This is a genomic window from Streptomyces sp. NPDC090127, from assembly GCF_044746945.1.
Classification (GTDB): Bacteria; Actinomycetota; Actinomycetes; order Streptomycetales; family Streptomycetaceae; genus Streptomyces.
Genome location: NZ_JBIVDE010000009.1, coordinates 36029 through 147572, shown reverse-complemented (window position 1 = coordinate 147572; position 111544 = coordinate 36029). Strand labels below are relative to the sequence as shown.

Below are 111544 nucleotides of genomic sequence, written 5' to 3'. Positions count from 1 at the left end.
CGCAGTCGAGGGGGAACTCGGCGGCGAGCCGGGCGAGGGTGGTGCCCGCGTCGAGCACGACGCTTCCCTCGTCGGGGAGTTCGGCGAGGGCGGCCCGGACGATCCGGTCCTTCTGGTCGGCGGCGGTCGCCTCGCGCTCGGCGAGGTCGGGCTCGAAGTCGAGCCGTCCGGCCGGTATCGCGCCTCCGTGCACCCGGCGGACGAGTCCGGCCCGGTCGAGGGCCTTGAGGTCGCGCCGCACGGTCTCGGCGGTGACCTGGAACTCTTCGGCGAGGGAGAGGACGTCGACGCGTCCGCTCTCGCGGGCGAGCCGGAGGATCGCTTGCTGTCGCTCGGGTGCGTACATGTGGTTTTGTATCCGTTCCATGCCCGAACCTGTTGTTTCTCTTGCAGACTACGTCCGCGTTTACGCGAAGTAAACAGATTCGGGCACCAGAGCGGGCATCCGGGCCAACTGACGACGAAGGGCCCCGGCCCCCCGGGATGGATGTCCCGGGGGGCCGGGGCCCTTCGGCCCGCTCGTCGCCGTCCGTACGGCTCAGCTCGCTCAGGGGGCGAGCGCGGGCTCCTTGTCGACGACCGGGAACGCGTCGTCCTCGGCGCCCTCGATGTGCTGCTTCGGCTTCGCCGGCAGCGCGAACATCACCAGGAAGATCACGGCGAGCACGGCCACCGCCCAGCCGAGCGCGTTCTGGAAGGCGTCCGTGAACGCCGCACCGACCTCGGCCGGGGCCTTCGCGATCCGCTCCTCGTCGATCACGCCGAAGAAGACGACCGACACCAGCCCGAGCCCGAGCGCGTTGCCCATCTGGCCGGTCGTGTTGATGAGGCCCGAGGCCGATCCCGCGTGCTCACGCGGCACGTCCGAGAGGACCGCGTCGGTCAGCGGGGCCACGATCAGACCCATGCCCAGGCCCATGACGACCAGGGGGAGGATCATCTGCCAGGAGCTGATGGAGCCGCCGTACCGCCCCGCCTCCCACAGGTAGAGCACCATGCCCGCGGCCATCGTCAGCGCGCCCGTCTGCAGCACCTTGCGGCCGAAGCGCGGGACGAGCTTCTGCACCGACAGACCGGCCGCCGTCGAGACGGCGATCGAGAACGGCACGCCCGTCAGACCGGCCTTCAGCGGGCTCCAGCCCAGACCGATCTGCATGTACAGCGTCCAGACCAGGAAGAAGATGCCCATCACGACGCCGAAGGTCAGCTGCACCGCGATACCGGCCGCGAAGCTCTTCACCTTGAACAGGGAGAGCTCGACCAGCGGCGAGCCGTCCTTCCTCGCCTTGTACTTCTCGTACGCCACGAGGGCCGCGAAGACGACGAGGCTGCCGGCCATGCACAGGTGGCCCCAGAGCGGCCAGTCCAGCTCACGGCCGCGGGTCAGCGGGTAGATCAGCATGAGCAGCGCGAGCGTCACGAGCAGCACGCCGACGATGTCGAGGCGGAGCGCCTTCGGCGCCTTCGACTCGGTGATGAACTTGCGGCCCAGGAGCAGACCCGCGATGCCGACCGGCAGGTTGATGAGGAAGATCGGCCGCCACTCCAGGCCGGCGATGTTCCACTGGGTGAGCAGCGCGCCGAGCAGCGGCCCGGAGACCGCGCCGAGGCCGATGATCGCGCCGAACAGGCCGAAGACCTTGCCGCGCTCGTGTGCGGGGAAGGTGACGTGGATGATCGACAGGACCTGCGGCACCATCATGGCCGCGGCCGCGCCCTGGAGCAGGCGGGAGGCGACCAGCATCTCGGGGTTGGCCGCGAAGCCGCAGAGCGCGGAGGCGACGGTGAAGCCGGCGGTGCCCAGGAGGAACAGCCGCTTGCGACCGTAGATGTCGCCGAGCCGGCCACCGGTGATCAGGCCGGCGGCGAAGGCGAGGGCGTATCCGGCGGTGATCCACTGGATGGCACCGAAGGTGGCGCCGAGGTCCCGCTCGATGCTGGGGATCGCGATGTTGACGATCGTGGCGTCGACCAGGTCCATGAAGGCGGCGGTCATGACGATGGCGAGGGCTATCCAGCGCCTGCGGTCGGTGGCGGCCGCCTCCGTGACGGCGTCGTGTGAACTCATGGGAGAAACGTAGAGGCCATATAGGTCAATGCATGTCCTAGATGCGGCGCATGCTGGAACACATGACGGACACTCCGGCACGACTCCTCAACCTGCTCTCGCTGCTCCAGACGCCGCGCGAGTGGCCGGGCAGCGAGCTCGCCGAGCGGCTCTCGGTCTCCGCGCGCACGATCCGCCGGGACATCGACCGGCTGCGGGAGCTCGGCTATCCCGTGGAGGCGACGAAGGGCGCGGTGGGCGGGTACCGCCTGGTCGCCGGCACGGCCATGCCGCCGCTGCTCCTCGACGACGAGGAGGCGGTGGCGATCGCGGTGGGGCTGCGGGCGGGTGCGGGCCACGCGATCGAGGGGGTGGAGGAGGCGTCGGTGCGCGCCCTCGCCAAGCTGGAGCAGGTACTGCCGTCCCGGCTGCGGCACCGGGTCTCCACCCTGCAGAACGCGACGATCCCGCTGACGCGCGGGGACGGGGCGACGGTGGCTCCCTCGACGCTGACGGCCCTTGCGGGCGCGGTGACGGCGCAGGAGCGGCTGCGGTTCGGGTACCGGGCGGGTGACGGGACGGAGTCGCGGCGCCAGGTCGAGCCGTACCGGCTGGTGTCGACGGGGCGGCGGTGGTACCTCGTGGCGTACGACCTGGAGCGCGAGGACTGGCGGACGTTCCGGGTGGACCGGGTCTCGGATCCGTTCGCGACGGGGGCGCGGTTCGCGCCGAGGGAGTTGCCGGCGGGCGGGGCGGCCGAGTTCATGAACCGCTCGATGGCCCGTGACCAGCCGGAACTGGACCTGGACGTCACCTTCGAGGCTCCCGCCGACTTCGTGGCGGCCCGGCTGCCGTCCCATCTGGCGCCGACCGCGACGGGCCCTTCGACGTGCCGGCTGCGGACGCGGACGACGGACTCGACGGAGTGGCTCGCGGTCCGGCTCGCCCTGGTCGACGCGTCCTTCACGATCCACGCCCCGCCGTCCCTGATGACGTACACGAAGGACCTGGGGGCGCGGTTGGCGGCGTCGGTGCGGTAGGGGGTCGGTGCGGTGGCGGGGTCGGCGCGGTAGCGGGGGCGGGCTTGGCGGTGGCGTGGGCGCGCTTGGCGGGGTCGGTGGCGTGGGGGGGGGGGGGGGGCCCGCGCGCCCCCCCCCCCCCCCCCCCACGCCGGAGCGGTCGAACACTCCGTCCGCCGGAGCGGCCGGCCGCTCAGTCCGCTTCTCCGCCGGAGCGGCTGACCGCTCTGTCCGCCTGTCCGCCGTATCGGCCGACCGCTCTACGCCACCGCGTCGAAGCCCGTGTCCCGGGCCATCTTCTTCAGCTCCAGGAGCGCGTGCTTCTCGATCTGGCGGATGCGCTCGCGGGTGAGGCCGTGCTCCTTGCCGACCTCCGTGAGCGTGCGCTCGCGGCCGTCCTCGATGCCGTACCGCATGCGGATGATCGAGGCCGTCCGGTGGTCGAGCTTGTCGATCAGGTCGTCGAGCTCCTCGCTGCGCAGCAGCGTGAGCACCGACTGCTCCGGCGAGACCGCCGAGGTGTCCTCCAGGAGGTCGCCGAACTGCGTCTCGCCCTCGTCGTCCACCGACATGTTCAGCGAGACCGGGTCACGGGCCCAGTCCAGGACGTCCACGACGCGCGCCGGCGTCGAGCCCAGCTCCGTCGCGATCTCGGCCGGCTCCGGCTCCCGGCCGTTCTCCCGGTTGAACTCGCGCTGCACGCGCCGGATCCGCCCGAGCTCCTCCACCAGGTGGACGGGGAGCCGGATCGTGCGCGACTGGTCGGCTATGGAGCGCGTGATGGCCTGGCGGATCCACCACGTGGCGTACGTCGAGAACTTGAAGCCCTTGGCGTAGTCGAACTTCTCGACCGCGCGCACCAGGCCCGCGTTCCCTTCCTGGATCAGGTCGAGCAGCGGCAGGCCGCTGCGCGGATAGCGTCGCGCGACGGCGACGACGAGCCGCAGGTTCGACTTGATGAAGAGGTCCTTGGCACGCTCGCCCGCTTCGTACAACGCTTCGAGCTCCTCGCGGGACGCGCCGCCCGCCTCGCTCTCCACCTCTCCGTCCAGGATCTGCCGGGCATAGACCCCGGCCTCGATCGTCTGGGAGAGCTCGACCTCCTTGGCGGCGTCGAGCAGGGGCGTGCGGGCGATCTCGTCGAGGTACATGCCGACCAGGTCGCGGTCGGCGATCTCCCCGCCCACGACGCGAACGCTGCTTGCCCGGCTTTTGCCGCTACCGCTGGTGGCGGAGGACTGACGACGGGCGACGGCACGGGTTGCCATGCGTGCTCCCTTGCTGAGTAGGTCGCGACACCCTTTCGGGTGCCCTGCATCCGACGGAAACAACGACTGGAATCAGGACAGAATTCCCACGCGGCGCATCGATTTTCGCGATCATGCAGTACCCTGTGCCGCCACCGAGGGTGATCGATGCCCTCCGCACGCACAGAAGCGCAGGTCAGGCGAGGCCTGGAGGCCGCTCAAGCGGTCCGCCCCGCGAGACGACGATCACCTCGGGAGCGGGCGACGTCCCTAGGTCCGCTTCTCCCCAGAAGACGGCGCCTGACGCCTCCTGGTTGCCTGCGATGTCCGAAATAAGAAGTACAGCCGCATCCCCGGACGCGCCTCGGCCCCCAGGACCAGGTCCACCGACCGTTACGGACGGGATACGGCCCCGCCTACCGTCAGGCCCATGACCGACACCTCCGGCGCCCTCGACGAAGCGCTCCAGCGGCTCCACGGACACGGCCCCGAACGCCTCGGGAGGCTCACCAACCACGCCCCCATGGTCGTCGAGGCCCTCGTGCATCGCGGCCGGGCCGCGACGGTGCACCGCTGGCTTGACCACTACCGGCACAAGCTGGAGGACATGCCGACGCCCCGCACCCCCGTCACGGCGGCCACCTGGCGCGAGGCGCTCGGCGACACGGCCCGGATCGCCGACTGGCTCCGGTTCTTCGAGCGCGAGACGGCGCAGCGCCCCTGGCGCGAGGTCCTCGCCGAGTGGTGGCCGCGCCTCCTCCCCGGCATCGCGGGAGGCTCCACCCACCCCGTCATCCGCACCGGCCACGCCGTCCGCACGCTTCTGACGACGCCGGAGACGGAACCGCGCCGCACGGAGCTGGCCCAGGCGCTCGGCTACTGGGCCGCCCGCGCCCAGCCGCTGCCCGCGATCACCCCGCTCGCCCCGGCGCCCACCGCGGCCGCCGCCCTCGCGGCCGTGCCGCCCGTGCCCCGCCAGGAGGGCGGGCTGCGCGACCGGCTGCCCCAGCTGACCGCGTTCCCGCACTGGGGCGCCGCCGCCGACGCCGACACCGCGCACGCCCGGCTCACCGAGCTGGTCGCGGCCGCGACCCACCGGTACGCGACGCACGGCCACGGCGAGCCGATCATGCTCGTCCACGCGGCGACCGCGCCCAACGCCGTCCTGCGCACCCTTCCGGCGCTCCCGCGCGAGCTCTGGCCGGCGAGCCTCGCGGCCGCCTGGGCCGCCTCGGCCGCCGTGACGGCGTCCTACACCCCGCGCGAGGCGGCGCCCCAGCGGGCCACCGGCCTCACCGCCGAGGAGATCTTCGAACGGGCCGCGGCCCACGGCGACGACCACACGATCAAGTTCGCCGACACCGCGCTCGACGTCGGGGACGGACCCGCGCTGACCGCCGCCGTACGCGCCGCCGACCTCAACCCGCCGGTCTTCTGACGGGCCCGGTGTCCTCCTGAAGGCCCCGCTGGCCTTCTGCCGGCCCGGCCCTCCGATGGCCCCGCCGGCCTTCTGCCGGCCCCGCCGGTCTTCCGGCCGCCTGCTCAGCCGAACTGGACCGAGCGCTTCGCGAGCCCCATCCAGAACCCGTCGATCACCGACCGCCCGCCGTCCAGGTCACCGGCCGCGTCCGCCGCGCCGAGGGTGACGAAGAGCGGGGCGAAGTGTTCCGTACGCGGATGGGCGAGCCGGCCGGCCGGGGAGGTGTGGACGAAGTCGAGGAGGGCGTCGACGTCCCGCGCCTCCAGCGCCTCGCGGCCCCAGGCGTCGAACTCCGCCGACCAGCCGGGCACCCCGCCCCCGGTGTGCCGCAGGGCGGCCAGGTTGTGGGTGAAGAAGCCGCTGCCGACGATCAGGACGCCCTCGTCGCGCAGCGGCGCGAGCCGGCGGCCGATCTCCATCAGCTTCCGGGGGTCGAGCGTGGGCAGGGAGATCTGGAGCACCGGGATGTCGGCCTCCGGGAACATCTCCACCAGCGGCACGTACGCGCCGTGGTCGAGCCCGCGGTCGGGGATGTCCTGCACCGGTGTGCCCGGCCCGTGCAGCAGCCCGCGGACCGACGCGGCGAGCCCGGGCGCGCCGGGAGCCGGGTACCGCACCCGGTAGTAGTGCTCGGGGAAGCCCCAGAAGTCGTACACGAGCGGGACGGTCTCCGTCGCGCCGAGGGCGAGCGGGGCCTCCTCCCAGTGCGCGGAGACCATCAGGATCGCGGTGGGCCGGGGCAGTCCGGCGGACCAGGCGGCGAGTTCACCGGGCCAGACCGGGTCGTCGGCGAGCGGCGGGGCACCGTGCGAGAGATAGAGGGCGGGCATCCGTTCCAGCGTGGCGTCCATGGCGACGACCGCCTTCCGAGGGGATCCTTGAAGTTTCAAGATTGGCTGACAGTCACGAGCGTAAGCCCATATAGTTCAACTTTCAAGAACGAGTCGTACGATGGACGCATGACCACCGCACCTGAGGACGCACCGCGCTGGCTCAGCGACGAGGAACAGTGCGTCTGGCGGGCGTACCGCCACGCCACCACCCTCCTCGAGGACCATCTCGACCGCCAGCTGCAGCGCGACGCCGGGATGCCGCACATCTACTACGGGCTGCTCGTCCAGCTTTCCCAGGCGCCCCGGCGGCGACTGCGGATGACCGAGCTGGCCAAGGACGCCAAGATCACCCGTTCCCGGCTCTCGCACGCCGTCGCGCGCCTGGAGAAGAACGGCTGGGTGACCCGCCAGGACTGCCCCTCCGACAAGCGGGGCCAGTTCGCGCACCTCACCGACGAGGGGTTCGAGGTGCTGCGGCGGACTGCGCCCGGCCATGTCTCCGCCGTACGGCAGGCCATGTTCGACCGGCTCAGCCCGGAGCAGGTGGACCAGCTCGGCGAGATCATGAAGGTGATGGCGGAGGGGCTCCAGCCGTCCGGCCCGGACGCGGACCTGCCCTGGCTCCGCTGAGCGGAACCAGGGCAGGCAGGCATCACCAGGAGGTGGTCGGTCCAAGTGGACGGTCGGTCCGTGTCGACAGTCGGTCCGTGTCGACGGTCGGTGCGCGTCGACGGTCGGTACGCGGTGACGGTCAGCGCGCGATGACGGTCAGTGCGCGATGACGGGGATCTTCACCTCGTGCTCGGCACCCTCGCCGGAGCCCGAGCCCGAGCCGGAGCCCGCCACCGGGCCGGTGTCCGGCTTGCCGGTGTTGATGAAGGTGACGGCGATCGCGGAGGCGGCGACCAGGATGCCGACGGCCCACCAGATCGCCGCCGCGTAACCCTCGACCATGCCCTGGAGCTGGAGCAGCTTCTGGGCGCCCTGGCTCGTGGCGCCGGCCGCGTGGTCGGTGATGTAGGCGGTGGTGGCGGAGGCGGCGATCGTGTTCAGCAGGGCCGTACCGATCGCGCCGCCGACCTGCTGCGAGGTGTTGACCATCGCGGAGGCCACACCGGCGTCCCGCGGGTCGACGCCGTGCGTGGCGAGCGACATGGCCGGCATGAACGCCGTACCCATGCCGAGGCCGAGCAGCAGCTGCGCGGGCAGGATCAGACCGGCGTACGAGGTGTCGATCTGCAGCTGGGTGAGCAGCAGCATGCCGACGGCGGCGGTCAGGAAGCCGGGACCCATCAGCAGACGCGGTGGGACCCGCGTCATCAGCCGCGTACCGATCTGGGTGGAGCCGATGATCATGCCCACGATCATCGGGAGGAACGCGAAGCCCGTCTCGACCGGCGAGAACCCCTTCACGATCTGGAGGTAGTACGTCAGGAAGAGGAACAGGCCGAACATCGCGATGATGGCGAGGCCCAGCGAGAGGTAGACACCGCCGCGGTTGCGGTCGGTCAGGACGCGCAGCGGCAGCAGCGGCGACTTGACCTTCGCCTCGGTGAGGACGAAGGCGGCCAGGAGGACCGCGGAGGCGACGAACATGCCGATCGTCGTGGCGTCCGACCAGCCCTCGGACTCGGCGCGGGTGAAGCCGTAGACCAGGGCGACCAGGCCGAGCGTGGAGAGGACGACGCCCGGGATGTCGAGCGGCGAACGGTTGCGACCGCCGGCCGGCTCACGGATCACGAAGTACGCGCCGGCGGCGGCGACGATCGCGAACGGGATGTTGACGAAGAAGGTCCAGCGCCAGTCCAGGTACTCGGTGAGGAAGCCGCCGAGGATCAGGCCCACGGCGCCACCGCCACCGGCGATCGCACCGTAGATGCCGAACGCCTTGGCGCGCTCCTTGGCGTCGGTGAACATCACCGCGAGCAGGGAGAGCGCGGCGGGCGCGAGCAGTGCGCCGAAGGCGCCCTGGAGCGCGCGGGCGCCGAGCATCATGGCCTCGCCGGTCGCGGCCCCGCCGAGCGCGGAGGCGGCGGCGAAGCCGATGAGGCCGACGACGAAGGTGCGCTTACGGCCCCACAGGTCGGCTATGCGGCCGCCGAAGAGCAGCAGACCGCCGAAGGCGAGGGCGTAGGCCGTGATGACCCACTGGCGGTTGCCGTCCGAGATCCCCAGGTCCTGCTGGGCGGAGGGCAGCGCGATGTTCACGATCGTCGCGTCGAGCACGACCATCAGCTGGGCGAGGGCGATGAAGACCAGCGCTTTCCAGCGCCGGGGATCTGTTTCGGACATGGGGGTAGCCACCTCGTGGTACGTAAAGGAAAAATGGGACGTAAGTGAGTGGGCCCGTCAGCGGAGCAGCGGGCGTGCGTGCGGAGTCATGGGCGGGCGTGCGGAGTCACAGGCGTGCATGCGGAGTCACAGGCGTGCGTGCGGAGTCGCGGGGCGGTCGGCGCGGGGTCACGGGACGGTCGGCGCGGGGGTCACAGCGTGTCGGCGTCGCCCCTCAGATCCTCCAGAGTGGCGGCCGAGCCGGGCAGCACGGAGCGCGCGGGCGCCTCGAGACCGTCCAGGAACAGCTGCAGATGACGGTGGACGAATCGGTCCATGTTCAGGCAGGCGGTGCCCGGGAGCGGGCGGGTCAGCTGGGAGACGGCCACCATCAGGTCCCCGACGCCGACGTCGGTGCGGAGCCTGCCCGAGCCGTGCGCACGGTCGACCAGGTCCTGGACGGCCGCCTCCAGCCGGTCGCGCTCGGCGTGCAGTTCGGGGTGGTTCTTGTCGAAGGTGCCGTCGAGGATCGGGCACAGGGCCCCGATGCGCTCGTCGGCGGCGGCATGGGTGAAGCGGCGCAGCGCCTCGAAGGAGTCGGCCTCCCCGGCGTCGACGGCCGCGGCCGCCTCCTGCGCCAGGTCCGTGGTGCGGGAGGTGACGGAGAGGACGACCTCGTGGACGAGGTCGCCCCGCTCGGGGAAGTTCCGGTAGAGGGTGGCGTTGCCGACGCCCGCCCGGCGCGCGATCTCGTCGAGCGGCACCTGCGGGCCGAACTCCACGAACATCTCGCGGGCCGCGCAGACGATCCGCTCACGGTTGCGCAGGGCGTCCGCACGGGGGCGGGGCACGCGGCGAGCGGGCGCGGTGTCGGCTTCGGCGGTCACGCCACGGCCTCCTTCTGACGGTGACACCGGCCCCCGGCCGGCGATCCGGGGACTTGGTCCCCACTTCCTCGAACACAGGCGTAAACGGGGAGGGAGTCCCCGGTTATTTCCCGCCGGGAATGTGACCTGCGTCACGCCAGCAGCTGCCGTGCGGAATACCCACGATCGGGCCACCCGACGCGCGCCTCCGGAGCTCTCGACACACGCTGATCGAACAGCAGCGCTGACCGGAGAGGCGACCGCATGCAGCAGACCCCCCGCATACGCAGACCCGTCGTCCTCGCCGCGGCGGCCGCTGTCGCGCTCGCCGCCCTCGCCTCGGCCAGCACCACGCTCCCCGGCCCGGCACCGGCCTCCGCGGGCCCGGTGGCCGCCGCGGCCGGAGACGCCACGGCGCTCGGACCGTGCAGGATCGCGACGACGATGGGTGTGCAGATGTCGGAGGGGATGCCGACGGCTCCCGGGTACGCCCGCTCCACGGGCCGCGTCAGGGCCCTCAACCTGATGGTCGACTTCCCCGACGCCGAAGGGGAGGGCACGGCGCTCGACCGGTACGGCGAGTTCTTCCCGAAGACCACCGAGTGGTTCAGCACCAGCTCGTACGGGCGGCTGCACTACGCCCCGGAGGCCCCGATACCCGACTGGCTGCGGATGCCGCGGCCGTTCGCCTCGTACGGGATAGAGCGCGGCTCACCGTACGAACCGGGCTACCGCGGCCTCGTCGAGGACATCGTGAAGACCGCCGACCCGCAGATCGACTTCAGCGCCTACGACCTGGTCAACATCCTGGTCACGCCGAACGCCGGCCCCTCGGCCCTGGACACCGTGCTCTCCGTGACCTTCTCCGGGAACGACGAGGCGCCCTACGCGGACGGTGTCCCGCTCTCCAACACGTCCTTCGTCTACAGCCGCCAGGACGACGGCTCGGGGACGTACGCGCAGACCGGCTACCGCGTCCTGCCGCACGAGAACGGCCACGTCTTCGGCCTGCCCGACCTCTACACCGTGGACGGCGGCGGCACGGTCGGGCACTGGGACATCATGTCCGAGGACTGGGGGGCCAACAACGACCTGCTCGGCTGGCACAAGTGGAAGCTCGGCTGGCTGGACAACAGCCAGGTCGGCTGCGCCGCCACCCCGGGGGCGCACGACTACACGCTGACCCCGCTGGCGACCGCGGGCGGCCGGAAGCTCGCCTTCGTACCGCTCTCCGAGAAGTCCGGCTACGCCGTCGAGGTCCGCACCCGGGACGGCAACGACGAGGCGGTCTGCGAGCCGGGCGTCCTGATCTACCGGGTCGAGTCGGACGTCGACACCGGCCAGGGCCCGGTGACGGTGTCGGACAGCGACCAGGACAGCGGCGGCTGCACGCGCCGCCCGAACGTCCACGCGGAGCTGTCGGACGCGCCGTACCGGCCGGGCGAGACGTTCACCGACCGGGCCAACGGCATCCGGATCACCGTCCTCGCCGAGGAGACGAGCGGCACCTACCGGGTGCGGATCACCCGCGGCTGAGCTCCTCCCGCAGCTCCCGCTTGAGCACCTTCCCCGTGGCGTTGCGGGGCAGCTCCGTGGCGCGTACGAGGACGTGGGCGGGCACCTTGAAGGCGGCCAGCCGGCCCCCGACGTGCGCCCTGAGCTCCTCGACCGACGCGTCGGCGCCCTCGCGCACCCGCACGACGGCGGCGACCTCCTCCCCGAGGACCGGGTGCGGGACCCCGAGGACGGCGGCGTCGACGACGTCGGGGTGGTCGTGGAGGGCGGCCTCGACCTCGACGCAGTACACGTTCTCGCCGCCGCGGACCACCATGTCCGTGAGCCGGTCGACGATCGTGACCCGCCCGTCGCGGAGCCGGGCCAGGTCGCCGGTGCGGAACCAGCCGTCGTCGGTGAAGGCGGCGCGGGTGGCGGCCTCGTCCCCCCAGTACCCGCGCACGAGGGACTGCCCGCGCAGCAGCAGCTCCCCCACGCCCTCGGCGTCGGGCCGGTCGACGCGGACCTCGGTGGCGGGGGTGGGCCGGCCGACACCGTGCGGATGGGCGCGGTACTCGGCGCCGAACGTGGCGAGGACGCCGCCGCAGGTCTCGGTGAGGCCGTAGCCGTTGCGGGGCTCGACGCGGTCGCCGAAGGCGGCGGTCAGCCGGGCGACCAGCTCGGGCGGGGCGGCGGCGCCGCCGGTGTTGAGCATGGTGAGGCTCTCCATCGCGTCACCGGTCCGCTCGGCGAGGTCGAGCAGCTGGAGCGCGGTGGTGGGGACGCCGGCGTAGTGCGTCACGCGGTGGAGCCGGATCAGCTCCAGGGCCTTGCCCGCGTCCCATTTCCGCATGAGGACGAGGGTCCCGCCGGCGGCCATCACCGAGTAGAAGGAGGTGAAGGCGGCCACGTGGAAGAACGGGAAGGTGGTGAGCGAGACGGGCGCGGGCCCCTGCCCGGGGAGGGTGCCGCGGCCGAGTGCGGAGGCGGCGGCGTAGTACCGCGGGTTCATCGCCGCCCCCGCCTGCGCGAGGTGGGTGGCGACGGCGCCCTTGGGGCGGCCGGTGGTGCCGGAGGTGTAGATGATCGTGGCGTCGTGCTCCGGCAGCACGTCGACGAGCGGGGGGCCGAGAAGGCCGTCGGTGTCGCGCACGTACGCCTGGAAACCGTCCCCGGCCTCGCCGTGAAAGACGATGCCGGGCACGTGGTGACGGAGCGCCCAGCCGCGCAGGCGTTCCTTGCGCTCCCCGTCGACGAGGAGGACGCGCGGCCGGCAGTCGTCGAGGGCGTACGCGCACTCCTCCTCGGTCCACCAGGCGTTGAGGGGCACGGCGACGAGGCCGGCGAGCTGGGCGGCCCAGAAGGCGATCTGCCACTCCGGGTGGTTCCGCATGGCGACGACGGCCCGGTCGCCGGGGCGCAGCCCGTACTGGTCCACGAGGGCGCGGGCGAGCCCGCAGGCGGCGTCGAAGAACTCCCGGTAGCTCAGCACCCCGTCCTCGGAGACGAGGAACGGCCGGTCGCCGTACGCCCAGGTGGCCTCGACGAACTCGCGCAGCGTGCGCGGCCCCTCGACGTACACCCCGTCCTCGACGGCGAAGGGCGCCCCGGGCGCGGCCAGCCGGGCGGCGACTGGATCCGCCGTCTCTCCTACGCGCACGATCGACCTCTCTAAGCGCTCGCTCAGCCCCGTCGGCCGACGCTATGCCCGCCCTCCCGGGGCGTCAAGCGCGGCCGGTGGCCGCTCCCCCCGCGAGGCGCGTCCGTTCTCAGTGGGCCGGGGTAGCGGCCGGCCGGTCCTCGGCCTTGGTGAGGGGCAGCAGCACGAGGGTGACCACGAAGGCGGTCGCGGCGAAGGCGGCGCTGATCAGGAAGGCGTCGTGAAAGACCGTGGCGCCGGCCTCCTTGACGAGCTCGGGCACCCCGTGGGTCCGGGCCTCCAGCTCGGGGATCCGGCGGAAGGCGAAGGTGGCGGCGACGGCGAGGCCGAGGGCGCCGCCGACCTCCTGTGAGGTGTTGATCAGACCGGCGGCCAGGCCCGACCGGTGCTCCTCGGTACCCGCGAAGGCGGAGACCTGGAGCGGCACGAAGGAGGCGCCCAGACCGAGGCCGCAGATGACGAAGGCCGGCAGCAGGTCGACGACGTACGAGGCGTCGGACGGGGCCCGCCACAGCAACAGCATGCCGGTGGCGACCAGGGCGAGCCCGACCATCAGGACGGGCTTGGCCGCGACCTTGGTGACGACCTGGGAGGCGACGCCCGCACCGACCGCGGTGGTCAGGGCGAGCGGGACGTACGCGAGGCCGGTGGTGACGGCCGACCAGTCGAGCACCTGCTGCATGAAGAGGCTGGCGAAGAAGAAGAGGCTGACGCAGGTGCCGAGGAGCAGGATCGCGATGATGTTGGCCGCGCGCAGGGACGGCCGGCGGAAGATCGAGAGCGGCATCAACGGGGCGGCGGTGCGGCGCTCGATGAGGAGGAAGGCCACCAGCAGGACGGCCGACAGGGCGAAGCCGCCGTAGACGCGGGCCGTCGGGACGTCGGAGTCGTCGACGGTCTGCCCCAGGGTGAAGATCAGCAGGATCAGACCCGCGGTGAGGACGACGGCGCCGGCGACGTCGAAGCCGCGGGTGCGCTCGGCGGCGCGGCTCTCGCCGACGACCATGGGGGCGACCAGGGCGCCGACGAGGCCGATCGGCACGTTGACGAAGAAGATCCAGCGCCAGCCCGGGCCGTCGGTGAGCAGACCGCCGAGGGTCACACCGGCGACGGCGGCGACACCGCTGAGCGCACCCCAGGCACCGAGCGCCTTGTTCCGCGCGGGGCCCTCCTCGAAGGTGTCGGTGAGCAGGCTGAGCGCGGCGGTCGCGATGAACGCGGCGGCCAGTCCCTGCCCGCCCCGCGAGGCGATCAGCGTCGTGGCGTCCCGCGCCAGGCCGGCGGCCAGGGAGGACAGGGCGAAGAGGACCAGCCCGGCCTGGAGCATCCTGCGGCGGCCGAGGGTGTCGGCGAGGCGGCCGGCGAGGAGCAGGAAGCCGCCGAGGAGCATGCCGTAGGTGGTGACGACGTACTGCAGGGCCGTCTGGGGGATGTGCAGCTCGTCCTCGATGGTGGGCAGGGCCACGTTGACGATCGAGACGTCGAGGAAGGTCATGAAGCCGGCCACGCAGAGGAACACCAGGATCAGACCGGGCCGCCCGGCCGGGCCGGCGGCCGGATCCACCGAGCTGACGGGGGAAGACTCTTGGACAGACATGTCACTCCTCGAAACAGGGGGCGGGAGGGGTGCGGGGGGTGCGGGGACGGGCGTTACGGGGGCGGCGAGAGCCTCAACGACCGTTCCCCTTGGCGACTTTCGGGAAGCTAGCATCCTCAGTAAAGTAGGTACCTAGAGGAAAGTGGCTATCCGAAGGGTTCCCATGAAGAGCGGCAGCGCCCCCACGACCGCCCCACCGACGCCCGGCCAGATGGCGGACGCGGCCGCGCACGCGGCCCAGGTCGGCTCGCAGCAGGCCTGCCCGATCGCCCCCGTGCTCGACATCGTCTTCAGCCGCTGGACGACGCCGATCCTGTGGACGCTGCACTCCTTCGGACGCCAGCGCTTCGTGGTGCTGCACCGCAACATCGGCACGATCACCGCGAAGGTGCTGACGCAGCGGCTGCGCCAGTTGGAGCGGGACGGTCTCGTCGTGCGGACGTACTACCCGGAGGTGCCCCCCAGGGTCGAGTACGAGATCAGCGAGCTGGGGCTGAGCCTGGCACCGCTCTTCGCCCACCTCGCCGACTGGTCCGCCGACAACCTGCCGCGCGTAGAGCGGGCGCGGCAGGAGTTCGACGTGGCGGAGGAACTGGGCTCAGGCCGCTGAACTCACCACGCGGAGCCGGCCGAGCCCGGCTCGGCTCGCGCGTGGCGCCCTGGAAGAAACCAGCACCCGGCCCCCACCCGATAACGGGGGCGACCTCCCCAACCCCGATCCGCTAGGCTGTCAGCCGTCAGCCGACCTTCAGGGCACCACCCCGAGGGAAACCCTGACCAGGGCGTTAGTCCGGGGCCTCACGGCTCCACGACAAACCCCGGCCTTCGTAGCTCAGGGGATAGAGCACCGCTCTCCTAAAGCGGGTGTCGCAGGTTCGAATCCTGCCGGGGGCACAAGGGAAAAGGGCACCTAGCGACGTTGCTAGGTGCCCTTTGACATGCCCAGCTGACGTCAGGCGGAGGGACCCGCCTCAAGCAGTGGTTCCCTGGTAGCCAGGGGCGGTGGCGGGGGCAGGGGTAGTGGCCAGCCGGCGCAGGCCACCAGGGCGGTGGTGTCCTCCGTGACGAAGAGCAGGGTGACCCATGTCCGGTCGGCAGCGTGAATCATTCCTGTGCGCACCGGACGGCCCTGTTCGCTGACGAGCTGCACCGCTCGTTCCAGGCCGAGAGGTTCGAGTCCGCGCCTGCGCATGCGCTTCAGGCGGAGCTTGAAGACTTCGGCGTGCTGAGCTGCGGGTTGCGCCCCGTCTCCCACCCAGTACGTGGCGCCGCTACGGAGGGTGGACAGAGCCCTCACGGACGCCTCGTCGTCACCGGTCAACAGCGCTTCCAGCTCGTGCCGTTCCATGGTCACCCCCGTCCGGATCGTGCGGTACAGCGACCGGGTACGCAACCCCACCGACCGTCCGCCTCCCGTAGCGCTGCGCTGGATCACGTCCAGGAGGGAGACGCGGGTCACATTCGGCACCTGTCACAGGTCGTCGGGGCGCCGTGTCTTAGGGGCAACAGCGGACAACGGCAAAGGAATTCACGATGAGCGCTCGTCTGAACCTCTTCGACAGCCCGGTCGCGGTCACGGCATGGAAGCACATCATCGCGGCGAGCAAGGCGCTCGGGGAGTCGACCCTGCCGGCCGCCACGCGTGAGCTGGTGATGCTCCGCGCCAGCCAGATCAACGGCTGCGCGGGATGCGTAGACATGCACACCAAGGACGCCGCCGCCGCCGGCGAGAGCGCCGTGCGTCTCCACCTGGTCGTCGCCTGGCGTGAGGCCACGGTGTTCACCGACGCCGAACGCGCCGCCCTGGAGCTGACCGAAGAGGCCACCCGCATCGCCGACGCGGCCGGTGGTGTCAGCGACGAGGTCTGGGCGAATGCCGCGAAGCACTACGACGAGGACCAGCTCGCCGCCCTGGTGACCCAGATCGCCGTCATCAACGCCTTCAACCGCGGCAACGTCATCATCCAGCAGCCCGCCGGCGGCTACGAGCCCGGCCAGTACTGAGGGGCGGGCCTGGTCCTGCCCGGCGTACTCGACATCGCGCCCGTTCTGGTGCCGCTCGCCGCCCTCGGTCTGGTGCTGCTCATGCTGGGTGCGGCGATCACCCGCATGCGGCGTCACGAGACCACGCTCGTGGTGGTGGATTTGGTCTATGTCGTCCTGGCCGGTTTCGTGGCATGGGGCCGTCTCGGCCCCGAGTCCTTCGTCGGCTGACCCGGGGCCCCGGCGGTCAGGCGTCGGCCGGCGGTCGTACCGTCTCCACGGTGTTGTTGTGCCGGGCTCGTTCGGCGGCCAGGACCGTCAGGTGGCTGATGAGGGACTCCCGCGGGCCGGACTTCACCAGGCCCGGGTCTCCGGTGGCGACGGCGGCGACGAAGGCGTCCATCAGGCCGGCGTCCCCGCCTCCATGCCCGCCGGCCGCATCCATCGCCCCCTCCGTGCCGAGGTCGATGAGCTCTTCCGTACGGGTCAGGAAGTCGTAGACCCGCACGTGCTCACCGTCGCCCCGCAGTTCGGCGCGGGTCCCGAAGATACGGGTCTGGCGGTCCGCCTGCTCCGTGAACGCGGTCATCGTGAACGTGGCCGTCGCCCCGGAGGCGAACTCCATGGCCACCACCTGGTGGTCCACCACGTCGTTGTCGCAGGCGTACACGCACCGCCCGTAGGGGCCCTCCCGCAGCGCGATGTCCAGCGCCTGCGGGGTGAACTCGTCGGTGACCACACTGAGCGGCCAGGTGTGCTCGCCACGGGCGAGCTGATCGCCGTAGTCGCGCTTGGCGGAGTACGGGCAGGTGCTCTCCACCGCGCAGTCCAGGCAGCGGTCGGCGGCGCCCTCGGGCCTGTTCTCCGGGCGGAAGTGGGAGAGGCGCCCGAAGCTGGAGACCCGTATCGGCGGGCGGCCGAGCACGTACTGCAGCCAGTCCAGGTCGTGACAGGACTTCGCCATCAGCATGGACGTCGCCTCGTCCTCGCGGCGCCAGTTGCCCCGTACGAACGAGTGGGCCTGGTGCCAGAAGCCGACCGGTTCCAGGTGCTGGACGCTGACGATCTCGCCCAGCCTGCCGGAGTCGACGACGCGCTTGAGAACCCGCGTGTACGGCGTGTAGCGCAGGACGTGGCCCACCGCCAGGATCACCCCGGCCCGCTCCACCGCCGCCACGATCCGCCGGCACGCGTCGTCCGTCAGCGCCATCGGCTTCTCCAGCATGATGTGGTAGCCGAGCGCGGCGAACGCCAGGACCGGCTCCAGGTGGTCGCGGTCCAGCGTGCAGATCAGCACCGCGTCCGCGATCCGCCCGCGGGCGGCCAGCACCCGCCAGTCGTCCACCGCCGCCCCCGCCTCCAGGCCGTGGTCGGCCGCGAGGCGGTCCCGCCTCACCTGCCGCGGCTCGGCCACCGCGACCACCTTGGCCCGCTCCGGATGCGCCAACGCCCACCGCGCGTGACCGGTCCCCCGGTCCCCGGCACCGACGACAGCGAGAGTGACGACAGAGGGCATACGTCCCACTTTCAGAGCAGGTGGCCGGAGAGCAGGTGGCCGGCGAGCTGGTGGCCGGCGAGCAAGTGGTCGAAGAGCGAGTGGCCGAAGGGCAGGTGACCGATCACGGCAAACGCTTTCGGCGAGAAGGTAGCGACTGTCGGGCTCGCCGGACAAGGGTCCCTCCGGGCCGACGGCCAGGGGCCGATCAGGGTCGGCCAAGGGCCGATCCAGGTCAGCAAGGTCCACCGGGGGCGCCCCCGCCAGAGCCGTGTCAGGGGCGTGCCAGGGGCGTGGCAGGGGGGTGACAGGGGCGGCGGGATCGTCGAGGCGTGAAGAGTTCAGCGATCGCAGTCTCGGGGCTGCGGAAATCGGTTCGACCTGGCCGCGCCGCCGGCCCCCTCGGCCCAGCCCCCGCCCAGCCCGCCCCGGTCGCGCCCCCGGCCGCGTCCCCGACCCCGCCCCGACCCGCCCGTCAGCGCAGCTCCTTCGGGCAGGCCGTGCCCCTCGGGAAGAACTTGTACGGAGCCGACAGCCGGTAGGTGCCGGGCTTCGGGGCCAGGAGTTCGGTCCACTCGTCGCCGTCCGCGTCCGCCTCCGTCTTCAGGAGGCAGCCCGACTCGTTGAGGAAGACCTTCTCCAGCTCCTCCGGCGACTCCTCGCGGGCCTTCTTCGACACCTCCGTCTCCTCCGGAGGTTCGATCTTGCCGCCGTGCTCGTCGACCAGCGCCAGCCACGGGGAGTACGGGACGCGGATCAGGACGCGCCCCGGGGTGTCGACCTCGATCACGACCTCGTTCGCGCCCGCCCGGCGCACCTTCGCCGGCGGGTCCGCCAAGGGGGTCGGGTTGTCCACTTCGTACAGGCGCCAGTTGGCGTCCGACCAGACCTGCTTCAGGTACGGCAGCCCGTCCCCGACCAGCTCCGCCTCCAGCTCGGCGCCGGAGTCCGGGGCGCCGGTCGGCAGGACCACGTAGTGCACCGCCCAGCGGTCCAGCCAGTCCTGGTAGTTCGTGGCGTTCAGGGTGTCGTCGTAGAAGAGCGGGTTCCGCTCCATGTCCGCCTGGCGGTTCCAGCCCCGCGCCAGGTTGATGTACGGGCTCAGCGCCGAGGACTCACGGTGACTCGACGCCGGTACGACCTCCACCCGCGCCTTCTCCGCCCCTCGCACCTGCAACTGGTTGATCAGCGGCGCGACCTCGCGCGCCCACGACGCGTCCGGAGCGGTACGGATGACGTCGTCGACGCCCTTGAAGCCGATCCAGAGGTTCAGTCCGACGAAGGCCAGCACGATCGCGTACCACTTACGGGAGCGCGGGACCGTGTACGGCAGCGCGGCCAGCAGCACGACCCCGGCGAAGAGCATCACGAGCCGCGAGACGTTCGAGCCGATCTGCGAGTCGATCAGCCAGGTCAGCAGCGTCCCCGCCGCGTACACCGCCGCCCCCGTCCGTACCGTGCGCCACCCGCGCGGTACGAGGACGCAGCACAGCACCCCGAAGAGGAACGGCAGCGCCGTCGACGCCCAGGACATCGGCTGCGTGCCCGAGAAGGGGAACAGCCACGAGGAGAGGGCCACCACCACGACCGGGGCCAGACCCAGCGCGTACGCGCCCGGCCTGCGGCGGTTCAGGAACAGCGCCGCCGCCGCGACCCCGAGGAACAGGCCGGCGACCGGGCTGCACGCGGTCGCGATGCCCGCGAGCGGCGCCGCCACCGCCGCCTTCGCCCAGCGTCTGCGCCGCCAGCGGTGCGGCCAGCAGAAGACGGCCGCGACCGCGCCCAGCGCGAACATCATGCCGAGCCCGAACGTCACCCGCCCCGACAGCGCGTTGCACAGGAACGCGAAGACCCCCGCCAGCGCGCACGCCAGCGGATTGCGCACCGCCCGCACCCGCACCAGGATCAGCGCCGTGAGCCCGGCCGAGAGCGTGCCGGCGATCATCATCGTCGAACGGACGCCCAGCACCGACATCAGATACGGCGAGACGACGCTGTACGAGACCGGGTGCATCCCGCCGTACCACGCGAGGTTGTACGCCGAGTCCGGGTGCCGGCCCACGAACTCCGCCCAGGCGTCCTGCGCCGCGAGGTCCCCGCCGCTGTTCGCGAACAGGAAGAACCAGAGGACGTGCGTCAGCGCCGCCACGCCCGTCGCGATCATGACCGGGTATCGACGCCGGCGCCGGGGAGTCCTCGCGGGCGACTGCTCCACCGGTTGGCGGGGCGGTGGGAGGTCTATTCGTGAGGGGGAGGGCAGCAGGGGTGAGGAAGGGGGCGTCAGGGAGGGAGAGGGGGGCGTCGGCGCGCCTTCGGCGGCGCGTGTCGGCTCGACGGTGGTCACTCGCGTCCCTCTCCCGTGCTGCTCCCGAACTGCCTTTCGCCCATAACTCGGCCTCCGGAACGCTAACAGCAGGGCGCCCCGGGGATACCGGGACGCCCTGACACGTCAGCCCAGACGGGTCAGCTTCTTGTCGAACCCGGGCTCCACCAGGTCCGTCTGGAGCGAGACCGGGGCGCTGACCTTGCCCGTGCCGGTGCCGATCGACACCTGGCCGACCACGTCACCCGCCTTGCCGGTGTGCGGGACCGCCTTGCCGCCGTCGGTCAGCTCCAGGTCGACCTTCAGCCCCGGCCAGCCGACGGCCTTGAGCTCCTTGTCCGCGACCACGGCGGTACGGCCGCCCAAGCCGTCGTCGATGTGGCCGATGACCTGACCCTTGCGGATCACGGCGGCCGAGGTCACGTCCTTCTGGGCCTGCTGGATCAGCTGGAGGCTGTAGTCGATCGACAGCTGGAGCTTCTCGTGCAGCAGCCCGGCGTCCTTCGCACCCATGACGACGCCGAGGATCCGACGCTGCTTGCCGTCCACCACGGTGTTCGCGGACCAGAGGAGGTTGCCGCCGGCCGGGGTCGACGAGCCGGTCTTGATACCGGAGACACCGGGCTCGAGGAGGATGTTGTTGTTGTTCTCGATCTGGCCGGGGATGCCGTCGACCTTGAGGTTCGGCATGTTCACGATCTCCCGGAACACGTCGTACTGCATGACCGCCTTCGCCAGCTTCAGCTGGTCCAGAGGCGTGGAGACCGTCGTCGACTCCAGACCGGACGGGTCCGTGTACGTCGAGTCCGTCATCCCGAGGTCCTTGGCCGCGGCGTTCATCTTCTCGACGAACGCGGCCTCCGAACCGGCGTCCCAGCGGGCCAGCAGCCGCGCCACGTTGTTCGCGGACGGGATCATGAGGAGCTGGATCAGCTCCTTCTCGGTGTACGACTGGCCTTCCTTGACGGCCGCCGTCGACTCGAACTCGGCCCCGGCCTCGTCGGCCGCCTTCTTGTCGATGGCGATCTCGGGGCCGGTCTCCTTGCCCTTGATCGGGTGGTCCCGGAGGACCACGTACGCCGTCATCGTCTTCGCCACACTCGCGAGCGGGGCGGGCTTCTGGGCCCCGTACGTCCCGAGCGAGCCGACGCCCTCGACCTCGGCGGCGCCCTGGCCCTCGGTGGGCCACGGCATCTGGAGCTCGCCGCCCTGGAAGGTGAAGGTGGGCGCGGCGGTGAGGGAGAGCGTGGGCGGCGGAAGCGGCCGCACGAACTGTACGACCGCAAAGACGATCAGCAGCAGGACGACCAGTGGCGTCCAGATCCGGACGCGTCTCAGGGTGTTCCGCAGCGGTGTCGGCGCCGGCGGCGGGGTGTTGGTCAGCTCGGCGAGCAGGTCGAGCGGGGGAAGCGGCGGCATCGGCTGCTGCCTGGTCCGCTCGGCCTCGGTGAGGGACGCCGGGGGTACGGGGGCGGGCGCCGGCGCCTCGGACGCGGCCGGGGCGGCGGGGGCCGGGGCGGGCGCGGGCTTCGGAGACGGCTTGGCCGTCGGGGCCGGCGTCGGGGCCGCCCTCGGGGGCGTCGGTGTGTCAGGGCGCAGCGGTACGAAGGTGCTCGGGCGCTCGGCCTTCGGAGCGGCCGGAGCGACCGGCATCTTCAGTGCCGTCGTCGGCTGGTCCACGACCGGCGGGCGGACCGCCTTGAAGACGGTCGTCGGCTGATCGACCGGCGCGCCGGCCACGACGGGCGCCTGCGGCTCGGCGGACTGGGTCGGCTCGGCGGACTCGGCCCGCTCGGCGGACTCGGCCCGCTCGGCGGACTCGGCCCGCTCGGCGGACTCGGCCGGCTCGGCGGACTCGGCCCGCTCGGCGGGCCCGTCCTCGTCCGCCTGAGACGCGGCCGCACGCTCGGGCTCGCCCGCCGCCTCGTCACGCGTCTCGTCCTGCGCCTCGTCGTGCGCCCCGTCGTGCGTCTCGGCGGACTTCCGCGCGGCGAACCAGGAATCCCCGGAGGAAGCCCCGTCCGCGCCCTCAGGCGCCTCGTCGGAGGCCTCAGCGGCCTCCTGAGCCGCCTGCGAGCCCTCCGGGCCGCCCGACTCCACGTCCGCGTCCACGCCGTCCGTGGCCACGGCGCCGTCGGCGTCGGCGTCGGCGTCGGCACCGTCGTCGGCGGCGTCGGCCTCAGCCGTGGTCGCCGTGCCGGTGTCCGCCTCGGCGTCCTCGTCCCGCCTCGGCGCCGTCTCCTCGTCGCCGGAGGCGACCCACGCCGCCACCGCCGCCCGCAGCCGGTCGCCCTCCTCGCCGGAGTTCTCCCCGCCGGAGTTCGCCCCGGCGAAGCTCTCCCCCTCGGAGCCCTCCGCCGCGGAGGAGTCCGGGCGCTCCGACGCCTCCGTCGGGGCGTCGTCCTCCGAAGTCCTCGGCGCCAGCGTCTTGAAGACTGCCGTCGGCTGGTCGACCTGGACCGGCGACGAGGCGGGCTCGCGGAGCACCGACAGCCGGGGATCCCGGCCGCCGCCGCCCGGAGTCGACTCCTTCGAGGACTCCTGCTGCTCCGCCTTGTCGGGGGACTCGCCCGCCACCGTGCCTCCTCCATGCGCCATGCGTACGTCCGAACCATGTACCAGTGTCCTGTGTGAACCCCTTGGCCCCCGTGCTAGACGAGAACGACATACCTACTGGTTCCCGTACGAAGCACCCAGGCGCTCTCGACAGATGAATGTGAGAGGGGTCACCCTGTGACTCATCCACGCGGGGAGGCATGGATGGGCAGGAGCCGCAGAACAATTCCGGAGGAGCTTCTGCTGCTCGCTCTGGACCCGGCCACGGGTACCACAGCGCAGCCGCAGTCGCTCGACCTCGGCCTCGCCGGAGCTCAGCTAGTGGAGCTGGCTCTGGCAGGACGGATAGCCCCTGACGGGGATCGTATCGCCGTGGTGATGCCACGGCCGACCGGAGATCCGACACTGGACTCCGCGCTGGAACTGCTGCGCAGACGCGGCAGCCCGGTTCGGGCCGTCCACTGGATCGGCGGGCCCCGACTGGGGTTGCGCCAGATCTATCTCGCTCATCTGGAGCGCTGCGGCATGGTGCATGCCGTGGAGGGCCAGATGTGCGGAGTGCTGCCGACGACTCGCTACCAGGCGACGGAGACGGCCATCAGCCGGGACATCAGGGCCCGGCTGGACAGTGCGATCCGCACCGGCGTACCGCCGGACCCGCGGACCGCGGCGCTCGCCGCGCTGGCCCACGCGGTCGGTCTCGGCAAGCACCTGTACCCGGGGAACGAAGGACGGTCGTCGCGGTCCCGGCTGCGCGATCTGATCCGGCACGACCCCATGGGCGGACTCGTGGCGCACGCCGTGATGGACGTCCAGAACGGCGTGGCCGCCCAGCCGCGCCGTAGCGCACCGAGCACGGGTGGCGTTCCCCAGCAGCCGCGTCGCGGCAGCATGGCCCGCGCCGCGAGCTGAGCACCTGAGCGCGTCCGCGCGCGAGCACCACAGAACCCCTTCCGGGAGCCGCACAGTCGTGTGTGGGGCGGTCGTCGCGACCGCCCCACCCACGCGCGCCCGCACCCCGGCGCCCGCACCCGTGCGTCCGCGGCAACGCGCCCCGAGCCGTGCGCCCGCGCACGTTGTCGTCATTTCCCAGCGCACACCACACCTTTGGTGGCAGTCTGCCAAGCAGTAGATACTCACAGCTACGCAGCCGACAGCCGGAGGTGCAGTTTCCGTGGCGTCCAACGTCAATCCCACCGTCAGGCGACGCCGATTGGGCCAGGAGTTGCGCCGGCTCCGGGAGCAGAAGAACATGACCGCCGAGCAGGTGGCCGAGCGTCTTCTGGTGTCCCAGTCCAAGATCAGCCGCCTGGAGAACGGTCGCCGGTCGATCAGTCAGCGCGATGTCCGTGACCTCTGCGGGGTGTACGAGGTCGAGGACGACCGCGTCGTCGAGTCGCTGATGCAAATGGCCAAGGACTCGCGCCAGCAGGGCTGGTGGCACGCCTTCGGCGACATCCCGTACAGCGTCTACATCGGCCTGGAGACGGACGCCGAGAGCCTGCGGGTGTACGAGCCGCAGATCATCCCCGGCCTCCTGCAGACCCACGGCTACGCGGAGGCCGTGATCACCGGCGCGCTGCCCGAGTCGACGCCGACGGACATCGACAAGCGGGTCACCGTCCGCACCCGGCGCCAGGACCGGATCAAGGACGAGGAGCGTCCGCTGCGGCTGTGGGCCGTCATCGACGAGGGCGCGCTGCGCCGGGTCGTCGGCAACAAGCAGCTGATGATCCAGCAGTTGGAGCATCTGGTGGAGCAGTCGCACCTGCCGCACGTCACCGTCCAGGTGCTGCCCTTCGAGATGGGCGCGCACCCCGGCATCAGCGGTCACTACGCGATCCTGGAGTTCCCGGACACGTCCGACTCCAGCGTCGTCTACATCGAGGGCGTCACGAGCGACCTGTATCTGGAGAAGGCCCAGGACGTCGCCAAGTACAGCGTGATGTACGAACATCTGCGGGCGCAGGCGCTGAACGTCGAGCAGACCCGGGAGTTCATTTCGGACATCGCCAAGTCCTACGCGGCCGGTTGATCCCGCGTTCTCCGATTCGGGGGTGAACGTGGCCATTCGGCCGGCCCCCCGGCGAAGAGGGCGGCACCGTACACCGCTGACTCACTCCGACGGAAGCCCAGTTGGAATATGCCATCCGGTCGGGTGAACGCCGCCCCCACACCCCGGAGCCGACGAGTAGCGTCGATCACGCCAGCATGAACGTTGGCGCGACAACACCACTGGCAGAACCGGAGTGAAGAACATGGCCATTATTCAGGGCGCTACGGACACCTGGACGAAGTCCTCCTATTCCGGCGGCAACGGGGCATGCGTCGAAGTCAAGTCGCCCCTCGCCGCGGCGATCGCGGTCCGGGACTCCAAGGCCCCCGAGGGTCCGTCCATCGCTTTCGGCTCGGCGTCGTGGAACGCCTTCGTCGGCGGAGTGAGCAACGGGGCTCTCTGAGCCCGGGGATGAGCACCGCGCAGCCCCGCGGCACCGCTCGGCCCCGTACCACCGCACATCCCCGCACCACCGAGCAGGACGCACCACCGAGCAGGACGCACGTCACGAGCAGTACCCAAGGAAAGAGCCCTCTCGACCGGTCCGCCGTCCTGGCCGAGGGGGCTCGGCCTGTGTGCCGGCCCCCGCCCCGTCAGCGGAGTTCGTCCACGTACCGGTCCGTCCCCGGCACCGTCGGAACGAACGGCGCCACCAGCTCCACCCGGCCCGCCCCACCGCCCACCGACTCCAGGTCGGCGAAGTGCTCCGCCCAGCAGGCGCGCGGGTCGCTCTCCAGGAACCACAGCAGGGTCAGCCGGGTGTCGACGCCCTCGACCTGCTTCACATAGGTCATCCGGTCGCCCGGCAGCGGCGTCGGGCGGAAGACGGTGACCATCGCGGCCGGGGAGCCCGCGAGCCGCCTCGGCAGCTCGCTCGCGACCAGCGCGTCGAGCAGCCCCGCCCGCGCCCGGGGCCCCTCCGCGTCGATCACCTGGAGGACCAGGCCCCGGTAGGGGTGGTCCAGGGCGTGGACGTCGCGGGGGCCGGCCGCGCCGTCGCGGTAGACGGTCGCCTCGTGGTCCTGGAACGACGTGAAGACGTGGGTGCGGTCGCGGTAGACGCGGGCGTCGCGGTTCAGCCGCTTGTTGATGCCGACGGTCCACTTCATGTGCTCGTCGTAGCGCCCCTCGGTGACCCAGTACGTCGAGAGGTAGCAGCCGGCCGTGACGGGCTGGGCGACCGCCGACTTCTCCGGACCGCGCAGCTCCTGGAGCGCCCGGGTGGCGACCCAGCGGCGGCCCGCGAACATCCACGGCATCGCCATCGCGCCCGCGTAGTAGTGGTCGTCCTCGTACCAGCGGTTGTAGGCGTACTCGTGGCCCGGGTGCGGTTCCACCATCGTGATCAGCGCGTGGCCGGGGCGCACCCCGTACGGTCCGACCGCCGCCAGCTCCGCGTACGTGTCGACACCGGTGGCGTCGCCCGTCTCGCTGTCCATGCCCGTACCCCTTCCCTTGTCCTTCGGCGGCTCCTACTCTGACGGGTCGTCAGATCCACCGCCAGAGTCGGGAGGCACCCGGATGCTGCTCCAGGGGAAGACCGTGATCGTGTCCGGTGTCGGTGCGGGGCTCGGGCACCGGGTCGCGCAGGCCGTCGTACGGGACGGGGGCAACGCGGTCCTCGGCGCCCGCACCGAGGCCAACCTCGCCACGTCGGCGTCCGAGATCGACCCGGAGGGGCGCCACACCGCGCTGCGCGCCACCGACATCACCGACGAGGCCCAGTGCGAGGCGCTCGCCGCGCTCGCGGTCGAGCGCTTCGGCGGGGTCGACGCCGTGGTGCACGTCGCCGCCTGGGACAGCTACTTCGGCGGCATCGAGGACGCCGACTTCGCCACCTGGCAGGGCGTCCTCGACGTCAACCTGCTCGGCACACTGCGGATGACCCGGGCCTGTCTGCCGGCACTGAAGGAGCGCGGCGGGTCGGTGGTCCTCATCGGCACACAGTCGGCGGTGGCCGCGCCCTCACAGGTCCAGCAGGCGGCGTACGCGGCCTCGAAGGGGGCGCTGACCTCGGCCATGTACTCGATGGCGCGCGAACTCGGACCGCACCGGATCCGGGTCAACACCGTGCTGCCGGGCTGGATGTGGGGGCCGCCGGTCCAGGCGTACGTACGGTTCACGGCGGACACCGAGAAGGTGCCGGAGGCCGAGGTGCTGGCCCGGCTGACCGAGCGGATGGCGCTGCCCGAGCTGGCGACCGACGGGGACGTGGCGGAGGCGGCGGCCTTCCTGGCCTCGGACCGCGCACGGGCGATCACGGGACAGCAGCTGCTCGTCAACGCGGGCGAGCTGATGCGGTAGCGAGCACGGCGGGGGCCGGCGGGAGCACAGGGGCCAACGGGAGCACAGGGGGCGCCGGGAGCACAACGGCCACCCAGGGCCGCACGGTACGCGGGGGCGTACCGTGCGGCCCTTTTTGCCCCCGCCTGGATTCAAGCATGTGAACACAGGTCAGCAAGAAGAACGATTTTACGTTCTCTTGACCTTCCCGCGCGTTGTCGTGGGTCCGCAACTCCCCACACCATGAACGGCGTTCACAAGGCGGACCGGACCCCTGGAGGGGGCTCAATGAACAGTCTCGACTGGGCCGTGCTCATCGGCTATTTCGGCGTCATGGTCGCGATCGGAGTCTGGTCCCACAAGCGCGTGGACAACGTCTCCGACTTCTTCACGGCCGGCGGCAAGATGCCCTGGTGGCTCTCGGGGATCTCGCACCACATGTCCGGCTACAGCGCGGTGATGTTCACCGGGTACGCGGGCATCGCGTACACCTACGGCGTCACCTCGTACGTCACCTGGTCCTTCCCCATCGCGATCGGCATCGCGATCGGCGCGCACCTCTTCGCGCCCCGGCTCAACCGGCTCCGCTCCCGCCTCCATGTGGCCTCCCCGCTGGAGTACCTGAAGAACCGGTACAACCTGCCCACGCAGCAGGCGCTCGCCTGGTCGGGCGTGCTGCTGAAGATCGTCGACGTGGGCGCCAAGTGGGCCGCCATCGCCACCCTGCTCTCCGTCTTCACCGGGATCTCCCTCAACCAGGGCATTCTCATCACCGGTGTCATCACCGGCATCTACTGCACGGTCGGCGGGCTGTGGGCCGACGCGCTCACCGAACTGGGCCAGTTCATCATCCAGTTCTTCGCCGGTATCGCGATGCTCGTCGCCGTCCTCTCCGAGCTCGGCGGCTTCAGCGCGCTGTGGGAGGTGTGGGACCGGCCCGAGCTCCAGGGCCACACCGCGCCGACCGCCGGCCCGTACACGATGACGTTCCTGCTCGCCTATCTCTTCATCAAGACCTTCGAGTACAGCGGCGGCATGTGGAACCAGGCCCAGCGCTACATGGCCACGCCCAACGCCCGCGAGGCCACCCGCTCCGGCAGGCTCTCGGCGGTCCTGTGGTTCGTCTGGCCGCTGGTCCTCTTCTTCCCGATGTGGGTCGCGCCGCTCCTGGTGACGCCGAACAAGCCCGACGCGTCCGACAGTTACGCCCTGATGACCGAGCAGCTGCTGCCGCACGGCCTCCTCGGCCTGGTCATCGTCGGCTTCTTCTCCCACACGATGGCCATGTGCTCCTCCGACGCCAACGCCATCGCGGCCGTCTTCACCCGGGACATCGCGCCGGTCATGAGCAAGGCGGCACGGCGCTGGACGCAGCAGGCCGGGCTGATCGCGGCGCGCTGGTCGACGATCGCGTTCCTCGCCCTGTCGATGGCGGTCGCCACCCAGGTCAACTCGCCCACCTTCAAGGACATCATCACCGTCGTCATCAAGTGGGTGGCCGGTCTGATGGGCCCGATCGCGATCCCGTTCATGCTGGGTCTGCTGAAGACGTTCCGGAAGTCCGGTCCCACGGCGGCCCTGGTCTCGTGGGCGGCGGGGCTCTTCGCCTTCTGGCTGACCAACTACGGTCTGGACGGCATCGAGCTCCAGATCCAGATCGTCTCGCCCCTCGCGACCTCGCTGATCCTCTACATCGCCATCGGCTTCATCAAGCCCGAGGACACCCCGGACCGCGACGCGATCCTCGCCAAGATCAACCAGGACCCCGACGACGAGGACGGCGGAGCCGCGATCCCGCCGCAGTCCTCGGGCGAGCCCGCCGCCCGACCGCTGGCGTGAGCACCCCTCCGGTCGGTGCGGCGTCGCCCGCACGTCACCCCCTGGGGTAGCGGGCGAGCCAGCCGGGGTGGGACTCCGCCGGACTGTGCAGGGCGGCGCCCTGGGTCATCTCCATCGCGAAGTCGTCGGCGAGTTCGAGCACCGTGGAACGGCCCTCCAGTTCGGCCAGCCAGGCCGGCGGGAGGGCCGTCTCACCGTGCAGGGCGCCCAGCAGGGCGCCCGTGACGGCCCCGGTCGCCGCCGACGGGCCGTCGTGGTTGACGGCGAGACGCAGGCCGTGGCGGATGTCCTCGCCGACGAGGGCGCAGTACACGGCGGCGGCGAGCTGCCCCTCCGCACGGTCCTCGTCCGCACCGAGGTCGGTGACCCGCACCGCGTTCGGCATCCCCTGGCGTACGGCTCCCAGCGCGCGCTGGAGGGCGTCGGTGACGGGCTCGTGGCCGGGGCGCGGGGTGAGCTGGGCGAGCGCCCGCTGGACCGAGCCGTCCACGCTCTCGCCGCGCGCGAGTCCGTGGACGACGACGGCGAGGGCGCCCGCCGAGAGATAGGCGGCCGGGTCGCCGTGGGTCTGGGCCGCGCACTCCACCGCGAGCTGGCACACGAGCTGGGGCTCCCAGCCGACGAGCAGCCCGAACGGCGCCGAGCGGACGAGCGCGCCGGAGTCCGTCGCGTCCGGGTTCTTGGGCTTGTCGAGGGTGCCGAGGATCTCGTCGCCGAGGCCGGTGAGGCAGGCGCGGGCCGGGTCGCGGCGGACGTAGAGCCACTCCTCGCGGGCGAGCCAGCCGTTGTCCGTGCGGCGCTCGTCGGGGCCCCAGTCGCGCTGGGTGGCCGCCCAGCGCAGATGGGCGCGGTGCACGTCGGTCGGCGGGTGCCAGGCGCCGGTGTCGCGGCGGACCTGGGCGCGGATCAGGCCGTCGACGGTGAAGAGGGTCATCTGGGTGGCGGCGGTGACCGCGCCGCGTCTGCCGTGGGCGGGGACCGGGTCGGTGAGCCCCTCGGGACCGTGCGCGGCTCTGATCGCGTCCAGGGGGAGGGTCGCGACGCCCGCGCCGAAGGCGTCGCCGACCGCCCCGCCGAGGAGGCAGCCCCGGACCCGGGCACGGAAGTCCTGCTGTTCGGCGCGGCCCCACACGGACGCAGCGGTTGTGGTCACGACGTGCCCTTCCCCGGAAAGCCCTCTCCGCACAGATCTCGCAGCACTGTAATCGACCGGGTTCGCTCGTTCGCGAGGCAGAACGTTTTGCGATCGGACGCCTTTCTGTCCATCTTCGACCGGCGTTCACCAGTTGTTTTGTTATGGCTTGAACGATCCGGCGCGTGACACGTTTCAAGACTTCCGCCTACGCCGTCGTCGCCGCCGCTCTCGTCCTGGGCGTCACCGCCCCGGCCGCCGGCGCCCACGACAGCCACCCCTCCCACGGGGCCCACTCCTCCCACGAGGACCACTCCTCCCACGAGGACCACTCCTCCCACCGGGACAGCTCCTCCGTCCCCTTCACCTCCGCGACCGTCACCGAGAACGCCGACGGCAGCTTCACCGTCGCCTGGTCCGCCCGCGGGACCCACGGCGTCACGATCCGCACCGAGGGCCGCACGGTCGCCCGCGGCGGCGAGACCGGCAAGGTCACCGTGAGGGGTCTGCGCGCCGTCGACCGCCGCTGGTTCGACCTGGTCCCCGCGCGGGGCACCTCCCTGCACCTGGCCGACCGTCTGATCAAGCTCCAGGGCACGGTCAACTTCCGCGACGCGGGCGGCTACCGCACCGCCGACGGCCACTGGGTCAAGATGGGCGAGATCTACCGCTCCGACGCCCTCCACCTGCTGACCGCCGACGACCTGACCAAGCTGCGGCGCCTGGGCATCCGTACCGTCTTCGACCTGCGCATGCGGAGCGAGCGCGACAAGGACCCCGACCGCGTCCCGGCCGGTGCCAGCCATGTCGTCGCCGACGTCCTCGCGGGCACCCCGACCTTCTCCGGCATGCCGAAGACCCCGGCCGAGGCCGAGGCCATGATGGTCGAGGGCAACCGCTTCATGGTGAGCGGCGACACCGCCAAGGCCGCCTACACCACGGTCTTCGACGGCATCGCCGACGAGGGCAGGCACGGCGTCCTCTTCCACTGCACGGCCGGCAAGGACCGTACGGGCTGGAACAACGCGACCCTGCTCACCGCGCTCGGTGTCCCCGAGAAGACGGTGATGGACGACTACCTGGCCAGCAACACCTACCGGGCGGCCGCCAACGAGGCGGTCCTCTCCCACCTCCCGCCGGAGCAGGCCGCGGTCTACAAGCCGCTGCTCGACGTGCGCCCGGAGTACCTCGACGCCAGCTTCGCCGAGGTCCGCGAGGAGTACGGCTCGTTCCGCTCGTACCTGAAGCAGGGCCTCGGCATCGACGCCCGCGAGCTCGCCGAGCTGAAGCGCGACCTGCTGGTCGGCTGACCCCGCCCGCCATGGCGGTCAGGGCGACCGTCCCCGCCCTGACCGTCGTCGCCCTGACCAGTCTCCGCCTGACCGTCCTCGCCCTGACCGTCCCCGCCCTGACCGGCCCGCCCCGCCCCCGCGGTGCTCAGTCCCCCAGCACCGGCAGCAGCTCCGGCAGGTGTCCGTCCGATGCCGTCGCCGTCCTGCGGCGCTCCTCGTCCACCTCGCCGTAGAGGGTCGTGCGCGGGCGCGACGGGCGGCCCGCCGCCTCCGCGATGGCGACGAGGTCCCGGATCGAGCGGTACGAGCCGTAACCGGAGCCCGCCATACGGGAGATGGTCTCCTCCATGAGCGTGCCGCCGAGGTCGTTGGCGCCCGAGCGGAGCATCTCGGCGGCGCCGTCCGCACCGAGCTTGACCCAGCTGGTCTGGATGTTGGGGATGTGCGGGTGGAGCAGCAGCCGGGCCATGGCCGTGACCGCGCGGTTGTCGCGGACCGTCGGGCCGGGGCGGGAGATGCCCGCGAGGTAGACGGGCGCGTTGGTGTGGATGAAGGGCAGCGTCACGAACTCGGTGAACCCGCCGGTCCGCTGCTGGATGCCGGCCAGCGTGCGGAGGTGGCCGAGCCAGTGCCGGGGCTGGTCCACGTGTCCGTACATCATCGTGGACGAGGAGCGGATGCCCAGCTCGTGGGCGGTGGTGATCACCTCGATCCAGGTGGCCGTCGGCAGCTTGCCCTTGGTGAGGACCCAGCGGACCTCGTCGTCGAGGATCTCGGCGGCGGTGCCCGGGATCGAGTCGAGCCCGGCCTCCTTCGCCGCCGTCAGCCACTCGCGGATCGACAGCCCGGTCCGGGTCGCGCCGTTGACGACCTCCATCGGCGAGAAGGCGTGGACGTGCATGCCGGGCACGCGGTCCTTGACCGCCTTCGCGATGTCGAAGTACGCCGTGCCGGGCAGGTCCGGATGGATGCCGCCCTGCATGCACACCTCGACCGCGCCGACCTCCCAGGCCTGCTGGGCCCGGTCGGCGACCTGGTCGAGCGAGAGGGTGTAGGCGTCCGCGTCCGTCCGGCGCTGGGCGAAGGCGCAGAAGCGGCAGCCGGTGTAGCAGACGTTGGTGAAGTTGATGTTCCGCGTGACGATGTACGTGACGTCGTCGCCGTTCACCGACTTCCGCACGTCGTCGGCGATCCGGGTCAGCGCGTCGAGCGCCGGGCCGTCGGCGTGCAGCAGGGCGAGCGCCTCGTCGTCGGTGAGCTTCGTCGGGTCGTCGGCGGCTGTCGCGAGGGCGGCCCGGACGTCGGTGTCGATGCGCTGCGGGACCATGCCGGGGGCCGCCGCCTCGCGGAGCGCGCCCCAGTCGCCGTAGACCTCGTCGAAGTCCTCGCGGCGGTCGTGGGTGCGGCCGGTGGTGTCGATGGTGCGGTGCAGATCGGTGCGGCCCGCGGCGGTGAACACCTCGTCCGGCTCCTGCCAGGGCAGCCCGCGCACGGTCGCGTCCGGGTTGGCGAGGCCGGTCTCCGGGTCGGCGAGCGCGCGGACGTGCGGGAGCAGCCGGGGGTCGAGCCAGGGTTCGCCGCGGCCGACGAACTCCGGGTAGACGCAGAGCCGCTCGCGCAGTTCGAAGCCGGCCGTGCGGGACTTCTCGGCGAGGGTGTCGATCTGCGGCCAGGGCCGCTCCGGGTTGACGTGGTCGATGGTGAGCGGGGAGACCCCGCCCCAGTCGTCGATGCCGGCGCCGATGAGCCGTCCGTACTCCTCGTCGACGAGGTTCGGCGGGGCCTGGAGGCAGGCGGCGGGGCCCATGATGTGCCGGGCGACGGCGATCGTGGCGATCAGGTCGTCGAGTTCGGCGTCCGGCATGCCGCGCATCGCCGTGTCCGGCTTGGCGCGGAAGTTCTGGATGATCAGCTCCTGGACGGAGTGGTACGCGCGGGAGACCCGGCGGAGCGCGAAGAGGGACTCGGCCCGCTCCTCGTACGTCTCGCCGATCCCGATGAGCAGCCCGCTGGTGAAGGGGACCGAGGAGCGCCCGGCGTCCTCCAGGACCCGCAGCCGGACGGCCGGTTCCTTGTCGGGCGAGCCGTAGTGGGGGCCGCCGGGCTCGGACCAGAGCCGGGTGGCCGTCGTCTCCAGCATCATGCCCATGGAGGGGGCGACGGGCTTGAGCCGCTGGAAGTCGGTCCAGGACAGGACGCCCGGGTTGAGGTGCGGGAGCAGCCCGGTCTCCTCCAGGATCCGGATCGCCATGGCCCGGACGTAGGCGAGCGTGTCGTCGTACCCGTGCGCGTCGAGCCACTCGCGGGCCTCGGGCCAGCGGTCCTCGGGCTTGTCGCCGAGGGTGATGAGGGCTTCCTTGCAGCCGAGTTCGGCGCCGCGCCGGGCGATGTCGAGGACCTCGTCGGGGGACATGAACATCCCGTGGCCCGCGCGGCGCAGCTTGCCGGGCACGGTGACGAAGGTGCAGTAGTGGCAGGTGTCACGGCAGAGCCGCGTGAGCGGGATGAAGACGCTCTTGGAGTACGTGATGACCCCGGGCCGCCCGGCCGTCTCGAGGCCCGCGTCCCGCACGCGCGCGGCGGACGCGCAGAGGTCGTCCAGATCGGCGCCGCGCGCCTGGAGCAGCACGGCGGCCTCACCGACGTCGAGCGCGACCCCGTCCCTGGCCCGCTTGAGGGCACGGCGCATGGCGTTCTCGGTGGGCGGTCCTGCCGGCACGGGCTGCTGATCCGTCATGAACCGAGCATACGAGTGCCCTCACACGACAAGGAGGCCCAGTCAGGTCTTGAGTACGGCGACACGCGGCCCGCGGAGCCGTTGAAGATCCTCAGGGTCGGAGGTCAGCACGACGACCGGCGGATGCGCGGCGCGCGCGGTCGCAGCCACGAGTGCGTCCCGCGCGTACTTGTGGCCGCCACTGCTGTCGATCTCGGCGAGCAGGGCGACGGCCGACTTGGTGTGCGTGGGCCCCTCGCCGGGAGCGTGCGTCGATTCGCCCATACCTCGACTCTCATAGAACTTCCATGAGAACTGCCTGCCGCTCTACAGGTACCGCGCGTACTCGTCGAGCACCCGCAGCACCTCCGCCTCGTCCGCCGGTGGCAGCTGGAGCACGACCTCCTCGCAGCCCAGCTCCGCGTAGTGCGCGAGCTTGCCCGGGTTCGGCAGGACCGCGTACGGGACGACCTGGAGCGCCTTCGGGTCGCGGCCCGCCTGCTCCCAGGCCTCCCGGAGCAGCGGCATCGACTGCGTCAGGCCCCGTCCGCCGATCGGCAGCCAGCCGTCCCCGTACGCGGTGATGTGGCGGAAGAGCTTCGGGCCCGCCGCGCCGCCGAGCAGGATGCGCGGAGCCCCGCCGACCGGCTTCGGGTAGGCGTAGGACGCCCGTACCGAGACACCGAACTCCCCTTCGTACGCCGTCGGTTCGGCCGCCCACAGTGCGCGCATCAGCCCCATCCGCTCCTGGCTGAGCTCGCGCCGCGTCGCCCACTCCACGCCGTGGTCGGCGGCCTCCTCCTTGTTCCAGCCGAAGCCGACGCCGAGGGTGAAGCGCCCGCCCGAGAGGTGGTCGAGGGTGGCGATCTGCTTGGCCAGCGCGATCGGGTCGTGCTCGGTGACCAGCGTGACGCCGGTGCCGAGGAGGAGCCGCTCGGTGACGGCGGAGGCCTGGCCGAGAGCGACGAAGGGGTCGAGCGTACGGCCGTACTCCGGAGGCAGTTCGGTGCCCGCCGCCGGGTAGGGCGTGGTCCGTTCGACCGGGATATGGGTGTGCTCGGGGAGGTAGAGCCCGGCGAAGCCCCGCTGCTCCAGCTCGCGCGCGAGCCGTACGGGCGTGATGGTCTCGTCGGTCAGGAAGATCGTGGTCGAGATCCGCATAGCGGCACGGTAGGGGGTGCGGCCGGGATTTCCGAGAGGTGCGACGCGTCGGGCCTCTTGCGTTGTCCGGGAGTTCACGCCTTCCTGGGAGGGTGCCGGACATGAGCGAACCGACCCGCCGAACGCTCCTGACGACGAGCGTCGCCTCCGCACTCACCCTGGGAACCGTGAGCTTCGCGCACGCGGCCGCCACTCCGGGCGGCGACCGCACGCGGACGGTCGGCGGGACGCTGCCGCCCGGCTCGCCCGACTACGTGTACCTCCCGGTCGAGATCCCGCGCGGGGTCCGCGAGATCCATGTCGCGTACACGTACGACCGGCCGGCCGTCCCCGCCGGTACGCAGGGCAACGCCCTGGACATCGGCATCTTCGACCAGCGCGGCACCGCGCTCGGCGGGGAGGGCTTCCGGGGCTGGTCCGGCGGCGCGCGCAAGGACTTCTTCCTGCGCACCGACGACGCCACGCCCGGGTACGTCGCCGGTCCGCTGCGGGCCGGGACCTGGTCCGTGGCGCTCGCGCCGTACACGGTGGCGCCGCAGGGGCTCACGTACGAGGTGACCGTCACCCTGCGGTTCGGCGCCTCCCTGCCCGTCGCCCGGCCGGCCCACCCGCCCGAGCGGGCCGCGGGCCGGGGCCGGGCCTGGTACCGCGGCGACAGCCATCTGCACACCGTGTACTCGGACGGCCGCCGCACCCCCGCCGAGGTCGCCGCGCTCGCGCGCGCCGCCGGGCTCGACTTCCTCACCGTCACCGAGCACAACACCCACGCCGGACACGGCGCGTGGGCCGAGCTCGGCGGGGACGACCTGCTGGTCCTGCTCGGCGAGGAGGTCACCACCCGCAACGGGCACGTCCTGGCGGTCGGCACGGACCCGGGCACGTTCGTGGACTGGCGCTACCGGGCGCGGGAGAACCGCTTCGGCCACTTCGCGCGGGCGATCCGCCGGGCCGGCGGCCTGGTCGTGCCGGCGCACCCGCACGCCACCTGCATCGGCTGCAACTGGAAGTTCGGCTTCGGTGACGCGGACGCGGTCGAGGTGTGGAACGGCCCGTACACCCCGGACGACGAGGTGTCCCTGGCCGGCTGGGACGCGGCGCTCGCCCGGGGTCGCTGGACCCCGGCGATGGGCAACAGCGACGCCCACCGCGACCCGGACCGGGTGGGCACCCCGCAGACCGTGGTCCTGGCGGAGGATCTGAGCCGGGAGGCGATCCTGGAGGGCCTGCGCGCCGGCCGGTCGTACGTCGCGGAGTCCTCGGCCGTCTCCCTGGACCTGTCGGTCACCGACGGGCGGGGGCGGGCGGCCGGGATCGGCGAGCGGCTGCGGGTGGAGGCGGACGATCCGGTGACCGTACGGCTGACGGCCACCGGCGCCCCGGAGGGCTCCACGGCCCGCTTCGTCACCGACCAGGGCGTCCTGCACACGGCGCAGGCCACCGGCGGGCCGGTGGAGTGGACGACCACGGCCGCCTACGCCTCCTACGTACGGGCGGAGGTACGGCACCCGGCGACGCTGCCGCCGCTGCCGGGCGCCCTGGTGGCCTTCACCAACCCGGTGTTCCTGCAGGGGCGCTGACTCAGCCCTCGTACTCGCTGAGGTCGATCGCGTGGACCCGGAGCGGGACGCCGAACTCCGGGTGGTCCGCCTCGCGCTCCGGGACCATGCCGAGCTTGCGCATGACGTTCTCGGAGGCCTCGTTGGAGATGTGGGCGACGGCGACCACCCGGTCGAGGGCGCGGTCCTGGAGCGCGAACTCCAGGACGGCGTGGGCGGCCTCGGAGGCGTACCCCTGCCCCCAGAACTGCCGCCCGAGCCGCCAGCCGATCTCCACCTCGTGCGCCAGCTCGGGCAGGAAGGCGGGCACGGAGAGCCCGGCGAACCCGATCAGCTCGCCGGAGCCGAGCAGCTCGACGGCGAAGAGCCCGAACCCCTCGTCGTCCCACTCCTCCTCCCACCGCTCGATGTCCTCGGCGGTCTGCTCCAGATCCCGGACGGACCCGTCGCCGATCCAGCGCATCACCTCGGGGTCGGCGTTGATCTCGGCCATGGGCACGAGGTCGTCGTCGGTCCAGCGGCGGAGGAGGAGGCGGGGGGTGAGGATCTCGGTCATGGATCCATCGTCTCGCACCCCACCCACCACGGATGTCACAGGGACTTGACCTCAACCTTGGTGGAGGTACGAGGCTCCTCCCATGAACACGGACACGGACACCGCTGACATCACCCGCCTCTTCGACCGCTACCTCCGCTCCCTCGACGACCGCGGCCCCTTCGGCGACGACTGGGCCGCCGCCTTCTTCACCGAGGACGCGACCAGCTCGACCCCCGCGGGCGCCACCCGGGGGCGCGACGCCATCGCCGCGACCGTACGGACGGCGATGGGGCTCTTCGACCGGACCGTCCACTTCGGCTCCAACTACCTCGTCGAGGTGGACGGCGACCGTGCCGGCCTCCTCGGCAACCAGCTCTCCACCCACGTGCTGGCCGACGGCGGCGGGCTGTTCGTGTCCGGCGGGCGCACGGAGAACGAGTTCGTCCGCACCGCCGACGGCTGGCGCCTGTCCCGGGCCGATCTGCTCATCGCCTGGACGCGGGGAAATCCACCGGCGCTGCCCCCGGCCCGGCTGCTTGGATGACCCGCATGCTGAACCGCCTCGAGACGTACTACGACTCCGTCCCCCGATCCGCCGCCCGCGCCGAGGAGTTCGGGCCGCTGACCCTCTTCGTGCGGGAGGGGGAGGGCTGGCCGTACTACGCGCGGCCCGCGCTCGGGCACGGTGGGGAGGTGGCGCTCGCCGACGTGGAACGGGTGCGGGCGCGCCAGCGGGAGCTGGGGGTGCCCGAGGCGTTCGAGTGGGTCGCGGAGACGGCCCCGGGGCTGCGGGCGGCCGTCGAGAAGAGCGGGCTCGTGGTCGGCGAGCACCCGCTGATGGTCCTCGAAGGGGAGGGCGCGGCGGTCGTCGCCCCCGAGGGCGTGACCGTCCGGGTCATGGACTTCGACGACCCCGGGCTGCCGTCGGCCGCCGCCGTCCCGTACGCGGCCTTCGGGGTCGAGCCCTCGCCCGTGGCGGCCGCGCACCTCGCGGTCCGCGTCCGGGCGGGCCTCGCCCGGCTCGCGGCCGCGCTGGACGCGGACGGCACCGCGCTCTCCGCCGGGCAGCACCAGCCGGTCGGGGCCGTCTCGGAGGTCGTCGGCGTCGGCACCCTGCCGGCCGCGCGCCGCCGGGGCCTGGGCCTCGCGGTGACCGCCGCCCTGGTCGCGGACGCGCGGGCGGGCGGGGTGGAGACGGTCTTCCTGTCGGCGACGGACGAGAGCGTGGCCCGGCTCTACGGCCGGCTCGGCTTCCGCAGGGTCGGCACGGCCCTGATCGCCGAGGCGGGCTGATCGCGGGGGCGGGCCGATCGTGGGGGCGGGCCCTTCGCCGGGGGCGGTCTCGTCGCCGGGGACGGTCTCCGCGAAAGAAACTTCTCGGTTCGTGTCACACCCGCGTCGCGCGGTCCGTCAGTGCGGTGAAGGCAACGACAAGGACCGGCCCCACGGACCGCTGAAGGAGCGACCGCCATGCAGAAGCACGCGCACGAGATCACCCCCCGGATGACCAACCCCGCCTACGTCCTGCCCGAGGCCGGCGCCGCCATCCAGAAGCTGGTCAAGGCCGCCCGCCAGGGCGGTGTCCCGGAGTCGACGCTGGAGCTGGTCCACCTGCGCGCCAGCCAGATCAACAGCTGCGGCTTCTGCGTCGACTACGGCGTCAAGAGCGCCCGGAAGGCCGGCGTGAGCGACGAGAAGCTGTTCGCCGTCGCGGCCTGGCGCGAGGCGCCGTACTTCACCGAGGACGAGCGGGCCGCACTCGCGCTGGCCGAGCACGCGACGCGCCTCGCGGACACCTCCGACGCCGTGCCGGACCCGGTGTGGGACGCGGCGGCCGACCACTTCGACGAGCAGCAGCTCGCCTCGATCATCCTGATGGTCGGCCTCACGAACCTGTTCAACCGCATCAACGTCACCATCCGACAGCCGGCCGGCGCGGGCTTCTGACGAGGCCCGCCCCTGGGCCCAGGGGACCAGGCGCGACCCACCCGAACGGCGGGGGCCGCCCGTCGGGGCATCACCTGCCCGGGGCGGGCTCGTTGGTGCGGGCATGAAGAAGATGCTCACCGCCGCCCTGACCGGTCTTGCCCTCGCGGGCAGCCTCGGCGCCGCCGGTTCCGCCGTCGCCGACACCACCACCGACCTCGGCAACGCCCACCTGCCCTCCGTCGCCCCGCTGAACGGGCTCCTGGGCCCCGGGGCGAAGCCGGGCTCGGACGCCCGGATGCCGGCCGCCAACGCGACGGTCGAAGGACTCCTGCCCGGGCACTGACACGACCGGATCAGCCGGGACGGAGAACGCGGGGACGGAAAAACGCGAGGTGGCGGGCCCTTTCGGGTCCCGCCACCTCGCGTTGTCACGACTCAGACGGACGGCACGGGCACGATCAGTCGGCGACCACCAGCGACGGGGTCTCCTTCGTCAGCACCTCGCCCCGGAAGAACGCGGGGCTCTTGCGCTGCATGACCAACATGATCACGAAGCCGACGAGCAGCAGTCCGACACCGATCACGAAGACCGAGCCGACGCCGAGGACCGAGGAGCCGCTGCCGTAGGCCGGGTCCCACATGTCGTAGAGCGTCTTGCCGAAGACGGCGGTCAGCAGGACGCCGCCGAGGACCGGGCACAGGCCCTTGTAGAGGAAGTCCCGGCCGGAGCGGAAGAGCTCCTTGCGGAAGTACCAGGCGCAGGCGAAGGCGGTCAGCGAGTAGTAGAAGCAGATCATCAGGCCGAGCGCGTAGATCGTGTCGACCAGGACGTTCTCGCTGACCAGGGTCATCACGGTGTAGAAGACGCCGGTCGCGACGCCCGCGATGATCGTGGCCTTGCCCGGCACCTTGAAGCGCGGGTGGACCTTGGCGAAGGAGGCGGGCAGCGCCTCGTACGTCGACATCGCGAGGACCGTGCGGGCCACCGGGATGAACGTCGTCTGGAGGCTGGCCGCGGCCGACGCGAGGACGGCGACGAAGAGCAGGATGCCGAGGGCGGGGCCCATGACCGGGCCGGCGAGGGCCGCGAAGACGTTGTCGGAGGTCTCCGGGTTGGCCAGGCCGAGTCCGGTGTCGCCGGAGCCGACGGCCATCTGCGCGGCCACGCCGGTGGCGAGGTAGGAGCCGACCAGGACGAGCATCGCGATGAGCGCGGCGCGGCCGGGGGTCTTGGTCGAGCCGGTGGTCTCCTCGTTGGTCGCCATGCAGGCGTCCCAGCCCCAGTACATGAAGATCGAGAGGGACAGGCCGGCCGTGAAGGCGGCGAAGGACTGGACCGCGAACGGGTTCATCCAGGACCAGGAGAAGGAGAGCCCGGTGTCGAAGGTGCCGCTGCCGGCCTTCTGGAAGGCCATCGCGACGAAGAGCGCGAGGACGACGAGCTGGAGGCCGACGAGGGCGTACTGCACGCCCTTGGTGGCGGTCATGCCGCGGTAGCTGATCGCCGTGGCCACCGCGATGAGCGCGAGGCAGGTGAGGATGTGGACGGCCTTGTTGTCGTCCAGGGCGGCGATGGACTCGCTGCCGGTGATCTCACCGGCGAGGAGCCAGAAGTAGGAGGTCGCGACGCCGGCCAGGTTGGAGAGCACGATGATCGTCGCGATGACGAGGCCCCAGCCGCACATCCAGCCGATCCTGGGGCCGAAGGCCTTCACCGTCCAGGTGAAGGAGGTGCCGCAGTCGGGCATGACCCGGTTGAGCTCGCGGTACGCGAAGGCGACGAGCAGCATCGGGAGGAAGCCGGCGAGGAAGATCGCGGGCATCTGGAGTCCGACCTCGCCGGCCGTGGAGCCGAGCGTGGAGGTCAGACAGTAGACGGGGGCGACCGTCGAGATGCCGATGACGGCACTGCCCATCAGCCCGACGGAGTTCCCGCCGAGGCCCTTGGTGCGAACGCCGTTGTTGTCGGCCGGGGCGGTGACGCCCCTTACCGTGTCTCCGGCCTGGGGCCGTGCTTCCACCTGAGTCATGAACAGGACGTTAAATGCTGCGGTTTCCATATCCGGAGGACGCAAGTCCGGGACTTTGGTCGATCTCCACCTTGCATTGAGAGGGTGACAGAGCCTCTCGGCATTGATTGAAAGATCGACCACCCGGTCCCACCGACCGATTGGTAGGTGTCTCAGACGCTGTCCGATATACGGGAACCGCAGCTCCGCCCCAAATGTCCGTTTCCAAATTTTCCCGAGGTATTTTCCGAGCCGCGCGGGCGGAGGGTCAGCCCGGCCAGACCACCGCCTGCGTCTCGCTGTACGCGTGCAGGGCGTAGGAGCCCACGTCCCGCCCCACACCGCTCTTCTTGAACCCGCCGAACGGCGCCTCCATGTTCCGTCCGATCGTGTTCACCCCCACGCCACCCGCCCGCAGCCGGGCCGCGATACGGAATGCGCGGGCCACGTCCCCCGACCAGACGTAGTCGAGGAGCCCGTAGTCGCTGTCGTTCGCCAGCGCGATCCCCTCCTCCTCGTCGTCGAAGGGGACCACCACGACGACCGGGCCGAAGATCTCCTCCCGGACCACCCGCATCTCGTTCGTGCAGTCGGCGAGCAGTGTCGGGGCCACGTAGAAGCCCCGCTCCATGGCCGGGCGCTCACCGCCCGCGACCACCCTGGCCCCTTCCTTCCGCCCCAGCTCGATGTACGACTCCACCCGGTCGCGGTGGGCCGCCGAGATCACCGGGCCGACCACCGTGCCCTGGGCGGCCGGGTCGCCGACCTTCATGAAGCCGAGGTAGCCGGTGAGCTTCTCGATCAGCTGCTCGTAGATCCCGCGCTGGGCGAGCACCCGGGTCGGGGCCGTACAGATCTGTCCGCTGTAGAAGGAGAAGGTGGTGCCGATGCCCAGCACGGCCGCGTCGAGGTCGGCGTCGTCGAGGACGAGCGCCGCGCCCTTGCCGCCCAGCTCCATCAGCTGCCGCTTCAGCTCCCGTCCGCAGACCTCGCCGATCCGCTGTCCCACGGCCGTGGAGCCGGTGAAGGAGACCATGTCGACCGCGGGCGAGTCGACGGCCGCCTCGCCGACGGCGGTGCCCGTGCCCGTGACCACGTTGACGACACCCGCCGGGACCCCCGCCTCCGCCAGGGCCCGGGCCATCGCGAAGACGGAGAGCGGGTCCTGCGGGGCGGGCTTGACCACGACCGTGTTCCCCATCGCGAGCGCCGGGGCGATCTTGCCCGCCGCGTTGGCCCAGGGGTTGTTGTACGAGGTGATGCAGGTGACCACGCCGACCGGGCGGCGCACCGCCACCGCGCCGAACACCCCGGCCCTGCCCATCGGCCCGGCCTCGTTGATCTGCGGCGGCAGGGCCTGCTCGACGGGTTCCAGGGCGCCGCGCGCGTACCGCCGGAACCGTGCGGCGCCGACGGCGACCTGCATCCCGCGCGCGGTGCCGGTGGTCGCGCCGGTCTCGGCGCGTGCGAGCGCCACGTTCGCCTCGGCGTCGCGGGCCATCAGCTCCGCGGCCCGGTCGAGGATCGCGGCCCGTTCCTCCGGTTTCGTACGGGACCAGGTCGCGAAGGCCGCCCGGGCGGCGTCCGCCGCCTCGTACACCTGGCGCGTGCTCGCCTCGGGCGCGAGGCCGACGACCTCCTCGGTGGCCGGGTCGACCACCTCGTAGTGCCCGTCGTCGGGCTCGACCCACTCGCCGTCGATGAAGAGTCGCTGGGTCACCTGGTGGACACCGTCCTCGTGTCACGGCCCGAGCGCAGCACCCGGCCGGGGATCGCGCCGGTCACCTCGTCGTCGCGGATGGTCTCCACGCCGTTGACGCGGACGGAGACGATCCCGATCGCCCGCGAGTCGAGCCGGGGGCTGTCCCCGGGCAGGTCGTGCACCAGCGTCGCCGGGCCCGCGTCGATCCGCTCGGGGTCGAAGAGGACCAGGTCGGCGTGGAAACCCTCGGCGATCCGGCCGCGCTCGCGCAGCCCGAAGAGCCGGGCCGGGTCGTCGGTGAGCTTCTTCACCGCCTGTTCCAGCGGGAGCAGCCGCCGGCCGCGCAGACAGTCGCCGAGGAAGCGGGTGGTGTAGGGGGCGCCGCACATGCGGTCCAGGTGCGCGCCGGCGTCGGAGCCGCCCAGCATCACGTCCTCGTGCTCCCAGGTCTCGCGGCGCAGCGCCCAGGAGGCCGGGTCGTTGTCGGAGGGCATGGGCCACAGCACGGTCTTCAGGTCGTCGTTGGCGCAGATCTCGACGAGGCACTGGAAGGGGTCCTGGCCGCGCTCGGCGGCGATGTCGTTCACGACCCGCCCGGTGAGGCCCTCGTTCTCCGGGGAGTACGTGTCCCCGATGACGTACCGGCCGAAGCGCGCGAGGCGACGGAAGACACCGGCCTCCTTGGAGTCGGCGCGGCGCAGCATCTCGGCGCGTACGTCCGGGTCGCGGAGCCGGTCGATCCGCTCGGGGACCGGCAGGCCCAGGATCTCGCCCCAGCCGGGGATGAGGTTGAGGGCGCAGAACGTGCCGAGCGACATGTTCATGGGGGTCAGGATCGGCATGGTGAGCGCGACGATCCGGCCGCCGGACTTGCGGGCGCGTTCGGAGGCGAGGAGCTGGCGCGGGACGCGTTCGGGGACGGCGGCGTCGATGGTGAGGACGTTCCAGTTCAGGGGGCGTCCGGCGGCGGCCGTCATGTCGACGAAGAGGTCGATCTCGTCGTCGGAGAACTGGTCCAGGCAGCCGGCCAGGATCGCCTCGATCTGGGTGCCCTCGTGCTCGCCGACGGCCCGGGAGAGCGCGATGAGCTCCTCGGGGGTGGCGTGCCGGGAGGCGACGGGGGCGCCGTCGCCGTCGGAGTGGGTGGAGGACTGGGTGGTGGACAGACCCCAGGCGCCGGCCTCCATCGCCTCGTGCAGGAGGTCGGTCATCCGCCGGAGCTGCTCGGGCGTGGGCCGGCCGCCGACGGCGTCGGTGCCCATCACGTACCGGCGCAGGGCGCAGTGGCCGACCATGAAGCCGGCGTTGACGGCGATCCGTCCTTCGAGGGCGTCGAGGTACTCGCCGAAGGAGGACCAGCTCCAGTCGACGCCCTCCTCCAGGGCCTTCAGGGCCATGCCCTCGACCTTGGACATCATGCGGCGGGTGTAGTCGGCGTCCTCGGGCCGGTCCGGGTGGAGCGGGGCGAGGGTGAAGCCGCAGTTGCCGCCGGCGACGGTGGTGACGCCGTGGTTCATGGAGGGCGTGGCGAAGGGGTCCCAGAAGAGCTGGGCGTCGTAGTGGGTGTGGGGGTCGACGAAGCCGGGGGTGAGGACGAGGCCGGTGGCGTCCTCGGAGGTGCGGGCGGCCTCCGTGACGGTGCCGGGTTCGGCGACGAGGACGATCCGCCCGTCGCGTAGGCCGACGTCGGCGACGCGTGCGGGGGCGCCCGTCCCGTCGACGACGGTGGCGCCCTTGATCAGGTGGTCGAGCATGGGTGTCCCTTCATCACGTGGACTGCCCCGGCCGGGGGCCGTGCAGCCGGCCGCGGCTGCGGTGCCTCCGACCGGGGCCGGTAACGGGACGACGGTCCGGGAAGACACCGCCCCGCGCTTCACCGACGCCCGCGCCCACCCGGTGGGGGCGGGGGGCGTCAGGCTCCCGCAGCCCCGCGGAAGCGGGTGGTGCGGTGGACGGGGTCCGTGTCGATCTTCGGGATCACGTGCTCACCGATCAGCTTGATCGAGTTCATCGTGTCCTCGTACGAGATCCCGATCGGCAGCCCGAAGGAGAGCTGGTCGGCGCCCGCCTGTTCCCAGCGCTTGCACTGGCCGAGGACCTCCTCCGGGTCGCCGCAGATCATCAGCTCCTCGGCGATGAGGAGTTCGATGATCTCCGCGCTGTACTCCGGGAGCAGCTCCGGCCACTCCGGGATGCCCTCGGGCCGCGGGAAGGTGTCGTGGTAGCGGAAGAGCAGCGACTGGAGGTAGTTGAGCCCGCCGCTCACCGCGATCTCGACGGCCTTGTCGTGGGTCTCGGCGCAGATCGCGGTCGAGGTGACCATGACGTTGTCGTTGACGAAGTCGCCGACCGCCTTGGCCTCCTTGATCGCCGTCTTGTACGACTCGACGACCCACTCCATGTCGGAGACCTTCTGCACGCTGAAGCCGAGGACGCCGAGCCCCTTCTTGCCCGCCATCGCGTACGAGGCCGGTGAGCCGGCCGCGTACCACATGGCCGGGTGGGACTTCCCGTACGGCTTGGGCAGGACCTTGCGCGGCGGCAGGGACCAGTGCTTGCCCTGGAAGCCGACGTACTCGTCCTGGAGCCACATCTTGGGGAACTCGGCGATCGTCTCCTCCCAGATCTCCTTCGTGTGGTTCATGTCGGTGATGCCCGGCATGAACCCGAGGATCTCGTGGGAGCCCGCCCCGCGCCCCGAGCCGAACTCGAACCGTCCCTGGGAGAGGTGGTCGAGCATGGCGACCTTCTCGGCGACCTTGACCGGGTGGTTCACCGGCGCGAGGGGGTTGAAGATGCCCGAGCCGAGGTGGATCCGGTCGGTCGCGTGAGCGAGGTAGCCGAGGTAGACGTCGTTCGCCGAGAGGTGGGAGTACTCCTCCAGGAAGTGGTGCTCGGACGCCCAGGCGTACTTGAAACCGGACCTGTCCGCCTGGATGACGTACTCGGTCTCCTCCATCAGTGCCTTGTGCTCGGCCTCGGGATCGGTCTCGGCGCGCTTGCCGACGTATCCCTGTACGAAGATCCCGAATTCCAAGGGGGTTCACCGTCCTCGTTGTTTCTAACGTACCGTCAGATTCTCGATGTGCCCGACTTTCGCACCGGGTGCCCGGCCAGTCAATAGCTGACGACCCGTCAGAACAGAGCGACCCCCGCCAGCCAGCCGCCGTCGATGACGAAGGGCTGGCCGGTGATGTACGAGGAGTCGTCGGCGGTCAGGAAGAGCGCGAGCGCCGCCACCTCCTGCGGCTTCCCGATCCGCCCCATCGGCACGAGCTTCCGGTACAGCCCCGCCGTCGCCTCCGGGTCCACGCCCTCCGGATTGCTCATCGGGGTGTCGATCGCCCCCGGGCAGACCGCGTTGACCCGGATCCCCTTCGCCGCCAGCTCCAGGGCCGCGACGCGAGTGAGCCCGAGGACGGCGTGCTTGGTGGCCGCGTACGCGCCGACGCCCGCCATGCCCGTCACGCCGGTGTACGAGGCGGTGTTGACGATCGTGCCGCCGCCGGCCGCCTCGATCTCGGGCGCCACCGTCCGTATCCCCAGGAAACAGCCGACCTGGTTGACGGAGACGATCGCCTGGAACTCCTCCAGGGGGTGGCGACCAGCTCGTTGAAGCGCAGGATCCCCGCGTTGTTGACGAGCCCGTCGATCCGGCCGAACCGCTCCCTGGCGACGGCGACCGCCGCCGTCCACTCCTCCTCCTTCGTCACGTCGAGGTGGACGTAGACCGCCCGCTCCTCCCCCAGCTCCTTGGCCAGCGCCTCGCCGGGGCCGTCGAGCACGTCCGCGAGGACCACCCGCGCGCCCTCGGCGGCGAAGAGCCGCGCCTCCTGCTCGCCCTGCCCGCGCGCCGCGCCCGTGACGACGACGACCCGCCCGTCCAGCTTGCCCATGCGCTTCCAACTCCTCAGCTCAGGTGGGGGGCGACCTCGGCGGCGAACGCCGCCATCTGATCGGTGAGTTCGCCACGGCTCCGGGACCGGAACCGGACCTGGATCTGGTGCACGCCCATCGCCCCGTACGCGTTCAGGGACTCGGCGAGGGCCTCCGGCTTGCCGGTCAGCGTGCGCCGGCCGACGTCCCAGCCGGCCTCGCCGACGTACAGCGCCTCGGTGATCGCCCCGACGGTGATCGGCTCGGCGACCCCGGCCTCGGCCCGCAGCTCCGTCAGTCGCGCGATCTGCGCGGCGAGCTTGTCCCTGGGGTCGCCCTGCGGCAGCCAGCCGTCACCCTTGAGCGCGGCCCGGCGCACGGCGGCGGGCGAGGAGCCGCCGATCCAGACCGGCACCCGCGCCTGGGCGGGCCGGGGCAGCTGCCCGAGGTCCTTGAAGGCGAACAGCTCACCCGCGTGCTCCGGGTACTCCTCCGGCCCGAGGGCCGCACGCAGCGCGTCGATCGTCTCGTCGAGGACCGCCCCCCGGCGGACGAAGTCGGCCCCGACCGCCTCGAACTCCTCCTGGACGTGCCCGGCCCCGACCCCGAGGACCAGGCGGCCGCCGGAGAGATGGTCGAGGGTCGCGTACGCCTTGGCGGAGACCAGCGGGTGGCGCAGACCGACGACGGCGACGTGCGAGAGCAGCCGCACCCGCTCGGTCGCGGCGGCCAGGAAGGAGAGGGTGGCGACCGGGTCGTACCAGACGGTACTCATGGGCCCGGCGAGCCGACGCGGAATGGCGACGTGGTCGCAGCTCGCGACGTAGTCGAACCCGACCCGATCGGCGACCCGGGCGACCTCCACCAGATCCCCGGGCCCGGCCGAGGCCTCCCAGGGCTCGGCGTAGAGGGTGCTCTGCGACTGGACGGGGAGCTGCATCCCGTAGACCACCATGGTGGGACCCCCTGAGGCTGTAACTGACGGCTCGTCACATCGACTGAGGATTCTCATGCTTGTACCTGACGACCCATCAGACAAGGGCCGTGCAGCGACCAGACACAGGAACGACCGAAGCCGCGACCCAGAAGGGCCGCGGCTTCGGGTCACATACGCGGGCTAGACGCTCCGCCCGATCGCCTCGAAGACATCCGCATCCGTCTGCTGCCGCCAGTCCGGGAGGCCGGCCCAGTCAGCGACGTATCCGGGCTTCGGGTCCTCGAAGTGCTGGAACATCTGGGCGGTCCAGCAGATCGCCACGAAACGCCCCTTCTGCTCGCGGGTGAGCCGCGTGGCGTGACCTCGGCTCACAGCGATCCCCGGCGCGTACGGCCCTCAGGGGATGTACAAGGGCGGCTTCGCGGGGCCCGCGATGTTCACCTACCGCTACAGCTACCCCGTGGACGTCTGGGCCGGCCTCCTCGGCGCCGCCGGTTTCACCGACGTCGAGGTCCGCGAGATCGGCGCCCCTGTTCCGGGCCACATCGGCACGCTTCTCGCGCGAGCCGTGCGGCCCTGAACCGCCGAGGCCGACTCATGACGGCCCGGGGTGGACGCTCCGGTCAGGGGGCTCTCGTGAGGCCACGACCATCCACGTCGCGGCCTCGCCCGTCCCGGGAGGCTCCCCTAGGGCGCCCAGAGCCCCTCCGGTGTCAGTCCCAGGAGGTCGATCGCGTTGCCGCGTACGATCCGGTCCACGACGGCCGGGGCGAGGTGGCCCATCTGGTCCTCGCCCACCTCGCGGGAGTTGGGCCAGGTGGAGTCGGAGTGCGGGTAGTCCGTCTCGTAGAGGACGTTGCCGACCCCGATCGCGTCGAGGTTCTTCAGGCCGAAGGCGTCGTCGAAGAAGCAGCCGTACACGTGCTCGGCGAAGAGCTCCGACGGCGGGCGCAGCACCTTGTCGGCGACGCCGCCCCAGCCGCGGTTCTCCTCCCAGACGACGTCGGCGCGTTCGAGGATGTACGGGATCCAGCCGATCTGGCCCTCCGCGTACATGATCCGCAGGTGGGGGAAGCGCTCGAACTTGCCGCTCATCAGCCAGTCGACCATCGAGAAGCAGCAGTTGGCGAAGGTGATGGTGGAGCCGACGGCGGGCGGCGCGTCGGCCGAGGTCGACGGCATCCGGCTGGAGGAGCCGATGTGCATGGCGACGACCGTGCCCGTCTCGTCGCAGGCGCGCAGGAACGGGTCCCAGTAGTCCGTGTGGACCGACGGGAGGCCCAGGTGGGGCGGTATCTCCGAGAAGGCGACGGCCCGCACGCCCCGGGCGGCGTTCCTCCTGACCTCCTCGGCGGCGAGGTCGGCGTCCCAGAGGGGGATGAGGGTGAGCGGGATGAGGCGGCCGCGCGCCTCCGGGCCGCACCACTCCTCCACCATCCAGTCGTTGTAGGCCCGGATCCCGAGGAGCCCGAGCTCGCGGTCGCTCGCCTCGGTGAAGGTCTGCCCGCAGAAGCGGGGGAAGGTGGGGAAGCAGAGGGCGGACTGCACGTGGTTGACGTCCATGTCCGCGAGCCGGTCGGGCACGGAGTACGAGCCGGGGCGCATCTGCTCGTAGGTGATGACTTCGAGCTTGATCTCGTCCCGGTCGTAGCCGACGGCGGTGTCGAGGCGGGTGAGCGGCCGGTGCAGGTCCTCGTACACCCACCAGTCACCGATCGGGCCGTCGTCCCCCTTGGCGCCCATGACCGGAGCGAACTTGCCTCCGAGGAAGGTCATTTCCTTCAGCGGCGCGCGGACGATCCGGGGCCCGGTGTCGCGGTACCTGGACGGGAGCCGGTCCCGCCAGACGTGAGGCGGCTCCACGGTGTGGTCGTCCACCGAGATGATCTTCGGGAAGGTCTCCATGCGTTTCACGGTAGCGCTCATCTGACGACCCGTCAGCTGTCTGGTCGGGCCGAATCATGGGGCAGGACTTGTGCAGACGCCGACCCGATGCTGACGCGCCCCCTCCGGACAAGGCAGACTGTCTTGGGCGAAACCAGCGGTGGGCAGGGGGAGCTATGGACCGTGCGAACGGCCCGCGGGTTCCGGAGCAGCGGGCTCCGTCGACAGGTGCCGACGACGTCGGTCACGACCTGCGCTTCGGCGTGCTCGGCCCGGTGCGCGCCTGGCGCGACGGCGCCGCCCTCCCCTCCGGCTCCCCCCAACAGCGGGCCCTGCTCGCCGCCCTGCTGCTGCGCGACGGGCGCACGGCCACGGCCGCCGAGCTGATCGACGCCATCTGGGGCGACGAACCCCCCTCGCAGGCCCTCGCCGCCGTACGGACGTACGCCTCGCGGCTGCGCAAGACCCTCGGCGCGGGGGTCCTGGTCAGCGAGTCCGGCGGCTACGCCATCCGTACCGCCCGCTCCGGCGCCCTCGACCTGAACGTCGTCCAGGACCTCGCCGCCGAGGCCGACAAGCAGCGTGGCGCGGGCGACCGCGCCGCCGCCCGCTCACGGCTCAACAAGGCCCTCGGGCTGTGGGAGGGCGAGGCGCTGGCCTCCGTACCGGGGCCGTACGCCGAGACACAGCGCACCCGCCTGGAGGAGTGGCGGCTGCAACTCCTGGAGACCCGGCTCGACATGGACCTGGAGGCCGGCGCGCACGCGGAGGCGGTCTCCGAGCTGACCGCGCTGACGGCCGCGCACCCGCTGCGGGAGCGCCTGCGCGAGCTGCTGATGCTGGCCCTCTACCGCAGCGGCCGGCAGGCCGAGGCGCTCGCCGTGTACGCCGACACCCGCCGGCTCCTCGCCGACGAGCTGGGCGTCGACCCGAACCCGGAGCTCTCCCGCCTCCAGCAGCGCATCCTGCGGGCGGACACCGAACTGGCCCGCCCGGTCGAGGAGTCCGCGCCGACACCCACCGTCGCCCGGCCCGCACAACTCCCCGCGACGGTCCCCGACTTCACCGGCCGCGCCGCCTTCGTACGGGAGCTTGGCAACCGGCTCGCCACCGCCGAGGGCTCCGTGATGGCCGTCTCCGCGCTCGCCGGCATCGGCGGTGTCGGCAAGACCACGCTCGCCGTGCACGTCGCGCACGAGGCCCGCCCGCACTTTCCCGACGGCCAGCTCTACGTGGACCTCCAGGGCGCGGGCTCCCACTGGGCGGCGCCCGAGACGGTCCTGGGCGCCTTCCTGCGGGCCCTCGGCACGCCCGACTCCTCGATCCCGGACACGCTGGAGGAGCGCGCGGCGCTCTACCGCTCGACCCTGGACGGCCGACGGATCCTGGTCCTCCTGGACAACGCGCGGGACGCGGCCCAGATCCGCCCGCTGCTGCCGGGCACGGCGGGCTGCGCGGCGCTTGTGACCAGCCGGATCCGGATGGTGGACCTGGCGGGCGCGCACCTGGTGGACCTCGACGTGATGTCGCCGGAGGAGGCGCTCCAGCTCTTCACCCGGATCGTCGGCGCCGAGCGCGTCTCGTCGGAGCGCGAGGCGGCCCTCGACGTGGTGGCGGCCTGCGGCTTCCTGCCGCTGGCGATCCGTATCGCCGCCTCCCGCCTGGCCGCCCGCCGCACCTGGACGGTGGCCGTGCTCGCCGCGAAGCTCGCCGACGAGCGACGCCGGCTCGACGAGCTCCAGGCGGGCGACCTCGCGGTGAAGGCGACCTTCGAACTCGGCTACGGCCAGCTGGAGCCGGCCCAGGCCCGCGCCTTCCGGCTGCTCGGCCTCGCCGACGGCCCGGACATCTCACTGGCCGCCGCCGCCGCGATCCTCGACCTCGCGCCCCACGCCGCGGAGGACCTCCTGGAGGCCCTGGTCGACACCTCGCTCCTGGAGTCCGCCGCCCCCGGCCGCTACCGCTACCACGACCTGGTCCGCCTCTACGCGCGTGCGTGCGCCGAGCGCGACGAACAGCCGCCGGTGGAACGGGAGCGCGCGCTGTCGCGCCTGCTCGACTTCTACCTGTCGACGGCCGCCCGCGTCTACGCGATCGAGCGACCGGGCGACCGGACCGTCGCGCACCTGGAGGCCACCGAGCACGCGGGGCTGGAGTTCGCGGACCACGCCGAGGCCCTCGACTGGCTGCACGCCGAGGCCGACTGCGTCCTGGCGTGCGCCCAGCAGTCCCTGACCCACGGCTCCCTGCGCCGGGCCGTCGACCTCCTGATGGCGACGAAGGACCTGGCGGAGTCGGGCGTCAACGCCCGGCGCTACGAGCGGGCGGCGGTGGCCGCCCGCAACGCGGCCCGCGCGCTCGGGGACGCCCGCTCCGAGGGGCGGGCACGCACCACGCTCACCCAGGCGTACAGCACGGCCGGCCGGTTCGACGAGGCCGACGAGGAGGCCCGCCGCGCGGTGGACCTCGGCCGCACCTCCGGCGACCCGTGGACCTGCGGGAACGCGCCGAACGAGCGCGGCATCCTCGCCCTTTACGAGAACCGGCACGCCGACGCGGAGGCCCATCTCTCCGAGGCGCGGGGCGCGTTCCGCCTCGACGCGAACAGGCCCGGCGAGGCGAGCGCGCTGTGCAACCTGTCGCGGGTCCACCTGGCCACCGGGCGCGTCGCGAGCGCGGTCGAACTCGCGACGCAGGGCATCGTCCTCTACCAGGAGGCGGACACCGGGCTCGCGCTGCGGCTCGCCAACGGCAAGTACGCCCTCGGTCTTGCGCTCACGGCGTCCGGCCAGACCCTCCAGGCCCGTGCCGTCCTCACGGAGGCGCTGAGCGTCTTCCAGGAGAGCCGGCAGCAGCTGTGGCACGGCATGACGCTGTTCCGGCTCGCCGAGGTGCACCTGGCCGACGGCCGGTACGCGGCGGCGGCCGCCCACGCCGAGCAGGCGCTGTCCGTGCTGCACGGCATCGGTGGCGAGTGGCGCAGGGCCAACGTGCTGACCGTCCTCGGCCGCGGACTCACGGCGCTGGGCCAGACCGACCGGGCCCGGGTGTGCTGGGGCGAGGCGCTCACGGTGTTCGAGGGCCTGGGTTCGCCGGAGGCCGACGGCGTCCGCCTGCTGCTGCGTCCGGCCGCGGTTGCCTGACCCGGACGGGGCGTTCATCAATCGTTTATCGCCGCACGGCACTCTCGGGGTTGTCGAAGCGTCGCGTCGGGGGGCAGGCGGTTCGGCACGAGGCCCCACCGTTAAGGTGATCGGCCCTGGACGTCCGCCCGGCGGTCCTCGGGGGAGTTGCCGGGCGGACGCCCTCAGTCCCACCCTGCCCAATCGACTACAGGAGCTGGCTCCATGGCCGACAAGATCAAGCCCACGGACTCGCACGCGACCGGCGAGGACATCACCACCATGGACTCGCACGCCACGGGCGCGCCCATCAAGCCGCTCGACTCCCACGCCACCGGCGAGGACGTCACGACGATGGACTCGCACGCCACGGGTACGCCCATCAAGCCGCTGGACTCCCACGCGACGGGCGAGCCGCTCACGTAGCACGCCGAGCCGGCCCACGGGGGAACGGGGGACGGGGCCGGCTCACACCGGGGGCGGTCGCGGCGGTACCGACGGGGGAACCGCCACGACCGTGACCGTCCGGAAGCGAACAGCGCACGCGCTCGGGGGACATCCGCAGGGCCCGGGGGGACCCGACGGACAGAGCGCCACGCGCACCGCACCCGGACACGCAGGTCCGCAGGGGCCGGGCACACGCCCGGCCCCTGCGGCATGTCCCGGGCCGCGGAGCGCGAGCACGGGTCGACGCATGTGCCGGGCCGCGGAGCGCGAGCACGGGTCCCTGTTCGACTCGCGGCCCTTGGCTATCCCCGCGCGTACGAACCGAGGCCGATCAGGCAGTAGACGTACTCGTTGATCGTCGCGCCGTTGATCGTGTAGCGGTGGGAGAAGGCGTACTGCGTCTTCGGGTTGCTGTTGCAGCGGTCCAGGTCCGAGGTGAGCGGAAACGTCTGGATCACGCGGTAGTGCGCGTCCGACGCCGAGCACGGAACCTCGGCGACGCCGCTGACGCTCTGCGCGGTCGTCGAGTCCGGGAGCCGGCCGTTGAGGCAGGTGCCCTTCGTGTACGGGTCCGGCGGCTCCTCGGTCGTCGGGGCGGCCGTCGGGGTCGCCGGCGGCGCCGGGGTGGTGGGATCGTCGAGGGAGTTCTCGTACGAGGCCGTCGGCGAGGGCAGCGGCGAGCTGCCGCCCGCGTTGTCGCCGCTGTCGTCGTTGCCGGAGACGATGAAGAACGCGACCACACCCGCGATGACCAGCGGCACCAGACAGCCCAGGAACCCCGACCTGCGGGGCGGCGAGGCCTGGCCGGGGCCCGCGACGGCGATCCGCAGGAGGACCGTGCCGCCGCCGATCCGGACCGGGACGAGGTCGCCGTGCCGACAGGGCGGGACGGTGACGTGGGTGGGGCCGGTCGGCGTCTGGATGGTCAGGACCACGCCCTGCGCGGCCTGCTGCGGGGTGAGCGACATGGGGATCTCTGGGGACGACACCGGCTGCTCCAAGGAGTGAGGCCGCGCTACGGGCGGCAGGGGGTGCGGTGCTGTGCGGTGTTCTCGCGCCGTGCTGGTGCTCACTCGTACGACGTCTGTGCGCGCCCTGCCGGTTGCGACCGCCCTACCGGCTCCGCAGCACCCCCTTCACCACCTTCCCGCTCGCGTTCCGCGGCAGCTCCCCCACGAACTCCACCGCCCTCGGCACCTTGTAGTTCGCCATCTCCCGCCGCGCCCACGCGATCAGGTCGTCCGCCGTCACCGTCGCCCCCCGGCGGCGGACCGCGAAGGCCTTGCCGACCTCGCCGAGCCGCGCGTCCGGGACGCCGATCACCGCCACGTCCGCGATGTCCGGGTGCAGGCCGAGGAGTTGCTCGATCTCCGCCGGATAGGCGTTGAAGCCGCCCACGATGAACATGTCCTTGATGCGGTCCGTGATCCGCAGGTTGCCCGCCTCGTCCAGGACCCCGACGTCGCCCGTGTGCAGCCAGCCGGCCGCGTCGATCGCGCGGGCCGTCTCCTCCTCGTCCTCGAAGTAGCCGCTCATCACGTGGTGGCCGCGCACCAGGACCTCGCCCGCCGACGAGAGGCGGACCTCGGTGTCCGGGATCGGACGCCCCGACGTGGTCGCGACGACGTCCGCCGGATCGCCCCGGCGGCACATGGTCACGATCCCGCTCGCCTCGGACAGTCCGTACGCCGTCAGGACCGTGCCCACGCCCAGCTCCCCCCGCAGCCGTTCCACCAGCCGCAGCGGCACCACCGCCGCGCCCGTCACCACGAGCCGGAGCGCCGACAGGTCGTGCGACGCGCGCGCGGGATGGTCGAGCAGCGACTGGTGCAGGGTCGGCGGTCCCGGCAGCACGGAGACGCGTTCCGCCGCGATGTTGGCGAGGACCGTGTCCACGTTGAAGACCGGCTGCGGGATCATCACCGCGCCGCGCATCAGGCACGCGATGATCCCGGCCTTGTAGCCGAAGGTGTGGAAGAACGGGTTCACGATCAGATAGCGGTCGCCCTCCCGCAGCCCCGCTAGCTCCGACCAGACGGCGTAGCAGCGCAGGGTCTGGGCGTGCGTGATCACCGCGCCCTTCGGGGCGCCCGTGGTCCCCGAGGTGTAGATGATGTCCGAAGGGGCGGTGGACGGTACCGAGTCCGCCCGCGCGCGGACCTCCGCCGCGCTCACCCCGTCACCGCCCGCCAGGAAGGACTTCCAGGTCACGTAGTCGTCCGGGGCGCTCTCGCCGAGCACCACCACCCGTTCCAGGTGCGGGAGTTCGACCTCGGAGCGGCGCAGGGACGCCACGTACGAGGTGCCGAGGAAGGTGCCCGTGATGAAGAGCAGCTTCGCCCGCGACCGGGAGAGGACGTACGCCGCCTCCGTGCCCTTGAAGCGGGTGTTCAGCGGGACGAGCACCGCCCCCGCCGTGACCGCACCGAGCGCGGAGACGATCCAGTCGAGGGTGTTCGGGGCCCAGATCGCCACCCGGTCGCCGGGTTCCACCCCCGCCGCCATGCAGGCCGCCGCCGCCCGCTCGACCCGCTCGCCGAGCTCCGCGTACGAGACGCGGATACGGCCCTCGACGACCGCCTCCGCCGGCCCGTACCGTTCGGCCGCCGCGCGCACAAGGCCCGCTATGGAACCCCATTCCAGGTCACCGCGCATTACCGCCCCTCCCGCCGCACCCGTAGCTGACTATCCGTCAGATTAGCTGTACCCTGACGCGCTGTCAGCAGCCGCAGCGGCTCGGGCTGCCGCTCACGATCGGGGAGGTTGCCCGTGCTCAAGGACGCCACGGCCATCGTCGGGATCGGTCAGACACCCTTCGCCAAACAACTCCCCGAATCGGAGAAGACCCTCGCCTGCCGGGCGATCCTCGCCGCCCTCGACGACGCCGGGATCGCCCCCTCCGAGGTCGACGGCTTCGCCTCGTACACGATGGAGGAGACCGACGAGGTCGAGGTCGCCAAGGCCATCGGCGCCGGAGACGTCACCTTCTTCTCCAAGATCGGATACGGCGGCGGCGGCTCCTGCGCCACCGTCGGCCACCTCGCCGCCGCCGTCGCCACCGGCCAGGCGAACGTCGGCGTCGCCTGGCGCTCCCGCAAGCGCGGCAGCGGCCCGCGCCCCTGGAAGAACACGGCCGTCCAGCTGCCCACCCCCGGCCAGTGGACCCGCCCCTTCGGGCTGCTGCGTCCCACCGACGAGATCGGCATGCTCGCCCGCCGCTACATGCACGAGTACGGCGCGACCCGCGACCACCTCTTCAACGTCGCCCTCGCCTGCCGCAACCGCGCCAACCAGAACCCCGCCGCGATCATGTACGAACGCCCGCTGACCCGCGAGATGTACATGACCGCCCGCTGGATCAGCGAACCCCTCTGCCTCTTCGACAACTGCCTGGAGACCGACGGCGCGCTGGCGTGCGTCATCGTGAGCTCCGAACGGGCCCGCGACTGCCGGCAGAAACCCGTGTACGTCCACGCCACCGCCCAGGGCCTGCCCGCCCAGCACCACGGCATGGTCAACTACTGGAACGACGACCCGCTCACCGGCCCCGCCTGGACCGCCGCCCGACACCTCTGGAAGCAGGCCGACTTCGGCCCCCAGGACGTCGACGTCGCCCAGATCTACGACGCGTTCACCCCGCTCATCCCGCTCTCCCTGGAGGGCTACGGCTTCTGCGAACGCGGCGAGGGCGCCGCGTTCACCGAGGGCGGCGCCCTGGAGATCGGCGGCCGGCTGCCGATCAACACCGGCGGCGGCGGACTCAGCGAGGCGTACGTCCACGGCTTCAACCTCATCAACGAAGGGGTGAAGCAGCTCCGGGGCAGCTCCACCGCCCAGGTCCCCGACGCCACCACCTGCCTGGTCACCGCAGGCGAGGGCGTCCCCACATCGGCCATCCTGCTGCGAGCCTGAGGAGTTGAGAGACCGCCATGCTGACACCTGTCGTCGACGAGGACGGCGCCCCCTTCTGGGAGTACGCCGCCCGGGGCGAACTGCGGATCCAGGACTGCGCCGACTGCGGCGAACTCCGTTTCCCGCCCCGGCCCTGCTGCCCGCACTGCCAGTCCTTCGCCTCGGAGTGGCGGCTGATGTCCGGGCGCGGCCGGATCTGGTCCTACGTCCTGCCCCACCCGCCCCTGCTCCCCGACTACGCCGCCCAGGCCCCGTACAACGCGGTGATCGTCGAACTCGCCGAGGCGCCCCGCATCCGGCTCGTCGGCAACGTCGTCGCCGCCCCGGACGCGGCCCTGGACTCCGTCGACCCGGCGCGGCTGCGGATCGGGGCGGGCGTGAAGGTGGCGTTCACCGAGGTCGACGGGGTGACCGTGCCCCGCTGGCTCCTGGAGCGCCCATGACCGTCACCGTCGAGCGCGACAAGGAGACCGGCGTCGCCGTCGTCACGCTCGACCGGGCCGAGAAGCACAACGCCCTCACGCTGGAGATGGCCCGCCAACTGGCCCACGCCTGGCGGGCGTTCCGGCACGAGGACGATGTGCGGGCCGTCGTGGTCACCGGCGCAGGCACCCGGGCCTTCTGCACCGGCATCGACCGCGCGGCCGCCACGGACATCCCGCAGCCCTCGTCCCCGTACACGATCGACGATCCGCTGATCGCCATCGGACCCAAGGCCAACGACCTGTGGAAGCCGGTCGTCGCCGCCGTGGAGGGCATGGCCTGCGGCGGTGCCTTCTACCTCCTGGGCGAGGCCGAGTTCCTCGTCGCAGGCACGGACGCCACCTTCTTCGACCCGCACACCACCTACGGCATGGTCAGCGCCTTCGAGACCATCCACATGGCGCAGAAGATGCCCTTCGGGGAGATCGCGCGGATGGCGCTGATGGGAAGCGCGGAGCGGATCTCGGCCCGCCGGGCCTACGAGACGGGGCTCGTCTCCGAGCTGACGGAGCCCGGCGGCGCGCTGGACGCCGCGCGCCGCGCCGCCGCCGTCATCGCGTCGTACCCGACCGAGGCGGTACAGGGCACGGTCCGGGCGCTCTGGTCGGCCAAGGAGACCGCCCGCGCCCAGGCCCTCGCGCACGCCCCGCACCTGGTGACGCTCGGGAACCTGCCACCGGAACGGCAGGCCGAACTGTTCACCCGGCGGGGGGACGGCTTCCGGCTGCGGTAGGGCCGGCGGGGGGCCACTTGGCGGGGGCCGGCTGCCGGCTGCGCTGGGAGCCGGCCGGGGGGCGGCTTCCGGCGGCGCTGGGAGCCGGCGGGGGGAGGGTTTTCGGCGGCGCTGGGAGCCGGCCCGGGGGGCTTCCGGTAGCGCCGCTGGGAGGCCGGTCGTCGTGCCGTGCCTCCTGGCCTGCCCTCCCCGCCCCCCTACCGCCTACCGCCCCTGCTACTGCTGGGTCACCCGGTCGACCTGGCAGGCCTTCACCTTCGCGACGGCCGCCGGGCTCTCCATGGCGACCTCGAAGGTCTTCGTCTCGCCGGGCTCGACCGTCACGAGCTTCTCCGCCTCGTCGACCGTCGTGCCGCCGGAGCCCGCGAAGTCGACCTCGACCTTGAACGTCTCCGTGAAGGCCTCGCGCGAGGTGATCCGCAGCGTGGCCGTCGTGTCCGCCTTGCGGGCCGCCCTGCCCTTGCGCTTCTTCTCCGCCGGCTTCACACAGTCGTCGACGACCACGTCCACCGTGGAGGTCGGCGACGAGGTGACCGTCGGCGTGGGGGTGTACGTCGTGGAGTCGCCGCCGCCCGAGCCGCCGAGGGCGTCGGTGTCGTCGTAGTCGTAGTCGTTGTTCTTCTTCTTGGAGCTGGAGCAGCCACCGCCGCCGCCCGAACTGCTGCTCTTGCTCTTGCTCTTCCCGCTGCCGCCCTTGCCGCCGCTGCTGCTCGTCTGGAAGCCCGTCAGCGCGAGCACCACCACCGTGAGCGTCGCCGCGAGCCTGAGCCCCCTGCGACGCGCCGTCCCCGTTGCCATCCCGCTCCTCCTGTCGTGTCCGCGCCACCCTAGCGTCGCGTGGCGGGCCCCTCGCACCGGGCGTAGCGTCAGGAGCGAGAGCCGGACCGTAAGGAGGCCGATCGATGGTCCGTAACGTGATCGGCTCGGTCCTCGCCCTCGCCGGAGCGACGGCCGCCGTCTGGAGCCCCTTCCGTGCCTGGTACGACGGCCGTCACGGCAGCGACTACCGCATCGGGGACCTGTTCGGCGGCATCACCGACGCCCAGTCGTCGGTGATCGGCTCGATCCTGCTTCCGTTCGCCTTCGCGGCCCTCGTCACCCTGATCGGCGTGGTGCTGCGCTCCCGGCTGCTCGTGGCGTTCGCCGGACTGGTCGTGCTCGGCTTCACCATCCTGTGGATGGTCCGCGTCGGACAGGCGGAGGGCAGCCTGACGGTCGGCGGCGACGGTACGGGCCTCGGCGACGGCGTCGCGAACGCCCTGGGTGGCGGGCTCCTGCTCCTCATCGGCGCCCTTGTCATGGCGGGCCGCCGCAAGCGTGCGCGCAGCGTGCCGCTGCACCCGGAGCCGACTCACCCCGCCCAGCCCACGCATCGGACCGTGGACGAGGACCCGCATCAGCATCCGTACCCGTACCCGCCCGGGCAGCCCGGGGAGCAGCAGACCCGGACGATGGACGCCCCGGCGTGGGACGGCGACCACGACCACGCCCGCGACCGGACACAGGCCGGGGGCTGGGACCAGGGGCAGGGTCAGGGCTGGGATCAAGGGCAGGGTCAGGGTCAGGGCTGGGACCAGGGGCAGGGGCAGGGGCAGGGTCAGGGCTGGGACCAGGGCCAGGAACACCCCCGAGGCCCCCGAGGAACACCCCCCGAGGGACACCCCTAGGGGCGAGGGACACCGCTGAGGGCGCACACCCGCGCGGTCACCCCAAGGCGCACTCCCGAACCGTCCCCCAAGGCCCACGCCTGGCGCGCCCTCACACCCTCACGCCCTCGGAGACACCCTCACACCCTCGGCGTCGTCACGCCCTCGGAGCCGAGCCGCGTCCGGTCGCCGTGCCCTTCACCGCGTCCAGCGCGTACACGCACCGGTCCTTGCTGCACGCGTACACGACCCCGCCCCGCGCCACCGGGGAGCCGGTGATCTCGCCGCCGGTCGCCAGCTTCCAGCGCAGCTGGCCGCCGGTCGCGTCCAGCGTGTAGAGGACGTGGTCGGCGGAGCCGAAGTGCACCCGCCCGTCGGCCACCACCGGCGCGCCGATCAGCTCGCCGCCCGCCGCGAACCGCCACTTCGGCGTGCCCGTGACCGCGTCGAGCGTGTAGAGGGCGCTGCCGCTGCCCACATGGACGTTCCCGTCGACGACGAGCACCGGTTCGATCGACTGGCGGGACTCGGTCGCGATCCGCCAGCGGTCCTGACCGGTGGTCGCGTCGAGGGCGTACACCGTGCCGAGGTAGTCGGCGAGGTAGACCCCGCCGCCGGTGACGGCCGGCCCGGGGGCGAAGGCAGGCGGGGAGAGGAAGACCGCGGGCGCCTCGAAGTGCCAGCGGACGTGCCCGGACGCGATGTCGATGGACAGCACCCGCGTACCGGCGGCGACGTAGACGTGACCGTCCTCCGCCGGGGCGACCCGTACGGGAACGCTGCCGCAGGAGGCGGCGTCGCCGACGGGGTACGACCAGCGCTCGGAACCCGTACGGGCGTCCAGGGCCTGGAGCCGGGCGTTGCGCCAGACGTACACGGTGTCGCCGTGCACGGCGGGTCCCGCCTCCGGGGTCTCGAAGTCGGTCTGGGCGCCGGTGAGCTCCCACAGCTTGGCGCCGTTGGAGGCCTCCCAGCCCTGGACCCCGCCGCCCCGGGTGCCGGTGACGACCGTGCCCCGGTCGACCTTGAGGGAGTACACCCAGGCGTCCGTCTGGAGCCGCCAGCGCTCGCTGCCGTCGGTGGCGTCGAGGGCGTAGAGGGTGGGCCCGTCGGAGGCGTGGATACGGCCCTGGGCCACGGCCATCGACCAGGCGACGTCCCGCGTCTTGAACTGGCGACGGCCACTGGCCACGTCCAGCGCGTGGACCTCGAAGGAGGTGACGTAGAGCAGGTCGCCGGCGACGACCGGGGTGCCCCAGACGTCGTTGGACATCCGGAAGCGCCAGGGGCGCCAGTGCGCGGGTTCCGGCGCGGCCTCCGGGGCCGGCGGGGGGACGGGCAGGGGGCGGGCGCCGGGCAGGGGGCCGGGCTCGGGGGCGTTCGCGCCGCCGGGCGGGCGGATCCAGCCGGTGGCGGTGCCCGCGTCGACGACCGGGCCGAGCGCGGCGCGGGTGTCGGCGACGCGGAGGCCGGGGCCGATCGGGACGGCGGCGCCGGCCAGCCGTACAGGCCCGCCGACCTCGGCGGGGGCGGCGTGCCGACCGCCGCCGCCCTGGCCGCCGGGGCGCCCGTCGGCGCTCCACTCCGGGGGCTGCCGGGGCGGGCGCGGGGGCGTGGGCGGGGCGACCGGGGGCGGTGGGGGAAGCGGGCGGCCGCCGCGGCGCAGCTCGATCATCTCGACGGCGGAGCGCGGCAGCCAGGCCGAGGCCGTACCGCTGTCGTCGCTGCCGGGGCCGAAGAGGTGCGGGGCGAGCTGGGCCTGGAGGTCGGCGGGGCTGGGGCGGCGCGAGACGTCCATCTGCATGCAGGAGTCGATGAGCGGCCGCAGCTCGTCCGGCAGACCCTCCAGGTCAGGGCCCTCGCGGAGCAGCATGAAGACGGTCTCGACGGGGTTGGCGCCGTGGTAGGGGGCGTGCCCGGTGGCGGCGAAGACCAGCATGGAGCCGAGCGAGAAGACGTCGCTGGCGCCGGTGACGCTGCGCGAGTCGCGGGCCTGCTCGGGGGACATGTACGCGGGAGTGCCGACGGCGACGTTGGTCATGGTCAGCCGGGTGTTGGAGACCCCGGACGCGATGCCGAAGTCGATCACGCGGGGGCCGTCCTCGACGACGAGGACGTTGGACGGCTTCAGGTCGCGGTGGACCAGGCCCGCGCCGTGGATGGACTGCAGGGCCTCCGCGACGCCGGCGGCCAGCCAGCGGACGGCCTGGGCCGGCAGCGGCCCGCACTCGTTCACTATTTCTTCGAGGGAGGGCGCGGGGACGTAGGCGGTGGCCAGCCAGGGCACGGCGGCGCGCGGGTCTGCGTCGACGACGGCGGCCGTGTAGAAGCCGGAGACGGCCCGGGCGGCCTCGACCTCACGGGTGAAGCGGACACGGAACAGCTGGTCCTCGGCGAGCTCGGTCCGCACGGTCTTGATCGCCACGCGCCGCCCGGACGCCGAGCGCGCGAGATAGACGAGCCCCATGCCACCTGCACCGAGCCGGCCCAGCACCTCGAAGGGCCCGATCCGTCTCGGGTCGTGCTGCGTCAGCTGCTCCACTTGCCTGCCACCTCCCCGTACGGGCCATGAGGGTACGGCCCCGTGGCCCTGATTCTTCCTGTCCGAGGCGACGGTTGCGAACCCGGGGGCGGATCGGGGTGTCTCAGGTGATATCGCCGGGCGCGGCGGAGGGCTTTTCGGGGGGTTCGGCGGGTTCGGGCACGGAGGCGTCCGGCTCGGTACCGGGCGTGGCGTCGAGTACGGCGTCGGACGCGGGGCCGGCCGTGGCGTCGGGCATGGTCTCGGACGTGGCGTCTGACGCGGGCGGGGCGTCCTTCGGTTCTGCCAGGATCGCGAAGCGGGCGCCCTGGTTGTCGTGGAGGACGGCGATGCGGCCGTGCGGGGTGTCGAAGGGCGGGTTCATGACCCGGCCACCGTGTTCGACGGCCGTCGCGCAGGACGCGTCGCAGTCGGCGACCGCGAAGTAGACCAGGACGTGGCCGGGCATCGCGGCCGGGAAGGCGTCGGTGAGGACGGCCCGGCCGCCGAAGGAGGTGTCGCCGCCGGGGCTGGAGCCGGGCGGGGACCAGACGCGGTAGTCGAAGTCGCTCTCCCTGCCCTCCTCCCCCGGTTCCACCTGGTGGCCGAGGTAGCCGAAGACGGAGGCGTAGAAGGTGTCGACCGCGTCCCGTTCCCTCGTGTAGACCTCCATCCAGCAGAAGGAGCCGGGAAGCATCGTCTTCTCGAAGCCGTCGTCGTCGCCCGACTGGCGCAGACCGAAGACGGCGCCGCCGGGGTCGGCGGCGAGCGCGAGGACGCCGAAGGGGCCCACGGGGTACGGATCCATGATCATCCGGCCGCCGGCGTCCTTGATCCGGGCGGCGAGCGTGCCCGCGTTCTCGGTGGCGAGGTAGACGGTCCAGGTGGTGGGCATCCGGCCGTCGCGCTTCGGCAGCAGTCCGGCGACGCGCTTGCCGCCGCTGAGGGCCTCGTCGCGGTCCGGGTCGAAGGTCCAGCCGAAGAGCTCGCGGTAGAACCGTTTCCCCGCCTCCAGGTCGGGGAGCTGTGCCTCCACCCAGCAGGGGGTGCCCTCTGTGAATGCCGCCATGGCTCCACGCTAGGTCGGGGGATGCGCCCGCGCACGCCCCATAATCGAACATACCGCCATATAGGGAGGCGGCGGTCCGGGGCTCCCCCGAGTTGTCCACCGAAGTTGTCCACAGGCTGTTAATAAGCTTTACGGAGTGGGACGACCCCGCCGGCCCGCCAGGACCACCCCGGGGCGACTCCGCCCGTCCGCCAGGACGACCGCGGGGCCGCCCCCCTGGCGGCGCCCTGGCACCGCCCGGACGCCGCCCTGCCGCCGCCCCAGGAGGGGCGCACCCCATTTGCAGTCGGCCGAATCGCGCGCCGATCACCCCTCGGTAAGCTGACGGCATGACAGGACAAGTACGTACCGTCGACGGCCGCGTGGCCGGACGACGCGGTCAGGCGACGCGGCAGAAGCTGCTCGACTGCCTCAGCGAGATGCTCAGCTCCTCGCCGTACCGGGACGTCAAGGTCATCGACGTGGCCCGGAAGGCGGGCACTTCACCCGCGACGTTCTACCAGTACTTCCCCGACGTCGAGGGTGCCGTCCTCGAGATCGCGGAGGAAATGGCCAAGGAGGGCGCCGCGTTGACCGAGCTGGTCTCCGGCCGCTCCTGGGTCGGCAAGGCCGGCTGGCAGACCTCCGAGGAACTGGTCGAGGGCTTCCTGGACTTCTGGCGGCGCCACGACGCGATCCTGCGGGTCGTGGACCTCGGCGCCGCCGAGGGCGACAAGCGGTTCTACAAGATCCGTATGAAGATCCTGAACTCCGTCACCAACTCCCTCACGGACTCCGTGAAGGACCTCCAGGCCAAGGGCAAGGTCGACAAGGACGTCAGCCCCGCGGCGATGGCGGGGTCCCTCGTGGCGATGCTGGCCTCGGTGGCCGGCCACCAGAAGGGGTTCCAGACCTGGGGTGTGAAGCAGGCCGAACTGAAGCCGAACCTGGCGCTGTTGGTGCACCTGGGGATCACGGGCAAGAAGCCGACGAAGTAGGCCGTCCGGCCCCCCCTCACGCCACGTCCACGCCACATCCGTCCTGTCGCGCCGACGGCGGGCTCCTCGCGAGACCGCCGTCGGCGTTCCCCTGTCCGGGACGAAACGGGACGGGGCGAAACGGGACGGGAGGGTACGGGTACGGGTACGGGTACGGGTACCGGTACCGGTACGGGTACCGGTACGGGTACCGGTACGGGAGGCGACGGGAAGGGGCGGCGCACGCGCCCCGCCCCCCTCACCGCCGAGTCAGCCGGAAGAGCCTGATCTCGCGCTCCACCCTCGCCTGGTACGTCGCGTACGGCGGCCAGAACCCGAGCGCCGCCCGCCACGCGGCGGCCCGCTCCTCCCCCGCGAGCAGCTCGGCCCGTACCGGGATCACCTGACCGCGCCAACTCACCTCCACGTCCGGGTACTTCAGCAGATTCGCGGTCCACGCCGGGTGCCCGTCCCGCCCGAAGTTGGAGCCGATCAGCACCCAGGTCCCGGCCGGCTCGGGCATGCACGCCAGCGGCGTCACGCGCGACTGCCCCGACTTCGCACCCCTCGCCGTCAGGATCAGCCCCGGCAGCATCCGGGCGCTCAGCAGCACCTTGCCGCGCGTCAGCCGGTGCACCGCCCGGTCCATCGCCGGGATGACGTGCGGGGCGACCTTCGCGAACGCTCTCGTGGACGACACCTTCTGCATCAGTCGTACGCCGACGGGCATCAGGCCGCCACCTCTCCGAAGAGCCCCGTCAGCTGGGCGGCCCGCTCGCGCAGCCGCCGCGCGGGGCCGAAGAGCAGCTCGTCCGCCGCCGCCCGTTTGAAGTACAGGTGCGCCTCGTGCTCCCAGGTGAAGCCGATGCCGCCGTGCAGCTGGATCGTCTCGCCCGCCACCGTCCGCAGCGCCTCCAGGGCGGCGGCGAGGGCCAGCGGGCCCGCCCCGGCGCCGTCGGGTTCGCGGGCCGCGCCGTAGGTCAGCGAGCGGGCCGCCTCCACCTGGACGTACAGGTCGGCGACCCGGTGCTTGATCGCCTGGAAGGAGCCGACGGGCCGCCCGAACTGTTCGCGTGAGCCGATGTGCTCGATGGTGCGGTCCAGGGCGGCCTGGGCCGCGCCGAGCGCCTCGGCGGCGAGCGCCACGGCCGCGGTCCGTCCGGTCGCGGCGAGCGCCCCGAGCACGTCGACCGGTTCCTCCCCGAGCAACTCTGCCTCTACGTCCCGTAGTTGTACCGAGGCCTGGGCGCGGGTGGCGTCCAGGGTCGACTGTCGTACGCGGACGAGTCCGGCGGCCTCCCCCCGTACGAGGAACAGCAGGGTCCGGCTCCGCGCGAAGCCCCCGGCGTGCGCGGCGACCAGGAGCAGCCCGGCGCTGTGCCCGTCGAGGACCTGGGTGGCCTCGCCGTACAGTCGCCACCCGCCGCCCTCGGCCCGCGCCTGGACGCCGCCGGCCCGGCCGCCGCCGGCGATCCAGGAGCGGTTGTCGCCGGTCAGACCGATGGCATGGGCGAGCGAACCGCCGGCGACGACGAGTGCGCAGGTCAGGGCGCCGTCGGCGATACGCGGCAGCAGGTCGGCGCGCTGCGGTGGGGTGCCGAGGGCGCGGATCACGGGGGCGGCGAGGACGGCGGTGGCGAGGAGCGGCGAGGGGGCGAGGGCCCGGCCGGTCTCCTCGCAGGCGAGGGCGAGTTCGGCGGGGCCGCAGCCGACGCCTCCGTACTCCTCGGGCAGGGCGAGTCCGGGCAGTCCGAGGGTGCCGGACATGCGGTTCCACAGGTCGGTGTCGTACCCCTCGGGGGTGGCGACGGCGGTACGGACCTCGGCGGGCCCGGAGCGTTTGGCGAGCAGTTCGCGCAGGGTGCGGCGGATCTCGTCCTGCTCCGCGGTGAAGGCGGCGTCCATGAAGCTCCCCTCCGTATCTGACGGCCCGTCATGCTAGGGCGGACGGGAGCAGAAACCCAGAGCCTGGACCCTCCGGAACGCACGGACTCGACCGACCCCGCCCGGAGCCGGGAACCTCCGAAACCCACCGACCGGAACCCACCGACCGAAAAACCCACCGACCGGAACCCACGAGCTCGGCAGCTCGGCCGGCCCCGGCCCGGCACCCCGCCCGCTCAGCCGGTCTCGCCCGGCGACGGCGACGGCGCCGGCGCCGTCGCCGTCGCCCGCAGCAGGTCCCGTACGAGGGTGAAGTCCACCCGCTCCGGCCGGCGGAAGCGCAGGCACCCCTTACCCATGTCCTGGTCGGCGAGGCGGTCCTCGAAGCCCTCCCGGACGTCCGGGCGCATCAGATAGAAGGCGAGGTACTGCTTCTGCGAGGCGAAGGCGATCTCCGGCTCGCCGCCCGGTCGCCGGTAGGCGGGCATCCCGTAGGCCATGACCTCCTCGAAGCCGTGGAGTTCGGTGCGGCAGAGCTCGCGCAGTCGGACGAGGGCCGTCAGGCGGTCCGGCTCCACGACCTCCGCGAGGTAGCCGTCGACGTCTTCGGCGCTGCTTCTCGCCATCCGATTCTCCCTATCTGATGTACCGTCAGATTCATGCCCACCACTCCACGGAACCGCGACCGCGCCGGGCGACGCGTCGCCGTCGTCGGCATATCCCTCTCCGACTGCGGCCGGGTCGACGAGGCCACCCCCTACACTCTGCACGCCCAGGCCGCCCGCCGCGCCCTCGCGGACAGCGGCCTCGACCGCTCGGTGATCGACGGTCTCGCCTCGGCGGGACTCGGCACCCTGGCCCCGGTGGAGGTGGCCGAGTATCTGGGCCTCCGACCCCGCTGGGTGGACTCGACCGCCGTCGGCGGCGCCACCTGGGAGGTGATGGCCGCGCACGCGGCCGACGCCATCGCCGCGGGCCACGCCAACGCCGTGCTGCTGGTCTACGGCTCGACCGCTCGCGCCGACATCAAGGCCGGGCGGCGCACCTCGAACCTCTCCTTCGGGGCGCGCGGCCCGCTCCAGTTCGAGGTCCCCTACGGACACACCCTGATCGCCAAGTACGCGATGGCCGCCCGCCGCCATATGCACGAGTACGGGACGACCCTGGAACAGCTCGCCGAGGTCGCCGTCCAGGCGCGGGCGAACGCGGCGCTCAACCCGGAGGCGATGTTCCGGGAGCCGATCACGGTGGACGAGGTGCTCGGCGGCCCGATGATCGCCGATCCGTTCACCAAGCTGCACTGCTGCGTCCGCAGCGACGGCGGCTGCGCGGTGCTGCTGGCCGCCGAGGAGTACGTACCGGACACGGCGAAGGCCCCGGTCTGGGTCCTCGGCACGGGCGAGCACGTCTCGCACACCACGATGTCGGAGTGGGAGGACTTCACGGTCTCCCCGGCGGCGGTCAGCGGCCGGCTCGCCTTCGAGCGCGCGGGTGTCACCCCCGCCGACATCGACCTCGCCGAGGTCTATGACGCCTTCACGTACATGACGCTGGTGACGCTGGAGGACCTGGGCTTCTGCGCGAAGGGGGAGGGCGGCCCGTTCGTCGAGGCGAAGGACCGGTTGCCGGTGAACACGGACGGCGGCGGACTCTCGGCCTGCCACCCGGGGATGCGGGGACTGTTCCTGCTGGTGGAGGCGGTGCGGCAGCTGCGCGGGGAGGCGCCGGGGCTTCAGGTGCGGCGGGCGGACGGGAGCCTGCCGGAGCTGGCGGTGGCATCGGGCACGGGGGGATGGTTCTGCTCGTCGGGAACGGTGGTGCTGGGCCGGTCCTGAGACGCCTCCCGATCCCCTCCGCACCGTGGTCGAGCGCGCCCCGAACTCCACAACGACCGCAACCGCAACCGCTACGGCTGACGGGCCTCGATGAGGAACCGGGTGGAGTGGGCGACGAACGAGCCCTCGCGCTGGATCCGCTCGTGCAGCGCGCGCAGCCGGTCCTGGTGTCCCTCCACCGTGAAGCCCGGGACCATCCAGATCACCTTCCGCAGGAAGTACACGACCGCGCCGATGTCGAAGAACTCCGTCCGCAGCGACGCGAAGCGCAGGTCGACGACGTCCAGGCCGGCGGCGCGGGCGTCCGCGCTCTCGTCGTCCGGGTGACGCAGCCGCCGGACCTCCTCGGGCTGCGGACCCAGGAAGAACTCGACGAGCTCGAAGACCGAGGAGTGCCCCACGTGCTGGGCCAGGTAGGTGCCGCCCGGGGACAGCACCCGGGCGATCTCGCTCCACCACACGGTCGCCGGATGGCGGCTGGAGACCAGGTCGAAGGCCCCGTCCGCGAACGGCAGCGGCGGCTCGTCCGGGTCGGCGACGACCACCGCGCCGAGCGGATGCAGCAGCCGGGCGGCCTTGGCGACGTTCGGCGGCCAGGACTCGGTGGCGGCCACCAGCGGCGGCTTCCCACCGGCCCGCAGGGCACCGGCCAGCACCTCGCCCCCGCCGGTCTGCACGTCCAGCGCGGCGGCGGCCCCGACGAGCCGCTCACCGAGAATCCGCTGATACCCCCAGGGCGGACGCTCCTCCGTCGCACGCCCGTCGAGCCAGGAGAAGTCCCACCCGGCGACGGGCGCCTCGGCGGCCTCACGGACCAGATCGTCGAAGGAAGATGCCATGGGCCCATCATGCGGGACGCCCTGACCGACCGCCCCGGCCCAGGGGGGCGCCTTGTGGATCATGCCAGGCGGCGCGAGCCCGGCATGATCCACAAGACGCCCCGGGCTTGATCCACAGGACACCCCGGCTTGATCCACAAGAGACCCCCTAGGGTCTTCGCATGAACGACTTCGAGCGCGCCCTCCGCTCCCTGCGGGTCTGGGACACCGACCTGCCGTCCTTCGACCCGGAGTCCGCGCCCGCCGCGCCCCTGCCGCTCTTCCACGACTGGTTCGTCGCGGCGGCCGGGGCGGGGCAGGTGGAGCCGCACACCATGTCCCTGGCGACCGTGGACCAGGACGGGCGGCCCGACGTACGGACCGTGATGCTGCACGGGGCCGACGCGCGCGGCTGGCACTTCGCCTCGCACGCCACCAGCGCCAAGGGCCGCCAGCTGGCCGCCCACCCCGAGGCCGCGCTCGGCTTCTACTGGCCGGCCCAGGGCCGCCAGGTACGGGTCAGGGGCGGCGTCTCGACCTCACCGCGCGACGAGGCGTACGCCGATCTGCACGCCCGCACGACCGGGGCCCTGGCCTCCGCGCTCGTGGGCCGGCAGAGCGAGGTGCTGGAGTCGGCGGAGGAGCTGCGCCGGGTGAGCGAGGCGGCCTGGGAGCGGGCCGAGGCGGAGCCGGGAGCGCACGCCGAGAGCTGGACCCTGTACGTCCTGGACCCGGCCGAGGTCGAGTTCTTCCAGGGCGACGCCCGGCGGCGGCACGTACGCCTCCGCTACCGCCGCGACGAGACGGGCGCCTGGTCCCGCGAGCTGCTCTGGCCGTGACCGGTGGTCGGGGCGCACCATGAGAGGAGGAGGTGAGAGAACCATGGGTACGTACATGGATGTCCACCGCAACATGGTGGGGATCACCGCCGATCAGCTGAGAGAGGCGCACGCGGCCGACCTCGCGATCGAGAAGGACGAGGGCGTCCACTTCGAGAGGGCGTGGGCGGATCCCGAGTCCGGCACGGTCTACTGCCTGTCCCACGGCCCCTCGGCCGACGCGGTGAAGCGCGTGCACGACCGTACGGGCCACTCCGCCGACGAGATCCACGAAGTGAGCCTCATGGTGTGAGTCCACTGCCGTCCGCCGGGGCGTGCGGACGAGGGGCTCTACGGCGCGCCCTCCCCGCTCCCGTACATCTCCTCCACCTCGCGGCCGAAGTCGCGCAGGACCGCTGCCCGGCGCAGCTTCAGCGAGGGCGTCAGGTGGCCGCTCGACTCGGACCACTCCGTGGTCAGGACGCGGAACGCGCGGATCGACTCCGCCCGGGAGACCAGCCGGTTGGCGTCGTCGACGGCGCGCTGGAGGGTGTCGAGGAGCTCCTCGTCCCGGGCGAGCTGCCAGAGCGCGATGTGGTCCTTCTTCCGCATCCGCCGCCAGTGGACGAGCCCCTCGTGGTCCAGGGTGAGGAGCGCGGCGATGTACGGGCGGTTGTCGCCGAGGACCAGGCACTGGCCGATCAGCGGGTGGGCGCGGAGCCAGTCCTCCAGTGGGGCCGGGGTGACGTTCTTGCCGGCCGAGGTGATGAGGATGTCCTTCTTCCGGCCGGTGATCCGCAGATAGCCGTCCTCGTCCAGCGCGCCCAGGTCGCCGGTGGGGAACCAGCCCTCGTCGGTGTAGGGCAGGGCCACACCGCGCTGGGAGTCCCAGTAGCCCGCGAAGACGTGACCGCCCCTGAGCCAGATCTCGCCGTCGTCCGCGATCCGTACCGCCGTCCCCGGCAGCGGCCGTCCCACCGTCCCGGTGCGGGGGTGCCGGGGCGGGGTGACCGTCGAGGCGGCGCAGGTCTCCGTCAGGCCGTACCCCTCGTAGACGTCGACGCCCGCCCCTGCGTAGAACTCCGAGAGCCGCTCGCCCAGCGGTGATCCGCCGCAGATCACGTGCCGGACGCGGCCGCCGAGGGCGTCCCTGATGCGCCGGTAGACCAGTGGGTCGTAGAGCGCTCGGGCCGCGCGCAGCCCGAGCGAGGGCGCGTCCTCGTGCCCGTACCGCTGGGCGACCCGGGCCGCGCGGTCGAAGGAGGCGGCCCGGCCGCTCCGCTCCGCCGTGGCCCGGGCGGAGTTGTAGACCTTCTCCAGGACGTACGGGATGGCCAGCAGGAAGGTGGGCCGGAAGCCGGCCAGGTCGGCGAGCAGGTCGTCGTTCTCGATGGACGGCGCGTGCCCGAGCCGGACCCGCGCCCGGACGCAGCCGATCGCCACCATCCGTCCGAAGACGTGCGCGAGGGGCAGGAAGAGCAGCGTCGCCGGGGCCTCCTTGCTGATCTCGCGGAAGACGGGATGCAGGAAGGCGATGGCGTTGTCGACCTCGGCGAAGAAGTTGCCGTGGGTCAGGGCGCACCCCTTGGGGCGGCCGGTGGTGCCCGAGGTGTACACGAGGGTGGCGACGGTCTCCGGGGTGAGCAGGCCGCGGCGGGCGGTCACCGCCTCGTCGGGCACGTGCGCCCCCGCGCTGCGTAGGTGGGCGACGGCGCCCGCGTCGAGGACCCAGAGGTGGGCGAGGCCGGGAAGCCCCCGGCGCTCGGTGGAGACGAGCCTGCCCTGCGCCGGGTCCTCGACGACGCAGGCGGTGGCGCCGGAGTCCTGGAGGATCCACCGCGTCTGGAAGGCGGAGGAGGTGGGGTAGACGGGAACGGTGATCAGCCCGGCGGCCCAGGCGGCGAAGTCGATCAGCGTCCACTCGTAGGTGGTACGGGCCATCAGCGCCAGCCGGTCCCCCGGCCGCAGCCCGGAGGCGATCAACCCCTTGGCGACGGCGTGGACTTCGGCGGCGAAGGCGCGGGTGGTGACGTCCTCCCAGCCGCCGTCGGCACGCTTGCGGGAGAAGGCGACGGCGTCCGGCTCGGCGCGCGCGTTGTCGTAGGGGATGTCGGCGAGCGAACCTCTCCGGACCGGCGGGACGAGGGGCGGTACGGAGGCCTCCCGTACCGCTCCGGCGACGACGGTCAGCCGCGGCTGCGGCTCGGTGACGGACATGTGCGGCTCCTCGGTCGAAGGGCCGGCCAACTGCTGACCGTTGAGTAACCTTACTTTTCGGTAAATCTAAGACCGGGCAGGGAGTTGGGACAATGGGCACGCTCGACGGGATGACGGACCTGCTCGCCCTGGCCGGGGCGGTGACCCGCGCCCCCTTCACCCGCGCCCGCCCGCGGGGCCCGCTGCCGGAGCGGCGGATCACCCGCGGCCCGCTCGCCGTCGACAGGAGGCACCTGGCGTCCTACGCCCGGATCTGCGGCTACGCGCCGACCCTCGACGGCACCCCGGAGCCGGGCCTCCCCCTCACCTATCCGCACGTCCTCGGCTTCCCGGCGGCGATGCGGCTGATGTCCCGACGGGACTTCCCCCTGCCCCTGCTCGGCCTGGTCCACACCTGGATCTCGATCACCCGGCACGCCCCGCTGACGGCGGCCGATCGCCCCGAAATCACCGTCTACGCAGGGGAGTTGACACCGCACCGACGGGGCACGGAGGTCACCGTGGTGACGGAGGCCCGGCTCGCGGGCGCCCTGGTGTGGGAGTCGTCGAGCGGCTACCTGGCACGGCACGCCGATGCGAAGCGGCCCCCGGCGGGTCACACGCACCCACGCCCCACCTCGGCGTGTGCCCCCGAACCGCACCCGACCGAGGCCGCGGGTGGCGGCCCCACGGACCCCACCCCCGAGGCCAGGGGTGGCGGCCCCACGGACCCCACCCCCGAGGCCAGAGGTGCCGGCCCCACGGACCCCACCCCCGAGGCCAGAGGTGCCGGCCCCACGGACCCCACCCCCCGCCCCACCCTCCACCCCGACCCTCTCCCCCCGACAGCCGACTGGCACCTGCCCGCGGACCTGGGCCGTCGCTACGCAGCCGCGTCCGGCGACCGCAACCCGATCCACCTCCACCCGCTCACCGCACGGGCCTTCGGCTTCCCGAGGACGGTCGCGCACGGCATGTGGACGCTGGCCCGCTGCCTGGCGGAACAACAGGCGGGCGCGCGACACGACTTCGTGGAAGCGGAGTTCAAGTCCCCGGTCCTCCTGCCGGGAACGGTCTCCTACGCCACGGACGGCGCCGGCCGCTTCGAGCTGAGGACGGCCGGCCGACTCCACCTCAGCGGCGTCACCGGGGAGACCAGCGCTCGCTCCTCATGAGGTTGCCGAGCCCCGCCCAGGAGAAGTTCATCAGCGTCGCCGCCGCCTCCCAGGCCGTCATCCCGGGCGTCTCGTTGGCCCAGCTCGCCAGCGACTCCGCCGCCCCGACGAGCGCCCGCGAGAGCCCTGCGACATCCCGCTCGGCCAGCTCCGGGTCACGGTTGGTCTCCCGGTGGGTCTCCTGGGCGGCGGCCCCGATCAGCGTCCCGACGTAGGCGACGATCTCGTCCCGCATCCGCCCCGCCTCACCGGCGAACGGTTCCCCGTGCGTCCGCGCCTGGCGGCTCAGCACCGCCCACCCGTCGGGGTGTTCGGCGGTGTGCGTGAAGAAGGCGAGCAGCCCAGCCCACAGCTGCTCCTCGGCAGGCCGCCCGGGATCGACCCCGCCCGCGACGGCGGCGAGCAACGCCTGCGCCTCGCGCTGGATGCAGGCGGTGAAGAGCTCTTCCTTGGAGTGCAGATACAGATAGACGAGCGGCTTCGACACCCCCGCCAGCTCGGCGATCTCGTCCATGGACGCGGCCTGATATCCCCGCTGCCCGAAGGTCTGCACGGCAGCGTCCATCATCTGCCGCTCACGCACCTCCCGCGGCATCCGCTTGACCTTCGCGCCAGCCACCTCGGCCACCCTTCCCACCCCACTCGCCTGCACCGGGGAAGAGCCTACGTGCGGCCGCCTCAGGCCACGGCGCGGCAGTCTCCGCACCGACCCTCCGGATCGCGGCTGCGGAAGGCTCGTTCGCAGCCGTCACAGGTGATGAGAGGCGGCGGACCGGGTGGAGTCGCGGGCGCGGCCGGGAGGGACGGCGGCAACAGGGTCGTCAGGCGGTACTCCAGGAAACGCGCCGGGTGATGGATGGGGATGGGCTCCGGCGGAAGGTTGGCGGTGAGAGTGCGGACGATCTGAGCGTGGGTCGTGGAGCGGGCCAGCCACGTCTCGACGGCAGGAGCGAGCCGCTCGACGTCCCTGGCGGACAGCAGCAGCCGGGTGTCCGCGAGCCGGAGCCGTACGAGGAGTTCGGCGGCGGGGCCGGTGGGAACGGACCGGGGCGGCCGGGACGCCGACGGCCTCGACGGCCTCGACGGAGGACTCTTCGGAGACGGGCTGTGGATCGGGCCGGGACCACCGTCCGGCTCGGCGCCGTCGCCAGGACCGGGGCGGTCGGCATCGGGGGCCGTGCGGTGGCCCGCCTCGGCTGCGAGACCACCGTCCGGCTCGGCGCCCCCGCCGAGGCCGGGGCGGTCGGCATCGGGGGCGGTGCGGTGGCCCGCCTCGGCCGCGCCGCCAGGCTTGTCGTACGAGAGCGTGCGGGTGGCGAACCTGCCGCCGCCGACGGGCACTCGGGGACGCGCCAGGTACCCGGCGCCCTCCAGCTCGTTGAGCGCCCGACGGACGGTCTTCTCGCCCTCCCGGAAGCGCAGCGCGAGCGCCTTGGCGGTCACGGAGACCCCGTCCGGCAGCGACTGGATGTACACGGCGAGCCCGATCGCGACGGCGGAGAGCTCTTCGTGCTGAGCGAGGTGGTTGCCGACGACCGTGAAGCGTTCGGTGTGGCGGTGCCGGATGTGGATCACACCGGACCGGGGCGCGCCCTCGGGGATCACGTGGGACACGGGATGCGCGGACAGGGCCGCGTTAGACTGCGGATCAGCCATTGGGAAGGGTCTGACTTCCTGATCGGTAGGCCCTCGGTCAGGATTGCCGTCCTGCCGGGGGCCGAGTTGCATATGCCGTTGTTGCGGCAGACGGTACCGCACCCACCCACGTTTCCGACACCGCGTCACTCGTACGTGTCACGCGGGCAGTTGGCACGGGGGAGGGTGGTTGGGAGGGTTCTCTCCCGTTCCTTTTCTTGGTGAACCGCGCACGACCGGAGCGCGTGACGACGCGCCCCGGCGGGAGGACCACAGCGGCGATCTTCTGGTGCGGTGACCTCGCGTCCTTGAACTCTCTCGCCATCACGCCCCCTGCTTTCCGAGCCGGTACGTGAGGTGTCGGTCGGCCGGCATGGTCATCAGGGAGGCCTCCATCGGTGTCCCGTCAGCGGTTCGCGTCAGGCGGAGTAGATGCAGGACGGCGCTCCCCGCAGGCAGGCCCAGGTGCTCGCACTCATCGGCGGTCGCGAGGGCGGCACTGACGTCCTCCACGACCTCGGCGCCGGTGTACCCCAGATCCCTGAGCAGGCTGACGGCGCCGCCGGGTACCTTCCGCTCTTCCGCGAGTGGCGTGCCCCCGGCGATGGAGAGGGGGTAGTACGAGTCGGCCAGCTCCACGGGCTGGTCATCGAGCAGGATCAGTCGGCGCCTGACGATCACACGCTTACCGGCGGTCAGCTCCAGGGCTGCGCTGACAGCGGCGGGCGCACCTACTTCACCTGCCTGCAGAAGCCGCTGACCGCCACGGCGCCCCCGGCGATCGGCCTCATCGGTCCAAGCATCACTCTGGCCAGGTTCACGCGGGGCCAGATACGGCGCGGTCTCACTGATCCACGCATCGCCAGACATGCTCCTACCTCCCACTCACTTGTGTGAGCGACCCTACTTCCGCCCGAGCCGAGGCCGAACGGCAGAAGTTCCTCGACCGGTGGTTGGACGGCGACGAGGAGCCGGGGCGATGAATCCGGTCGCCGCAGACACCATCGGACCCGCCCCGCAGGACGAGGGCGAGCCAGCGGGGGCCGCGCGGGAAGACCGTGCGGGCAGGCCTGCAGACGCGTGATGCCCACGCCCCCGGAGGGACATGGGCATCACGTGAGGGACGTTCAGGTCAGGCCGTGGCCGGGACCGCGGCCCGCGTGCCGCACGGGGCCGGGACCGCGGCCGCACCGGGCCGCGGCCGCATCGGGCCGGGGCCGGGGCCCCTGTCGCGTCAGGCCGTCGCCGGGATCGCGACCTTCGGCTCGGGCTCGGGGGCGATGTCGCCGTCGACCGGGGAGGACGACGCGCTGTTGTACGCGTCGTGGTCCAGGATCTTCTCGCGGGCGGCGACGACCACCGGGACCAGCGCCTGGCCGGCGACGTTCGTGGCCGTGCGCATCATGTCCAGGATCGGGTCGATCGCCATCAGCAGGCCCACGCCCTCCAGCGGGAGGCCCAGGGTGGAGAGGGTCAGGGTCAGCATGACCGTGGCGCCCGTCAGACCCGCCGTGGCGGCCGAGCCGACGACCGACACGAAGGCGATCAGGAGGTAGTCCTGGATGCCCAGCTGCACGTCGAAGATCTGCGCGATGAAGATCGCGGCGAGCGCCGGGTAGATCGCGGCGCAGCCGTCCATCTTGGTGGTCGCGCCGAACGGGACGGCGAAGGAGGCGTACTCCTTCGGGACGCCGAGGCGCTCGGTGACCTTCTGGGTGACCGGCATCGTGCCGACCGAGGAGCGGGAGACGAACGCCAGCTGGATGGCCGGCCAGGCGCCCTTGAAGAACTGGAGCGGGTTGACCTTGGCGACCGTCGCGAGCAGCAGCGGGTAGACGCCGAAGAGGACCAGGGCGCAGCCGATGTAGACGTCGGCGGTGAAGGTCGCGTACTTGCCGATCAGCTCCCAGCCGTAGTCGGCGATGGCGAAGCCGATGAGGCCGACGGTGCCGATGGGGGCGAGCCGGATGACCCACCACAGGGCCTTCTGGAGCAGCTCCAGGACCGACTCGGAGAGGGCCAGGATCGGTTTGGCGCGGTCACCGAGCTTGAGGGCGGCGATGCCGGCGACGGCGGCCATGAAGACGATCTGCAGGACGTTCAGCTCGGTGAACGGGGTGATGACGTCCGACGGGATGATCCCGGTCAGGAAGTCGATCCAGGTGCCCTCGCGCTTCGGCAGCTTGCCGTCCTGCGGGGTGAGGCCGGTGCCGGCGCCCGGGTTGGTGAGCAGGCCGATCGCGAGGCCGATGGCGACCGCGATCAGCGAGGTGATCATGAACCAGACGAGGGTCTGGGCGGCCAGCCGGGCGGCGTTGTTGACCTTGCGGAGGTTGGTGATCGACACCAGGATCGCGAAGAAGACGAGCGGGGCGACGGCCAGCTTCAGGAGCTGGACGAAGATGTCGCCGACCTGGCCGAGAGTCTCCTTGAGCCAGCTGACGTCCTGGCTGCGGGCGAGCCAGCCGAGCAGGACGCCGAGCACGAGACCGGCGACGATCTGGGCCCAGAAGGGGACCCTGGGTATGCGCGAGGACGTCGGGGACTTCGTCTCGGGCGTGGACGCGGACGCGGACACAGACACACTCCACAGGTGCGTATCGGGACATACGGGGACGGGGGTGCGGTACTCACGCGCTGGGGCGGTACCGCTGCATGATGCCGGGGTCAGAGCTCGCGGCAACAGACCGCGGACATACAGCGGCACAGATCGACGTGCAGGCGCGCCACGAGCGGGGTGCTCGCGGCATCGTGGGGGCGCACTGCTGTCGTCATGGCAGGTACGTTAACACTTGAACTTTGAGAACCTCAAAGCCCTTCTTTGAGGTAGCCGGAGCCCGCCCGGACCTCCGAAACGCAGAACACCCCGGTCAGGAGCCTTCGAAGCTCCCGACCGGGGTGTTTGTGCTGTGACGAAACTTACTCGGCGCTTATACGGGTCCGCCCAGCGCCTCCACGGGTCCGCCCAGCGCCTCCACGGTTCCGCGCAGCGCCCACACGGCCCCGCGCAGCGCCTACGCGTCCTCGCTGGCGCGGTTGGCCTCCAGGCGGCCCTTCGCCTGGTCCACCTTGGCCACGATCTGCTCGGACATCGCGTCCCGCTGGCCCCGCAGCAGGACGAAGCTGAGCGGCGCGGAGATCACGATGGAGAGGATCAGCACCCAGAGCAGGTTGGAGTCGCCGAGGCCGCGCGGCAGCACACCGAGGCGGACGAGCCCGACCAGTACGAGGAAGCACCCGGCGAAGATGCCGAGGCGCATGAGGGTGTAGCGGAGGGTCGCAGCGCCCGTCCCGTTAGCGGCCACGACGGCCCCTTTCTCTCGTTGGCGTCACCAGTGAACCACGGTACAAAAGTGATCAATGCAGCGGGAGCAGCATGAAGATGTCGTCCCGGTCGTCGCCCTCGGCCACCCGGATCGCGCCGGGCACCCGCCCGACCTCCTTGTAGCCGCAGGAGGCGTAGAAGCGGTCGACGCCCGTGCCGCCCCGGCAGGTGAGCCGGATCGCCTCGATGCCGTCGAAGCCGCGCACCGCGTCCTCGACGGCGGCCATGAGGTCGCGGCCGTACCCCTTGCCCTGGTGGGAGGGGTGGACCATGACCGTGTAGAGCCAGACCCAGTGCCTCATCAGCCGGTGCGTGTTGTACGCGACGAAGGTGGTGGCGGCGACGGTGCCGTCCTCCTCGTACCCGACGACGAGCCGCATCCGGCCCTCGGCCATCGCGGCGAGGTGCTTGACGAGGTCGGGCCGGATCTCGTCCACGCCGACCGGCGGGACGAAGCCGACGGCGCCGCCCGCGTTGGAGACGTCCGCCCACAGGCGCAGGACGCCGTCGCGCAGCGCGGGCGTGACCGCGGGGTCCAGTGCGAAACGGAGAGCCACCGCGTCAGACCCGCATCGGCTGGGGCGACTCGCGGCGGTCCGCCTCCGGGCCCGGGTACTCGCGGATGATCTCGTACCGCGTGTTGCGCTCCACCGGGCGGAAGCCGGCGTCCCGGATGAGTTCGAGCAGGTCCTCGCGGCCCAGCTTGTTCGGCGTGCCGTAGTTGTCGGCGTCGTGCGTGATCTTGTACTCGACGACCGAGCCGTCCATGTCGTCGGCGCCGTGCTGGAGCGCGAGCTGCGCGGTCTGGACGCCGTGCATGACCCAGAAGACCTTGACGTGCGGCACGTTGTCGAAGAGGAGGCGGGAGACCGCGAAGGTCTTCAGGGCCTCCGCGCCGGTCGCCATCGTGGTGCGCGCCTGGAGCTTGTTGCGGACCTTGCCGTCCTGCATGTCGACGAAGTCGTGCTGGTAGCGCAGCGGGATGAAGACCTGGAAGCCGCCGGTCTCGTCCTGGAGCTCACGCAGTCGCAGCACGTGGTCGACGCGGTGCCGGGGCTCCTCGATGTGCCCGTACAGCATCGTGCTCGGGGTCTTGAGCCCCTTCTCGTGCGCGAGGCGGTGGATCCGGGACCAGTCCTCCCAGTGGGTGCGGTGGTCCACGATGTGCTGGCGGACCTCCCAGTCGAAGATCTCCGCGCCACCGCCGGTGAGGGACTCCAGGCCGGCCTCGATGAGCTCGTCGAGGATGTCGGACGCCGACATGCCCGAGATGGTCTCGAAGTGGTGGATCTCGGTGGCGGTGAAGGCCTTCAGGGAGACGTTCGGGAGCGCCTTCTTCAGCTCGGAGAGCGAGCGCGGGTAGTAGCGCCAGGGCAGGTTGGGGTGGAGCCCGTTGACGATGTGCAGCTCGGTGAGGTTCTCGTTCTCCATCGCCTTGGCGAGGCGGACGGCCTCCTCGATGCGCATCGTGTACGCGTCCTTCTCGCCCGGCTTGCGCTGGAACGAGCAGTACGCGCAGGACGCGGTGCACACGTTCGTCATGTTGAGGTGGCGGTTGACGTTGAAGTGGACGACGTCACCGTTCTTGCGGGTCCTGACCTCGTGGGCCAGGCCGCCGAGCCAGGCCAGGTCGTCGGACGCGTACAGAGCGATGCCGTCCTCGCGGCTCAGCCGCTCTCCGGAACGAACCTTCTGCTCCAGCTCGCGCTTGAGTCCCGCGTCCATCTAGGGCCGCCTCCCATGTCTGACGATTTCAGGCTCCACCCACCGTACTCTCAGCCCTCCTCGGGCAGATCTCCGACCCGGTTCTCCCACTTGGTGGAGAGCACGATCGTCGTACGGGTGCGGGAGACGCCCTTGGTGCCGGAGAGCCGGCGGATCGTCTTCTCCAGACCGTCGACGTCGCCGACCCGGACCTTGAGCATGTACGAGTCGTCGCCGGCGATGAACCAGCAGTCCTCGATCTCGGCGAGGTCCTTCAGCCGCCGGGCCACGTCCTCGTGGTCGGCGGCGTCGGAGAGGGAGATGCCGATGAGGGCGGTGACACCGAGGCCGAGCGAGGCGGCGTCGACCGTCGCGCGGTAGCCGGTGATGACGCCGGCCGCCTCCAAGCGGTTGATGCGGTCGGTGACGGAGGGGCCGGAGAGCCCGACGAGCCGGCCGAGTTCGGCGTACGAAGCCCTGCCGTTCTCGCGCAGAGCCTGGATGAGCTGCCTGTCCACGGCGTCCATAGGTATGAAGCCTTCCATTGTCCAGCGATACCGCGAGTTTAGGTATAGAATCTAAGGTACACAGGGGTCGACACCCTGTGAATCTTTCAATTGAACAAAGACGATCTTTCAGGAGTGGTGCTCACCGTGTACACGATCGAGATGGCCTACGCCCGTATGCGCGAGCTGCAGGACCTGGCCAACCGCTCGCGTGCCCACCAGCCGTCCGCCTCCGCCCGGCGCGCCGCCAAGAAGCGCGCCGCCAAGAAGCCCTAATCCCCCCGGGAGGAGGCTCCACCGAGCTCCCCCTCCCAACGGCGGTACAGCCCGTGCGGCACCCCTGCCGCGTCGAGCACCCGCCCGGCGACGAAGTCCACCAGATCCTGGATGTGCGTCGCCCCCGCGTAGAACGCCGGAGAGGCGGGCAGCACCACGGCGCCCGCCTCGTCCAGCGCCACCAGGTGCTTCAGCGTCTGACCGTTCAGCGGGGTCTCCCGCACGGCGACGACCAGCGGCCGGCGTTCCTTGAGCGTCACGCTCGCCACCCGCTGCAGCAGGTCCTTCGACAGTCCCAGCGCGACACCGGCCACCGAGGCGGTCGACGCCGGCACGATCAGCATCCCCTTGACCGGGTACGACCCACTGCTCGGCCCGGCGGCCAGGTCACCGGCCGCCCAGTACCGCACGTCGTCGAGGTCCGGCGCGAACGTCCCCGGCTTCCCGTCGGCGCCCCGCGCCAGCCAGGTCGCCAGGTCCTCGCGCCAGTGCGCGTCCCGGAAGGCGATCCCCGTCTCGTCGAGCAGCGTCAGCCGCGACGCCCGCGAGACGACCAGGTCGACGCTCTCCCCCGCTGCGAGCAGCCCCCTCAGCACGGCGGCGGCGTACGGGGTCCCTGACGCCCCGGACACCCCGACCACCCAGGGACGACGCTGCTGTTCTTCTACCGGCTCCACGCCGACGAGCCTATCCGGCGGCTCGGGAGGAGAACTCCGCACGGGGTCCCGTACGTTCTCCCCTACACAGCACCCGGGAGCCAGGGGGATGGCCATGACAGACATCGAAGCGACACGTCGGCGTGCGCCCGACCGGGCGAAGACGGCGATCGGGCTCATGGTCGGCTGGGTCGCCCTGCTCTGGGCCCTCGAAGTCGTCGACCTCGCGACGGGCCACGCCCTCGACGAGTACGGCATCGTGGCCCGCAAGCCGGAGAGCCTCGGCGGGATCCTCGCGGCGCCGTTCCTGCACTTCGGCTTCGGGCACGTCGCCGCCAACAGCGTCCCGCTGCTGGTCCTCGGATTCCTCGCCGCCCTCGGCTCCCTCCGCCGGTTCGTCGCGGTCTGCGCGCTGATCATCGTCGCCGACGGCGTCGGCGTCTGGCTGATCTCCCCGTCGGACTCGATCACCGCGGGCGCGTCCGGCCTGGTCTTCGGCCTCTTCGGCTACCTCGTGGTCCGCGGCTTCGTGGAGCGCAGGCCGCTCGGCATCGCCGTGGGCGTGACGATCGCCGCGTTCTGGGGCGGCTCCATCCTCATGGGCATCTCCCCCACGAACACCACGGTCAGCTGGCAGGGCCACCTCGTGGGCCTGCTGGCGGGCGCGGGCGCGGCCTTCCTCTTCCGCCCGGAACACCACCGAGCCGCCGTCACGCGGTGACGGCTCACTCGGTGAGAACGGTTCACTCGGTGAGAACGGTTCACTCGGTGAGGGCGGCTCACGCCGCGGCCGCGCATGCGCTCGGCCCCGCACACGCCCTCCCACCCCTCACACCGTGAGGCCCCGCACCACCAGGTCGATCAGCGCGCACAGGAACAGCGAGATGCCGATGAAGCCGTTCGTCGTGAAGAACGCGCGGTTCAGGCGGGACAGGTCGTGCGGCTTCACGATCGTGTGCTCGTAGCAGAACGCGGCGACGACGATCACGAGCCCGACCCAGAAGAACAGCCCCGCGCCGGTCGCCAGGGCGTACCAGACCAGCAGCCCCGTCGTGACGGCCGCCGAGGCCCGCGCGCCCCAGAGCGCCGCCGGGACGCCGAAGCGGGCGGGGACCGACATGACGCCCTGGGCCCGGTCGGCCTGGACGTCCTGGCAGGCGAAGATCAGGTCGAAGCCGCCGATCCAGATGCCGACCGCGAGGCCGAGGATGACCGCGTCCCAGGACCACTCCCCGGTCACCGCTAGCCAGGCCCCGATCGGCCCTATGGCCTGCGCGAGGCCGAGGATCGCGTGCGGGAAGTTCGTGAACCTCTTGCCGTACGGATAGACCACCATCGGCACCACGGCGAGCGGCGCGAGCGCCAGGCAGAGCGGGTTGAGCAGCGCCGCCGCCCCGAGGAAGACGACGACGGCGACCCCCGCCCCGGTCCACGCCGAGCGCACCGACACCGCGCCGGTCACCAGCTCGCGGCCGGCCGTGCGCGGGTTACGGGCGTCGATCTCCCGGTCGATGATCCGGTTGCAGGCCATCGCGAAGGTCCGCAGCCCCACCATGCAGACGGTGACGAGCAGCAGCGTGACCCAGTGGACGCGCCGGTCCAGCTGGAACATCGCGGTCAACGAGGCGATGTACGCGAACGGCAGCGCGAAGACCGAGTGCTCGATCATCACCAACCGCAGGAAGGCCTTGGTGCGCCCGGGCCGGGCGCCGGGCACGGCCGCCGTGGTCACAGGCCGTACTCCTTCCAGCGTCGGTCCACCAGGGCCGACGTCGCCGGGTCGGACTCCACCATGTCCGGCCAGCCGCCGTCCCGGGTGTAGCCCTCCTCGGGCCGCTTCTTCGTCGCGTCGATGCCCGCCTTGCCGCCCCAGAACTGCTGGTACGAGGAGTGGTCCAGGTGGTCCACCGGGCCCTCGACGACCGTCAGGTCGCGGGAGTAGTCGGTGTTGCCGAGCGCCCGCCAGGACACCTCGTGCAGGTCGTGGACGTCGCAGTCCTTGTCCACCACGATGATCAGCTTCGTCAGCGACATCATGTGCGCGCCCCAGATGGCGTGCATGACCTTCTGCGCGTGCTTCGGGTACTTCTTGTCGATCGAGACGATCGCGCAGTTGTGGAAGCCGCCCGACTCCGGCAGGTGGTAGTCCACGATGTCCGGCACGATGATCTTCAGCAGCGGCAGGAAGAAGCGCTCCGTCGCCCGCCCCAGCGGCCCGTCCTCGGTCGGCGGCCGGCCGACCACGATCGACTGGAGCAGCGGACGCTTCCGCATCGTGACGCAGTCGATCTTCAGCGCGGGGAACGGTTCCTGCGGCGTGTAGAACCCGGTGTGGTCGCCGAACGGCCCCTCCGGGAGCATCTCGCCCGGCTCCAGCCAGCCCTCGATGACGACCTCGGCGTTGGCCGGCACCTGGAGCGGCACCGTCTTGCAGTCGACCATCTCGATCCGCTTGCCCTGTACGAAGCCCGCGAAGAGGTACTCGTCGATGTCACCGGGCAGCGGCGCCGTCGAGGCGTACGTCACGGCCGGCGGGCACCCGAAGGCGATCGCGACCGGCAGCCGCTCGCCCCGCGCCGCCGCCACCGCGTAGTGGTTGCGGCTGTCCTTGTGGATCTGCCAGTGCATGCCGATGGTGCGCTTGTCGTGCCGCTGGAGGCGGTAGAGCCCGAGGTTGCGGACCCCGGTCTCGGGGTGCTTGGTGTGCGTCAGGCCCAGGTTGAAGAAGGAGCCGCCGTCCTTGGGCCAGGTGAAGAGGGCGGGCAGCAGATCGAGGTCGACGTCGTCACCGGTGAGCACGACCTCCTGGACCGGAGCGTTCTCGGACTTCACCTTCTTCGGCGGCACGTGGACCATCGAGCCCAGCTTGCCGAAGGCCTCCCGTACGCCGATGAAGCCCTGCGGCAGCTCGGGCTTGAGCAGCCCGCCGATCTTGTCGCTGATGTCCTCGTAGGACTTCAGGCCCAGCGCCTTGAGCAGCCGCCGGTCGGTCCCGAAGACGTTCATCGCGAGCGGCATGGCGGAGCCCTTGACGTTCTCGAAGAGCAGCGCGGGACCTCCCGCCTTGTTCACCCGGTCGACGATCTCCCCGACCTCCAGGTACGGATCGACTTCGGCCTTGATGCGCTTGAGGTCGCCTTCGCGCTCCAGCGCCCTGAGCAGCGAGCGGAGATCGTCGTAAGCCATGGGGCCCAGTATCGGCCACGGGCTAGGCTTGACCTGTCACCGGGGCCGACGAATCGAACCCCGCCACCGTTTCCAGGGGGCTGTCCCACATGCTCAGGGCGCTGATGTTCATCCTGCCGCTGGCGCTGACGATCTACGCCTGCATCGACTGCGTGACCACCCCCGACGAAGAGACCAAGCACCTGCCCAAGCTCGCCTGGGTCGTCCTGATCCTGCTCTTCCCGATCGCCGCCGCGCTCGTCTGGTTCTTCGCGGGCAAGCAGCGGCGCGGCGCGTTCGGCACGGGCGGCGCGGGTGGGACCGGTGGCGTGTTCGGCGCGGGCGGTCGCGGCCGCGCGTCGAACCGCTGGGTCGCCCCGGACGACAACCCCGAGTTCCTGCGCTCCCTCCGCGAGGAGGACGAGAAGGACGAGAAGGGCGACGAACCGAGCAACGAGCAGGACGGGGACAAGGACGGGGACAAGGGCAAGGACAAGTGATGGAGCTCCGGCTCCTGGTCACCTTCGAGAAGGTGGCCACGGTCCTCTCCTTCACCCGGGCCGCCGCCGACCTCCAGTACGCCCAGTCCAGCGTCACGGCCCAGGTCCGCGCCCTGGAGTCCGCGCTCGACGTGGAGCTCTTCGAGCGGCTGGGCAGCCGCATCCGGCTCACGGACGCCGGCGAGCGCCTCGTCCCGTACGCCCGCCGGATCATCGAGCTGACGGAGGAGGCGCGGGCCGCGGTCGTGGAGACCGGGGAACCGGCGGGACCCCTCGCCATCGGCACGATGGAGTCGCTGACGTCGTACCGCCTGCCGCCGCTCCTGGAGCTCTTCCACCACCGCTACCCGAAGGTCCGGCTGTCGCTGCGCACGACGCTGGGCGACGAGACCAGGAAGGCGCTGCGGCAGGGGACGTACGACATCGGTTTCCTGATGGAGCCGGAGACGGAGCACCCGGGCCTGGACGCGGAGGTCCTGGCTGAGGAGCCGCTGGCGCTGGTGGCCTCCCCGCGCCACCCGCTGGCGGGCCGTACGGGCCTGACTCCGCGGGACCTGGCGGCGGCCCAGCTCGTGGGGACGGAGCCGGGCTGCCCGTACCGCGACCTGTTCGAGCGCGAACTCCGCGAGTGGGCGCCGCCGTTCATGGAGTTCGGCACCATCGAGGCGACGAAGCGGGGTGTGGCCGGTGGCCTGGGCATCGCGCTCGTGCCCCGGATCACCGTCGCGCGGGAGCTGGCGTCCGGGGCACTGGTGGAGCTGGACTGGAAGGCGCCGTTCACGCTCTTCACGCAGATCGCGTGGCGGCGGGGGAAGCGGCTTCCGGCTCATGTGCGGCTGTTCGTGGAGCAGGCGCGGCGGCTGGTGTCCGAGCAGGTCCCGCAAGCGTCACCCTGAGGCTGGCGAAGACGATCAGCGGGACACCGAGGGCCTGGACGAGCCCGATGTGATGCCCGTACACGGCCCAGTCGGCGACCATGGCGACGGCGGGGTAGGTGAAGGCGAGCACGGCGATCTTCGCGGTGGGCAGCTTCTGGTAGGCGGCGTACATGAGCACGTACATCAGCCCCGTGTGCACGAGCCCAAGCCCGACCAGCCACGCCCAGCCGGCGCCGAGGCCGCCCATGGCGCCGAGGTCGGCGAGCGGGAGCAGCAGCGGGAGCCCGACGAGGACCTGTACGAGGGCGATGAGATGGGGCCGGACGCCCGTGATCCGCTTGGTCACGATCGTCGACAGGGCGTAGAGCACGGCGGCGGCGAGGGCGAGCCCGAGGCCCTTGAGGGAGGCGGTGTCCCCGGGCCGTATCCCGGACACGAGCACGAGCCCGACGAAGGCGAGTGCGAGCCACCCGAACCTGGCGGCGGTGATCCGCTCCCGGAAGAGCACGGCGCCGAACACCACCAGGAAGAACGGCTGCGTGTGGTAGACGACGGTGGCGAGGGAGATCGAGGTGGCCTCGTACGCCTCGAAGAGGAACACCCAGTTGAACACGATGAACACCCCACCGAGCGCGGCCAGCCCCACCTTCCTGAGGGTGAACCCGTGCGCGCGGAAGTACCCCCGGACGAGGCTGTAGGCCCCGAGGGCGATGGCCCCGAAGAGGCACCGGAAGAACACGACGTTGAGCGCGGACGCCCCGGACTCGACGACGAAGATGCCGAGCGTGCCGGAAAGCACCATGGCCAGGGTCAGTTCGAGGGTCCCTCGGGTCTCGTTTCTCATGCCCCCGACGCTACGGAGCGGGCCCGTGACCGGTCCACGAGCCAGTGGGGCGTCCTGCTGATGGGGGCATCGGCGGGGCCGATGGGAGCATGCTCCGTCAGAAGCGGCTTGTTTCGGCCAACCCAACGGTCGATCATAGGATTTGCCACATTGTCCTGTTAGCTTCGGCCGCAGTCTGGCGGAGTCGGGGGACTCATGGGGCAGGAACGGGGTACGGGTGCGTACGCGCACTCCCGCGCGGCGAGCACGGCGTGCGGAATGGACGGCACGGGCGGGACCCGCCGGTGAGCACGCCCACGCCGAGCCCAAGCCCGACCGGCACCGCGTCGCCGAGTCCCGGCCCGAGTTCGAGTCCGAGCCCGCAGCCCACGACGACACCGACACCCGGGACCACGCATCTGCCGTCGCCCGCACCGTCCTCGGGCACGCCCAGCCCTGATCCGACGCCGTCGCCAAGCCCGAACGCGCCGCCGACCCCGCCGACCTCCGGCCCGCCGCCCCAGCTGCCTCCGGCGACCCCGCCCGCCGTGACCAGCCCGTTCACGGGTCCCGGCGGCTTCGACGTGCAGCCGCTCCATCTCTACCAAGTGTCGAATGCCCTCGCCGTCGAGCAGCAGTCGTTCCACAAGGCGCTCGCGCAGTTCCTCGACGTCCACGCCGGCTACTCCAAGGTCGGCGGATCCGGCACCATCACGGCCGAGTTCGCCACCCAGTACGCCGCGGTCGTCGCCCTGCTCCTGGACGTGCACGCCAAGGCCGTGGTCGCCATCGGCGGCGCGGCAGTGGGCTTCACCACCACGGCCAACAACTTCCGGCAGGCGGACGCGGCCACCCACCCGCTCAATCCGCCCTTCACGCCGCAGCCGCCGCCGCAGGTCATCTCCGCGCGGGCGTACGCGGCCCCGCCGCCGTTCGGCGTCCGCGACGGCAACGCCGTCGACGAATTCGCCGACATCTTCGACGGCGGCGACATTCCCGGCTCCCTGATGCGAACCGTGATCGAGGAAGCGCTGCGCACTGGCCGCGCGCTGGAGATCCTGCCGCTCCCGAACTACCTGAAGGTCAACGAGCTCTCGCAGGCGTGGCTGCCGTACCAGACAAGCATCGGCACCATCCAGGGACAGCTCACCGGCACCATCAACGCCATCACGGACCACGCCAACGGGGACTGGCACGGGGCGATGCTGCAGTTCGTGTCGTCGGTGTGGGGCACGAAGGCCTGGGGCCAGAACACGGCCGGCTACGAATGGGGGCACAAGCCGCCGACCGGCGCGGGCTCGAGCCTCCCGGTCTTCGCCGTCCTCAGCACCACGGCCCAGATGCTGGCCCAGGCCATCCGCTCGTACGCGGAGGCCGCCGAGAAGGTCCGCACCGAGCTGCGCGAGATCCTGTACAAGGCCATCAAGGACGCCTTGGCTCTCCTCGACCTCACCGACCTCAAGGATTTCTTCGGGAACTTCTTCGAGCGCCTCAAGAAGCTGTGGAAGGGCCTGGGCGCAGCGGTGATGGCCAGCATCGACACGGACGCCGTCAACAACGCCGTCGACACCTACGAGGCCTCGCTGCGGACGCAGATCGACGTGGTGAAGAAGCTTCTCGATCCGCTGCGGGAGGCCTCGCGCGCGGTGCCGACCTTCCAGTCGCAGTCGGCGAGGGCCGAGGCGTTCGGAGCGCGCTCGCTCTTCGAGTTCGACCGGTCGATCGTCCCGCTCAACGAGCAGTCGCGGGACCCGAACAACAGGTTCGGCATCGACCTCGCCTCGATGGAGTGGGAGCGCAACGACTTCCAGCCCCCGCCCCCCGAGGCGTTGAGGCCAGGGAAGGAGGCCCACACGATCGACAAGCACATCGGACTCACCCCGGAGCAACTGATGCAGCGTCTGCGAGACCAGGGCGGCGCCGACGCGTCGACGTTCCGTGACCTTCCGTCCGCGGAGCAGTACGTGCAGACCGCGGTGAACGACCCGGCGAGGAAGACCGAACTGGAAACCTGGATGCGCAACCAGGAGCGCAAGGTCGCCGACGGCACCTTCAAGCCCGGATCCGTCAAGGCCTGGGACTTCCCAGTCACGGACGCGAATGGGCAGCCGGTGGCCGTCGGGACCTCCGTGAGCCAGGCGGACTTCGCCGCGTCAGGCTACTCGGCCCAGGCCAGGAACGTGCACACGGTGCACGTGGTCCTCGCCTACTCGCCCGAGTCGAAGTCCTTCTACGTGCTGACCGCCTATCCGAAGGCCCCTTAGCATGAGTCGGGTGACCGAACCGACTGACGCCGTCCTCACCAGCGGGGTGCTCGCCCGCCTCGTGGACCTCGCCGTGGCCTCGCGGAACCCGGGGGCCGCCCCGCTGGAGTACGAACTCCAGCGCTTCTCCCGGCTGATGCAGGACTCGCACACGATCGCCTGGGTCATACCCTTCGACGCGGTGGCCTCGCTCCTCGACGGACTGGCGAACGAGTACGGCACGGAGCGGTTCAGCACCAGACCGGCCGTTTTCCGTGACCGGCTCGCCCGGGCGGCCGGCGACGAACCAGTCGATGTCTTCCTGCGTTCCCTGGCGGAACTCGTCCGCGACCCCTGGTTCGGCGTCTGCCCGGGCTACGACGAACTGCCCCTCTCGCAGTGGGAGGCACTCGCCCGTTTCGACATCGTCAACGAGTTCGCATCACAGCTGCCCACCGGTGAGTACGGCAGCGACCCGGAGGCGGAGGCACGTGACCTGGTCGCCATGGACCACCCCGACTGCCACGGCAGAATCGCCGATCTCGCCGGCCAGCTCCAGCGCGTCCTTTACATGTTCCGTTCGCCCGCCGAGCTCGACGAGGCCTTCGCGCCCGTCATGCCGTCGGTGACGAGCGCACGGCTGCGGCTGCTCCTCAACGCCGTCCACGCCCACTTCGCCGAGCAGCACTGACCTGGGAGCCGCCCGCCATGCCCATCGAGCCGAATCTCGCCGTGTCGGACGAGGACCTGAAGCGTCTCGCGGACGACCTGGACGCCATGCGGACGCACATCGACGGGCAGGTGCGCCGGATGGACGCGCTCGTCGACCGGGCCGAGGCGCGGTGGCGCAGCGAGGCGGCGACGGCGTACCGGAAGCTGCACCGCGAGGCCGGCGCGGACGCCGTGCGGGTCCGGGAGATCCTGGGGGTCCTGGCGCAGGCGGTGCGGATGAGCCGGGACGGGTTCACGCGCCAGGAGCTGGACATCCTGCGGGAGTTCCGGGCCGGGATGAGGAAGGTCGACATCGACGCCGAGGTACGCGAACTGTCCGGCGAGGGACCGGGCGGCGGCGCGGGCTCCGGCGGCGCGGCGGCGCCGACCAGCAAGATCAATGACATCTGAACGCACATCCGCACGTCCGTAAGACAGGGGGAATCGTGAACGACGATGGCTCGATCACCGTCGATCTGGTCGCGCTGCGCGAGATAGCCGGCGACCTCGAGGACATCGTGAAGAAGCTCAACGAGAAGCTGGGTGCGCTGTACGACCGCACGGTGCCGGTCGTCCTCGCCTGGCAGGGCGAGGCCCGCGAGGCCTTCGTGGACGAACTCGACCGCTGGGACCGGCAGATGGAGGACCTGCAGGCCGCGCAGAAGTGGCTGCACGCCGTCGTCACCACCGGGCACGCCAACTACTCCGCCGCCCAGCGGGCCACCCTGCGCGGCTGGGGCGGTGCCTGACGTGACGACACCTCCCGCACCTTCCGCAGCCCCCGTCCCCGCGCGTGCCGACCGCGCCGCGACCTTTCCGGACCGGGTGACCGCCCAGTGGGCCACCCAGCAGGTGATCTCGCTGAACGAGCAGGTCATCCACCGCTGGCTCGCCCAGTCGACCCGGCAGCGGCTCGTGATCGAGGCCGCCTGGCCCTCGCGGCCCGATCCGGTGGGCACGCTGCTCACCACTGGAATGGAGCTGGCCGGCCAGGAGCCGATCCCGGTGCGCGCCGCCCGGGTCGTGCTCCGCCGGAACGGCCCCGGCGAGCCCGGCGCGTACCCCTTCACCGTGCACTCGTCCCTGCCCGTCGACCTGTAGAGGCCCCGTGTCCCTGAACCCCGCCGAGCACGACCGCAAGTACGGCGAGCTCGACCAGGTCGTCCGCGCCCACCTGGGCCTCGGTCCGCACGCGCCCGAGGCGGTGACCAGCTATCTGCGGCAGACCTGGCGCACCCGCCCCTGGGCCATCGCCGTCGCCGCCGAGCAGCTGCGCGTCTACGCCGCCAATCCGCCGGGGCGGCTGCGGCTGCGGCTCGGCGAGTACTACCGGCTGCCCGACGTGGGGCTGCCGTCCGAGGAGATCCGGGACTGGCTCACGGACCTCGCCGACCGGCTCGACGAGAGCCTGGCGACCGGCCAGGCACCGCCGCCGGGCCCGCCCGCGACGCCCTGGGAATGGCGGGCCCGTTTCCCCGAGCTGGCGCAACTGCTCGGCGGCTGGTTCACACAGGACATGCCGGAGGAGTTCGGCGACCACGAGGCGGCGCTCGCCGACTATCTGGAGGGCACCGACGCGGGGCTCGTCGCCCAGCTGACCGGGGAGCTGCACGACCTCCTCGCCCTCGGCCTCGACGAGGACGACCTGGCCCTGGCTCTGGTGACGCTCGGCGCGGAGGTCGAGCCCCCGGTGCCCTACACCCCGGGCGCCTGGCTCGCCACCCTCGCCGTACAGCTGCGCGGCTGACCGGCCGCTTGCGCTCCGGTCAGGCAGGCGGCTGCGGCAGAGCGGCGCTACTGAGGCGGCACCGGATGGCAGAGGCAGCCGCAGACGAGGTGGCGGACTTCCCGCACGCCCGTCTCGCGGGGGACCCCGTCCCGGCAGCGGTCGTGGCGGCCGACGATGCAGCGCGGTGACCGGAACTCCGGCTCGGGCCCGGCCGTGAGGGCGCGGGCCACCAGGGACACGCTCACCGCGTCGGCGATCTCCGGCGTTACCCACCAGGCGTCCCCCGCACGATCTCGGTGCGGGCCGTCGTGCCCCACGACAAGCACGCAGACCGAGCCCGCGCACACCGGGCGCATCACCTCCACGACGGCGATCACGGGCCGTCGCGCCCCGCAGCGGCTCATCGAGCACCCCCCGCGTGGATGTTCCGGTGGTCGACGTCCACCCCGACCGTCGCCAGCCACAACGCCCGCCGGCGCCTCCGCTGCGCACGAGCGGCCGCCCTATAAGGCATGTATAGCTCTGCATAGCTCACCACTGGTTCGCACAGGTCTTCGATGCTTACGTTGGTCGGGTGACCGACCGCAGCCCGATCCCCGAGTTCGACCCGCAGGGCCCCCAGCTGGTGTACGTCGCGGTGGCCGACCACATCGCCGCCCGTATCGCGGCCGGGGAGCTGACCCCAGGCGCTCGCCTGCCCGCCGAGCGGGACCTCGCCGAGGAGTACGGAGTCGCCTACCTGACAGTCCGTCGCGCGGCGCGAGTCCTGCGCGAGCGAGGCCTGATCCTGACCGTCCACGGGAAGGGCACATTCGTCGTCGATCCGCTGCCGACGGACGAGGGTCAACAACAGGTGTGACGGCACGGCCCCGGCGGGGAAGAGTCCCCCCCGTGGACCTGGAACGCGCACGGCAGTGGCTCGGCACCGCCCTCGGTGAGGCGCGGGCCGGACGGGACGAAGGTGGGATCCCCGTCGGCGCCGCCCTCTACGGCGCCGACGGCGCCCTCCTCGGACGCGGGCACAACCGGCGCGTGCAGGACGGGGACCCGGCGGCTCATGCCGAGACCGAGGCCTTCCGGGCCGCCGGGCGGCAGCGGTCGTACGCGGGGACGACCATGGTCACGACCCTCTCGCCCTGCTGGTACTGCTCCGGGCTCGTGCGGCAGTTCGGGATCCCGCGGGTCGTCGTCGGGGAGGCGGAGACCTTCCGGGGCGGGCAGGACTGGCTGGCCGAGCACGGGGTCGAGGTCCTCGTGCTCGACGACCCCGCGTGCGTCGCGCTCATGCGGGAGTTCGTCGCCACCCACCCTTCCCTCTGGAACGAGGACATCGGTCATGACTGAAGCCGGCCTTCCCACCATCGATCTCGGCCGCGACCCCGCCCCCCAGCTCCCGGCCGTCGACCTCGCCCTGCGCGACGCCGGGTTCCTGCTCGTCACCGGGCACGGGGTCGACCCGGGGCTCCGGAAGGAGATCCGGGACGTCGCCCGGCGGTTCTTCCACCTGCCCGCCGCCGTCAAGGAGCCGTACGCCGTGCGGGTCGGCGGGCGCGGGTGGCTCGGGCCCGGCGCGGAGGCGAATGCGTACGCGGAGGGGACCGTCACCCCGCCCGACCTGAAGGAGTCGCTCTCCTTCGCCGCCGACGAGCCGACCGGCGACCCCGTCGTGGACGCCGAGTGGTTCCTGCCCAACACCTGGCCCGCCGAGGTGCCCGAGCTGAAGCCGCTCCTCCAGACCTACCTCGCGCAGATGCGGGCCCTCTCCGACCGCGTCCTGGACCTCCTCGGCGAGGCCCTCGGCGAGGAGCGGGACTTCTTCACGCGGCACACCGGCCACCCGACCTTCGGGTTCAACGTCAACTGGTACCCGGGGCGCGAGCGGACCGGCGAGCCCGAGCCCGGTCAGTTCCGGATCGGGCCGCACACCGACTTCGGTACCGTCACGATCCTGGACCGGCAGGCCGGCAGGGGCGGGTTGCAGGTCTTCACCGACGCCCACGGCTGGCAGGACGCGCCGTACGATCCACACGCCTTCACCGTCAACATCGGTGATGTGATGGCCGGTTGGACCGGAGGGCGGTGGCGCTCCGGCCGGCATCGCGTCCTTCCGCCGCCCGCCGACGCGCCCGCCGAGGAGCTGATCTCGCTCGTGTACTTCTACGAGTGCGATCCCGGCACCACGATCCACGGCATCGACTCCCACGCCTATCTCCGGGGCCAGCTCGACGCCATCGCCGCCGACTAGCAACTTCCCCCGCACCAGACTCGAAAAGCCTGCCGCTTTCCCAACACCCCGTCGATATCCTTGAGTTGACTGTGACGGGGGTGGCAGCACGTGGACAGGGAGCTGTACGGGCGGGAGGCGGTCTTCCAGGACGCCGGGCTCGCCGCGCGACTGATCGGGCTGACGCCGTACCGCTATGCCCGCACCCCGTACGAACACGACGACGACCCGCCCGTCACCGTCTTCACCGGCGGCCGGGGCATGGGCAAGACCGCCCTGCTCAAGCAGATCCGTAACGCCTACCGGGCCGCCACCCCGCTCGCCCTGCTCGACTGCGCGCACATCGAACCGCCCGCCGACCACGGCCCCGGCTGGAACGAGCTCACCGGCGCGCTCGGCGAACTCGCCGTCCAGCTGTCGCCCCGCGTCCTCGCCGCCAAACCGGTGCAGTTCCCCCGGCTCTCGCTCGGACTCGTCGCCGTCGCGTCCATCAGCTGGTCCCAGGAGGACGACGAGCGGGCCCGGCGTGACCTGCAACGGCTCGGGCCGGTCCTCTCCACCGTCGACGCGACCAAGGGCGCCGCCGCCAACTGGGTCACCAAGGTCCTCACCAAACTCGCCGCCAACTTCGCCGAGGCCACCGCCCCCATGGCCGGACTCCTCGCCGAGGCGACCGTCGAGACGGTCCTGGAGGAGGTGTTCGGACGCTTCCAGCAGAAGGCGGAGAGCTGGTACGGGAGTTACCGCAACGCGGGCGGGCGCGGCAAGGCCGGGCTCCAGCAGCTCGCGCGGGACTTCGAACAGGGCGGCGGCCGCCGTCGCGAGGCCGAGGACTTCCTCGTCGGCGCCCTGATCGAGGACCTGGTCCGCGCCTTCACCGGCCTCGCCAACCGCGGCGCCCGCCGGGGCCGCCCCGTGCTGCTCCTCGACAACGCCCACGAGCCGCTCGGCCGGCGCCTGGTCGAACCGATCCTGCGGGCCCGCGCCGACGGCCGCCGGGACCGGGTCGTCGTCATCGCCACCTCCCGCGTCCGCGACCACGACGGCATCCGGCACGCGACCCGGCTGCGGCTGCCCGAGACCGCGCACCGCGCGCCCTGCCCGCGCGGCCAGGACGTCACCTCCGGCATCCTCGCCGTCGAACTGACCCCGCTCTCGCCCGCCCAGACCCGCAGCGCCTTCGACCGCTTCGACCCGGCGGGCCGCACCCCCGCCGAACTGGCCCGGGCCGTCCACCGGCTGACCGACGGCCGCCCGCTCGGCGTGGTCCTGCTCGGCCGCGCGGCCGCCGAGTCACCGGCCGACCGGACGGCCTTCCTCACCCCCGGCGCGCTCCTCGACCTCACCGTGGAGCTGCGCGAGGACAGCGCACCCGTGCCGGTCGCCCCCGCCCTCCTCGAAGAACTCCTGCCGGGCCTGCGCCACGGCCCGTTCGCCGTCCTCGCCGCGGCCCACGACGAGGAGTCCGCCCGGCTGCTCGCCCGGACCCGGCTGCGCGGCGAGTCCCTCGACGGGGACATGGCGCTGCGCGTGCGGGACCTGCTGCGCGCCGAGGACTGGCCCGAGGGGCCGGAACGCTTCGTCGCCGACCCGCTGCTGCGCGCCCTGCTCCTGCACCGGCTGCGCTTCGAGGACGGCGAGGAGTACGCGACCTGGCGCGCCGTCCACGAGACCCTGCACCGGCACTACGCCACCGGGCCCGTCCCGTACCGGCTGCACCAGGAGCTGGCGCTCGGCCGCACCGACGAGGCGGTGACCCATCTGCGGGTCACGTTCCCCGAGGCGGACGTCCTCGGCTGGCTCGGCCGGCTCCGGTTCATCGCCTCGGCGCCGTACCCGCGCGACCGCGACGGCGACCGCGACCGGCGCCGGTCCTGGCTGCCCGACCCCCGCCGGGCGACCGCGCTCGGCCAGGCCACGGGCGACCCGCTGCCCGCCACCTTCGACGACGACACCGTCGAACTCCACCTCTGTCTGCGGCGGCTGCTGCACGCCGTATGGCTGCTCACCGATCCGCTCGCGCTGCCCGACGAGGAGGTGACCGACAAGCTGGCGCACGAGCTGCGCCAGCTCTCCGGACGCCACCGGACGGGCAACAGTCCGCTGTGGGACGCGGCCACCCACTGGCCGAGGGACATCCGCGCCTGGCGGGGGCTCTCGCTCCCGCCCGGCACCGAGAACGGAGTCTGAGGCCATGGTCAGCCCGCTGCGCGCCCGCCTCTGGTACACCACCCGGCAGAAGATCGTCACGAGCGTGGTCGCCGTGGCCGTCCTCGGCTCCCTCGCCGGGTACGCCATCGACCGCGCCACCACCCCGGAGGACCGTTCCTGCGCCCCGGGCGTGGAGCGCCCGGCCGGCAGCTCCGAGTGCGTCGGCGTCAACGGCGACGGGTACGACTTCGGCGTCCCGTCGCTGACCGGGATCGCCGCACTGATCCGCGACGAGAACCGCGCCCTGAAGCCGGGCGAGTACGCGACGGTCGCGCTGCTGCTGCCGCTGACCTCACCGGACGGCGGGATGCGGGTCAAGGTCCTGCATGAGATCCAGGGCGCGTACGCCCGCCAGTACCGGGCCAACCACGAGTCGAACAGCGAGACCCCGAAGATCCGGCTCGTCCTCGCCAACACCGGCAAGGGCAACGCCCATTGGCGCGCGACCGTGGACCGGCTGAAGACGATGACCGACGGCGAGGACCGGCTGCGGGCGGTCTCCGGGGTGGCCACGTCCTCCACCGAGATACGGCAGGCGGTCACCGAGCTGACCGGCGCCGGCATCGCCGTCGTCGGCACGACCATCACCGCCGACGACATCGCCAACGGCCCCGGCGCCGGGAAGAACCGCTACCCCGGTCTCGCCCGGGTCTCCCCCACCAACGGCGACGAGGCGAAGGCGCTCGCCCACTTCGGCGAGGTGGAGGCGGCGAAGGCGCTGCTCGTCCAGGACACCCGTACGGGCGACCACTACACCGACACCCTGAAGGCCGCGTTCTCCGCCTCCCTCAAGGGCGCGCCGTACGAACCGCAGCTCTTCACCTCGCCCGCCGACCCCACGGAGGAGGGCACGACCGCGAACACCTTCCGCCAGATCACGCACCTGATCTGCGACACCCGGGCGGAGACGGTCTTCTTCGCGGGCCGCCACACCCAGCTGCGCCAGTTCATCAACGCACTGGGCGCACGCGGCTGCGCCGAGCGGCCGTTCACGATCCTGACCGGCGACGAGGGCTCGTACCTGGGCGCGGACGGCAAGCTCAACCGCGCGGCCCTGAAGGCGAAGCTGACCGTCCGCTACGCCGCGCTCGCCCACCCCGACGCCTGGACGGCCGGCCCCGGCCGCGAGGTTCCGGCGACGGGCGGCTCGACGGCCGCGTACGAGACGTTCCTGACCGACATCGCACGCGCCTCGAAGGAGCCGGTGCCGCTGGCGGACGGCCAGGCGATCGTGGCGTACGACGCGATGGCGACGGCCGTCCACGCGATCCGCCAGGCGACCCCGCAGGGCGCCCAGTACCCGGGCCTGGCGGACGTGGCCACCCAGTGGCCGCAGGTGAAGGGCTCGTTGCGGGTCGAGGGCGCGAGCGGCTGGATCTGCCTGGACAACTTCGGCAACCCCTTCAACAAGGCGGTCCCGATCGTGGAGCTGTCCCAGGACGGCACGCAGAAGTTCGTCCAGATCGCCTGGCCGGAGGGCCGCCCGCCGGCCGCGAACTGCCTGCCGCCGAGGCGAGGCTGAGCGGTTACTCGGCGATCAGGCGTGAGCCCGGCCTGATCCCCGAGTAACCCCCTAGGGCTCACGATCGAGGTCGGCGAGGGTGACCGGGTCGGCGGGCAGCGGCTGGGCGTCGTCGCGATGGCGCAGGCTCTCCAGGAGGAGCGCCATGCCGCGGTCCACCGTGCGCCGGGCGAGCTCCTCGGGCAGGCCGGGGATCGGCCGGAGCACCACGGCGATCATCAGCGCGAGGTCACCGGCGTCCACGTCGCGGCGCATGTCGCCGTCGGACTGGGCGCCACGTACGAGCCGGTCGAGGATCTTCAGCAGGATCCGGCGCAGGCGCAGGTTCTCGGGGTCCTGCCGGAGTTCGGCCCACGCGCTGGCGAACCAGACCGACAACCATGTCGCCTGGCGCAGCTCCGCGGTGGCCTGGCGCACGAACCTCGCCAGTGCCCGCCAGGCGTCGGGCTCCTCGTCCTCCGCCGTACGGGCGAGGGCGACGACCCGGTGGAAGCCGTCCAGCGCCACCGCGGCCAACAGGGCCTGCCGGTCGGGGAATCGGCGGTAGAGCGTGCCGGTCCCGACCCCGGCGCGGCGGGCCACCTCCTCCGCCGGCACGTCGGGCCCGCGCTCGGCGATGAGGGCGCGGGCCGCCTCGATGATCTGTTCACGATTGAGCAGGGCGTCGGCCCGCAGGGCGCGGCCGGGAATCGAAGCTGACACCTCGCCACTCTATACGAGAGAGACCATCTCCTTATAATGCTTCTAAGTGGCGGATCTTCCATCACTTAGAGGGAGGCAGGATGACTCTCGACGCGACGCTGCGACGGATCGGACACCCCGGCCGCGTGGCCCCCGACCTGGACACCCTGATCAGCCTGCACCGGGCCTGGCGGCAGACGGTGCCGTACGAGAACCTCGACATCCAGCTCGGCCGGCCGGTCGACCTGGACCCCGACGCGCTGTACGACAAGCTCGTGCGCCGACGGCGCGGCGGCTTCTGCTTCGAACAGAACGCGAGCCTCGCCGCGCTGCTGCGCCTCGCCGGGTTCCAGGTGACGACGGTCGAGGCCGGAGTCATGCGCGAGGCGCGCGGAGACGCGATGTGGGGCAACCACACCGCGCTGCTCGTCGACCTCGACGACCGCCGGTGGCTGGCGGACGCCGGCATCGGGGACGGCTTCGTGGAGCCGCTGCGCCTGCGCGAAGGGCCGCAGTCCCAGGGCCCTTTCACCTTCCGGCTGGAACCCCTCACCTCGGACGTCTGGCGTTTCCACCACCGGCCCGGTGGCACGATCGCCTCCTACGACCTCCGCCTGCGGCCGTGCGAGCCGTCCGGCGTCGCCGCCCGCTCCCGGGAGCTGTCGACCTCCCCGGACTCGCCGTACACGACCACACTGATCGCCGCCCGTCCCGTCGGTGGCGTCACCTCGTTGCTGCGCTCACGTACGGTGCGGGAGCTCGGCGCCGACGGCGCGCGGTCCCGCACCATCGACGACAGGGACGCATTCGCCGCGACGCTCTCCGAGCGGTTCCTCGTCCCGCTCGACGACCTCGGACCGGACGGGGTCGACCGGCTCTGGGAGAAGGCCTGCGCCCAGGACGACCTCTGGCGGGCCCGCGCCCAGGAGAACGCCTAGTGGTCACGGCTCCCACTTCGGCCAGCGCGCCTCGTCCCGCTCGTACAGGTCCCGCAGGTGCTGCCACCGCTCGGGCGTCCAGGTCCGCCACTCCGTGGGGTCGCCGTCCAGCGCGCGGGCGAGCCGCTCGAAGTGGTCGTGCCACCCCGCCATGACGTCCAGCTTCTCGCCGGGCGCGCCGTGGAACTCGTTGGTGAAACGCAGCACGGTCGAGTCGCCGCCTCCGGAGGGTTCCAGGTGGAACCGGATCCGGCCGTGCGTCGGCTCGACCGTGTACTCGGCCACGTACTCCGGGTCCCAGGCGGTCACCGTCCCCGATACCACCGTGTCCCCGTTCAGCCAGCGCAGCGTCACCGCTCCGCCGAGCCTCGGCTCCAGCGGATCCGCCGCGCAGAGCCACCCCGGCAGACCCTCCGGCGTGGCGACCGCCGCCCACACGTCCACCAGCGGGTGCGGCAGATCGATCACGTACCGCAGGTGACGCAGGTCGCCGTCGTGGGTCTCGCACCTGCCCCGAGGTATCTCGCTCATACCTCCAGCGTGGCGCCGGGCCAGGCACCGTGCCAGCCGTGCCGGCCGTGCCGGGCTCAGACGCCGGAGTACGAGTGCTTGCTGCTCACGAAGATGTTCACGCCGTAGTAGTTGAAGAGGAAGCAACCGAAGGCGATGAGCGCGATGTACGCGGCCTTGCGGCCCTTCCAGCCGGCCGTGGCGCGGGCGTGCAGGTACGCCGCGTAGCCGACCCAGGTGATGAAGGACCAGACCTCCTTGGCGTCCCAGCCCCAGTAGCGGCCCCACGCGTCGCCGGCCCAGATCGCGCCCGCGATGATCGTGAAGGTCCACAGCGGGAAGATCGCCGCGTTGACCCGGTACGAGAACTTGTCCAGCGAGGCCGCCGACGGCAGTCGCTCCAGGACCGAGCGGGCGAAGGAGCCCGGGTTGCCGCCGGTGGCGAGCTTGTTCTCGTAGGAGTCGCGGAAGAGGTACAGCAGCGTGGCGACGGCACCCAGGTAGAAGACCGCGCCGCAGAAGATCGCGGTGGAGACGTGGATCCACAGCCAGTACGAGTCGAGCGCGGGGACCAGCTGGTCGCTCGGGGTCTTCAGCCAGGTGATGGCCATGCCCAGGTCGAGCAGCACGGTCGTGACCAGCGGCAGACCGAGCCAGCGGACGTTCTTCTTCGCGACGAGGAAGCCCAGGTACGCGCCGACCGCCACGGTCGAGAACGTGGTGGAGAACTCGTACATGTTGCCCCAGGGCGCCCGCTGCACCGAGAACGCGCGGGCGATCACGCCCGACGCCTCGACCAGGAAGGCGAGCGCGGTGAGCGACACGGCGATACGGCCGTACAGATCGCCCTTGACCGTGCCGCCGGCCGCGCCGGGGCCGTCGGGCACGTCGCGCGCGCCGGCGCCGGACCGGGTGACGACCTGCGGCTTGTCCAGGACGGTCGTCCCGCCGGCCGTCCTGACCTGCACGGACACGCCCTGAGCCGGGGTGGCGGCGGGGGCGGTCAGCGCGGCGGCGGTACGGCCGACCTTGCTGCGGCCGCCGAGCACCCACTCGGCGATGTGCGCGAAGAAGGCCAGGGTGTAGACGGCCATGGAGGAGTAGATGAGCATGTCGCTCATCCGCGCCAGGCTCTCGTTGGTCTCGGCGGCGAGACTCACGACGGCGAGATTCACTTCTCAGCCCCTTCGGCTTCGACTTCGGCAGGTTCTGCGGGATCGCCTGATGCGGCGCGCTCGGCGTCGGCCGGTCCGGCCTTCGCGGGCTCGGTGCCGGCCGGTCCGGCCTTCGCGGGCTCGGTGCCGGCCGGTCCGGCTTCCGCCGGCTCGGTGCCGGCCGGTCCGGCTTCCGCCGGCTCGGTGCCGGCCGGTCCGGCTTCCGCGGGTCGCGGCGCGTCCGGTCCGGGTTCCGCGGGGTGGCCCGGCGCGGTCGGCGCCTGGTCGTGGAGGACGGTGGCGAGCGCGGCCAGCTCCTCCGGGAGCTTGGCGGACTCGCTCCGGCCGAGACCCGCCATCTCGACGACGGTGACGCCGTCACTCCCCCGTACGGCCCGCACCCAGACCCGGCGGCGCTGGATGAAGAGCGAGCCGGTGAGGCCCGCGATCGCCGCGATCGCGCCGGCCAGGGCGAGACCGTTCCCCGGCTGCTGGGAGATCTGGAAGCTCGCCCACTCCTTGATGTCCTTCTCGAAGGTGATCGAGCCGGCGCCGTCGGGCAGGGTCATCGTCTCGCCGGGCAGCATCCGCTGCGCGACGCCGGTACCCCCCTCGACCTTGAACTGCTTCATCTTGGAGGTGTCGAGCTGGTACACGTTCTGCGGCAGCCCCGAGTTCACACGCAGGTCGCCGTGGAAGCCGGTGAGCGCCATGACGGGGAAGTCCAGGGCCGGGAACTGGGAGAACATGCTCCCCTTCCCCGCGCCCGCGAACGTCGGCACGAAGAAGGCCTGGAAGCCCAGCTGCTCCTTCTTGCCGTTCTTGTCGCGGTAGCCGTCCATCACCTTGATCGCGCCGGTGGAGGTGATGTTGTTGTCGAACGGCAGCAGCGGGACCGCGCCGTGGAAGACGACCTTGCCCCTACCGTCCTTGACGGTGACGACGGGCGCGTACCCGTGGGCGATCAGATAGACCTTGGAGTCGCGGACCTTCAGCGGCTCGTTGACCCGGACGACCGCCTTCCGGTCCTTCCCGCCCCCCTCGGAGTACGTGACGGCGGCCTCGAAGGTGCGCGGGGTGCCGCGCTGCGGGCCGCTCTTCTCGTACGTACCGGTGAAGCTGTCCAGCGTGAAGCCGAACGGCGCGAGGTCGTCGGTGCTGTAGAGGGAGCCGGACTTGAAGTCGTCGTACTGCGTGAGGGTGTTGGAGAAGCCGTCGCCCTCGACGATCAGCTTGCCGCCCTCGGACTTGAAGAGCTGGCCCCAGGCGAAGGCCACGAGCATCACGATCAGGGCGATGTGGAAGAGCAGGTTCCCCGTCTCGCGGAGGTAGCCCTTCTCGGCGGCGACGGCGTCCTTGACGACGTGCGCGCGGAACCGGCGGCCCTTGAGCAGAGCGAGCGCGGCCTCGCGGACCTGCTCGGGCTCGGCCTCGGTCCGCCAGGTCGTGTACGCGGGCAGCCGGGTGAGGCGGCCGGGGGCGCCGGGCGGGCGGCCGCGGAGCTGGCCGATGAACTGCCAGGTGCGCGGAACGATGCAGCCGATGAGGGAGACGAAGAGCAGTATGTAGATCGCGGAGAACCACACGGAGCTGTAGACGTCGAACAGCTGGAGCTTCTCGTAGATCGGCGTGAGCGTCGGGTGGGCCTCCTGGAAGGTCCGTACCTTCAGCTCGTCCGCGCTGGTCTGCGGGATGAGCGAGCCGGGGATCGCGCCGAGGGAGAGCAGGAAGAGCAGGATCAGCGCGACCCGCATCGAGGTGAGCTGGCGCCAGAACCAGCGGATCCAGCCGACGACCCCGAGGGTCGGGCCGGCGACGATCGCCTCGGCGGCGGTCTCCTCGCGGGGCGCGGTGGAGAGCTGCGAGCCTGCGGCGCCCAGGTCCTCGCGCTCTTCCCGCGCGGCGCGCTCTTCGCGTTCGCCGCGCTCTTCCCGCGCGGCGCGCTCTTCGCGTTCGCCGCGCGCGGCGCGCTCGTCGGTCTCGGTCTCGTTCGGGCCGGTGTGGCTCGGGCTGGTGTGGGTCATGGGTCAGATCCCCGGGGTGAAGCCGGCAGTCCAGACCTGCATCTCGGACACGATGCGATCCCAGGCTCCGGTGACGAGCAGCAGGCCGGTCGCGATCAGCATGATGCCGCCGATGCGCATGACCCAGACATAATGCCGCTTCACCCAGCCGAAGGCGCCGAGCGCCCGTCGGAAGGCGATCGCGGTGAGGATGAACGGCAGGCCGAGGCCCAGACAGTAGGCGACGGTGAGGACGGCCCCGCGCCCGGCGCTGGCCTCGTTGGAGGCGAGCGCGAGGACGGCGGCGAGGGTCGGACCGATGCAGGGGACCCAGCCGACGCCGAACAGCACGCCCAGCATGGGCGCCCCGACGAGTCCGGTCACGGGCCGCTTGTGGAAGCGGAACTCGCGGCGGGTGATCGAGGGCATCGCGCCCATGAAGAAGGCGCCGAGCACGATGGTCAGGGCGCCGAGCACCTTGGAGATGACCTCGCGGTGTTCCTGCAGGGTGTTGCCGAAGCCACCGAAGAGGGCGCCGCCGGAGACGAACACGGCGGTGAAGCCCAGGACGAAGAGCGCGGCCCCGCCCGCCATCCGGCCGCGCCGGGCCTCGGCCAGGTCGGTGCCGGTGACGCCGGTCACGTAACTGAGGTAGCCGGGGACGAGCGGCAGGACGCACGGGGAGAAGAAGGAGACCAGGCCGCCGAGCACGGCGATGGGCAGGGCCAGCAGGAGGGCCCCGCTGAAGACCGTCTCGTTCACCGGATCACTTCTCCGCGAGAAGCGGCTCGATCATCGAGCGGAGCTTCTTCTCGTCGAGAGCCATGAGGGCGCGGGCGGCGATCTTCCCGTCCTTGTCGAGGACGACGGTGGACGGGATGGCCTGGAGGTTGAGCGTGCCCTTGGGGAAGCCGTTGAGGATCACCTTGCCGGCCGGGTCGTACAGGCTCGGGTAGGAGACCTCGTACTCCTCTTCGAAGTTGAGCGCCTGCTGCTTGTTGGGGTCGCGGGTGTTGAGGCCGACGAACGCGACGTCCTTGTCCTTGAACGCGTCCGCGACCTTGGCGAAGTGCGGGGCCTCGGCACGGCAGGGGCCGCACCACGATCCCCAGGCGTTCAGGACGACGACCTTGCCCTTGAGGTCGGCGACGTCGAGCTTCTCGCCCTCCAGGGTCTCGCCCGCGATCGTGCGGGGTGCCGTGCGCTCGCCCTTGGCGACGGTGGAGATACCGCCCGTGTTGGTCACGAAGTTGGTTCCGCCGCCGCCGCCCGACTTGCCGTTGGAGTCCGAGCCGCAGGCCGACAGAGCGACGGCGGCCGACAGGATCCCGGCGGCGAGCAGGGTGCGTCGAGGGGCACGGCTAAGGCTCATGTGAAAAGTTTCGCATGGGCGTTTGGGGGATCTTGGGCGCCCCCCTGGCTGCCCGTAAAGCCCCTTGTCAAGGGGGCGTAAGGGACCTTGGGGGACGTACGCGGCTTTACGCCGTCGGCTTGAGGAAGGCGCTCCAGCCACCGGCGGGCGACTGGCCGACCTCGAGCGTACGGAGCTTGGCGAGGATCTTGGGGTCCTGCACGTCCAGCCAGTCCACGAACTGACGGAAGGAGACGAGCCGGACGTCCTTCTTGCCCGCCATGCCCTTCAGCGACTCCTCGACGGCGTCCATGTAGATCCCGCCGTTCCACTGCTCGAAGTGGTTGCCGATGAAGAAGGGCGCGCGGTTGGACTCGTAGGCCCGGTGGAAGCCGGCGAGGTACGCCTCGGTGGCCTGCTTGCGCCAGCCCGGGTAGCGCGAGGGCATGCCCTTGGTGCTGTTCTTCGACTGGTTGGCGAGCATGTTGTAGTCCATCGAGAGGACCTCGAAGGAGTGGCCGGGGAAGGGCACGGCCTGGAGCGGGAGGTCCCAGATGCCCTTGCGCCGGTCCGGCCACGTCTGGCGGCCGCCGGGCGAGCTGGCGTCGTAGCGCCAGCCGAGGCGCTTGGCGGTGGGCAGCAGGTTGTCCTGGCCGAGGAGGCAGGGGGTGCGGCCGCCGACCAGTTCCTTGCTGTAGTCGAAGGGCAGCGGGTCGAGGTCGGTCCAGCCGCTGTTGGTCTTCCACTCGGTGACGAACTTCGTCGCCTGGTCGATCTCGCTCTGCCACTGGGCCGGGGTCCAGTTGCCGACGGAGCCGGAGCCGCCGCAGAAGTGACCGTTGAAGTGCGTGCCGATCTCGTGCCCGTCGAGCCAGGCCTGACGGACGTTCTTGAGGGTGTCCTTGATGTGGTCGTCGGTGAGATAGCCGATGTCGGAGGCGCCGACGCGGTTGTTCGGCGGACGGTAGAGGCTCTTCTTGGACTCCGGCAGGAGATAGATCCCGGAGAGGAAGAAGGTCATCGCGGCGTCGTGGTTCTTGGCGAGTTCCAGGAAACGGGGGAAGAGGCCGTTGCCGACCTCTCCGGCACCGTCCCAGGAGAAGATCACGAACTGCGGCGGAGTCTGGCCGGGTTCGAGGGGAACGGGGGCGTCGGGCTGGTTCGGCTGCTTTCCGGTGTCGGCGGTGGAACCGTCACCGATGAGCTTGACCTCTTGTTCGGTGGGCTTGGGAGCCGTCGGGGTTCCGGAGGCGCCACCCCCTTTACCAGGTCCGGAAGTTCCCGATTTGTCCGAATCGCTGGTGCTGCAACCTGCGATCCCCATCGCGGCGGCGGCGCCAACGCCCGCCCCGAGCAGTCCCCTTCGAGTGATCCCGCGCATGACGTCCCCATTCGCGCTTACGTATGACCGGATGGTCTTCCAAACCGACAATGAGTGAGATGCCGGGAGGAACACGTAGGTTCCGGGAATTAGCACAAAAATTTCAGGGCGACCAGATGACTTCACGTCATCCGATCGCCCTGACCTGCCTACCCGGAGGAAGGGGACTCGAACAAATTCGCTCGCTCTACGCGCCGAAGGCCTTCGACGTGCGGGGCGCAGGCCGTCGACCTACGCGCCGTGGGCCGTCGACCTAGGTGCCGTCGACCTACGCGCCGAAGGCCTTCGACTTCCCCTTCACCGGCTTCGCGCCGGCCAGGAGGTGCGCGGGGACGAGGTCGCGCGCCGGCTCGCTGTAGCCGACCGAGACGATCTTGTCGCCCCGGTACGTGAACGAGGTCAGCGAGGCCAGCGTGCACTGCCGCCGCCGCGGGTCGTGCCAGAGCCGCCGCCGCTCGACGAAGCTCCGCACGATCCAGATCGGCAGCTGGTGGCTGACGCAGACCGCCTCGTGCCCGCGCGCCGCGTCCTTCGCCGCGTCCAGGGCGCCCATCATCCGGACGACCTGGTCGACGTACGGCTCGCCCCAGGACGGCTTGAACGGGTTGGTGAGGTGGCGCCAGTTGCCCGGCTTGCGCAGGGCGCCGTCCCCGACGCCGAAGGTCTTGCCCTCGAAGACGTTCCCGGCCTCGATCAGCCGCCCGTCCGTGGCCAGGTCCAGGCCGTGGCTCTTGGCGACCGGCTGCGCCGTCTCCTGCGCCCGCTCCAGCGGGGAGGCGACGACATGCCGGATGTCCCGGTCGGCCAGGTGCTCGGCGACCCGGTCGGCCATCCGGCGGCCGAGGTCGGAGAGGTGGTAGCCGGAGCGGCGGCCGTAGAGCACGCCGTCGGGGTTGTGGACCTCGCCGTGGCGCACGAGGTGGACGACGGTGATGTCGCCGGTGTCCTCGTCGTCGCTGACGGCGTCGGCGACGGGATCACCGATGACGTCGCCGCCACCGATGACGTCGCCGCCGAGGTTCGTGCCGGCCTCGTCCCCGAGGCCGTGGGCGGCGTCGTTCGCGGCCGGGCTCATGCGGTGGCCTCCGCGGCGGCGCGGGCGGCGGCGGGCAGCGCGGCGGCGATCCGCTCGATCGCGCGCTCGTCGTGGGCCGTCGAGACGAACCAGGACTCGAAGGCGGACGGCGGCAGGTAGACCCCGTCGGCCAGCATCGAGTGGAAGAAGGCGTTGAAGCGGAACGCCTCCTGCTTCTTCGCGTCCTCGTAGTTCCGGACCTCGGTGGGCGTGAAGAAGACGGAGAACATGGTGGAGGCGGTCTGCAGCCGGTGCGCCACGCCCTCCTTGGCGAGCGCGTCGGTGACGAGCCCCTGGATCTCCTTCGAGACCGCGTCGACCGTGGCGTAAGCGGCGTCGTCGAGCAGCCGCAGCTGCGCCAGGCCGGCGGCGGTGGCGATCGGGTTACCGGAGAGGGTGCCCGCCTGGTAGACGGGGCCGGCCGGGGCGAGGTGCCCCATGACGTCGGCGCGGCCGCCGAAGGCCGCGGCCGGGAAGCCACCGCCCATGACCTTGCCGAACGTCATCAGGTCGGGCTTCACCCCGTCGACGCCGTACCAGCCGGCGCGGGAGGTCCTGAAGCCGGTCATGACCTCGTCGGAGATGAACAGCGCGCCGTTCTTCGCGCACGCGTCCTTCAGGCCCTGGTTGAAGCCGGGCAGCGGCGGGACGACGCCCATGTTGCCCGGCGAGGCCTCGGTGATCACACAGGCGATCTCACCCGGGTACCGGTGGAAGGCCTCCTGCACGGCCTCCAGGTCGTTGTACGGCAGGACGATCGTGTCGCCGGCCTGCGCACCGGTCACGCCGGGCGTGTCGGGCAGGCCGAAGGTGGCCACACCGGAGCCCGCGGCGGCGAGCAGCGCGTCCACGTGCCCGTGGTAGCAACCGGCGAACTTCACGACCTTCGCCCGGCCGGTGAAGCCGCGGGCGAGCCGGATCGCGGACATCGTGGCCTCCGTACCGGAGGAGACGAGCCGGACCTGCTCGACGGGCTCGATCCGGGCAACGATCTCCTCGGCGAGGGCGACCTCACCCTCTCCCGGCGTACCGAAGGAGGTGCCGCGCGAGACCGCGGCCTGCACGGCGGCGATCACCTCGGGGTGGGAGTGGCCGAGAATCATCGGCCCCCACGAGCAGACGAGGTCGACATACTCCCGACCGTCCGCGTCGGTGAGGTACGGGCCGGTACCGGACACCATGAACCGGGGCGTTCCGCCCACGGCCCGGAAGGCGCGCACCGGTGAGTTCACGCCGCCGGGCGTCACGAGGGACGCGCGGTCGAAAAGCGTCTGTGAGACTGGGGCTTCGTATGAATACGGCACTGTGGTCCTGACCTGCGAGTACGGCTGCGAGTACGGAGGGAGGGAGTGAGCATCCCCTGAATTACGCCGGGGCGTCGATCCTCCGCGTCTGCGAAACTGGGGCGTCATAGGGATGGCTCACGGAATCCATGGTGTCAGAGGGCCGGACGTTCTTGCGGACGGGTGTTTCACCGCGAGAGCGTGGGGGAGGTCACTGTCACGATGATCGGGTTGCGCGGCGGGGGTCGTGTTGCCTAAAAAGCAGTCGGGTGGAGATATGCATCGCGGTGGCGGACTGGGCGAGGGGACGGACGGCCTGGGTCCGGAGCCTGCCCGGCGGGGACGGCACCGGCGACGGCGCGCGGAGGAGCCCGCGCAGTCCACAGGGTCCACGGGACCGACGGAACCCACGACGGAGGGCGGGAGTGGCCGGTTGGGGGTGACGTACAAGTACTTCGGCGCACCCGACGGCGCCACGGCGGCCCGCGTCCCGATCTCGATGCGCCCGGAGGAACTGGGCGGCGACGAGCTCGGCATGGGTGGCATGTTCACCAAGATCAAGCCCGAGACGATAGCCGCGATGGTCCTCACGGGCATCCAGGGCATGCCCCTGCACAAGGTGCCCCCGCTGGAACTGGTGGTCCTCCACCCCGACTACGCCGTGGTGAAGCTGCCCATGACCGTGGTCGACCCGCTGCGCGGCATCGGCGAGGAGTCGGTCGGCGCGGCGGCCTTCATCTGGTCCACGGTCCCGGACCGCGGCGGCCCGCGCGACGCGTTCAACGTCTACCAGCTGCTCCACGAGTGGCAGGACTTCTCCCACCGGCTGCACGAGGCGGGCCACCAGCCGTACTGCCTGGTCTGGCCGTAGGGGTCAGCTCTCCGGCATCAGCTTTCCGGCTCGCGGGAGGCCTGGCCGTCAGGGTCAGCTCTCCGGCATCAGCTCTCCGGCATCAGCTCTCCGGGTCGCGGGCCGCGGCCGCCTTCGCCCGCTCCGCGGCCAGCTCACGGGCGGAGGCGAGCCGGTACGGGACGTCGATGACGACGACGTTCTTCATGAACAGCAGCCGGGCCTTGAGCCGCAGGGCGCTCTGGTTGTGCAGCGGCTGCTCCCACCAGTGCCCGACGACGTACTCGGGGATGACGACCGACACCACCGAGTCCCCGGTCCGCTCGGGCGCGTCGCGGATGTGCCGCAGGACGGGCTGGACGACGGAGCGGTACGGAGAGTCGAGAACCCGCAGCGGTACGTCGATGGAGTGGGCCTCCCAGGCGGCGCGGAGCACCTCCGCCTCACCGGGGTCCTCGGCGACGGTGACCGCCGTCAGGGAGACGGGTCGCAGGGTCTTCGCGTAGGACAGGGCCCGCAGGCTCGGCGCGTTGATGGACGACACCAGGACGATGACGTGGTTCTCCGCGAGCGGGCGGGGGCGGGCGTCGGGCGCGACGGCGACCTCGACGGCGACGGTCTCGTAGTGCCGTCTGACCCCCTTCATGCCGGCGAACAGGACGGGCATGGCGATGACGACGATCCAGGCGCCGTGCGTGAACTTCGTGATCAGCACGATGACGAGGACGACGGCCGTGAGGCAGGCGCCGAAGGCGTTGATGGCGAGCCGGCGCAGGATGTGGATCCGGTTGGCGGCACCGGCCGGGGTGGCGAGTTCTCGCCGCCAGTGCTTGACCATGCCCGCCTGGGACAGGGTGAAGGAGACGAAGACGCCGATGATGTAGAGCTGGATCAGGCGGGTCAGGTTGGCGTCGAAGGCGACGATCAGGGCGATGGCGGCGAGGGAGAGCAGCACGATGCCGTTGGAGTACACGAGCCGGTCGCCGCGGTGGAAGAGCTGGCGGGGGGCGTAGCGGTCGCGGCCGAGGACGGAGGCGAGCATGGGGAAGCCGTTGAAGGCGGTGTTGGCCGCCATGATCAGGACGGCGGCGGTGACGGCCTGGAGCAGATAGAAGAGGAAGTGCCAGCTGCCGAAGGTGGCGCGGCCGATCTGGGCGAGCGCGGTGGGCATGGCGGTGCCGGGGGCGAGCCCGAGCTCGGTCGGGTCCTCGGCGACGTGCACCTCGTAGACCATGGCGAGGGTGGTGATCCCGAAGAACATGGTCACGGCGAAGGCGCCCATGACGGCCAAGGTGGTGGCCGCGTTGCGGCTCTTGGGCTTCTCGAAGGCGGGTACGCCGTTGCTGATGGCCTCGACACCGGTCAGGGCCGTACAGCCGGAGGCGAAGGCGCGCATGGCGAGGAGCACGAGCGCGAGGCCGGTGTAGCTGGAGACCTCCTGGAGGGGCAGGTCGGCGGATTCGGCGCGGATCGTCGTCCCGGTCGCCATCCGGACGGCGGCGACGGCGAACATCAGGTAGATGGTGACGATGAAGGCGTAGGTCGGGATGGCGAAGTAGCGCCCTGATTCCCGGACACCGCGCAGATTGAGCCAGGCCAGGATCGCCACGCAGGCGACGGAGAGGCCGACGGCGTACCCGTCGAGCGCGGGTGCGGCCGAGGTGATGGCGGCGACGCCCGAGACGATCGAGACGGCGACGGTCATCACGTAGTCGATGAGCAGGGCGCTGGCGGCGGTGAGCGCGGCGGTCTGGCCGAGGTTCTCGGCGGAGACGACGTAGGCGCCGCCGCCGCCCGGGTAGGCGTAGCAGGTCTGCCGGTAGGAGGCGACGACGACCACCAGCAGGATGACGATCCCGACCGCCGCGTACCAGGCCAGATGGAGCACGGCGAGCCCGCCGAGCGCGAGGATCAGCAGGATCTCCTCGGTGGCGTAGGCGACGGAGGAGAGCGGGTCGCTGCAGAAGATCGGCAGGGCGAGTCGCTTGGGCAGCAGGGTGTCGCCGAGGCGGCCGCTGTCCAATGGCCGTCCTACCAGCAGGCGTTTCGCCGCACTTCCAGCTCTCATAAGTGCTGAAGTTAGGACAAATGACTTCTGTGTGCGCGGATGCCGCGCGGGAAGGACGGGCGCCGTGAGCAGAGTGCGCATGGCCGGCGAACCCATGCAGATCGGCGAGGTCGCCGCACGGACGGAGCTGTCCCTGCGGACCATCCGCCAGTACGAGGACAGCGGCCTCGTCGTCCCGTCGGCCTCGTCCGAGGGCGGGTTCCCGCTCTACACGGACGCGGACGTGGACCGGCTGATGGTGATCGGCCGGATGAAACCCCTGGGCTTCACGATCGACGAGACCCGCGACCTCCTCGCGGCGGTGGACCGCCTGGCCGACCCACGTCTCACGCCCGCCGACCGCTCCACCCTCCGCACCCGAGTCCGCCACTACGAACAAGCCGCCACAGCCCGCGTGGCCGAACTCCGCGCCCAACTGACGAGAGCAGAAGACTTCGCGAACTCCCTGAGGGAACGACTGGGGTAGGGGGCGGCTGGGGTAGGGGGCGGGGGCGAGACCCTGGTTGTGGGCAACCGTCCCGCAGGGCATGCGCCCCAGGGCCGGGCGCCGCACGGAGCCCCCGGTTGTGGGCAACCGTCCCGCAGGGCACGCGCCCCAGGGCCGGGCGCCGCAGGGAGCCCCCGGTTGTGGGCAACCGTCCCGCAGGGCACGCGCCCCAGGGCCGGGCGCCGCACGGAGCCCCCGGTTGTGGGCAACCGTCCCGCAGGGCACGCGCCCCAGGGCCGGGCGCCGCAGGGAGCCCCCG

Annotated in this window: 105 protein-coding genes, 1 tRNA gene and 3 pseudogenes (1 of these 109 only partly in view); 50 read left to right on the top strand and 59 right to left on the bottom strand. The window is 71.8% G+C overall.

Annotated elements, in window-relative coordinates:
- A protein-coding gene (locus ACIPPS_RS29265; RefSeq protein WP_401438578.1) for a DeoR/GlpR family DNA-binding transcription regulator crosses the window boundary here: on the bottom strand, positions 1-346 show its 5' end (the start). Its footprint begins 416 nt before the window's first position; the window shows 346 of its 762 coding nt (coding positions 1-346); its start codon is at positions 344-346; its stop codon lies beyond the left edge, outside the window.
- A 201-nt stretch (positions 347-547) separates the two neighbouring features.
- On the bottom strand, positions 548-2068 hold the full coding sequence (locus tag ACIPPS_RS29260; RefSeq protein WP_401438086.1) for an MFS transporter: 1521 nt from the start codon (positions 2066-2068) through the stop codon (positions 548-550).
- A 62-nt stretch (positions 2069-2130) separates the two neighbouring features.
- Between ACIPPS_RS29260 and ACIPPS_RS29255 the strand changes: the two genes are divergently transcribed.
- On the top strand, positions 2131-3087 hold the full coding sequence (locus ACIPPS_RS29255) for a helix-turn-helix transcriptional regulator (protein ID WP_401438084.1): 957 nt from the start codon (positions 2131-2133) through the stop codon (positions 3085-3087).
- A gap of 239 nt (positions 3088-3326) precedes the next feature.
- On the opposite strand, the gene ACIPPS_RS29250 is transcribed toward ACIPPS_RS29255, so the two are convergent.
- Entirely contained in the window at positions 3327-4334 is a 1008-nt protein-coding gene (locus ACIPPS_RS29250; RefSeq protein WP_401438082.1) for an RNA polymerase sigma factor RpoD/SigA, read from the bottom strand.
- Between the two features lie 409 nt (positions 4335-4743).
- Here ACIPPS_RS29250 and ACIPPS_RS29245 point away from each other — a divergent pair, with 409 nt between their 5' ends.
- Entirely contained in the window at positions 4744-5751 is a 1008-nt protein-coding gene (locus tag ACIPPS_RS29245; protein ID WP_401438079.1) for a questin oxidase family protein, read from the top strand.
- 104 nt (positions 5752-5855) lie between these two features.
- Here ACIPPS_RS29245 and ACIPPS_RS29240 read toward each other — a convergent pair whose 3' ends face one another.
- On the bottom strand, positions 5856-6644 hold the full coding sequence (locus tag ACIPPS_RS29240; RefSeq protein WP_401438076.1) for a dioxygenase: 789 nt from the start codon (positions 6642-6644) through the stop codon (positions 5856-5858).
- Positions 6645-6752: 108 nt separating this feature from the next.
- On the opposite strand from ACIPPS_RS29240, the gene ACIPPS_RS29235 reads away from it, so the two are divergent.
- On the top strand, positions 6753-7256 hold the full coding sequence (locus ACIPPS_RS29235) for a MarR family winged helix-turn-helix transcriptional regulator (RefSeq protein WP_401438073.1): 504 nt from the start codon (positions 6753-6755) through the stop codon (positions 7254-7256).
- Between the two features lie 138 nt (positions 7257-7394).
- Here ACIPPS_RS29235 and ACIPPS_RS29230 read toward each other — a convergent pair whose 3' ends face one another.
- Together ACIPPS_RS29230 and ACIPPS_RS29225 are read right to left on the bottom strand one after the other, a co-directional pair.
- Positions 7395-8918: an MFS transporter gene (locus ACIPPS_RS29230; RefSeq protein WP_401438071.1), complete on the bottom strand. Its 1524-nt coding sequence runs from the start codon at positions 8916-8918 to the stop codon at positions 7395-7397.
- Between the two features lie 191 nt (positions 8919-9109).
- Positions 9110-9784 carry a TetR/AcrR family transcriptional regulator gene (locus ACIPPS_RS29225; protein ID WP_401438068.1) on the bottom strand — a complete coding sequence of 225 codons (675 nt, stop codon included), beginning with the start codon at positions 9782-9784 and terminating at the stop codon, positions 9110-9112.
- Between the two features lie 243 nt (positions 9785-10027).
- On the opposite strand from ACIPPS_RS29225, the gene ACIPPS_RS29220 reads away from it, so the two are divergent.
- Positions 10028-11299, top strand: coding sequence for a M6 family metalloprotease domain-containing protein (locus tag ACIPPS_RS29220; protein WP_401438066.1), 1272 nt, complete (start codon positions 10028-10030; stop codon positions 11297-11299).
- Here ACIPPS_RS29220 and ACIPPS_RS29215 read toward each other — a convergent pair.
- Positions 11286-12917: a class I adenylate-forming enzyme family protein gene (locus tag ACIPPS_RS29215; RefSeq protein WP_401438063.1), complete on the bottom strand. Its 1632-nt coding sequence runs from the start codon at positions 12915-12917 to the stop codon at positions 11286-11288. The genes ACIPPS_RS29220 and ACIPPS_RS29215 overlap by 14 nt on opposite strands.
- A gap of 109 nt (positions 12918-13026) precedes the next feature.
- Entirely contained in the window at positions 13027-14514 is a 1488-nt protein-coding gene (locus tag ACIPPS_RS29210; RefSeq protein ID WP_401438061.1) for an MFS transporter, read from the bottom strand.
- Between the two features lie 211 nt (positions 14515-14725).
- Here ACIPPS_RS29210 and ACIPPS_RS29205 point away from each other — a divergent pair, with 211 nt between their 5' ends.
- Together ACIPPS_RS29205 and ACIPPS_RS29200 are read left to right on the top strand one after the other, a co-directional pair.
- Positions 14726-15124 carry a winged helix-turn-helix transcriptional regulator gene (locus tag ACIPPS_RS29205; RefSeq protein WP_401438575.1) on the top strand — a complete coding sequence of 133 codons (399 nt, stop codon included), beginning with the start codon at positions 14726-14728 and terminating at the stop codon, positions 15122-15124.
- Between the two features lie 211 nt (positions 15125-15335).
- Positions 15336-15408 (top strand) — tRNA-Arg (locus tag ACIPPS_RS29200).
- Between the two features lie 58 nt (positions 15409-15466).
- On the opposite strand, the gene ACIPPS_RS29195 is transcribed toward ACIPPS_RS29200, so the two are convergent.
- A complete protein-coding gene (locus ACIPPS_RS29195) occupies positions 15467-15973 on the bottom strand; it encodes a hypothetical protein (RefSeq protein WP_401438058.1) in 507 nt (168 codons plus the stop codon).
- A 74-nt stretch (positions 15974-16047) separates the two neighbouring features.
- On the opposite strand from ACIPPS_RS29195, the gene ACIPPS_RS29190 reads away from it, so the two are divergent.
- Together ACIPPS_RS29190 and ACIPPS_RS29185 are read left to right on the top strand one after the other, a co-directional pair.
- Complete coding sequence (locus tag ACIPPS_RS29190) at positions 16048-16518, top strand: carboxymuconolactone decarboxylase family protein (RefSeq protein WP_401438055.1); 471 nt, start codon at positions 16048-16050, stop codon at positions 16516-16518.
- A 9-nt stretch (positions 16519-16527) separates the two neighbouring features.
- The gene (locus ACIPPS_RS29185) at positions 16528-16728 is read left to right on the top strand and encodes a DoxX family protein (protein ID WP_401438572.1); all 201 of its coding nucleotides are present in this window, start codon (positions 16528-16530) and stop codon (positions 16726-16728) included.
- 16 nt (positions 16729-16744) lie between these two features.
- On the opposite strand, the gene ACIPPS_RS29180 is transcribed toward ACIPPS_RS29185, so the two are convergent.
- The 3 genes from ACIPPS_RS29180 to ACIPPS_RS29170 all read right to left on the bottom strand — a co-directional run bounded on the left by ACIPPS_RS29180 (position 16745) and on the right by ACIPPS_RS29170 (position 22913).
- On the bottom strand, positions 16745-18013 hold the full coding sequence (locus ACIPPS_RS29180; RefSeq protein WP_401438052.1) for a Gfo/Idh/MocA family protein: 1269 nt from the start codon (positions 18011-18013) through the stop codon (positions 16745-16747).
- Positions 18014-18467: 454 nt separating this feature from the next.
- A complete protein-coding gene (locus ACIPPS_RS29175) occupies positions 18468-20156 on the bottom strand; it encodes an MFS transporter (RefSeq protein WP_401438050.1) in 1689 nt (562 codons plus the stop codon).
- A 285-nt stretch (positions 20157-20441) separates the two neighbouring features.
- On the bottom strand, positions 20442-22913 hold the full coding sequence (locus ACIPPS_RS29170; RefSeq protein WP_401438047.1) for a D-alanyl-D-alanine carboxypeptidase: 2472 nt from the start codon (positions 22911-22913) through the stop codon (positions 20442-20444).
- A gap of 162 nt (positions 22914-23075) precedes the next feature.
- On the opposite strand from ACIPPS_RS29170, the gene ACIPPS_RS29165 reads away from it, so the two are divergent.
- The 3 genes from ACIPPS_RS29165 (at position 23076) to ACIPPS_RS29155 (ending at position 25330) form a co-directional block, all read left to right on the top strand.
- Positions 23076-23783 carry a GPP34 family phosphoprotein gene (locus ACIPPS_RS29165; protein WP_401438045.1) on the top strand — a complete coding sequence of 236 codons (708 nt, stop codon included), beginning with the start codon at positions 23076-23078 and terminating at the stop codon, positions 23781-23783.
- Between the two features lie 262 nt (positions 23784-24045).
- Entirely contained in the window at positions 24046-24906 is an 861-nt protein-coding gene (locus tag ACIPPS_RS29160; RefSeq protein WP_401438042.1) for a helix-turn-helix domain-containing protein, read from the top strand.
- A 223-nt stretch (positions 24907-25129) separates the two neighbouring features.
- Positions 25130-25330 carry a DUF397 domain-containing protein gene (locus ACIPPS_RS29155; RefSeq protein ID WP_401438040.1) on the top strand — a complete coding sequence of 67 codons (201 nt, stop codon included), beginning with the start codon at positions 25130-25132 and terminating at the stop codon, positions 25328-25330.
- Between the two features lie 190 nt (positions 25331-25520).
- Here the strand turns inward: ACIPPS_RS29155 and ACIPPS_RS29150 are convergent, their stop codons facing one another.
- Complete coding sequence (locus ACIPPS_RS29150; protein WP_401438038.1) at positions 25521-26366, bottom strand: hypothetical protein; 846 nt, start codon at positions 26364-26366, stop codon at positions 25521-25523.
- Positions 26367-26448: 82 nt separating this feature from the next.
- Between ACIPPS_RS29150 and ACIPPS_RS29145 the strand changes: the two genes are divergently transcribed.
- Both ACIPPS_RS29145 and ACIPPS_RS29140 read left to right on the top strand, forming a co-directional pair.
- Positions 26449-27231, top strand: coding sequence for an SDR family oxidoreductase (locus tag ACIPPS_RS29145; protein ID WP_401438032.1), 783 nt, complete (start codon positions 26449-26451; stop codon positions 27229-27231).
- Between the two features lie 267 nt (positions 27232-27498).
- The gene (locus ACIPPS_RS29140; RefSeq protein WP_401438029.1) at positions 27499-29049 is read left to right on the top strand and encodes a sodium:solute symporter family protein; all 1551 of its coding nucleotides are present in this window, start codon (positions 27499-27501) and stop codon (positions 29047-29049) included.
- A gap of 34 nt (positions 29050-29083) precedes the next feature.
- Here ACIPPS_RS29140 and ACIPPS_RS29135 read toward each other — a convergent pair whose 3' ends face one another.
- Positions 29084-30202 (bottom strand): ADP-ribosylglycohydrolase family protein, encoded by a 1119-nt coding sequence (locus ACIPPS_RS29135; RefSeq protein ID WP_401438026.1) that lies wholly within the window; start codon positions 30200-30202, stop codon positions 29084-29086.
- A gap of 164 nt (positions 30203-30366) precedes the next feature.
- Here ACIPPS_RS29135 and ACIPPS_RS29130 point away from each other — a divergent pair, with 164 nt between their 5' ends.
- Entirely contained in the window at positions 30367-31491 is a 1125-nt protein-coding gene (locus ACIPPS_RS29130; RefSeq protein WP_401438024.1) for a tyrosine-protein phosphatase, read from the top strand.
- 127 nt (positions 31492-31618) lie between these two features.
- On the opposite strand, the gene ACIPPS_RS29125 is transcribed toward ACIPPS_RS29130, so the two are convergent.
- Genes ACIPPS_RS29125 through ACIPPS_RS29115 form a run of 3 tightly spaced genes read right to left on the bottom strand, consistent with a single transcriptional unit; the run spans position 31619 to position 35350 of the window.
- The gene (locus ACIPPS_RS29125) at positions 31619-34210 is read right to left on the bottom strand and encodes a bifunctional FO biosynthesis protein CofGH (RefSeq protein WP_401438021.1); all 2592 of its coding nucleotides are present in this window, start codon (positions 34208-34210) and stop codon (positions 31619-31621) included.
- 42 nt (positions 34211-34252) lie between these two features.
- Positions 34253-34474, bottom strand: coding sequence for a hypothetical protein (locus tag ACIPPS_RS29120; RefSeq protein WP_401438019.1), 222 nt, complete (start codon positions 34472-34474; stop codon positions 34253-34255).
- 42 nt (positions 34475-34516) lie between these two features.
- Positions 34517-35350, bottom strand: coding sequence for an LLM class F420-dependent oxidoreductase (locus ACIPPS_RS29115; protein ID WP_401438017.1), 834 nt, complete (start codon positions 35348-35350; stop codon positions 34517-34519).
- 101 nt (positions 35351-35451) lie between these two features.
- On the opposite strand from ACIPPS_RS29115, the gene ACIPPS_RS29110 reads away from it, so the two are divergent.
- Positions 35452-36927: a CehA/McbA family metallohydrolase gene (locus tag ACIPPS_RS29110; RefSeq protein WP_401438014.1), complete on the top strand. Its 1476-nt coding sequence runs from the start codon at positions 35452-35454 to the stop codon at positions 36925-36927.
- Between the two features lies 1 nt (position 36928).
- Here ACIPPS_RS29110 and ACIPPS_RS29105 read toward each other — a convergent pair whose 3' ends face one another.
- Positions 36929-37462, bottom strand: coding sequence for a GNAT family N-acetyltransferase (locus tag ACIPPS_RS29105; protein ID WP_401438011.1), 534 nt, complete (start codon positions 37460-37462; stop codon positions 36929-36931).
- A gap of 82 nt (positions 37463-37544) precedes the next feature.
- Here ACIPPS_RS29105 and ACIPPS_RS29100 point away from each other — a divergent pair, with 82 nt between their 5' ends.
- The 4 genes from ACIPPS_RS29100 to ACIPPS_RS29085 all read left to right on the top strand — a co-directional run bounded on the left by ACIPPS_RS29100 (position 37545) and on the right by ACIPPS_RS29085 (position 39716).
- Complete coding sequence (locus ACIPPS_RS29100) at positions 37545-37988, top strand: nuclear transport factor 2 family protein (RefSeq protein WP_401438008.1); 444 nt, start codon at positions 37545-37547, stop codon at positions 37986-37988.
- The gene (locus ACIPPS_RS29095) at positions 37985-38737 is read left to right on the top strand and encodes a GNAT family N-acetyltransferase (protein ID WP_401438006.1); all 753 of its coding nucleotides are present in this window, start codon (positions 37985-37987) and stop codon (positions 38735-38737) included. The genes ACIPPS_RS29100 and ACIPPS_RS29095 overlap by 4 nt, the downstream gene beginning before the upstream one ends.
- A 177-nt stretch (positions 38738-38914) precedes the next feature.
- The gene (locus ACIPPS_RS29090; RefSeq protein WP_401438003.1) at positions 38915-39391 is read left to right on the top strand and encodes a carboxymuconolactone decarboxylase family protein; all 477 of its coding nucleotides are present in this window, start codon (positions 38915-38917) and stop codon (positions 39389-39391) included.
- Between the two features lie 103 nt (positions 39392-39494).
- Positions 39495-39716 (top strand): hypothetical protein, encoded by a 222-nt coding sequence (locus tag ACIPPS_RS29085; RefSeq protein ID WP_401438002.1) that lies wholly within the window; start codon positions 39495-39497, stop codon positions 39714-39716.
- Positions 39717-39831: 115 nt separating this feature from the next.
- Here ACIPPS_RS29085 and ACIPPS_RS29080 read toward each other — a convergent pair whose 3' ends face one another.
- The 7 genes and pseudogenes from ACIPPS_RS29080 to ACIPPS_RS29050 form a co-directional block, all read right to left on the bottom strand.
- Entirely contained in the window at positions 39832-41403 is a 1572-nt protein-coding gene (locus ACIPPS_RS29080) for an APC family permease (RefSeq protein ID WP_401437999.1), read from the bottom strand.
- Between the two features lie 247 nt (positions 41404-41650).
- A complete protein-coding gene (locus ACIPPS_RS29075; protein WP_401437996.1) occupies positions 41651-43102 on the bottom strand; it encodes an aldehyde dehydrogenase family protein in 1452 nt (483 codons plus the stop codon).
- On the bottom strand, positions 43099-44838 hold the full coding sequence (locus ACIPPS_RS29070; protein WP_401437993.1) for an amidohydrolase family protein: 1740 nt from the start codon (positions 44836-44838) through the stop codon (positions 43099-43101). The genes ACIPPS_RS29075 and ACIPPS_RS29070 overlap by 4 nt, the downstream gene beginning before the upstream one ends.
- Before the next feature lie 158 nt (positions 44839-44996).
- Entirely contained in the window at positions 44997-46121 is a 1125-nt protein-coding gene (locus ACIPPS_RS29065) for an LLM class flavin-dependent oxidoreductase (RefSeq protein ID WP_401437991.1), read from the bottom strand.
- 98 nt (positions 46122-46219) lie between these two features.
- Positions 46220-46980: pseudogene (locus ACIPPS_RS29060) on the bottom strand (SDR family NAD(P)-dependent oxidoreductase).
- 14 nt (positions 46981-46994) lie between these two features.
- A complete protein-coding gene (locus ACIPPS_RS29055; protein WP_401437988.1) occupies positions 46995-47915 on the bottom strand; it encodes an LLM class F420-dependent oxidoreductase in 921 nt (306 codons plus the stop codon).
- Positions 47916-48077: 162 nt separating this feature from the next.
- Positions 48078-48275 (bottom strand): annotated as a pseudogene (locus ACIPPS_RS29050) (hypothetical protein); the annotation flags it as partial.
- Between ACIPPS_RS29050 and ACIPPS_RS29045 the strand changes: the two are divergent.
- Positions 48271-48477 (top strand): annotated as a pseudogene (locus ACIPPS_RS29045) (SAM-dependent methyltransferase); the annotation flags it as partial. The pseudogenes ACIPPS_RS29050 and ACIPPS_RS29045 overlap by 5 nt on opposite strands.
- 107 nt (positions 48478-48584) lie before the next feature.
- Here the strand turns inward: ACIPPS_RS29045 and ACIPPS_RS29040 are convergent.
- A complete protein-coding gene (locus ACIPPS_RS29040) occupies positions 48585-49802 on the bottom strand; it encodes an amidohydrolase family protein (protein ID WP_401437985.1) in 1218 nt (405 codons plus the stop codon).
- A 155-nt stretch (positions 49803-49957) separates the two neighbouring features.
- Here ACIPPS_RS29040 and ACIPPS_RS29035 point away from each other — a divergent pair, with 155 nt between their 5' ends.
- Together ACIPPS_RS29035 and ACIPPS_RS29030 are read left to right on the top strand one after the other, a co-directional pair.
- Positions 49958-52924: a BTAD domain-containing putative transcriptional regulator gene (locus ACIPPS_RS29035; protein WP_401437983.1), complete on the top strand. Its 2967-nt coding sequence runs from the start codon at positions 49958-49960 to the stop codon at positions 52922-52924.
- A 204-nt stretch (positions 52925-53128) separates the two neighbouring features.
- Positions 53129-53329: a hypothetical protein gene (locus ACIPPS_RS29030; protein WP_401437980.1), complete on the top strand. Its 201-nt coding sequence runs from the start codon at positions 53129-53131 to the stop codon at positions 53327-53329.
- Between the two features lie 323 nt (positions 53330-53652).
- Here the strand turns inward: ACIPPS_RS29030 and ACIPPS_RS29025 are convergent, their stop codons facing one another.
- On the bottom strand, positions 53653-54339 hold the full coding sequence (locus tag ACIPPS_RS29025) for a hypothetical protein (RefSeq protein WP_401437978.1): 687 nt from the start codon (positions 54337-54339) through the stop codon (positions 53653-53655).
- Positions 54340-54463: 124 nt separating this feature from the next.
- Positions 54464-56005 (bottom strand): FadD3 family acyl-CoA ligase, encoded by a 1542-nt coding sequence (locus ACIPPS_RS29020; protein WP_401437975.1) that lies wholly within the window; start codon positions 56003-56005, stop codon positions 54464-54466.
- Positions 56006-56113: 108 nt separating this feature from the next.
- Between ACIPPS_RS29020 and ACIPPS_RS29015 the strand changes: the two genes are divergently transcribed.
- The 3 genes from ACIPPS_RS29015 to ACIPPS_RS29005 are packed head-to-tail and all read left to right on the top strand — an operon-like array spanning position 56114 to position 58478.
- A complete protein-coding gene (locus ACIPPS_RS29015) occupies positions 56114-57262 on the top strand; it encodes a lipid-transfer protein (RefSeq protein WP_401437972.1) in 1149 nt (382 codons plus the stop codon).
- Positions 57263-57279: 17 nt separating this feature from the next.
- Entirely contained in the window at positions 57280-57705 is a 426-nt protein-coding gene (locus ACIPPS_RS29010) for a Zn-ribbon domain-containing OB-fold protein (RefSeq protein WP_401437969.1), read from the top strand.
- Positions 57702-58478 carry an enoyl-CoA hydratase/isomerase family protein gene (locus tag ACIPPS_RS29005; RefSeq protein WP_401437967.1) on the top strand — a complete coding sequence of 259 codons (777 nt, stop codon included), beginning with the start codon at positions 57702-57704 and terminating at the stop codon, positions 58476-58478. The genes ACIPPS_RS29010 and ACIPPS_RS29005 overlap by 4 nt, the downstream gene beginning before the upstream one ends.
- A gap of 216 nt (positions 58479-58694) precedes the next feature.
- Here ACIPPS_RS29005 and ACIPPS_RS29000 read toward each other — a convergent pair whose 3' ends face one another.
- On the bottom strand, positions 58695-59276 hold the full coding sequence (locus tag ACIPPS_RS29000; protein WP_401437964.1) for a hypothetical protein: 582 nt from the start codon (positions 59274-59276) through the stop codon (positions 58695-58697).
- Between the two features lie 104 nt (positions 59277-59380).
- Here ACIPPS_RS29000 and ACIPPS_RS28995 point away from each other — a divergent pair, with 104 nt between their 5' ends.
- On the top strand, positions 59381-60145 hold the full coding sequence (locus ACIPPS_RS28995; RefSeq protein ID WP_401437961.1) for a hypothetical protein: 765 nt from the start codon (positions 59381-59383) through the stop codon (positions 60143-60145).
- 136 nt (positions 60146-60281) lie between these two features.
- Here ACIPPS_RS28995 and ACIPPS_RS28990 read toward each other — a convergent pair whose 3' ends face one another.
- Both ACIPPS_RS28990 and ACIPPS_RS28985 read right to left on the bottom strand, forming a co-directional pair.
- Entirely contained in the window at positions 60282-62666 is a 2385-nt protein-coding gene (locus ACIPPS_RS28990) for a PQQ-binding-like beta-propeller repeat protein (RefSeq protein WP_401437959.1), read from the bottom strand.
- A gap of 103 nt (positions 62667-62769) precedes the next feature.
- On the bottom strand, positions 62770-63714 hold the full coding sequence (locus ACIPPS_RS28985) for a VOC family protein (protein WP_401437956.1): 945 nt from the start codon (positions 63712-63714) through the stop codon (positions 62770-62772).
- Between the two features lie 329 nt (positions 63715-64043).
- On the opposite strand from ACIPPS_RS28985, the gene ACIPPS_RS28980 reads away from it, so the two are divergent.
- Positions 64044-64691 (top strand): TetR family transcriptional regulator, encoded by a 648-nt coding sequence (locus tag ACIPPS_RS28980; RefSeq protein ID WP_315895377.1) that lies wholly within the window; start codon positions 64044-64046, stop codon positions 64689-64691.
- Between the two features lie 238 nt (positions 64692-64929).
- On the opposite strand, the gene ACIPPS_RS28975 is transcribed toward ACIPPS_RS28980, so the two are convergent.
- The 3 genes from ACIPPS_RS28975 to ACIPPS_RS28965 all read right to left on the bottom strand — a co-directional run bounded on the left by ACIPPS_RS28975 (position 64930) and on the right by ACIPPS_RS28965 (position 67180).
- Entirely contained in the window at positions 64930-65400 is a 471-nt protein-coding gene (locus ACIPPS_RS28975; RefSeq protein ID WP_401437953.1) for a nitroreductase family deazaflavin-dependent oxidoreductase, read from the bottom strand.
- Entirely contained in the window at positions 65400-66575 is a 1176-nt protein-coding gene (locus ACIPPS_RS28970; RefSeq protein WP_401437951.1) for an acyl-CoA dehydrogenase family protein, read from the bottom strand. Before ACIPPS_RS28970 ends, ACIPPS_RS28975 begins: the two co-directional genes overlap by 1 nt.
- Before the next feature lie 215 nt (positions 66576-66790).
- A complete protein-coding gene (locus tag ACIPPS_RS28965) occupies positions 66791-67180 on the bottom strand; it encodes an iron chaperone (RefSeq protein ID WP_401437949.1) in 390 nt (129 codons plus the stop codon).
- A gap of 33 nt (positions 67181-67213) precedes the next feature.
- On the opposite strand from ACIPPS_RS28965, the gene ACIPPS_RS28960 reads away from it, so the two are divergent.
- Positions 67214-68389, top strand: a complete 1176-nt coding sequence (locus tag ACIPPS_RS28960; protein WP_401437947.1) for a thiolase C-terminal domain-containing protein — start codon at positions 67214-67216, stop codon at positions 68387-68389.
- Positions 68390-68460: 71 nt separating this feature from the next.
- On the opposite strand, the gene ACIPPS_RS28955 is transcribed toward ACIPPS_RS28960, so the two are convergent.
- Entirely contained in the window at positions 68461-69228 is a 768-nt protein-coding gene (locus ACIPPS_RS28955; protein ID WP_401437945.1) for a methyltransferase domain-containing protein, read from the bottom strand.
- A 161-nt stretch (positions 69229-69389) separates the two neighbouring features.
- Here ACIPPS_RS28955 and ACIPPS_RS28950 point away from each other — a divergent pair, with 161 nt between their 5' ends.
- On the top strand, positions 69390-70046 hold the full coding sequence (locus tag ACIPPS_RS28950) for a pyridoxal 5'-phosphate synthase (RefSeq protein ID WP_401437942.1): 657 nt from the start codon (positions 69390-69392) through the stop codon (positions 70044-70046).
- A gap of 43 nt (positions 70047-70089) precedes the next feature.
- Positions 70090-70338, top strand: coding sequence for an SCO4226 family nickel-binding protein (locus tag ACIPPS_RS28945; protein WP_401437940.1), 249 nt, complete (start codon positions 70090-70092; stop codon positions 70336-70338).
- Between the two features lie 38 nt (positions 70339-70376).
- On the opposite strand, the gene ACIPPS_RS28940 is transcribed toward ACIPPS_RS28945, so the two are convergent.
- Positions 70377-72242 carry an AMP-dependent synthetase/ligase gene (locus ACIPPS_RS28940; RefSeq protein ID WP_401437937.1) on the bottom strand — a complete coding sequence of 622 codons (1866 nt, stop codon included), beginning with the start codon at positions 72240-72242 and terminating at the stop codon, positions 70377-70379.
- A 92-nt stretch (positions 72243-72334) separates the two neighbouring features.
- On the opposite strand from ACIPPS_RS28940, the gene ACIPPS_RS28935 reads away from it, so the two are divergent.
- A complete protein-coding gene (locus ACIPPS_RS28935; RefSeq protein WP_401437934.1) occupies positions 72335-73396 on the top strand; it encodes a MaoC/PaaZ C-terminal domain-containing protein in 1062 nt (353 codons plus the stop codon).
- Here the strand turns inward: ACIPPS_RS28935 and ACIPPS_RS28930 are convergent.
- The 8 genes from ACIPPS_RS28930 to ACIPPS_RS28895 form a co-directional block, all read right to left on the bottom strand.
- Positions 73365-73991: a TetR/AcrR family transcriptional regulator gene (locus tag ACIPPS_RS28930; protein ID WP_401438569.1), complete on the bottom strand. Its 627-nt coding sequence runs from the start codon at positions 73989-73991 to the stop codon at positions 73365-73367. The two genes, ACIPPS_RS28935 and ACIPPS_RS28930, sit on opposite strands and share 32 nt — an antisense overlap.
- Positions 73992-74074: 83 nt before the next feature.
- Positions 74075-75001: a hypothetical protein gene (locus tag ACIPPS_RS28925; protein WP_401437932.1), complete on the bottom strand. Its 927-nt coding sequence runs from the start codon at positions 74999-75001 to the stop codon at positions 74075-74077.
- A 354-nt stretch (positions 75002-75355) separates the two neighbouring features.
- Positions 75356-75901, bottom strand: a complete 546-nt coding sequence (locus ACIPPS_RS28920) for a GntR family transcriptional regulator (protein ID WP_401437929.1) — start codon at positions 75899-75901, stop codon at positions 75356-75358.
- A gap of 364 nt (positions 75902-76265) precedes the next feature.
- A complete protein-coding gene (locus ACIPPS_RS28915) occupies positions 76266-77609 on the bottom strand; it encodes a dicarboxylate/amino acid:cation symporter (RefSeq protein WP_401437926.1) in 1344 nt (447 codons plus the stop codon).
- Between the two features lie 436 nt (positions 77610-78045).
- Complete coding sequence (locus tag ACIPPS_RS28910; RefSeq protein WP_401437924.1) at positions 78046-78336, bottom strand: DUF4229 domain-containing protein; 291 nt, start codon at positions 78334-78336, stop codon at positions 78046-78048.
- 52 nt (positions 78337-78388) lie between these two features.
- Positions 78389-78913 (bottom strand): GNAT family N-acetyltransferase, encoded by a 525-nt coding sequence (locus tag ACIPPS_RS28905; protein ID WP_401437921.1) that lies wholly within the window; start codon positions 78911-78913, stop codon positions 78389-78391.
- 4 nt (positions 78914-78917) lie between these two features.
- Positions 78918-80081, bottom strand: coding sequence for an aminofutalosine synthase MqnE (gene mqnE, locus ACIPPS_RS28900; protein ID WP_401437918.1), 1164 nt, complete (start codon positions 80079-80081; stop codon positions 78918-78920).
- Positions 80082-80131: 50 nt separating this feature from the next.
- Positions 80132-80587, bottom strand: a complete 456-nt coding sequence (locus ACIPPS_RS28895; protein WP_399225693.1) for an Lrp/AsnC family transcriptional regulator — start codon at positions 80585-80587, stop codon at positions 80132-80134.
- Between the two features lie 114 nt (positions 80588-80701).
- Between ACIPPS_RS28895 and ACIPPS_RS28890 the strand changes: the two genes are divergently transcribed.
- Positions 80702-80842, top strand: a complete 141-nt coding sequence (locus ACIPPS_RS28890) for a hypothetical protein (protein ID WP_401437916.1) — start codon at positions 80702-80704, stop codon at positions 80840-80842.
- Here ACIPPS_RS28890 and ACIPPS_RS28885 read toward each other — a convergent pair.
- Complete coding sequence (locus ACIPPS_RS28885) at positions 80839-81519, bottom strand: UbiX family flavin prenyltransferase (protein ID WP_401437914.1); 681 nt, start codon at positions 81517-81519, stop codon at positions 80839-80841. The two genes, ACIPPS_RS28890 and ACIPPS_RS28885, sit on opposite strands and share 4 nt — an antisense overlap.
- Before the next feature lie 94 nt (positions 81520-81613).
- Here ACIPPS_RS28885 and ACIPPS_RS28880 point away from each other — a divergent pair, with 94 nt between their 5' ends.
- Positions 81614-82219: a rhomboid family intramembrane serine protease gene (locus ACIPPS_RS28880; protein ID WP_401437911.1), complete on the top strand. Its 606-nt coding sequence runs from the start codon at positions 81614-81616 to the stop codon at positions 82217-82219.
- Between the two features lie 108 nt (positions 82220-82327).
- Here the strand turns inward: ACIPPS_RS28880 and mqnP are convergent, their stop codons facing one another.
- On the bottom strand, positions 82328-83230 hold the full coding sequence (mqnP, locus tag ACIPPS_RS28875) for a menaquinone biosynthesis prenyltransferase MqnP (protein ID WP_401437909.1): 903 nt from the start codon (positions 83228-83230) through the stop codon (positions 82328-82330).
- Entirely contained in the window at positions 83227-84684 is a 1458-nt protein-coding gene (locus ACIPPS_RS28870) for a menaquinone biosynthesis decarboxylase (protein WP_401437906.1), read from the bottom strand. The genes mqnP and ACIPPS_RS28870 overlap by 4 nt, the downstream gene beginning before the upstream one ends.
- A gap of 89 nt (positions 84685-84773) precedes the next feature.
- Here ACIPPS_RS28870 and ACIPPS_RS28865 point away from each other — a divergent pair, with 89 nt between their 5' ends.
- Both ACIPPS_RS28865 and ACIPPS_RS28860 read left to right on the top strand, forming a co-directional pair.
- Complete coding sequence (locus tag ACIPPS_RS28865) at positions 84774-85163, top strand: PLD nuclease N-terminal domain-containing protein (RefSeq protein WP_401437904.1); 390 nt, start codon at positions 84774-84776, stop codon at positions 85161-85163.
- On the top strand, positions 85163-86059 hold the full coding sequence (locus ACIPPS_RS28860; RefSeq protein WP_401437901.1) for a LysR family transcriptional regulator: 897 nt from the start codon (positions 85163-85165) through the stop codon (positions 86057-86059). The genes ACIPPS_RS28865 and ACIPPS_RS28860 overlap by 1 nt, the downstream gene beginning before the upstream one ends.
- On the opposite strand, the gene ACIPPS_RS28855 is transcribed toward ACIPPS_RS28860, so the two are convergent.
- Positions 85950-86885, bottom strand: a complete 936-nt coding sequence (locus tag ACIPPS_RS28855; protein ID WP_401437899.1) for a DMT family transporter — start codon at positions 86883-86885, stop codon at positions 85950-85952. The genes ACIPPS_RS28860 and ACIPPS_RS28855 overlap by 110 nt on opposite strands.
- 217 nt (positions 86886-87102) lie before the next feature.
- Between ACIPPS_RS28855 and ACIPPS_RS28850 the strand changes: the two genes are divergently transcribed.
- The 7 genes from ACIPPS_RS28850 to ACIPPS_RS28820 all read left to right on the top strand — a co-directional run bounded on the left by ACIPPS_RS28850 (position 87103) and on the right by ACIPPS_RS28820 (position 91565).
- Entirely contained in the window at positions 87103-87324 is a 222-nt protein-coding gene (locus ACIPPS_RS28850) for a hypothetical protein (RefSeq protein ID WP_401437896.1), read from the top strand.
- A gap of 88 nt (positions 87325-87412) precedes the next feature.
- Positions 87413-89128, top strand: a complete 1716-nt coding sequence (locus tag ACIPPS_RS28845) for an RNase A-like domain-containing protein (protein ID WP_401437893.1) — start codon at positions 87413-87415, stop codon at positions 89126-89128.
- A gap of 10 nt (positions 89129-89138) precedes the next feature.
- Complete coding sequence (locus tag ACIPPS_RS28840; RefSeq protein WP_401437892.1) at positions 89139-89798, top strand: hypothetical protein; 660 nt, start codon at positions 89139-89141, stop codon at positions 89796-89798.
- Between the two features lie 17 nt (positions 89799-89815).
- Entirely contained in the window at positions 89816-90229 is a 414-nt protein-coding gene (locus ACIPPS_RS28835; RefSeq protein WP_401437889.1) for a WXG100 family type VII secretion target, read from the top strand.
- A gap of 35 nt (positions 90230-90264) precedes the next feature.
- Positions 90265-90567 (top strand): WXG100 family type VII secretion target, encoded by a 303-nt coding sequence (locus ACIPPS_RS28830; protein ID WP_401437886.1) that lies wholly within the window; start codon positions 90265-90267, stop codon positions 90565-90567.
- Position 90568: 1 nt separating this feature from the next.
- A complete protein-coding gene (locus tag ACIPPS_RS28825) occupies positions 90569-90919 on the top strand; it encodes an RNase A-like domain-containing protein (protein ID WP_401437884.1) in 351 nt (116 codons plus the stop codon).
- Between the two features lie 7 nt (positions 90920-90926).
- The gene (locus tag ACIPPS_RS28820; protein WP_401437881.1) at positions 90927-91565 is read left to right on the top strand and encodes a contact-dependent growth inhibition system immunity protein; all 639 of its coding nucleotides are present in this window, start codon (positions 90927-90929) and stop codon (positions 91563-91565) included.
- 47 nt (positions 91566-91612) lie between these two features.
- Here the strand turns inward: ACIPPS_RS28820 and ACIPPS_RS28815 are convergent, their stop codons facing one another.
- Positions 91613-91951 (bottom strand): hypothetical protein, encoded by a 339-nt coding sequence (locus tag ACIPPS_RS28815; protein WP_401437879.1) that lies wholly within the window; start codon positions 91949-91951, stop codon positions 91613-91615.
- A gap of 170 nt (positions 91952-92121) precedes the next feature.
- Between ACIPPS_RS28815 and ACIPPS_RS28810 the strand changes: the two genes are divergently transcribed.
- The 5 genes from ACIPPS_RS28810 (at position 92122) to ACIPPS_RS28790 (ending at position 97504) form a co-directional block, all read left to right on the top strand.
- Entirely contained in the window at positions 92122-92406 is a 285-nt protein-coding gene (locus ACIPPS_RS28810; RefSeq protein ID WP_401437876.1) for a GntR family transcriptional regulator, read from the top strand.
- 32 nt (positions 92407-92438) lie between these two features.
- Positions 92439-92891 carry a nucleoside deaminase gene (locus tag ACIPPS_RS28805; protein ID WP_401437874.1) on the top strand — a complete coding sequence of 151 codons (453 nt, stop codon included), beginning with the start codon at positions 92439-92441 and terminating at the stop codon, positions 92889-92891.
- On the top strand, positions 92884-93792 hold the full coding sequence (locus ACIPPS_RS28800; protein ID WP_401437872.1) for an isopenicillin N synthase family dioxygenase: 909 nt from the start codon (positions 92884-92886) through the stop codon (positions 93790-93792). Before ACIPPS_RS28805 ends, ACIPPS_RS28800 begins: the two co-directional genes overlap by 8 nt.
- 90 nt (positions 93793-93882) lie before the next feature.
- Entirely contained in the window at positions 93883-95961 is a 2079-nt protein-coding gene (locus ACIPPS_RS28795) for a hypothetical protein (protein ID WP_401437870.1), read from the top strand.
- 4 nt (positions 95962-95965) lie between these two features.
- The gene (locus ACIPPS_RS28790; RefSeq protein ID WP_401437868.1) at positions 95966-97504 is read left to right on the top strand and encodes an ABC transporter substrate-binding protein; all 1539 of its coding nucleotides are present in this window, start codon (positions 95966-95968) and stop codon (positions 97502-97504) included.
- Between the two features lie 51 nt (positions 97505-97555).
- Here the strand turns inward: ACIPPS_RS28790 and ACIPPS_RS28785 are convergent, their stop codons facing one another.
- Positions 97556-98206 carry a TetR/AcrR family transcriptional regulator gene (locus tag ACIPPS_RS28785; protein ID WP_401437866.1) on the bottom strand — a complete coding sequence of 217 codons (651 nt, stop codon included), beginning with the start codon at positions 98204-98206 and terminating at the stop codon, positions 97556-97558.
- A gap of 80 nt (positions 98207-98286) precedes the next feature.
- On the opposite strand from ACIPPS_RS28785, the gene ACIPPS_RS28780 reads away from it, so the two are divergent.
- Positions 98287-99123: an arylamine N-acetyltransferase gene (locus ACIPPS_RS28780; RefSeq protein WP_401437863.1), complete on the top strand. Its 837-nt coding sequence runs from the start codon at positions 98287-98289 to the stop codon at positions 99121-99123.
- Positions 99124-99126: 3 nt separating this feature from the next.
- Here the strand turns inward: ACIPPS_RS28780 and ACIPPS_RS28775 are convergent, their stop codons facing one another.
- The 8 genes from ACIPPS_RS28775 to hemL all read right to left on the bottom strand — a co-directional run bounded on the left by ACIPPS_RS28775 (position 99127) and on the right by hemL (position 107901).
- Complete coding sequence (locus ACIPPS_RS28775) at positions 99127-99654, bottom strand: SRPBCC family protein (protein ID WP_401437861.1); 528 nt, start codon at positions 99652-99654, stop codon at positions 99127-99129.
- A gap of 56 nt (positions 99655-99710) precedes the next feature.
- The gene (gene ccsB / locus ACIPPS_RS28770) at positions 99711-100793 is read right to left on the bottom strand and encodes a c-type cytochrome biogenesis protein CcsB (RefSeq protein WP_401438566.1); all 1083 of its coding nucleotides are present in this window, start codon (positions 100791-100793) and stop codon (positions 99711-99713) included.
- Between the two features lie 11 nt (positions 100794-100804).
- Positions 100805-102811: a cytochrome c biogenesis protein ResB gene (locus ACIPPS_RS28765; protein ID WP_401437859.1), complete on the bottom strand. Its 2007-nt coding sequence runs from the start codon at positions 102809-102811 to the stop codon at positions 100805-100807.
- 3 nt (positions 102812-102814) lie between these two features.
- The gene (locus ACIPPS_RS28760; protein ID WP_401437856.1) at positions 102815-103552 is read right to left on the bottom strand and encodes a cytochrome c biogenesis CcdA family protein; all 738 of its coding nucleotides are present in this window, start codon (positions 103550-103552) and stop codon (positions 102815-102817) included.
- A 4-nt stretch (positions 103553-103556) separates the two neighbouring features.
- Positions 103557-104162 (bottom strand): TlpA family protein disulfide reductase, encoded by a 606-nt coding sequence (locus ACIPPS_RS28755; RefSeq protein WP_401437853.1) that lies wholly within the window; start codon positions 104160-104162, stop codon positions 103557-103559.
- A gap of 106 nt (positions 104163-104268) precedes the next feature.
- A complete protein-coding gene (locus ACIPPS_RS28750) occupies positions 104269-105522 on the bottom strand; it encodes a hypothetical protein (RefSeq protein ID WP_401437850.1) in 1254 nt (417 codons plus the stop codon).
- 268 nt (positions 105523-105790) lie between these two features.
- A complete protein-coding gene (locus ACIPPS_RS28745; protein ID WP_401437848.1) occupies positions 105791-106597 on the bottom strand; it encodes a histidine phosphatase family protein in 807 nt (268 codons plus the stop codon).
- On the bottom strand, positions 106594-107901 hold the full coding sequence (gene hemL / locus ACIPPS_RS28740) for a glutamate-1-semialdehyde 2,1-aminomutase (RefSeq protein ID WP_401437845.1): 1308 nt from the start codon (positions 107899-107901) through the stop codon (positions 106594-106596). Before hemL ends, ACIPPS_RS28745 begins: the two co-directional genes overlap by 4 nt.
- 256 nt (positions 107902-108157) lie before the next feature.
- Here hemL and ACIPPS_RS28735 point away from each other — a divergent pair, with 256 nt between their 5' ends.
- A complete protein-coding gene (locus ACIPPS_RS28735; RefSeq protein ID WP_401437843.1) occupies positions 108158-108751 on the top strand; it encodes a hypothetical protein in 594 nt (197 codons plus the stop codon).
- Between the two features lie 82 nt (positions 108752-108833).
- On the opposite strand, the gene ACIPPS_RS28730 is transcribed toward ACIPPS_RS28735, so the two are convergent.
- Positions 108834-110798 (bottom strand): APC family permease, encoded by a 1965-nt coding sequence (locus ACIPPS_RS28730; RefSeq protein ID WP_401437840.1) that lies wholly within the window; start codon positions 110796-110798, stop codon positions 108834-108836.
- A gap of 79 nt (positions 110799-110877) precedes the next feature.
- On the opposite strand from ACIPPS_RS28730, the gene ACIPPS_RS28725 reads away from it, so the two are divergent.
- Positions 110878-111264, top strand: a complete 387-nt coding sequence (locus ACIPPS_RS28725; protein ID WP_401438563.1) for a MerR family transcriptional regulator — start codon at positions 110878-110880, stop codon at positions 111262-111264.
- The last annotated feature ends 280 nt before the right edge of the window (positions 111265-111544 follow it).

Bases quoted from the DNA above. Each gene is read 5' to 3' on its own strand.
- ACIPPS_RS29260 (WP_401438086.1), bottom strand. From the start codon at position 2,068: ATGAGTTCACACGACGCCGTCACGGAGGCGGCCGCCACCGACCGCAGG.
- ACIPPS_RS29255 (WP_401438084.1), top strand. From the start codon at position 2,131: ATGACGGACACTCCGGCACGACTCCTCAACCTGCTCTCGCTGCTCCAG.
- ACIPPS_RS29250 (WP_401438082.1), bottom strand. From the start codon at position 4,334: ATGGCAACCCGTGCCGTCGCCCGTCGTCAGTCCTCCGCCACCAGCGGT.
- ACIPPS_RS29245 (WP_401438079.1), top strand. From the start codon at position 4,744: ATGACCGACACCTCCGGCGCCCTCGACGAAGCGCTCCAGCGGCTCCAC.
- ACIPPS_RS29240 (WP_401438076.1), bottom strand. From the start codon at position 6,644: ATGGACGCCACGCTGGAACGGATGCCCGCCCTCTATCTCTCGCACGGT.
- ACIPPS_RS29235 (WP_401438073.1), top strand. From the start codon at position 6,753: ATGACCACCGCACCTGAGGACGCACCGCGCTGGCTCAGCGACGAGGAA.
- ACIPPS_RS29230 (WP_401438071.1), bottom strand. From the start codon at position 8,918: ATGTCCGAAACAGATCCCCGGCGCTGGAAAGCGCTGGTCTTCATCGCC.
- ACIPPS_RS29220 (WP_401438066.1), top strand. From the start codon at position 10,028: ATGCAGCAGACCCCCCGCATACGCAGACCCGTCGTCCTCGCCGCGGCG.
- ACIPPS_RS29210 (WP_401438061.1), bottom strand. From the start codon at position 14,514: ATGTCTGTCCAAGAGTCTTCCCCCGTCAGCTCGGTGGATCCGGCCGCC.
- ACIPPS_RS29205 (WP_401438575.1), top strand. From the start codon at position 14,726: ATGGCGGACGCGGCCGCGCACGCGGCCCAGGTCGGCTCGCAGCAGGCC.
- ACIPPS_RS29190 (WP_401438055.1), top strand. From the start codon at position 16,048: ATGAGCGCTCGTCTGAACCTCTTCGACAGCCCGGTCGCGGTCACGGCA.
- ACIPPS_RS29180 (WP_401438052.1), bottom strand. From the start codon at position 18,013: ATGCCCTCTGTCGTCACTCTCGCTGTCGTCGGTGCCGGGGACCGGGGG.
- ACIPPS_RS29175 (WP_401438050.1), bottom strand. From the start codon at position 20,156: ATGATCGCGACGGGCGTGGCGGCGCTGACGCACGTCCTCTGGTTCTTC.
- ACIPPS_RS29170 (WP_401438047.1), bottom strand. From the start codon at position 22,913: ATGGCGCATGGAGGAGGCACGGTGGCGGGCGAGTCCCCCGACAAGGCG.
- ACIPPS_RS29165 (WP_401438045.1), top strand. From the start codon at position 23,076: ATGGGCAGGAGCCGCAGAACAATTCCGGAGGAGCTTCTGCTGCTCGCT.
- ACIPPS_RS29155 (WP_401438040.1), top strand. From the start codon at position 25,130: ATGGCCATTATTCAGGGCGCTACGGACACCTGGACGAAGTCCTCCTAT.
- ACIPPS_RS29150 (WP_401438038.1), bottom strand. From the start codon at position 26,366: ATGGACAGCGAGACGGGCGACGCCACCGGTGTCGACACGTACGCGGAG.
- ACIPPS_RS29145 (WP_401438032.1), top strand. From the start codon at position 26,449: ATGCTGCTCCAGGGGAAGACCGTGATCGTGTCCGGTGTCGGTGCGGGG.
- ACIPPS_RS29140 (WP_401438029.1), top strand. From the start codon at position 27,499: ATGAACAGTCTCGACTGGGCCGTGCTCATCGGCTATTTCGGCGTCATG.
- ACIPPS_RS29125 (WP_401438021.1), bottom strand. From the start codon at position 34,210: ATGACGGATCAGCAGCCCGTGCCGGCAGGACCGCCCACCGAGAACGCC.
- ACIPPS_RS29120 (WP_401438019.1), bottom strand. From the start codon at position 34,474: ATGGGCGAATCGACGCACGCTCCCGGCGAGGGGCCCACGCACACCAAG.
- ACIPPS_RS29115 (WP_401438017.1), bottom strand. From the start codon at position 35,350: ATGCGGATCTCGACCACGATCTTCCTGACCGACGAGACCATCACGCCC.
- ACIPPS_RS29110 (WP_401438014.1), top strand. From the start codon at position 35,452: ATGAGCGAACCGACCCGCCGAACGCTCCTGACGACGAGCGTCGCCTCC.
- ACIPPS_RS29105 (WP_401438011.1), bottom strand. From the start codon at position 37,462: ATGACCGAGATCCTCACCCCCCGCCTCCTCCTCCGCCGCTGGACCGAC.
- ACIPPS_RS29100 (WP_401438008.1), top strand. From the start codon at position 37,545: ATGAACACGGACACGGACACCGCTGACATCACCCGCCTCTTCGACCGC.
- ACIPPS_RS29095 (WP_401438006.1), top strand. From the start codon at position 37,985: ATGACCCGCATGCTGAACCGCCTCGAGACGTACTACGACTCCGTCCCC.
- ACIPPS_RS29090 (WP_401438003.1), top strand. From the start codon at position 38,915: ATGCAGAAGCACGCGCACGAGATCACCCCCCGGATGACCAACCCCGCC.
- ACIPPS_RS29085 (WP_401438002.1), top strand. From the start codon at position 39,495: ATGAAGAAGATGCTCACCGCCGCCCTGACCGGTCTTGCCCTCGCGGGC.
- ACIPPS_RS29080 (WP_401437999.1), bottom strand. From the start codon at position 41,403: ATGACTCAGGTGGAAGCACGGCCCCAGGCCGGAGACACGGTAAGGGGC.
- ACIPPS_RS29070 (WP_401437993.1), bottom strand. From the start codon at position 44,838: ATGCTCGACCACCTGATCAAGGGCGCCACCGTCGTCGACGGGACGGGC.
- ACIPPS_RS29055 (WP_401437988.1), bottom strand. From the start codon at position 47,915: ATGGTGGTCTACGGGATGCAGCTCCCCGTCCAGTCGCAGAGCACCCTC.
- ACIPPS_RS29040 (WP_401437985.1), bottom strand. From the start codon at position 49,802: ATGGAGACCTTCCCGAAGATCATCTCGGTGGACGACCACACCGTGGAG.
- ACIPPS_RS29035 (WP_401437983.1), top strand. From the start codon at position 49,958: ATGGACCGTGCGAACGGCCCGCGGGTTCCGGAGCAGCGGGCTCCGTCG.
- ACIPPS_RS29030 (WP_401437980.1), top strand. From the start codon at position 53,129: ATGGCCGACAAGATCAAGCCCACGGACTCGCACGCGACCGGCGAGGAC.
- ACIPPS_RS29020 (WP_401437975.1), bottom strand. From the start codon at position 56,005: ATGCGCGGTGACCTGGAATGGGGTTCCATAGCGGGCCTTGTGCGCGCG.
- ACIPPS_RS29010 (WP_401437969.1), top strand. From the start codon at position 57,280: ATGCTGACACCTGTCGTCGACGAGGACGGCGCCCCCTTCTGGGAGTAC.
- ACIPPS_RS29005 (WP_401437967.1), top strand. From the start codon at position 57,702: ATGACCGTCACCGTCGAGCGCGACAAGGAGACCGGCGTCGCCGTCGTC.
- ACIPPS_RS29000 (WP_401437964.1), bottom strand. From the start codon at position 59,276: ATGGCAACGGGGACGGCGCGTCGCAGGGGGCTCAGGCTCGCGGCGACG.
- ACIPPS_RS28995 (WP_401437961.1), top strand. From the start codon at position 59,381: ATGGTCCGTAACGTGATCGGCTCGGTCCTCGCCCTCGCCGGAGCGACG.
- ACIPPS_RS28985 (WP_401437956.1), bottom strand. From the start codon at position 63,714: ATGGCGGCATTCACAGAGGGCACCCCCTGCTGGGTGGAGGCACAGCTC.
- ACIPPS_RS28980 (WP_315895377.1), top strand. From the start codon at position 64,044: ATGACAGGACAAGTACGTACCGTCGACGGCCGCGTGGCCGGACGACGC.
- ACIPPS_RS28975 (WP_401437953.1), bottom strand. From the start codon at position 65,400: ATGCCCGTCGGCGTACGACTGATGCAGAAGGTGTCGTCCACGAGAGCG.
- ACIPPS_RS28970 (WP_401437951.1), bottom strand. From the start codon at position 66,575: ATGGACGCCGCCTTCACCGCGGAGCAGGACGAGATCCGCCGCACCCTG.
- ACIPPS_RS28965 (WP_401437949.1), bottom strand. From the start codon at position 67,180: ATGGCGAGAAGCAGCGCCGAAGACGTCGACGGCTACCTCGCGGAGGTC.
- ACIPPS_RS28960 (WP_401437947.1), top strand. From the start codon at position 67,214: ATGCCCACCACTCCACGGAACCGCGACCGCGCCGGGCGACGCGTCGCC.
- ACIPPS_RS28955 (WP_401437945.1), bottom strand. From the start codon at position 69,228: ATGGCATCTTCCTTCGACGATCTGGTCCGTGAGGCCGCCGAGGCGCCC.
- ACIPPS_RS28950 (WP_401437942.1), top strand. From the start codon at position 69,390: ATGAACGACTTCGAGCGCGCCCTCCGCTCCCTGCGGGTCTGGGACACC.
- ACIPPS_RS28945 (WP_401437940.1), top strand. From the start codon at position 70,090: ATGGGTACGTACATGGATGTCCACCGCAACATGGTGGGGATCACCGCC.
- ACIPPS_RS28940 (WP_401437937.1), bottom strand. From the start codon at position 72,242: ATGTCCGTCACCGAGCCGCAGCCGCGGCTGACCGTCGTCGCCGGAGCG.
- ACIPPS_RS28935 (WP_401437934.1), top strand. From the start codon at position 72,335: ATGGGCACGCTCGACGGGATGACGGACCTGCTCGCCCTGGCCGGGGCG.
- ACIPPS_RS28930 (WP_401438569.1), bottom strand. From the start codon at position 73,991: ATGCCGCGGGAGGTGCGTGAGCGGCAGATGATGGACGCTGCCGTGCAG.
- ACIPPS_RS28920 (WP_401437929.1), bottom strand. From the start codon at position 75,901: ATGTCTGGCGATGCGTGGATCAGTGAGACCGCGCCGTATCTGGCCCCG.
- mqnE (WP_401437918.1), bottom strand. From the start codon at position 80,081: ATGGACGCGGGACTCAAGCGCGAGCTGGAGCAGAAGGTTCGTTCCGGA.
- ACIPPS_RS28895 (WP_399225693.1), bottom strand. From the start codon at position 80,587: ATGGACGCCGTGGACAGGCAGCTCATCCAGGCTCTGCGCGAGAACGGC.
- ACIPPS_RS28880 (WP_401437911.1), top strand. From the start codon at position 81,614: ATGACAGACATCGAAGCGACACGTCGGCGTGCGCCCGACCGGGCGAAG.
- ACIPPS_RS28870 (WP_401437906.1), bottom strand. From the start codon at position 84,684: ATGGCTTACGACGATCTCCGCTCGCTGCTCAGGGCGCTGGAGCGCGAA.
- ACIPPS_RS28865 (WP_401437904.1), top strand. From the start codon at position 84,774: ATGCTCAGGGCGCTGATGTTCATCCTGCCGCTGGCGCTGACGATCTAC.
- ACIPPS_RS28860 (WP_401437901.1), top strand. From the start codon at position 85,163: ATGGAGCTCCGGCTCCTGGTCACCTTCGAGAAGGTGGCCACGGTCCTC.
- ACIPPS_RS28855 (WP_401437899.1), bottom strand. From the start codon at position 86,885: ATGAGAAACGAGACCCGAGGGACCCTCGAACTGACCCTGGCCATGGTG.
- ACIPPS_RS28835 (WP_401437889.1), top strand. From the start codon at position 89,816: ATGCCCATCGAGCCGAATCTCGCCGTGTCGGACGAGGACCTGAAGCGT.
- ACIPPS_RS28815 (WP_401437879.1), bottom strand. From the start codon at position 91,951: ATGAGCCGCTGCGGGGCGCGACGGCCCGTGATCGCCGTCGTGGAGGTG.
- ACIPPS_RS28800 (WP_401437872.1), top strand. From the start codon at position 92,884: ATGACTGAAGCCGGCCTTCCCACCATCGATCTCGGCCGCGACCCCGCC.
- ACIPPS_RS28790 (WP_401437868.1), top strand. From the start codon at position 95,966: ATGGTCAGCCCGCTGCGCGCCCGCCTCTGGTACACCACCCGGCAGAAG.
- ACIPPS_RS28780 (WP_401437863.1), top strand. From the start codon at position 98,287: ATGACTCTCGACGCGACGCTGCGACGGATCGGACACCCCGGCCGCGTG.
- ACIPPS_RS28775 (WP_401437861.1), bottom strand. From the start codon at position 99,654: ATGAGCGAGATACCTCGGGGCAGGTGCGAGACCCACGACGGCGACCTG.
- ACIPPS_RS28765 (WP_401437859.1), bottom strand. From the start codon at position 102,811: ATGACCCACACCAGCCCGAGCCACACCGGCCCGAACGAGACCGAGACC.
- ACIPPS_RS28755 (WP_401437853.1), bottom strand. From the start codon at position 104,162: ATGAGCCTTAGCCGTGCCCCTCGACGCACCCTGCTCGCCGCCGGGATC.
- ACIPPS_RS28750 (WP_401437850.1), bottom strand. From the start codon at position 105,522: ATGCGCGGGATCACTCGAAGGGGACTGCTCGGGGCGGGCGTTGGCGCC.
- ACIPPS_RS28745 (WP_401437848.1), bottom strand. From the start codon at position 106,597: ATGAGCCCGGCCGCGAACGACGCCGCCCACGGCCTCGGGGACGAGGCC.
- ACIPPS_RS28735 (WP_401437843.1), top strand. From the start codon at position 108,158: ATGCATCGCGGTGGCGGACTGGGCGAGGGGACGGACGGCCTGGGTCCG.
- ACIPPS_RS28730 (WP_401437840.1), bottom strand. From the start codon at position 110,798: ATGAGAGCTGGAAGTGCGGCGAAACGCCTGCTGGTAGGACGGCCATTG.
- ACIPPS_RS28725 (WP_401438563.1), top strand. From the start codon at position 110,878: ATGGCCGGCGAACCCATGCAGATCGGCGAGGTCGCCGCACGGACGGAG.